General features: G+C 70.3%; 105 protein-coding genes, 9 tRNA genes and 1 riboswitch (2 of these 115 only partly in view). Of the genes, 38 read left to right on the top strand and 76 right to left on the bottom strand.

What is annotated here, in order from left to right:
- The 16 genes from GQR16_RS03345 to GQR16_RS03270 form a co-directional block, all read right to left on the bottom strand.
- Positions 1-858: the 5' portion of an aspartate carbamoyltransferase catalytic subunit gene (locus GQR16_RS03345; protein ID WP_157413750.1), read on the bottom strand. The gene continues 96 nt to the left of window position 1, outside the view; 858 of the gene's 954 nt are visible here — the first part of the coding sequence; it begins with the start codon at positions 856-858; its stop codon lies beyond the left edge, outside the window.
- Positions 855-1,403 carry a bifunctional pyr operon transcriptional regulator/uracil phosphoribosyltransferase PyrR gene (pyrR, locus tag GQR16_RS03340; RefSeq protein WP_157413991.1) on the bottom strand — a complete coding sequence of 183 codons (549 nt, stop codon included), beginning with the start codon at positions 1,401-1,403 and terminating at the stop codon, positions 855-857. Before pyrR ends, GQR16_RS03345 begins: the two co-directional genes overlap by 4 nt.
- A gap of 145 nt (positions 1,404-1,548) precedes the next feature.
- Positions 1,549-2,061, bottom strand: a complete 513-nt coding sequence (locus GQR16_RS03335; RefSeq protein WP_157413749.1) for a DoxX family protein — start codon at positions 2,059-2,061, stop codon at positions 1,549-1,551.
- 239 nt (positions 2,062-2,300) lie between these two features.
- Positions 2,301-2,714 carry a transcription antitermination factor NusB gene (gene nusB / locus GQR16_RS03330; protein WP_067876073.1) on the bottom strand — a complete coding sequence of 138 codons (414 nt, stop codon included), beginning with the start codon at positions 2,712-2,714 and terminating at the stop codon, positions 2,301-2,303.
- A complete protein-coding gene (gene efp / locus GQR16_RS03325) occupies positions 2,714-3,277 on the bottom strand; it encodes an elongation factor P (protein WP_067876070.1) in 564 nt (187 codons plus the stop codon). Before efp ends, nusB begins: the two co-directional genes overlap by 1 nt.
- A gap of 75 nt (positions 3,278-3,352) precedes the next feature.
- Positions 3,353-3,793 carry a type II 3-dehydroquinate dehydratase gene (locus tag GQR16_RS03320; protein ID WP_157413748.1) on the bottom strand — a complete coding sequence of 147 codons (441 nt, stop codon included), beginning with the start codon at positions 3,791-3,793 and terminating at the stop codon, positions 3,353-3,355.
- 69 nt (positions 3,794-3,862) lie between these two features.
- Positions 3,863-4,948 (bottom strand): 3-dehydroquinate synthase, encoded by a 1,086-nt coding sequence (gene aroB / locus GQR16_RS03315; protein ID WP_157413747.1) that lies wholly within the window; start codon positions 4,946-4,948, stop codon positions 3,863-3,865.
- Positions 4,945-5,469, bottom strand: a complete 525-nt coding sequence (locus tag GQR16_RS03310; RefSeq protein WP_246200458.1) for a shikimate kinase — start codon at positions 5,467-5,469, stop codon at positions 4,945-4,947. Before GQR16_RS03310 ends, aroB begins: the two co-directional genes overlap by 4 nt.
- Positions 5,462-6,682: a chorismate synthase gene (gene aroC, locus GQR16_RS03305; protein ID WP_157413746.1), complete on the bottom strand. Its 1,221-nt coding sequence runs from the start codon at positions 6,680-6,682 to the stop codon at positions 5,462-5,464. Before aroC ends, GQR16_RS03310 begins: the two co-directional genes overlap by 8 nt.
- Positions 6,683-6,706: 24 nt before the next feature.
- Positions 6,707-7,537, bottom strand: coding sequence for a shikimate dehydrogenase (locus tag GQR16_RS03300; protein WP_157413745.1), 831 nt, complete (start codon positions 7,535-7,537; stop codon positions 6,707-6,709).
- Positions 7,530-9,062 (bottom strand): endolytic transglycosylase MltG, encoded by a 1,533-nt coding sequence (mltG, locus tag GQR16_RS03295; protein ID WP_211373420.1) that lies wholly within the window; start codon positions 9,060-9,062, stop codon positions 7,530-7,532. Before mltG ends, GQR16_RS03300 begins: the two co-directional genes overlap by 8 nt.
- The gene (ruvX, locus tag GQR16_RS03290; RefSeq protein WP_157413744.1) at positions 9,059-9,535 is read right to left on the bottom strand and encodes a Holliday junction resolvase RuvX; all 477 of its coding nucleotides are present in this window, start codon (positions 9,533-9,535) and stop codon (positions 9,059-9,061) included. The genes mltG and ruvX overlap by 4 nt, the downstream gene beginning before the upstream one ends.
- 4 nt (positions 9,536-9,539) lie before the next feature.
- Complete coding sequence (alaS, locus tag GQR16_RS03285; RefSeq protein WP_157413743.1) at positions 9,540-12,197, bottom strand: alanine--tRNA ligase; 2,658 nt, start codon at positions 12,195-12,197, stop codon at positions 9,540-9,542.
- Positions 12,198-12,259: 62 nt separating this feature from the next.
- Positions 12,260-12,457 (bottom strand): hypothetical protein, encoded by a 198-nt coding sequence (locus GQR16_RS03280; RefSeq protein WP_157413742.1) that lies wholly within the window; start codon positions 12,455-12,457, stop codon positions 12,260-12,262.
- A 174-nt stretch (positions 12,458-12,631) separates the two neighbouring features.
- On the bottom strand, positions 12,632-13,255 hold the full coding sequence (gene rpsD, locus GQR16_RS03275; RefSeq protein ID WP_157413741.1) for a 30S ribosomal protein S4: 624 nt from the start codon (positions 13,253-13,255) through the stop codon (positions 12,632-12,634).
- Between the two features lie 215 nt (positions 13,256-13,470).
- Positions 13,471-14,946: a replication-associated recombination protein A gene (locus GQR16_RS03270; RefSeq protein ID WP_157413740.1), complete on the bottom strand. Its 1,476-nt coding sequence runs from the start codon at positions 14,944-14,946 to the stop codon at positions 13,471-13,473.
- Between the two features lie 134 nt (positions 14,947-15,080).
- Between GQR16_RS03270 and GQR16_RS03265 the strand changes: the two genes are divergently transcribed.
- From GQR16_RS03265 to GQR16_RS03255, 3 genes are all read left to right on the top strand, one after another.
- Positions 15,081-15,872, top strand: coding sequence for a peptidylprolyl isomerase (locus GQR16_RS03265; protein WP_157413739.1), 792 nt, complete (start codon positions 15,081-15,083; stop codon positions 15,870-15,872).
- A gap of 94 nt (positions 15,873-15,966) precedes the next feature.
- Positions 15,967-17,199: a DUF349 domain-containing protein gene (locus GQR16_RS03260; protein WP_157413738.1), complete on the top strand. Its 1,233-nt coding sequence runs from the start codon at positions 15,967-15,969 to the stop codon at positions 17,197-17,199.
- Positions 17,200-17,372: 173 nt separating this feature from the next.
- Positions 17,373-17,945, top strand: coding sequence for a hypothetical protein (locus GQR16_RS03255; protein ID WP_157413737.1), 573 nt, complete (start codon positions 17,373-17,375; stop codon positions 17,943-17,945).
- Here GQR16_RS03255 and GQR16_RS03250 read toward each other — a convergent pair.
- The 12 genes from GQR16_RS03250 to pdxS all read right to left on the bottom strand — a co-directional run bounded on the left by GQR16_RS03250 (position 17,932) and on the right by pdxS (position 29,704).
- On the bottom strand, positions 17,932-20,187 hold the full coding sequence (locus tag GQR16_RS03250) for a RelA/SpoT family protein (RefSeq protein WP_157413736.1): 2,256 nt from the start codon (positions 20,185-20,187) through the stop codon (positions 17,932-17,934). The genes GQR16_RS03255 and GQR16_RS03250 overlap by 14 nt on opposite strands.
- A 71-nt stretch (positions 20,188-20,258) precedes the next feature.
- Complete coding sequence (secF, locus tag GQR16_RS03245; RefSeq protein ID WP_157413735.1) at positions 20,259-21,278, bottom strand: protein translocase subunit SecF; 1,020 nt, start codon at positions 21,276-21,278, stop codon at positions 20,259-20,261.
- On the bottom strand, positions 21,278-23,011 hold the full coding sequence (gene secD / locus GQR16_RS03240; protein ID WP_246200457.1) for a protein translocase subunit SecD: 1,734 nt from the start codon (positions 23,009-23,011) through the stop codon (positions 21,278-21,280). Before secD ends, secF begins: the two co-directional genes overlap by 1 nt.
- Before the next feature lie 65 nt (positions 23,012-23,076).
- Positions 23,077-23,445: a preprotein translocase subunit YajC gene (gene yajC / locus GQR16_RS03235; protein ID WP_246200456.1), complete on the bottom strand. Its 369-nt coding sequence runs from the start codon at positions 23,443-23,445 to the stop codon at positions 23,077-23,079.
- Positions 23,446-23,544: 99 nt separating this feature from the next.
- Positions 23,545-24,585: a Holliday junction branch migration DNA helicase RuvB gene (ruvB, locus tag GQR16_RS03230; RefSeq protein WP_157413733.1), complete on the bottom strand. Its 1,041-nt coding sequence runs from the start codon at positions 24,583-24,585 to the stop codon at positions 23,545-23,547.
- Positions 24,582-25,205, bottom strand: a complete 624-nt coding sequence (gene ruvA / locus GQR16_RS03225; RefSeq protein ID WP_157413732.1) for a Holliday junction branch migration protein RuvA — start codon at positions 25,203-25,205, stop codon at positions 24,582-24,584. The genes ruvB and ruvA overlap by 4 nt, the downstream gene beginning before the upstream one ends.
- Entirely contained in the window at positions 25,202-25,813 is a 612-nt protein-coding gene (gene ruvC, locus GQR16_RS03220; RefSeq protein ID WP_211373419.1) for a crossover junction endodeoxyribonuclease RuvC, read from the bottom strand. Before ruvC ends, ruvA begins: the two co-directional genes overlap by 4 nt.
- 10 nt (positions 25,814-25,823) lie before the next feature.
- Positions 25,824-26,585, bottom strand: coding sequence for a YebC/PmpR family DNA-binding transcriptional regulator (locus GQR16_RS03215; protein ID WP_157413731.1), 762 nt, complete (start codon positions 26,583-26,585; stop codon positions 25,824-25,826).
- Positions 26,586-26,669: 84 nt separating this feature from the next.
- Positions 26,670-27,218, bottom strand: coding sequence for a DUF1697 domain-containing protein (locus tag GQR16_RS03210; RefSeq protein WP_157413730.1), 549 nt, complete (start codon positions 27,216-27,218; stop codon positions 26,670-26,672).
- Between the two features lie 94 nt (positions 27,219-27,312).
- The gene (locus tag GQR16_RS03205; RefSeq protein ID WP_170298400.1) at positions 27,313-28,068 is read right to left on the bottom strand and encodes a hemerythrin domain-containing protein; all 756 of its coding nucleotides are present in this window, start codon (positions 28,066-28,068) and stop codon (positions 27,313-27,315) included.
- A 101-nt stretch (positions 28,069-28,169) separates the two neighbouring features.
- The gene (gene pdxT / locus GQR16_RS03200) at positions 28,170-28,817 is read right to left on the bottom strand and encodes a pyridoxal 5'-phosphate synthase glutaminase subunit PdxT (protein ID WP_157413728.1); all 648 of its coding nucleotides are present in this window, start codon (positions 28,815-28,817) and stop codon (positions 28,170-28,172) included.
- Positions 28,814-29,704 carry a pyridoxal 5'-phosphate synthase lyase subunit PdxS gene (gene pdxS, locus GQR16_RS03195; protein ID WP_157413727.1) on the bottom strand — a complete coding sequence of 297 codons (891 nt, stop codon included), beginning with the start codon at positions 29,702-29,704 and terminating at the stop codon, positions 28,814-28,816. Before pdxS ends, pdxT begins: the two co-directional genes overlap by 4 nt.
- 123 nt (positions 29,705-29,827) lie before the next feature.
- On the opposite strand from pdxS, the gene GQR16_RS03190 reads away from it, so the two are divergent.
- Both GQR16_RS03190 and pdxY read left to right on the top strand, forming a co-directional pair.
- Positions 29,828-31,165, top strand: a complete 1,338-nt coding sequence (locus GQR16_RS03190) for an aminotransferase class I/II-fold pyridoxal phosphate-dependent enzyme (RefSeq protein ID WP_157413726.1) — start codon at positions 29,828-29,830, stop codon at positions 31,163-31,165.
- 78 nt (positions 31,166-31,243) lie between these two features.
- Entirely contained in the window at positions 31,244-32,095 is an 852-nt protein-coding gene (gene pdxY / locus GQR16_RS03185) for a pyridoxal kinase PdxY (RefSeq protein WP_157413725.1), read from the top strand.
- A gap of 112 nt (positions 32,096-32,207) precedes the next feature.
- On the opposite strand, the gene GQR16_RS03180 is transcribed toward pdxY, so the two are convergent.
- Together GQR16_RS03180 and thrS are read right to left on the bottom strand one after the other, a co-directional pair.
- The gene (locus GQR16_RS03180; protein ID WP_157413724.1) at positions 32,208-32,792 is read right to left on the bottom strand and encodes an HIT family protein; all 585 of its coding nucleotides are present in this window, start codon (positions 32,790-32,792) and stop codon (positions 32,208-32,210) included.
- Positions 32,789-34,732: a threonine--tRNA ligase gene (gene thrS, locus GQR16_RS03175; protein ID WP_246200498.1), complete on the bottom strand. Its 1,944-nt coding sequence runs from the start codon at positions 34,730-34,732 to the stop codon at positions 32,789-32,791. The genes GQR16_RS03180 and thrS overlap by 4 nt, the downstream gene beginning before the upstream one ends.
- Before the next feature lie 356 nt (positions 34,733-35,088).
- On the opposite strand from thrS, the gene GQR16_RS03170 reads away from it, so the two are divergent.
- Positions 35,089-37,167 (top strand): glycosyl hydrolase family 28-related protein, encoded by a 2,079-nt coding sequence (locus GQR16_RS03170; RefSeq protein WP_157413722.1) that lies wholly within the window; start codon positions 35,089-35,091, stop codon positions 37,165-37,167.
- A gap of 67 nt (positions 37,168-37,234) precedes the next feature.
- Here the strand turns inward: GQR16_RS03170 and GQR16_RS03165 are convergent.
- From GQR16_RS03165 to GQR16_RS03150, 4 genes are all read right to left on the bottom strand, one after another.
- Positions 37,235-37,306: transfer RNA gene (locus tag GQR16_RS03165), tRNA-Val, on the bottom strand.
- A 64-nt stretch (positions 37,307-37,370) separates the two neighbouring features.
- Positions 37,371-37,442 (bottom strand) — tRNA-Val (locus GQR16_RS03160).
- A gap of 24 nt (positions 37,443-37,466) precedes the next feature.
- Positions 37,467-37,540: transfer RNA gene (locus GQR16_RS03155), tRNA-Cys, on the bottom strand.
- A 56-nt stretch (positions 37,541-37,596) separates the two neighbouring features.
- Positions 37,597-37,668 (bottom strand) — tRNA-Gly (locus GQR16_RS03150).
- A 270-nt stretch (positions 37,669-37,938) separates the two neighbouring features.
- Here GQR16_RS03150 and GQR16_RS03145 point away from each other — a divergent pair.
- Positions 37,939-38,011: transfer RNA gene (locus tag GQR16_RS03145), tRNA-Val, on the top strand.
- A 49-nt stretch (positions 38,012-38,060) separates the two neighbouring features.
- On the opposite strand, the gene GQR16_RS03140 is transcribed toward GQR16_RS03145, so the two are convergent.
- The 3 genes from GQR16_RS03140 to zapE form a co-directional block, all read right to left on the bottom strand.
- The gene (locus tag GQR16_RS03140; RefSeq protein WP_246200455.1) at positions 38,061-38,621 is read right to left on the bottom strand and encodes a type II toxin-antitoxin system PemK/MazF family toxin; all 561 of its coding nucleotides are present in this window, start codon (positions 38,619-38,621) and stop codon (positions 38,061-38,063) included.
- A 42-nt stretch (positions 38,622-38,663) separates the two neighbouring features.
- Complete coding sequence (locus tag GQR16_RS03135) at positions 38,664-39,926, bottom strand: ammonium transporter (RefSeq protein WP_157413721.1); 1,263 nt, start codon at positions 39,924-39,926, stop codon at positions 38,664-38,666.
- 176 nt (positions 39,927-40,102) lie between these two features.
- The gene (zapE, locus tag GQR16_RS03130; RefSeq protein WP_157413720.1) at positions 40,103-41,158 is read right to left on the bottom strand and encodes a cell division protein ZapE; all 1,056 of its coding nucleotides are present in this window, start codon (positions 41,156-41,158) and stop codon (positions 40,103-40,105) included.
- Between the two features lie 153 nt (positions 41,159-41,311).
- On the opposite strand from zapE, the gene GQR16_RS03125 reads away from it, so the two are divergent.
- On the top strand, positions 41,312-42,211 hold the full coding sequence (locus GQR16_RS03125) for a sulfurtransferase (protein WP_157413719.1): 900 nt from the start codon (positions 41,312-41,314) through the stop codon (positions 42,209-42,211).
- A 62-nt stretch (positions 42,212-42,273) separates the two neighbouring features.
- Positions 42,274-42,717, top strand: a complete 444-nt coding sequence (locus GQR16_RS03120) for a SufE family protein (protein WP_157413718.1) — start codon at positions 42,274-42,276, stop codon at positions 42,715-42,717.
- On the opposite strand, the gene GQR16_RS03115 is transcribed toward GQR16_RS03120, so the two are convergent.
- Positions 42,677-43,921 (bottom strand): alpha/beta hydrolase family protein, encoded by a 1,245-nt coding sequence (locus GQR16_RS03115; RefSeq protein WP_157413717.1) that lies wholly within the window; start codon positions 43,919-43,921, stop codon positions 42,677-42,679. The two genes, GQR16_RS03120 and GQR16_RS03115, sit on opposite strands and share 41 nt — an antisense overlap.
- A 93-nt stretch (positions 43,922-44,014) precedes the next feature.
- Here GQR16_RS03115 and GQR16_RS03110 point away from each other — a divergent pair, with 93 nt between their 5' ends.
- From GQR16_RS03110 to GQR16_RS03095, 4 genes are all read left to right on the top strand, one after another.
- A complete protein-coding gene (locus GQR16_RS03110; protein WP_157413716.1) occupies positions 44,015-44,611 on the top strand; it encodes a DUF3000 domain-containing protein in 597 nt (198 codons plus the stop codon).
- A 7-nt stretch (positions 44,612-44,618) separates the two neighbouring features.
- Positions 44,619-45,800 carry a ribonuclease D gene (locus GQR16_RS03105; RefSeq protein ID WP_246200454.1) on the top strand — a complete coding sequence of 394 codons (1,182 nt, stop codon included), beginning with the start codon at positions 44,619-44,621 and terminating at the stop codon, positions 45,798-45,800.
- Positions 45,801-45,875: 75 nt separating this feature from the next.
- Positions 45,876-47,084, top strand: a complete 1,209-nt coding sequence (locus GQR16_RS03100; protein ID WP_157413714.1) for a thiolase family protein — start codon at positions 45,876-45,878, stop codon at positions 47,082-47,084.
- On the top strand, positions 47,081-49,222 hold the full coding sequence (locus GQR16_RS03095) for a 3-hydroxyacyl-CoA dehydrogenase NAD-binding domain-containing protein (RefSeq protein ID WP_157413713.1): 2,142 nt from the start codon (positions 47,081-47,083) through the stop codon (positions 49,220-49,222). The genes GQR16_RS03100 and GQR16_RS03095 overlap by 4 nt, the downstream gene beginning before the upstream one ends.
- 221 nt (positions 49,223-49,443) lie before the next feature.
- Here the strand turns inward: GQR16_RS03095 and dxs are convergent, their stop codons facing one another.
- The 5 genes from dxs to dut form a co-directional block, all read right to left on the bottom strand.
- Positions 49,444-51,387 carry a 1-deoxy-D-xylulose-5-phosphate synthase gene (gene dxs, locus GQR16_RS03090; protein WP_157413712.1) on the bottom strand — a complete coding sequence of 648 codons (1,944 nt, stop codon included), beginning with the start codon at positions 51,385-51,387 and terminating at the stop codon, positions 49,444-49,446.
- Positions 51,388-51,617: 230 nt separating this feature from the next.
- The gene (gene acnA, locus GQR16_RS03085) at positions 51,618-54,428 is read right to left on the bottom strand and encodes an aconitate hydratase AcnA (RefSeq protein ID WP_157413711.1); all 2,811 of its coding nucleotides are present in this window, start codon (positions 54,426-54,428) and stop codon (positions 51,618-51,620) included.
- Between the two features lie 157 nt (positions 54,429-54,585).
- Complete coding sequence (locus tag GQR16_RS03080; protein WP_157413710.1) at positions 54,586-55,365, bottom strand: DUF3159 domain-containing protein; 780 nt, start codon at positions 55,363-55,365, stop codon at positions 54,586-54,588.
- A 2-nt stretch (positions 55,366-55,367) separates the two neighbouring features.
- Entirely contained in the window at positions 55,368-55,988 is a 621-nt protein-coding gene (locus GQR16_RS03075) for a DUF3710 domain-containing protein (protein ID WP_157413709.1), read from the bottom strand.
- On the bottom strand, positions 55,985-56,443 hold the full coding sequence (gene dut, locus GQR16_RS03070) for a dUTP diphosphatase (RefSeq protein ID WP_157413708.1): 459 nt from the start codon (positions 56,441-56,443) through the stop codon (positions 55,985-55,987). The genes GQR16_RS03075 and dut overlap by 4 nt, the downstream gene beginning before the upstream one ends.
- 38 nt (positions 56,444-56,481) lie before the next feature.
- Here dut and GQR16_RS03065 point away from each other — a divergent pair, with 38 nt between their 5' ends.
- Positions 56,482-56,946: a DUF3093 domain-containing protein gene (locus GQR16_RS03065; protein WP_157413707.1), complete on the top strand. Its 465-nt coding sequence runs from the start codon at positions 56,482-56,484 to the stop codon at positions 56,944-56,946.
- Here the strand turns inward: GQR16_RS03065 and GQR16_RS03060 are convergent.
- Positions 56,943-57,236, bottom strand: a complete 294-nt coding sequence (locus GQR16_RS03060; RefSeq protein WP_055857482.1) for a DUF4193 domain-containing protein — start codon at positions 57,234-57,236, stop codon at positions 56,943-56,945. The genes GQR16_RS03065 and GQR16_RS03060 overlap by 4 nt on opposite strands.
- Positions 57,237-57,427: 191 nt before the next feature.
- Between GQR16_RS03060 and sepH the strand changes: the two genes are divergently transcribed.
- Positions 57,428-58,510, top strand: a complete 1,083-nt coding sequence (gene sepH, locus GQR16_RS03055) for a septation protein SepH (protein WP_157413706.1) — start codon at positions 57,428-57,430, stop codon at positions 58,508-58,510.
- Positions 58,511-58,552: 42 nt separating this feature from the next.
- Here the strand turns inward: sepH and GQR16_RS03050 are convergent, their stop codons facing one another.
- From GQR16_RS03050 to GQR16_RS03020, 7 genes are all read right to left on the bottom strand, one after another.
- Positions 58,553-59,713, bottom strand: a complete 1,161-nt coding sequence (locus GQR16_RS03050; RefSeq protein ID WP_281351370.1) for a benzoate/H(+) symporter BenE family transporter — start codon at positions 59,711-59,713, stop codon at positions 58,553-58,555.
- Between the two features lie 14 nt (positions 59,714-59,727).
- Positions 59,728-61,005, bottom strand: a complete 1,278-nt coding sequence (clpX, locus tag GQR16_RS03045; protein WP_157413704.1) for an ATP-dependent Clp protease ATP-binding subunit ClpX — start codon at positions 61,003-61,005, stop codon at positions 59,728-59,730.
- A gap of 215 nt (positions 61,006-61,220) precedes the next feature.
- The gene (locus GQR16_RS03040; RefSeq protein ID WP_157413703.1) at positions 61,221-61,904 is read right to left on the bottom strand and encodes an ATP-dependent Clp protease proteolytic subunit; all 684 of its coding nucleotides are present in this window, start codon (positions 61,902-61,904) and stop codon (positions 61,221-61,223) included.
- A 26-nt stretch (positions 61,905-61,930) separates the two neighbouring features.
- Positions 61,931-62,572 (bottom strand): ATP-dependent Clp protease proteolytic subunit, encoded by a 642-nt coding sequence (locus GQR16_RS03035; RefSeq protein ID WP_281351369.1) that lies wholly within the window; start codon positions 62,570-62,572, stop codon positions 61,931-61,933.
- A gap of 80 nt (positions 62,573-62,652) precedes the next feature.
- Positions 62,653-63,138 (bottom strand): tetratricopeptide repeat protein, encoded by a 486-nt coding sequence (locus GQR16_RS03030; RefSeq protein ID WP_157413702.1) that lies wholly within the window; start codon positions 63,136-63,138, stop codon positions 62,653-62,655.
- Between the two features lie 70 nt (positions 63,139-63,208).
- Positions 63,209-64,684: a trigger factor gene (gene tig / locus GQR16_RS03025; protein ID WP_157413701.1), complete on the bottom strand. Its 1,476-nt coding sequence runs from the start codon at positions 64,682-64,684 to the stop codon at positions 63,209-63,211.
- A 48-nt stretch (positions 64,685-64,732) separates the two neighbouring features.
- Positions 64,733-64,807: transfer RNA gene (locus GQR16_RS03020), tRNA-Pro, on the bottom strand.
- 189 nt (positions 64,808-64,996) lie between these two features.
- Here GQR16_RS03020 and GQR16_RS03015 point away from each other — a divergent pair.
- The 3 genes from GQR16_RS03015 to GQR16_RS03005 all read left to right on the top strand — a co-directional run bounded on the left by GQR16_RS03015 (position 64,997) and on the right by GQR16_RS03005 (position 66,597).
- A tRNA-Gly gene (locus GQR16_RS03015) sits at positions 64,997-65,070 on the top strand.
- A gap of 235 nt (positions 65,071-65,305) precedes the next feature.
- Positions 65,306-65,794, top strand: a complete 489-nt coding sequence (locus tag GQR16_RS03010; RefSeq protein ID WP_157413700.1) for a Dps family protein — start codon at positions 65,306-65,308, stop codon at positions 65,792-65,794.
- Positions 65,795-65,838: 44 nt separating this feature from the next.
- Positions 65,839-66,597, top strand: a complete 759-nt coding sequence (locus tag GQR16_RS03005) for a hypothetical protein (RefSeq protein WP_246200453.1) — start codon at positions 65,839-65,841, stop codon at positions 66,595-66,597.
- Positions 66,598-66,601: 4 nt separating this feature from the next.
- On the opposite strand, the gene GQR16_RS03000 is transcribed toward GQR16_RS03005, so the two are convergent.
- From GQR16_RS03000 to GQR16_RS02970, 7 genes are all read right to left on the bottom strand, one after another.
- A complete protein-coding gene (locus GQR16_RS03000) occupies positions 66,602-67,267 on the bottom strand; it encodes a response regulator transcription factor (protein ID WP_157413699.1) in 666 nt (221 codons plus the stop codon).
- Between the two features lie 71 nt (positions 67,268-67,338).
- Positions 67,339-68,751, bottom strand: a complete 1,413-nt coding sequence (locus tag GQR16_RS02995) for a sensor histidine kinase (protein ID WP_157413698.1) — start codon at positions 68,749-68,751, stop codon at positions 67,339-67,341.
- Positions 68,741-70,273: a multicopper oxidase family protein gene (locus GQR16_RS02990; protein ID WP_157413697.1), complete on the bottom strand. Its 1,533-nt coding sequence runs from the start codon at positions 70,271-70,273 to the stop codon at positions 68,741-68,743. The genes GQR16_RS02995 and GQR16_RS02990 overlap by 11 nt, the downstream gene beginning before the upstream one ends.
- Before the next feature lie 81 nt (positions 70,274-70,354).
- The gene (locus GQR16_RS02985; protein ID WP_157413696.1) at positions 70,355-71,893 is read right to left on the bottom strand and encodes an amidohydrolase; all 1,539 of its coding nucleotides are present in this window, start codon (positions 71,891-71,893) and stop codon (positions 70,355-70,357) included.
- Positions 71,890-72,894 (bottom strand): Fpg/Nei family DNA glycosylase, encoded by a 1,005-nt coding sequence (locus GQR16_RS02980; protein WP_157413695.1) that lies wholly within the window; start codon positions 72,892-72,894, stop codon positions 71,890-71,892. The genes GQR16_RS02985 and GQR16_RS02980 overlap by 4 nt, the downstream gene beginning before the upstream one ends.
- A gap of 7 nt (positions 72,895-72,901) precedes the next feature.
- Positions 72,902-73,408, bottom strand: a complete 507-nt coding sequence (locus tag GQR16_RS02975) for a ribose-5-phosphate isomerase (protein WP_157413694.1) — start codon at positions 73,406-73,408, stop codon at positions 72,902-72,904.
- Between the two features lie 9 nt (positions 73,409-73,417).
- A complete protein-coding gene (locus tag GQR16_RS02970) occupies positions 73,418-74,425 on the bottom strand; it encodes a DUF2332 domain-containing protein (protein ID WP_157413693.1) in 1,008 nt (335 codons plus the stop codon).
- Between the two features lie 135 nt (positions 74,426-74,560).
- Between GQR16_RS02970 and GQR16_RS02965 the strand changes: the two genes are divergently transcribed.
- From GQR16_RS02965 to GQR16_RS02925, 9 genes are all read left to right on the top strand, one after another.
- On the top strand, positions 74,561-76,045 hold the full coding sequence (locus tag GQR16_RS02965; protein WP_157413692.1) for an SDR family NAD(P)-dependent oxidoreductase: 1,485 nt from the start codon (positions 74,561-74,563) through the stop codon (positions 76,043-76,045).
- A gap of 104 nt (positions 76,046-76,149) precedes the next feature.
- Complete coding sequence (locus GQR16_RS02960) at positions 76,150-77,025, top strand: hypothetical protein (protein ID WP_157413691.1); 876 nt, start codon at positions 76,150-76,152, stop codon at positions 77,023-77,025.
- 184 nt (positions 77,026-77,209) lie between these two features.
- Positions 77,210-79,759: an aminopeptidase N gene (pepN, locus tag GQR16_RS02955; RefSeq protein ID WP_157413690.1), complete on the top strand. Its 2,550-nt coding sequence runs from the start codon at positions 77,210-77,212 to the stop codon at positions 79,757-79,759.
- Positions 79,760-79,877: 118 nt separating this feature from the next.
- Positions 79,878-80,789, top strand: a complete 912-nt coding sequence (locus tag GQR16_RS02950) for an ABC transporter ATP-binding protein (protein ID WP_157413689.1) — start codon at positions 79,878-79,880, stop codon at positions 80,787-80,789.
- On the top strand, positions 80,786-81,634 hold the full coding sequence (locus tag GQR16_RS02945) for an ABC transporter permease subunit (RefSeq protein WP_157413688.1): 849 nt from the start codon (positions 80,786-80,788) through the stop codon (positions 81,632-81,634). The genes GQR16_RS02950 and GQR16_RS02945 overlap by 4 nt, the downstream gene beginning before the upstream one ends.
- Before the next feature lie 145 nt (positions 81,635-81,779).
- Positions 81,780-84,377, top strand: a complete 2,598-nt coding sequence (pepN, locus tag GQR16_RS02940) for an aminopeptidase N (protein ID WP_157413687.1) — start codon at positions 81,780-81,782, stop codon at positions 84,375-84,377.
- A gap of 90 nt (positions 84,378-84,467) precedes the next feature.
- Positions 84,468-85,553, top strand: a complete 1,086-nt coding sequence (locus GQR16_RS02935) for a mechanosensitive ion channel family protein (RefSeq protein ID WP_157413686.1) — start codon at positions 84,468-84,470, stop codon at positions 85,551-85,553.
- A gap of 92 nt (positions 85,554-85,645) precedes the next feature.
- The gene (locus tag GQR16_RS02930) at positions 85,646-86,026 is read left to right on the top strand and encodes a globin (RefSeq protein WP_157413984.1); all 381 of its coding nucleotides are present in this window, start codon (positions 85,646-85,648) and stop codon (positions 86,024-86,026) included.
- A gap of 52 nt (positions 86,027-86,078) precedes the next feature.
- Complete coding sequence (locus GQR16_RS02925) at positions 86,079-87,764, top strand: FAD-binding dehydrogenase (protein WP_246200452.1); 1,686 nt, start codon at positions 86,079-86,081, stop codon at positions 87,762-87,764.
- A gap of 58 nt (positions 87,765-87,822) precedes the next feature.
- On the opposite strand, the gene GQR16_RS02920 is transcribed toward GQR16_RS02925, so the two are convergent.
- On the bottom strand, positions 87,823-88,503 hold the full coding sequence (locus GQR16_RS02920; protein WP_157413685.1) for a DUF8185 domain-containing protein: 681 nt from the start codon (positions 88,501-88,503) through the stop codon (positions 87,823-87,825).
- Positions 88,504-88,594: 91 nt separating this feature from the next.
- On the opposite strand from GQR16_RS02920, the gene GQR16_RS02915 reads away from it, so the two are divergent.
- From GQR16_RS02915 to GQR16_RS02905, 3 genes are all read left to right on the top strand, one after another.
- Positions 88,595-89,467 (top strand): acyl-CoA thioesterase, encoded by an 873-nt coding sequence (locus tag GQR16_RS02915; protein ID WP_157413684.1) that lies wholly within the window; start codon positions 88,595-88,597, stop codon positions 89,465-89,467.
- A 152-nt stretch (positions 89,468-89,619) separates the two neighbouring features.
- Positions 89,620-90,123 (top strand): Rieske (2Fe-2S) protein, encoded by a 504-nt coding sequence (locus GQR16_RS02910; RefSeq protein WP_157413683.1) that lies wholly within the window; start codon positions 89,620-89,622, stop codon positions 90,121-90,123.
- Positions 90,124-90,125: 2 nt separating this feature from the next.
- On the top strand, positions 90,126-90,683 hold the full coding sequence (locus tag GQR16_RS02905) for a hypothetical protein (protein ID WP_157413682.1): 558 nt from the start codon (positions 90,126-90,128) through the stop codon (positions 90,681-90,683).
- A 79-nt stretch (positions 90,684-90,762) separates the two neighbouring features.
- On the opposite strand, the gene GQR16_RS02900 is transcribed toward GQR16_RS02905, so the two are convergent.
- The 4 genes from GQR16_RS02900 to ssb all read right to left on the bottom strand — a co-directional run bounded on the left by GQR16_RS02900 (position 90,763) and on the right by ssb (position 94,066).
- A complete protein-coding gene (locus GQR16_RS02900; RefSeq protein ID WP_157413681.1) occupies positions 90,763-91,242 on the bottom strand; it encodes an acyl-CoA thioesterase in 480 nt (159 codons plus the stop codon).
- A gap of 10 nt (positions 91,243-91,252) precedes the next feature.
- Positions 91,253-92,935 carry an energy-dependent translational throttle protein EttA gene (gene ettA / locus GQR16_RS02895; protein ID WP_157413680.1) on the bottom strand — a complete coding sequence of 561 codons (1,683 nt, stop codon included), beginning with the start codon at positions 92,933-92,935 and terminating at the stop codon, positions 91,253-91,255.
- 5 nt (positions 92,936-92,940) lie between these two features.
- A complete protein-coding gene (locus GQR16_RS02890) occupies positions 92,941-93,423 on the bottom strand; it encodes a DUF6993 domain-containing protein (RefSeq protein ID WP_157413679.1) in 483 nt (160 codons plus the stop codon).
- A 70-nt stretch (positions 93,424-93,493) separates the two neighbouring features.
- Positions 93,494-94,066 (bottom strand): single-stranded DNA-binding protein, encoded by a 573-nt coding sequence (ssb, locus tag GQR16_RS02885; protein ID WP_157413678.1) that lies wholly within the window; start codon positions 94,064-94,066, stop codon positions 93,494-93,496.
- Between the two features lie 249 nt (positions 94,067-94,315).
- Between ssb and GQR16_RS02880 the strand changes: the two genes are divergently transcribed.
- Positions 94,316-95,323, top strand: a complete 1,008-nt coding sequence (locus tag GQR16_RS02880) for an aldo/keto reductase (RefSeq protein WP_157413677.1) — start codon at positions 94,316-94,318, stop codon at positions 95,321-95,323.
- Between the two features lie 105 nt (positions 95,324-95,428).
- On the top strand, positions 95,429-96,106 hold the full coding sequence (locus tag GQR16_RS02875) for a hypothetical protein (RefSeq protein WP_157413676.1): 678 nt from the start codon (positions 95,429-95,431) through the stop codon (positions 96,104-96,106).
- A 101-nt stretch (positions 96,107-96,207) separates the two neighbouring features.
- Here the strand turns inward: GQR16_RS02875 and nadE are convergent, their stop codons facing one another.
- A complete protein-coding gene (gene nadE / locus GQR16_RS02870) occupies positions 96,208-97,029 on the bottom strand; it encodes an ammonia-dependent NAD(+) synthetase (RefSeq protein ID WP_157413675.1) in 822 nt (273 codons plus the stop codon).
- Between the two features lie 140 nt (positions 97,030-97,169).
- On the opposite strand from nadE, the gene GQR16_RS02865 reads away from it, so the two are divergent.
- From GQR16_RS02865 to GQR16_RS02840, 6 genes are all read left to right on the top strand, one after another.
- A complete protein-coding gene (locus GQR16_RS02865; protein ID WP_157413674.1) occupies positions 97,170-98,387 on the top strand; it encodes a cation:proton antiporter in 1,218 nt (405 codons plus the stop codon).
- A 31-nt stretch (positions 98,388-98,418) separates the two neighbouring features.
- Positions 98,419-98,491 (top strand) — tRNA-Arg (locus GQR16_RS02860).
- 81 nt (positions 98,492-98,572) lie between these two features.
- Entirely contained in the window at positions 98,573-99,193 is a 621-nt protein-coding gene (orn, locus tag GQR16_RS02855) for an oligoribonuclease (protein WP_157413673.1), read from the top strand.
- A gap of 43 nt (positions 99,194-99,236) precedes the next feature.
- Positions 99,237-99,312 (top strand) — tRNA-His (locus GQR16_RS02850).
- A 127-nt stretch (positions 99,313-99,439) separates the two neighbouring features.
- Positions 99,440-99,721 carry a metallopeptidase family protein gene (locus GQR16_RS02845; RefSeq protein ID WP_425482610.1) on the top strand — a complete coding sequence of 94 codons (282 nt, stop codon included), beginning with the start codon at positions 99,440-99,442 and terminating at the stop codon, positions 99,719-99,721.
- Positions 99,722-99,745: 24 nt separating this feature from the next.
- Entirely contained in the window at positions 99,746-100,999 is a 1,254-nt protein-coding gene (locus GQR16_RS02840) for a D-alanyl-D-alanine carboxypeptidase family protein (protein WP_157413671.1), read from the top strand.
- Positions 101,000-101,022: 23 nt separating this feature from the next.
- Here GQR16_RS02840 and GQR16_RS02835 read toward each other — a convergent pair whose 3' ends face one another.
- The 12 genes from GQR16_RS02835 to ligA all read right to left on the bottom strand — a co-directional run.
- Complete coding sequence (locus GQR16_RS02835; protein ID WP_157413670.1) at positions 101,023-101,619, bottom strand: nucleoside/nucleotide kinase family protein; 597 nt, start codon at positions 101,617-101,619, stop codon at positions 101,023-101,025.
- On the bottom strand, positions 101,603-102,382 hold the full coding sequence (locus GQR16_RS02830) for an energy-coupling factor transporter transmembrane component T family protein (RefSeq protein ID WP_157413669.1): 780 nt from the start codon (positions 102,380-102,382) through the stop codon (positions 101,603-101,605). The genes GQR16_RS02835 and GQR16_RS02830 overlap by 17 nt, the downstream gene beginning before the upstream one ends.
- A complete protein-coding gene (locus GQR16_RS02825; protein WP_157413668.1) occupies positions 102,379-103,812 on the bottom strand; it encodes an ABC transporter ATP-binding protein in 1,434 nt (477 codons plus the stop codon). Before GQR16_RS02825 ends, GQR16_RS02830 begins: the two co-directional genes overlap by 4 nt.
- 89 nt (positions 103,813-103,901) lie before the next feature.
- Positions 103,902-104,549, bottom strand: coding sequence for an ECF transporter S component (locus GQR16_RS19855; RefSeq protein ID WP_157413667.1), 648 nt, complete (start codon positions 104,547-104,549; stop codon positions 103,902-103,904).
- Positions 104,550-104,588: 39 nt separating this feature from the next.
- Positions 104,589-104,689: riboswitch (TPP riboswitch) on the bottom strand.
- A gap of 105 nt (positions 104,690-104,794) precedes the next feature.
- Complete coding sequence (locus GQR16_RS02815) at positions 104,795-105,139, bottom strand: hypothetical protein (protein WP_157413666.1); 345 nt, start codon at positions 105,137-105,139, stop codon at positions 104,795-104,797.
- Between the two features lie 29 nt (positions 105,140-105,168).
- A complete protein-coding gene (locus GQR16_RS02810; RefSeq protein WP_157413665.1) occupies positions 105,169-106,524 on the bottom strand; it encodes a DNA polymerase IV in 1,356 nt (451 codons plus the stop codon).
- Between the two features lie 57 nt (positions 106,525-106,581).
- A complete protein-coding gene (locus GQR16_RS02805; protein WP_157413664.1) occupies positions 106,582-107,178 on the bottom strand; it encodes a hypothetical protein in 597 nt (198 codons plus the stop codon).
- A 268-nt stretch (positions 107,179-107,446) separates the two neighbouring features.
- A complete protein-coding gene (gatB, locus tag GQR16_RS02800) occupies positions 107,447-108,964 on the bottom strand; it encodes an Asp-tRNA(Asn)/Glu-tRNA(Gln) amidotransferase subunit GatB (RefSeq protein WP_157413663.1) in 1,518 nt (505 codons plus the stop codon).
- Positions 108,964-110,496, bottom strand: a complete 1,533-nt coding sequence (gene gatA, locus GQR16_RS02795; RefSeq protein WP_157413662.1) for an Asp-tRNA(Asn)/Glu-tRNA(Gln) amidotransferase subunit GatA — start codon at positions 110,494-110,496, stop codon at positions 108,964-108,966. Before gatA ends, gatB begins: the two co-directional genes overlap by 1 nt.
- Positions 110,493-110,795: an Asp-tRNA(Asn)/Glu-tRNA(Gln) amidotransferase subunit GatC gene (gene gatC / locus GQR16_RS02790; RefSeq protein WP_067875645.1), complete on the bottom strand. Its 303-nt coding sequence runs from the start codon at positions 110,793-110,795 to the stop codon at positions 110,493-110,495. Before gatC ends, gatA begins: the two co-directional genes overlap by 4 nt.
- A 68-nt stretch (positions 110,796-110,863) precedes the next feature.
- Positions 110,864-112,681: an alkaline phosphatase family protein gene (locus GQR16_RS02785; protein WP_157413661.1), complete on the bottom strand. Its 1,818-nt coding sequence runs from the start codon at positions 112,679-112,681 to the stop codon at positions 110,864-110,866.
- A gap of 64 nt (positions 112,682-112,745) precedes the next feature.
- Positions 112,746-114,376, bottom strand: partial view of an NAD-dependent DNA ligase LigA gene (gene ligA, locus GQR16_RS02780; protein WP_157413660.1) — the 3' portion only. It continues 721 nt past the right edge of the window; 1,631 of the gene's 2,352 nt are visible here — the last part of the coding sequence; its start codon lies beyond the right edge, outside the window; it ends in the stop codon at positions 112,746-112,748.

The raw sequence follows: 114,376 nt of genomic DNA, 5'->3' as shown, positions 1-114,376 counted from the left end.
CGCGGAGTCCGCCGCGAGGGCGGAGATCTCCAGCCCTCGGTTCATCGGCCCGGGATGCATGACCATCGTAGTCGTGGGCAACTGGGAGAACCTGGCATCGTCGAGACCCCAGGTCCGTGCGTATTCGCGGCTGTTCGGGAAGAACGAGCCGTGCATGCGCTCCGCCTGGATGCGGAGCATCATCACCACGTCGGGCTTCGTCGCGAGCGCCTCGTCGAGGTCGAAGGCGACGGATGCCGGCCAGCCGGCGGTGTCGACGGGCACGAGCGTCGGCGGGGCGACGAGGGTGACCTCGGCGCCGAGCGTCGAGAGCAGCCACACGTTCGAGCGGGCGACGCGGGAGTGCAGGATGTCGCCGACGATCACGACCCGGACGCCGTCGAGGCCCTTGCCGCGGCTCGCGGCCCCGTGCAGTCGGCTGCGCATCGTGAACGCGTCGAGCAGCGCCTGCGTGGGGTGCTCGTGCGTGCCGTCGCCCGCGTTCACGACGCCGGCGTCGATCCAGCCGCTCGTGGCGAGCGTGTACGGCGCGCCCGATGCCGGGTGGCGGATCACGACGCCGTCGGCGCCCATGGCCTGCAGGGTCTGCGCGGTGTCCTTCAGGCTCTCGCCCTTCGACACGCTCGAACCCTTGGCGCTGAAGTTGATGACGTCGGCCGACAGCCGCTTCGCCGCGGCCTCGAACGAGATGCGCGTGCGCGTGGAGTCCTCGAAGAAGAGGTTGACCACGGTCTTGCCGCGCAGGGTCGGGAGCTTCTTCACCTCGCGGTGCTGCACGGCCGCCATGTCCTCGGCGATGTCGAGCAGCGCGATCGCCTCGTCGCGGGCGAGCCCTCTGGTGCTGAGCAGGTGCCTCATTCGGCGCCTCCCTCGATCGTGACGTGGTCGTCGCCGCCGTCGACCTCGGTGAGCCGCACGTTGATGCGCTCGCTCGCGGCGCTCGGCAGGTTCTTTCCGACGAAGTCCGCCCGGATGGGGAACTCGCGGTGGCCGCGGTCGACGAGCACGGCGAGTCGCACGGCGCGCGCCCGGCCGAGATCGCTCAGGGCGTCGAAGGCGGAGCGGATGGTGCGACCGGAGTAGAGCACGTCGTCGACGAGCACGACCGTCCTGCCGTCGATGCCGCCGGGCGGCAGCTCGGTGGGCGAGGGCATTCGGATGCCGCTGCGCGAGAGGTCGTCACGGTACATGGTCACGTCGAGCGACCCGGCCAGCTGCACGGGGGCGGACGGCTCGATGCGCTGGATGAGTTCGGCGATGCGACGGGCCAGAACGGTGCCTCGCGTCGGGATGCCGAGGATGACGAGATCGGTCGCGCCGCGATTGGACTCGAGGATCTCATGAGCGATGCGGGTCAACGCCCGCGATATGTCAGCGTGATTGAGCACTGTGCGCGCCATCAGACCGACTCCCTTCTCCGCCTCACGGGACGGCCTTAAAGGTTGCCAACTCCGCAAGCCTATCAGCCGCCTGATCGGCCTTCCGACGCGGAGAAGGGCCGCGCCGGATCCGGCGTGGCCCTTCTGCGTGCGGAGTCGTGGGGAGCGATCACCGGCGGATCGGGCGCTTCAGCGCGGTCGCGGCAACCACCATGGCTGCGGCGACGAGCACGACGTCCTTCAGGATGTACTGCGCGGTGAGCGTCGGGCCCGCCGTCGTGAAGAGCTCCGAGCCGAAGAACACGAGCGGCGAGAAGATGCCCACGAAGGTTCCGGCGAGGGCGAGGAGCCCGATGCGCACGAACACGCCGGTCACGAGCGTCAGGCCCACGAGGACCTCGAGCGTCGCCGTGAGCGCGAGGGCGGCGTAGCCGTCGATCAGCCCGAACGAGAGTGCGTTCCACGTCCGGGAGACGAGGCCCTCGACGGGGCTCACGCCGGGAAGGAACTTCAGGGCGCCGAAGACGAGGAAGACGAGGCCGAGCGCGACACGCAGGGACGGCACCGAGGTGCGAGCGAGGAAGCGCTGGGCGACGGCCTGCGCGGCCTCGGCGCGATCGAGGATCGTGTCGAGGGAGGCGGCGGTCGAGGTGCGACCGCTCACGAGGGTGGTGCTGGACATGCGGGGAGTTTCCTTCCGAGGAGGTGGCGTGCCGCGGAAGAGCATCCACGGCGGCCGCACGAGGCGACATCGCCAATCTCATCGGGAACCCGTTCACCGCACGTCGGGGCCTCCGCTGAACCCGGGTCGGTGGCATCGCTGAACGCGTCTCGGGGTCAGCACCGGGCCGCGGTTCCGCGGAACACGACGAACGGCGGCCGACGATGCATCATCGTCGGCCGCCGTTCGAGGTGGTGCCGTCAGGCCTTGGAGTGCGAGATGGCCGCAAGCAGGCCGTTCACGAACCCGGCCGAGTCGTCGGTCGACAGCACGGTGGCCGCTTCGACCGCCTCGGAGATCGCGACGGGGTCGGGCACGCTGTCGTTGTAGAGGATCTCCCAGGCGCCGATGCGCAGCAGGGCGCGGTCGACGGCGGGCATGCGCTCGAGGGTCCAGCCGCGCGAGTGCGTCGTGATGAGCTCGTCGATCTCCTCGCGGTGATCGACGACGCCGTCGACGATCTCGCGCGCGTACAGCCACGACTTCTGACGCTCGGGCTCGCCCGCCGCACGCTCGGCCTCGGTCACGAGCAGCTGCTCGACCGGAACCTGCCGCATGTCGGCGGAGTAGAGCAGGTCGAGGGCGCGCTTGCGCGCCTTCGTGCGTGCACTCACTAGTCGTTCACGCGCCCGAGGTAGGAGCCGTCGCGGGTGTCGACCTTGACCTTGGTGCCGGTCTCGAGGAACAGCGGCACCTGGATCTCGTAGCCGGTCTGGACGGTGGCGGGCTTGGTGCCGCCGGTCGACCGGTCGCCCTGCAGGCCGGGCTCGGTGTACGTGATCTCGAGCACGACGGATGCCGGCAGTTCGACGTAGAGCGGGTTGCCGTTGTTCAGGGCGATCGTCACGGCCTGGTTCTCGAGCATGAAGTTGGCGGCGTCGCCGACGACCGTGCCCGGAACCGTGATCTGGTCGTAGTCGGACGTGTCCATGAACACGAAGCCGTCGCCGTCGGCGTACAGGTAGCTGAAGTCGCGACGGTCGACGTTCTCGATCTCGATCTTCGCGCCCGCGTTGTAGGTGCGGTCGACGACCTTGCCCGACACGACGTTCTTCAGCTTGGTGCGCACGAACGCGCCACCCTTGCCGGGCTTGACGTGCTGGAACTCGATGACGCTCCAGAGCTGCCCGTCGATGGAGAGGACGACGCCGTTCTTGATGTCAGCGGTGCTTGCCATGAAGGTGATTCCGTTCGATTCGGTGAAAGTTTCGGGCGCACGACGAACGTGTGCGACTGATCGAGTGTAGTCGACTCACCCGAGCGAACGCAGAACGGCCTCGACGGCGAGGCGGTACGAGTCGGGGCCGAAACCCGCGATCACGCCCGTCGCGACACCCGAGATGACGCTCGTGTGGCGGAACGTCTCACGGGCGTGCGGGTTCGAGAGATGCACCTCGACGAGCGGCACGCCCGTCTGCTTCAGCTGCGCCGCGGCATCCCGGAGCGCGTAGCTGTAGTGCGTGAACGCCGCGGGGTTCAGCACCACCGGCAGCTTGCGGTCGACGGCCTCGTGGATCCAGCCGATGAGCTCGGCCTCGTCGTCGGACTGGCGGAGGTCGATCTCGACCCCGTCGGGCACGGATGCCGCGAGCCCGGCTCCGATGTCGGCGAGCGTCTCACTGCCGTACACCTCTGGTTCGCGTGTGCCGAGCCGGCCGAGGTTCGGGCCGTTCAGCACGAGGATCGTCGTCATGACAGGAAGCCTATCGGCGCGGCATCCGCCCCTCGCGCGGTGCGACGCCCCGCGACCGCCTGTGCGGGCTCAGGAACCGATCTCCTGATACGCCGCGAAGAGCAGCGACTGGTCGGGCGCCTGCATGACCGTCGGCTTGGCGAGGTCGTCGAGCACGATGAACCGCAGCTGCCCGCCGCGCGACTTCTTGTCGCGTTGCATGGTCGCGAGGAGCGTCGGCCACCGGCCCGCCGGGTAGCTCGTCGGCAGGCCGAGGAGCTCGAGGATGCTGCGGTGGCGGTCGGCGACCTCGTCGGAGAGCCGCCCGGAGAGGCGTCCGAGCTCGGCCGCGAACGCCATGCCCACCGAGATCGCCGCGCCGTGCCGCCACTGGTACCGCTCGGCGTGCTCGACCGCGTGGCCGAGCGTGTGCCCGTAGTTCAGGATCTCGCGGAGGCCCTGCTCGGTGAGGTCTTCGGAGACGACGTCGGCCTTCATCTGGATCGCGAGCTCGACGACCCGGCGGAACTGCGGCGTCGTCGGGTCGGTCGCCGCGTCGGGGTCGGCCTCGATGGTGTCGAGGATCTCGGGGTACCGGATGAACCCGGCCTTCACGATCTCGGCGAAGCCCGCGAGGATCTCGTTGCGCGGGAGCGTGTCGAGCAGATCGAGGTCGCACAGCACCGCAGCCGGCGGGTGGAACGCACCGACGAGGTTCTTGCCCTCGTTCGTGTTGATGCCCGTCTTGCCGCCGACGGCCGCGTCGACCATGCCGAGCACCGTCGTCGGCACCTGCACGACGCGCACGCCCCGGAGCCAGGTCGCGGCGACGAAGCCCGCGAGGTCGGTCACGGCGCCGCCGCCGATGCCGACGACCGCGTCGCTGCGCGTGAAGTCGGCCTGGCCGAGCACCTGCCAGCAGAACGCGGCGACCTCGATGCGCTTGCCGGCCTCGGCGTCGGGGATCTCGGCGAGCAGCACCTCGAAGCGATCGGAGAGCGCCTCGCGCAGGGCCGCGGCGCGCGCGCCGAGCGTCGCCGGATGCACGACGAGCACCTTCCTGACGGCGGGGCCGAGGGCGTCGCCGAGGCCGGCGAGCACGCCGTTGCCGATGACGACGTCGTAGCCGCCCTCTCCCCCGACGCGGATGCTCGTGCTTGGCGCGGCTGCGGTCATCGTGTTCCTCCGAAGCGCTCGGTGATCTGTTCGACGATGCGTGCGACCGAGCGGCGCGACGTGTCGATCTCGAGGTCGGCGAGCGAGGCGTAGACCGGCTCCCGCTCGACCTGGATGGCCTTCCAGCGTTCGATGCCGCCGCCTGCGAGCAGCGGGCGGTTGCCGCCGACGAGGCGCACGGCGACCGCCTCGGCCGTCACCGTCAGCCAGACCACGGCGGCATCCGCCAGATCGGCTTGCGTGTCGGGGTGCAGCACTGCGCCGCCGCCCAGCGAGACCACGGCGTGCTCGTTGAGCGCCTCCGCCACCACCTCGCGTTCGAATGCCCGGAAGGCCGCTTCGCCGTCGCGTGCGAAGATCTCGTCGATCGGGCCGTGCCGCTCCTCGATGCGCGCGTCGGTGTCGATGAACGGCACGCCGACGGATGTCGCGAGCCGTCCGCCGACGCGGGACTTGCCCGCGCCCATCGGGCCGATGAGCACGAGCGGGAGCTGCAGGGCGGGCGCCCCGTCGTCAGCCACGGACCGGTGCGGCGCCGGCTGCGACGACCTCCGTACGGAGCGCGTCGGGGATCGCCGCGAGGTAGGACTCGAGGTTGCGACGCGTCTCGCCGACGGAGTCGCCGCCGAACTTCTCGAGCACGGCGTTCGCGAGGGTGAGCGCGACCATCGCCTCGGCGACGACGCCGGCCGCGGGGACCGCGCAGACATCCGATCGCTGGTGGTGCGCGGCTGCCGCCTCGCCCGTGGCGATGTCGACGGTCGGCAGGGCGTGCGGGATGGTCGCGATCGGCTTCATGCCGGCCCGCACGCGCAGCACGGTGCCGGTGGACATGCCGCCCTCGGTGCCGCCCGCGCGATCGCTCGATCGCACGATGCGGCCGTCGGACAGGTGGAGTTCGTCGTGCGCGGCGGAACCACGGCGACGCGTGGTCTCGAAGCCGTCGCCGACCTCGACCCCCTTGATGGCCTGGATGCCCATGAGCGCTGCGGCGAGCTGCGAGTCGAGCCTGCGGTCCCAGTGCACGTGCGAGCCGAGACCCGGGGGCACGCCGTAGGCGAGCACCTCGACGACGCCGCCGAGCGTGTCGCCGTCCTTGTGGGCCGCGTCGACCTCGGCGACCATGAGCACCGAGGTCTCGGCGTCGAAGCAGCGCAGCGGGTCGGCGTCGAGCGCGTCGACGTCGGCCGGGAGCGGAAGGGGCCGACCCTCGGGCACGCGGACCGGGCCGATCGCGATCGTGTGGGCGACGAGCTCGATGCCGAGCTCGGAGAGGAAGCTGCGGGCGATCGCGCCGAGGGCGACGCGCGCCGCCGTCTCACGGGCGCTGGCCCGCTCGAGCACGGGTCGCGCCTCGTCGAAGTCGTACTTCTGCATGCCGACGAGGTCGGCGTGACCGGGGCGAGGGCGCGTGAGTGCGGCGCCGCGACCACGACCGAGCCGGGCGGGATCGATGGGCTCCGGGCTCATGACCTCCTGCCACTTGGGCCACTCCGTGTTGCCGACGCGCACCGCGATCGGGCTGCCGAGGCTGAGCCCGTGGCGCACGCCACCGGAGATCGCGAGCTCGTCCTGCTCGAACTTCATGCGCGCGCCACGGCCGTAGCCGAGTTTGCGGCGCGCCAGATCGGCACGGATGTCATCGAGTGAAACGGGGATACCGGCGGGAAGACCCTCGAGGATCGCGACGAGCTCAGGGCCGTGCGACTCTCCGGCAGTAAGCCAACGAAGCATGTGCTCTATCCTCCCACAGCCGCGTCAGAGGGATTCGCGCATGACGGCGAGCACGTCGTGCTCGTCGGGCAACGGCACCGTGGGGTCGCCGCCGACGAAGACGCGCACCTGGAGGAGCGCCTGGTGCAGCAGCATCCCGCTGCCGTCGATGACGCGACCGCCCGTTGCGAGCCACTGCGAGGCGAGCGGCGTCGGCCACGGCGCGTACGCGACATCGAGCAGCAGCGCTCCCCCGACGAGGGCGTCGGATGCCGCGACGCCGGCGTCGGTGCCGCCGGGCAGCGTGCTGACGACCACGTCGACGGGCTCGGCGCCGGCGAGTTCGCCGATGTGCTCTGGCGTGACCCGCACGCCGACCGAGCGACCGAGCTCGACGAGGGCGGCGCCTGCCTCCGGGCGTCGGAGCAGCAGCCGCACGTGGGCGACGCCGAGCTCGGCGAGGGCCACCAGTGCGGATGCCGCGGTCGCGCCGCCGCCGATCACGATCGCCGTGCGCGCCTGGTCGACGCCCGCCTCGCCGAGCGAGCGGACGATGCCGCCGACGTCGGTGTTGAAGCCGAGCCGCCGTCCGCTGTCGAAGAGCACGGTGTTCGCCGCACCCGTGATCCGGGCGATGGCGTCGAGCTCGTCGAGCACCGGGACGACGTCGTACTTGAGCGGCATGGTCAGCGAGAGCCCGCGCCACGAGTCGTCGCGACCCGTCACGAACTCGCCGACGCCGGCGCCGTCGACCTCGATGCGGTCGTACTGCCAGTCGAGGCCCAGCCGACGGTACGCCGCCCGATGCAGACCCGGGCTCTTCGAATGCGCGATCGGCTTGCCGAGCACCGCGAGACGCGTTGGCCGATCACTCACAGTAGGCCGCGTTCTCGTCGCTCGCCGCGCACCACTCCTGCAGCTGCGCGACCGCCGCGTCGTGCTCGTCGACCGTGGTCGAGAACACCGTCTCGCCGGTGGCGAGGTTCACCGGCACGAAGAAGAGCCACGTCCCGTCGGCGGGGTGCAGGGCCGCGTTGATCGCGACGTCGCCCGGGTTGCCGATCGGTCCGACGGGCAGGCCAGGGTTGGCGTACGTGTTGTAGAGGTTGCTCGCGTCGGCGCGCTCCTCGTCGGTGGTCCAGACGGTGTGCATGTTGCCCGTGCCGTACGCGACCGTCGCGTCGGACTCGAGGTTGATGCCCTGGTCGAGACGGTTCTGGAAGACCCTGGCGATCTTCGGGAAGTCGTCGGTGTTCGAGCCGGCCTCGCGCTGCACGATCGAGGCGAGGATCACGGTCTTCCACCGGTCCGCGGGCGCGACCCCCGCCTCGTCGAGCGCCTGGAACTGGCGGTCGACGAGCGTCTGCAGCACCCCGCGCGCATCGATGCCCGGATCGAGCGTGTAGGTCGCCGGGAACAGGAATCCCTCGAGCGTCTTCGCCTCCGCCGGGAGCCCGTACGACTGCGGCGATTCGGCCGCAGCGGCCTGCAGTTCCTCCAACGGGATGCCCGTGCCCTCCGATGCCGAGACGAGCACATCGGGCAGGGCGGTGCCCTCGGGGATCACGAACGTGTTCTCGAGCTTGTTCGCCGGGTCGGTCAGCGCGTCGAGCGCGGCCTGCGAACTCATCTGGTTCGCCAACCGGTACGCACCGGGCTGGAACTCGGGCTCGGGGCTCTGCGCGAGGAGCAGGTCGTAGAAGGCGTCGTACGACGCTACGACATCCTGCGCGGCGAGGTTCTCCGCGATGCTCGACCCGGTGTCGCCGTCGTGGATCATGAAGACGACCTCGCCCGTGCCGGCGCCCTCGTAGTCGGCGGCCGGCGTGAAATGCGCGATCACGGCCGAGATCGGACCCTGCAGGAAGAACGCGGCGCCCGCGACGAGCGCACCCACGATGAGCAGCCCGATGAGGCAGCCCCACGGACCACGGCGCTTCTTCTTCGGCTCGTGGTAGTCGTCGTAGGCGTTCGCTCGCCGATCGACGCGCGAGGCGACGAAGGGGTCGACCGGGGTCTCGGCACGGGCGGGCTCGTCGTACGGGCCCGCGCCGGCGGGCTGCTGACGCCCCGTCGCCTGAGCCGCGGCGTACTCGGGAACCCGGGACGGCTGCACGTCCGACGTCGGGGATCCGGCGGGTCGCGCCTGCGCGCCGGACGGCGCCTGCGCGGCCTGCGCCTCCTGGGCGCGCTGCTCGCGCTCGCGCAGTTCACGACGGGTCAGCGGCTGCGCCGGCTCGGCCGCCGCGCCGGCTGCGTCGACGGCGGCCTGCTGCGCGGTCTGCGCGGCAGCCGCCCGGCGCGCGGCATCCGCCTGGGCCTCGCCATTGAGCAGCGCGTGCCAGTCGGTGGCTGGACGCTGGGTGTTCGGATCACGGCGCTCTGGGGGGAGCTGAGTCACAGGGTGGACGGCCCTTCGTCGGGGTCGAGCGCACGCCCGGGGGGATTTCCGGAGGAGCGCTCGCTGTCGAGTGCGTGTTGCAGAATGATAACGGCCGCGACCTGGTCGACGACTGGACGTTGCGTGCGAGTCGAGCGACCCGAGGCTCTGAGCGCCTGCTGGGCGCTCACCGTCGAGAGCCGCTCGTCGACGAGTCGCACGACGGCGCCGCGGTCGGCGAGCCGTCGGGCGAACGCGACCGCGTCGTCGGTCGAGGGGGTCGCCGCGCCCGACATCGACAGCGGGTGCCCGACCACGAGTTCGAAAGCCGAGTACTCCTCGGCGAGTTCGAGGACCCGGCGGATGTCGGCATCGCCGTCGCTCGCACGAGGCACCGTCTCGATCGGCACGGCCATCATGCCCGCGCCGTCGCTGCGGGCGACGCCGATGCGCGCTCGGCCGACATCGATGCCGAGTCGCGCACCGGAACGCATCGGATCAGCCCGCGAACGTGCGGCGGACCGCGTCGAGCGCAGCTGGGATCGCCGAGAGGTCGCTGCCGCCGCCCTGCGCGAGGTCGGGCTTTCCGCCGCCGCCGCCGCCGAGCACGCCCGCCATGGCCTTCGCGAGCGCCCCGGCGTTCGCGCCGGCCTCGCGCGCGGCGGGCGAGGTCGCCACGATGGCGACCGGTCGGCCGCCGACCTCTGCGGTCAACGCCACGACGGATGCCGCGTCGCCCAGCTTGCCCCGCACCGCGGTCGCGAGCGAGCGCAGCTCGTCGCCGGAGCCCAGCGAGCCGACGGTCTCGGCCACGAGGAGCACGTCGCCCGTGCGCACCGCGTTCGCGGCGAGAGCCGGAACCCGGTCGGTGAGCGCCTTGGCCTCGAACTGCGCGATGCGCTTCTCGGCGGACTTCAGGTTCGCGACCAGGTCTCCGATGCGCTCGACGAGCTGGTCGGGGCGCGTCTTGAGGTTCGCGCTGAGCTCTGAGACGAGCGCGCGCTCTGCGGCGAACCGGCGGAACGCGTCGAGGCCCACGAGCGACTCGACGCGGCGGTTCGAGGCGCCGACCGAGGACTCGCCGATGATGTTGATCATGCCGATCTCGGAGCTGGAGCGCACGTGGGTTCCGGCGCAGAGCTCGCGGGACCAGGGCCCGCCGATGTCGACGACGCGCACGACGTCGCCGTACTTCTCGCCGAAGAGCGCCATCGCGCCGAGCGCCTTGGCCTCGTCGAGCGGCAGTTCGCGCGTGACGACCTCGAGGTTGTCGCGGACCGCGTTGTTCGAGATCTCCTCGATCTCGGAGCGGGTCTCGGACGAGAGCGCCTGGTTCCAGCCGTAGTCGAGGCGCAGGTAGCCGGCCTTGTTGTACGAACCGGACTGGTGCGCGTTCGGGCCGAGCACCTCGCGGAGGGCTGCGTGCACGAGGTGCGTGCCCGAGTGCGCCTGGGTCGCGCCCCGGCGGTACTGCTCGTCGACGACGGACGTCGCCGGCACGCCGACGCCGACCTCGCCCGAGAGCACCTTGACCGTGTGGCTGATCAGGCCCTTGACGGGCTTCTGCACGTCGAGCACCTGGAGCTCGAACCCGTCGCCGACGATGCGGCCCTGATCGGGCGCCTGACCGCCGGACTCGGCGTAGAGCGAGGTCTCGGCCAGGATGACCTCGGCCGTCTGACCGGCCACCGCCGCGGCGACGGGGTGCCCGTCGACGAGGAGGCCGAGCACGCTCGACTCCGTCATGAGCTCGGTGTAGCCCGTGAAGACCGTCTCGCCCTTGGCGCGGTAGTCGGCGTACACCGACAGGTCGGCGAGCACCTTCTTCTTCGACTTCGCGTCGGCCTTGGCACGGGTGCGCTGGGCCGTCATGAGCTCGTCGAAGGCGACGCGGTCGACGGCGATGCCGGCCTCGTCGGCCATCTCGAGCGTGAGTTCGATCGGGAACCCGTACGTGTCGTGCAGCAGGAACGCGGTGTTGCCCGCGAGCTCCGCATTGCCGGCCGCCTTCGTCTCGCCGACGGCGCCGTCGAGGATCGAGGTTCCGGCTTCGAGCGTGCGGAGGAAGATCGCCTCCTCGCCGAGTGCGAGCTGCTCGATGTGGGCGTAGTCGCGCTCGACCTCGGGGTAGGCGGCCTTCATCGCGTCGCGCGAGGCCGCGAAGAGCTCGCGGAAGGTCGGACCCTCGACGCCGAGCAGTCGCATCGCGCGGATGCTCCGGCGCAGGAGACGGCGCAGGATGTAGCCGCGACCCTCGTTCGACGGCGCGACGCCGTCGCTCATGAGCATCAGGGCCGAGCGGACGTGGTCGGCGATGACGCGCATGCGCACGTCGTCGTCGTGGTTCGCGCCGTAGGCGCGGCCGGAGAGTTCGGCGGCGCGGTCGAGGACCGGTCGGACCTGGTCGATCTCGTACATGTTCTCGACGCCCTGCTTGATGAAGGCGACGCGCTCGAGGCCCATGCCGGTGTCGATGTTCTTCTTCGGCAGTTCGCGCACGATGCGGAAGTCGGTCTTCGACTTCACGTCGTCGATCAGGTACTGCATGAAGACGAGGTTCCAGATCTCGACGTAGCGGTCGTCGTCGGTCGCCGGACCGCCGTCGATGCCGTACGCGGGGCCGCGGTCGAAGAAGATCTCGGAGCAGGGGCCTGCAGGGCCGGGCTGGCCCGTGTGCCAGTAGTTCGTGTCCTTGCCGAGACGCTGGATGCGCTCGTCGGGAAGGCCCGCGACCTTCTTCCAGAGCTCGATCGCCTCGTCGTCGTCTTCGTAGACCGTGACCCAGAGGTCTTCGGGTGCGAAGCCGTAGCCGCCGTCGGCCTCGGAGGAGGTCAGGAGCTCCCACGCCATCGAGATGGCGCCCTCCTTGAAGTAGTCGCCGAACGAGAAGTTGCCGTTCATCTGGAAGAACGTGCCGTGGCGCGGCGTCTTGCCGACCTCTTCGATGTCGTTCGTGCGGATGCACTTCTGCACGCTCGTGGCCCGAGGGTACGGCGCGGGCACGATGCCCGTGAGGTACGGCACGAACGGCACCATGCCGGCGACCGTGAAGAGCAGCGTGGGGTCGTCGGAGACGAGCGAGGCGGACGGCACGACGGTGTGTCCGCGGCGTGCGAAGAAGTCCAGCCAGCGCTGGCGGATGTCTGCGGTCTGCATGATTCCGTTCTGGGTTCTGCTGCCGGAGTCGCCCCCGGGTGGAAGGAAGTGAAGACGCCGGGTCAGTCGACGAGGTCGTCGGCGACGGACCTCAGCTCGGCCTCGCGCTCGTGGTAGCCGTCGGCGACGGCGCGCCCGAAGGCCTTGGCCTTGGCATCGACGGACGAGAAGAACTCGCGACCCTGCGCGGTCTGGTTCACCTGGTGCGCGACCACGAAGCCGGCGATGATGCCGACCGTGAACCACAGAATGCTCTTCACGAAGTGCTCCCTCGGGGTTGTCGTGCCGACGGGTCTCGGGCGATCGAACAGCCCGGCGTGCCGCCGCGTCTTCTGGATCAGTCTAGTGGCGGCGCGGATGTCGCGGGCCGACGCCAGATACGGCACAGGGGCCGTGGAGAGAACTCTCCACGACCCCTGTCGACGAACGCTGGATCAGCGAGCGGCGTAGTACTCGACGACGAGCTGCACTTCACAGGTCACGGGGACCTCGGCGCGCTTCGGGCGACGGACGAGCTTGGCCTGGAGCTTGTCGAGCTCGACCTCGAGGTAGCCCGGGGTCTTGGGGAGCACGTCGACGTGACCGCCGGCTGCTGCGACCTGGAAGGGCTCGGTGCCCTCGGAGCGTGCCTTGACGTGGATGAGCTGACCCGGCTTCACGCGGAAGGAGGGGCGGTCCACGAGCTGGCCGTCGACGAGGATGTGACGGTGCACGACGAACTGGCGGGCCTGCGTGATGGTGCGGGCGAAGCCGGCGCGCAGCACGAGCGCGTCGAGACGCATCTCGAGCAGCTCGACCAGGTTCTCACCGGTCTGGCCGGCGGTGCGCTTGGCCTCGACGTAGGCGATCTTCAGCTGCTTCTCGCGGATGCCGTACTGGGCGCGCAGACGCTGCTTCTCGCGCAGACGGACGGCGTAGTCGCTGTCCTGCTTGCGCTTGGTGCGACCGTGCTCGCCGGGAGCATAGGGGCGCTTCTCCATGTAGCGCGCGGCCTTCGGGGTCAGGGCGACACCGAGGGCGCGGGAGAGGCGGGTCTTGCTACGTGACTGGTTCGACACGAATGTCCTTTCGGAAGAATCTCAAGTGAAATCGCGGCGCGATCGTGCGCCGGAAACTGTGTCAGAGGGATTCGCCAAGGGTGGATCGGCTACAGATCGCACCCGTTCGCCGGTGACGCTCTCGCAGCCGCGCTCGAGCATCAGGCTTCAGGCCAGCGACCATCGTACCACGACGGATGCCGCGTGCCCGGCCCCGTGCGCCGCCGGCGAGTGCACTAGCGGCCCTTCGCTCCCCCGCGCACGATGCGCCGCAGCTTCGCGAGCCGCGCCGACACCTCGCGTTCGTTGCCGTGCTCGGTCGGCTCGTAGTAGACGGCGCCGCGCAACGAGTCGGGCAGGTACTCCTGCCCGACGACGCCGATCGGGTCGTCGTGGGGGTAGAGATAGCCCTTGCCGTGCCCGAGGCGCTTCGCGCCGGGATAGTGCGCATCGCGCAGGTGCTTCGGCACCCGCCCGGCCTTGCCGGCGCGAACGTCGGCGATGGCCTTGTCGATGCCCACGTAGGCCGCGTTGGACTTGGGTGCGGTGGCCAGGTGCACGACGGCCTGCGCGAGCGGGATGCGACCCTCCGGCATGCCGATGAACTGCACGGCGTCGGCTGCGGCGACGGCCACACCGAGCGCCGAGGGATCCGCCAGGCCGATGTCCTCGGACGCGAGCACGATGATGCGGCGCGCGATGAACCGGGCGTCCTCGCCCGCCTCGATCATGCGCGCGAGGTAGTGCAGGGCGGCGTCGACGTCGCTGCCGCGCACCGACTTGATGAACGCGCTGATGACGTCATAGTGCTCGTCGCCGTTGCGGTCGTACCGCAGCAGCGCGCGGTCGACGGCACGCGCCACGAGCTCGGCGGTGATGAGGGCTCGACGCGGCGACGCGGCATCCGCCCCCTCCGCCTCGGTCTCGTCGGCGTCGGTCTCATCGGCGTCGACTTCGTCGTCGTCGCCCGGGTCGTCCGCGCTAGCCACGTCGGCCGCGGCGGACTCGGCCTCGCGCACCTCGTCGGCGAGCACGCCGACCGCGGCGACGGATGCGGCTTCGAGCGCCGTGAGGGCGCGACGGGCATCGCCGGAGGCGAGTCGCACGATCGCCGCCCGCGCCTCGGGCTCGAGGTCGACGGCGCCGGCGAGCCCGCGGGGATCGGCGACCGCGCGGTCGACGAGCACGCCGAGGTCGTCGTCGGAGAGCAGCTCGAGCGTGAGCAGCAGCGATCTGGAGAGCAGCGGCGAGATGACCGAGAACGACGGATTCTCGGTGGTCGCGGCGACGAGGATCACCCAGCCGTTCTCGACGCCGGGCAGCAGGGCGTCCTGCTGGGCCTTCGTGAAGCGGTGGATCTCGTCGAGGAACAGCACGGTCGAGACGCCGTAGAGGTCGCGGCTCGACCGCGCCTCCTCCATGACCTGGCGCACGTCGCGAACGCCCGCGGAGACCGCGGAGAGTTCGACGAACTTGCGGCCCGACGACCGTGCGATCGCCTGCGCGAGCGTCGTCTTGCCCGTGCCGGGCGGCCCCCAGAGGATCACCGACACCGAACCCGACTCGCCGGTGCGGTCTCCGGCGAGGGCGACCAAGGGCGAACCCGGCGACAGGAGGTGCCGCTGCCCGGCCACCTCGTCGAGGCTCGTCGGGCGCATGCGCACGGCCAACGGCGTCGCGCCGGAGCGCAGGCCCTGCGCGGTGTCCACCATGCGATCAAGCGTAGCCGCGGCATCCGACAGCCGACCGCGCCGTCGCGACGTCGCGACACGTGCGGGCCCGCGATTGGTGCCGGAACCTGTGCTTGCGTAGAGTCTGCTCGCAGGAATCCCCAGAAGGAGCATGCGTGGTATCCAACGATCGTCAGGCGCGCGAGGAACGAGCGCGACTTCGCACCTACCAGGCACGACAGCAGGTCCACGAGGGCAAAGTGCGTCGACGCACGCGCGACAACGTGATCGCGGTCGTCGCGCTCGTCGTCGTCCTCGTGATCGCGACCGGTGCCCAACTGCTCTTCTTCAACGGCGGGCCGGGCACGCCCGAGCCCGTCGCGAGCCCCGAGGCCACGACCGCTCCCCCGACCGACGCGGCCGGCCAGAACACCGGTGACGTCCCCTCGTCGGACATCGCCGAGGGCCGCACCTGGACCGGCACGATGACGCTGAACGACATCCCGCTCGGCATCGAGCTCGATGGCGCAGCCGCCCCGCAGGCGGTCTCGAGCGAGATCAGCCTCATCCAGTCCGGCTTCTACGACGGCGTCGGATGCCACCGCCTGACGACGAGCGGCCTCTTCGTGCTCCAGTGCGGCGACCCGAACGGCGACGGCACCGGCGGACCCGGCTACAGCTACGGCCCGGTCGAGAACGACCCCGACGACGGCGTGTACCCCGCCGGCACGATCGCGATGGCCCGTCAGAGCGCCAACGGCTACAGCCAGGGCAGCCAGTTCTTCATCGTCTACGGCGACACGACGCTTCCGTCGGAAGACGGCATCGGCGGGTACACGGTCGTCGGCCGCGTCACGAGCGGGCTCGACCAGCTGCAGGCGCAGGTCATCGACGCGGGCGTCGTCGACGGCGGCACCGACGGCGCGCCGGTGGTTCCGGTGACCATCACCTCCGTGGCCGTCGAGTGACCATCGCCAGCACCGCCGCCCGGTGGCGGTGCAATAGGGTTGGAAGCGTCAACGCCGCCCGACGGGCGGCTTCCGAGCACGACAGGGTGAGGCCGTGACCGATTCAGCACAGCAGCCGTGGGGCCGCGTCGACGAGACGGGCACCGTCTTCGTTCGCACGAACGACGGTGAGCGCGAAGTCGGGCAGTACCCCGACGCGACCCCCGAAGAGGCACTCGCCTACTTCGAGCGCAAGTACGCAGATCTCGCCGGCCAGGTGAGCCTGCTCGAGCAGCGTGCACGACGCGGTGCTCCCGCGGCGGATGTCGCGAAGGCCGTCGAGACGCTGAAGACGTCCGTCGCCGGTGCGCACGCCGTCGGCGACCTCGAGTCGCTCTCGACGCGGCTCGAGGCGCTCTCCGGCACCACGAAGGAGCTGACCGAGCAGCAGCAGGCCGAGACCAAGGCCGCGCTCGCCGACGCCCTCGCCGAGCGCACGCGCATCGTCGAGCAGGCCGAGACCCTCGCAGCGCAGGATCCCGCGAAGACCCAGTGGAAGCAGACCTCCGCCGAGCTCGACGGACTCTTCGCCGCATGGCAGCGCCACCAGCAGGATGGCCCCCGCCTGCCGAAGAACGACGCCAACGATCTCTGGAAGCGGTTCCGTGCCGCGCGCTCGACCATCGAGACGCACCGCAAGGCGTTCTTCGCGGATCTCGACGCCTCGCACCGCGACGTCCGCACGCGCAAGCAGCGACTGATCGAACGCGCCGAGGCGCTCGCCCCGCGCGGCGCCGACGGCATCGGCGACTACCGGCTGCTGCTCGACGAGTGGAAGCAGGCCGGCCGTGCCGGCAAGAAGCTCGACGACGCACTCTGGGCGAAGTTCAAGGCAGCCGGCGACGTGCTCTTCGGCGCCAAGGCCGAGATCGACGCGCGCGACGACGAGGAGTACCAGGCCAACCTCACGGCCAAGCTGGCGCTGCTCGACGAGGCCGACAAGATCCTCGGCGAGAAGGACCCCAAGCAGGCCCGTGCGGCGCTCAACAAGATCCAGCGCGAGTGGGATGAGGTCGGGCGCGTTCCGCGCGACCAGGTCCGCCCCGTCGAGGATCGCCTCCGCAAGGTCGAGAACCACGTCCGTTCCCTCGAAGACGAGCGCTGGGAGCGTGAAGACCCCGAGAAGAAGGCACGCTCCGAGGGCATGCTCGGCCAGCTGCACGACGCCATCGCGAAGCTCGAGGCCGACCTCGCCGCTGCCGAGGCGGCGGGCGACGCTCGCGCCACGGCCGAGGCCCGAGAGGCGCTCGAAGCACGACGCGCCTGGCTCAAGGCCGTCGGCGGCTGACCGACGCCGCATCGTTCTCCGGCCCTCGGTCGCGACACCCTCGGGTCTCGCGACCGGGGGCCGTTCTCGTCGACGCCGTCGAGGCGTCGCCGGCCGATCGTGCGCGGTCCGCGAGTTCTCCACAATCGCGGTGGTGCCCGCAGCGGGTCCTGCGCGCAGCGCCATCATGGGGCATGGTCAAACTGCCCCCGGTGCTCGGCACCGACCACTTCTCGATCGCCGAGCTCTGCGCCGCCAGGATCGACGGCGATCTCGTCGCCATCGCCGGCGCGTGGGCCCCGATCGACGAACCCGACATCCCGTCGTTCCGAGCCCTCGTCGTCGCCCACGGCGCGCCGCGCTCGCTCATCATCGAACGGATGTCGGCCGCCTGGGTCCATGGAGCCGGTCTGGCCCCGCCCCGACGCGCGCAGTTCTGCGTCCCGATCGACGCGCGCATCTCGGTGATCACCGATCCGGGCATCGCCGTTCGCGAGGTGAAGATCCAGGAGGCGGAGATCGTCTCGTTCGGCCTGGTGCGCTGCACGTCGCTCGTTCGAACGGCATTCGACCTGCTGCGCGACACGTCGGCCGCCGACGGGCCGACGACCGACGTCGTCGGCTCCCTGCTCGCCGACCACGCCGAGCTCGAAGGCGCGGTGCGTGATCGCCTCGTTCGCACTGCCAGGTTGCCGCACAAGGCGCGCGCCCTCGCGAGGCTCGATGCGGCCGCAGCCGCGGTGACGGCCGGATTCAGCCGTCGCTGACGCGGTACACGTCGTAGACGGCGTCGATGCGACGAACCGCGTTGAGCACCCGGTCGAGGTGGGTGGTGTCCCCCATCTCGAAGACGAACCGGCTGAGCGCCAGACGGTCGGTCGAGGTGGAGACGCTGGCCGACAGGATGTTCACGTGGTGCTCCGAGAGCACTCGGGTGACATCGGACAGCAGCCCCGCACGGTCGAGCGCCTCGATCTGGATCTGCACCAGGAACACGCTCTTCGAGCTCGGCGCCCACTCGACGTCGATCATGCGCTCGGGCTCGCGCATCAGGGACTGCACGTTGTGGCAGGTGGACTGGTGCACCGAGACGCCGGAGCCTCTCGTGATGAACCCGACGATCGCGTCTCCGGGCACCGGGGTGCAGCAGCGCGCCAGCTTGACCAGGATGTCGGGCGCACCGCGCACGAGCACGCCGGAGTCGGAGTGCCGCTGCGTCGTGCGCGAGCGCGTCGGGATCGGCAGCTCGGGTTCGTCGCCCTCGTCGGCGTCGCGCACCAGCGCGACCACCTTCTCGAGCACCGACTGCGTCGACACGTGCCCTTCGCCGACCGCGGCGTACAGCGCCGACACGTCGTCGTAGCGGAGCTGCGCGGCCACCTCGGCGAACGAGTCCTGGCTCATCAGCTTCTGCAACGGCAGGTTCTGCTTGCGCATGGCACGCGCGATAGCGTCGCGGCCCTGCTCGATCGCCTCGTCGCGGCGCTCCTTGGTGAACCACTGCCTGATCTTGTTGCGGGCCCGGGGGCTCTTGACGAACCCGAGCCAGTCCTGGCTCGGACCCGAGTCGGGGTTCTTCGAGGTGAACACCTCGACCACGTCGCCGCTGGCGAGGGTGCTCTCGAGCGGCACGAGGCGCCCGTTGACCTTCGCACCCATCGTGCGGTGGCCGACCTCGGTGTGCACGGCGTAGGCGAAGTCGACCGGGGTGGCTCCAGAGGGCAGTCCGATCACGCGCCCCTTCGGGGTGAAGACGTACACCTCCTTCGCACCGATCTCGTAGCGCAGCGAGTCGAGGAACTCGCCCGGATCGGCGGTCTCGGCCTGCCAGTCGGAGATGTGCGCGAGCCACGCCATATCGGTCTCGTTGGCGCTCGCAGTGGCGGGATCGGCACGACCGGTGGCCATGCGCTCCTTGTACTTCCAGTGCGCGGCGACGCCGTACTCGGCCCGCTGGTGCATGTCGTGCGTGCGGATCTGGATCTCGACCGGGCGCCCCTTGGGGCCGATCACGGTCGTGTGCAGCGACTGGTAGAGGTTGAACTTCGGCGTGGCGATGTAGTCCTTGAACCGGCCCGGCACCGGGGTCCACCGCGCATGGATCGAGCCGAGCACGGCGTAGCAGTCGCGCACGGAGTTCACGAGCACGCGGATGCCGACGAGGTCGTAGATCTCGTCGAAGTCACGACCGCGCACGATCATCTTCTGGTAGATCGAGTAGTACTGCTTCGGCCGGCCGGCGACCTTGCCGCGGATGCGAGCACTCTTGAGGTCGTCGTTCACCAAGTCGATGACCTGCTGCACGAACTCCTCGCGCTGCGGCGTGCGCTGCTTGACGAGGCTCTCGATCTCGGCGTAGAGCTTCGGGTACAGCACCGCGAACGAGAGGTCTTCGAGCTCCCACTTGATGGTCTGGATGCCGAGACGGTGCGCGAGCGGCGCATAGATCTCGAGCGTCTCGGTCGCCTTGCGTGTCGCCGACTCCGTCGGCACGAAGCCCCAGGTGCGCGCGTTGTGCAGACGGTCGGCGAGCTTGATGATGAGCACGCGGATGTCCTTGGACATCGCGACGATCATCTTGCGAACGGTCTCGGCCTGCGTCGAGTCGCCGTACTTGACCTTGTCGAGCTTGGTGACGCCGTCGACGAGCATCGCGATCTCGTCGCCGAAGTCGGCACGCACCTGGTCGAGCGTGTACGCGGTGTCTTCGACGGTGTCGTGCAGGAGCGCTGCGGCGACGGTCTTCGACCCGATGCCGAGATCGGCGAGGATCTGCGCCACCGCGATCGGGTGCGTGATGTACGGCTCGCCGCTCTTGCGCTTCTGCCCCTCGTGCGCCCGCTCGGCGACGGTGTAGGCACGTTCGACGAGGGCCAGATCCGCCTTGGGATGGTGCATGCGCACCGTGCGGAGCAGCGTGTCGACCGCTCCGGAAGGCGTGGCCTTCGAGAAGATGCGCGGCACGAGCCGGCGCAGCGAAGCGGTCGAGTTGACCCCAGTCTCAGTCATGCGCACACCTCCGGAACTCAATTATCGTCGCTCCGGAGGGGTGCACATGCCGATCTCGCCCAGGGCGGACATTACGCGTTCGCGGGCTCCGCCTCCGAACCGGCGGATTCGCCGGCCCGCTCGCGGTCCTTCAGGACCTTCTGGTCGTGACGACGGATCACCGGCTCGCCCTCGCGGAGCTGCGAGTAGAGCGGCGCGGCGAGGAACACCGTCGACCACGTGCCGACGAGGATGCCGATGAGCAGCGCGAGCGAGATGTCGCGGAGCGTGTCGGCGCCGAGGGCACCCGCACCGATGAACAGGATGGAGGCCACCGGCAGAGCCGCGACGACGCTCGTGTTGATCGAGCGCACCAGGGTCTGGTTCACCGCGAGGTTGACCGACTCGGCGAACGTGCGGCGCGATTCGCTGCCGTCTTGCTCGGTGTTCTCACGGATCTTGTCGAAGACCACGACCGTGTCGTACAGCGAGTAGCTGAGGATCGTGAGGATACCGATCGTCGCGGCCGGGCTGATCTCGAAGCCGACGGCGGCGTAGAGACCCACGGTCACGATGAGGTCGGCGATGAGGGCCAGGATCGCGGCGAGCGACATCTTCCAGGTGCGGAAGTAGATCGCCATGATGATGCCGGCGAGCAGCAGGAACGCGCCGAGGCCGACGAGCGCCTGCCTCGTGACGTCCGCTCCCCAGCTCGGGCCGATGAACGAGGAGGTGACCTCGGACTCGGGCACGTCGTACGCCTCGGCCAGCGCCGAGCTCACGGCGAGCGAGTCGGACTGCTCGAGCTGGTCGGTCTGCACGCGGATGCCGTCGCCGCCGACGACCTGGACGGTCGTGGTCGCCTCGGGCACCACCGAGGCCACGGCCTCTTCGGCGATCGCGGGATCGGGGTTCGCGACATCCGCGATCTGGAACTGCGAACCGCCGCGGAACTCGATGCTGAAGTGCACGCCGCGAACCGCGGGCACCAGGACCGAGAGCACGATCAGCACGGCGGCGATGATGTACCACTTCTTGCGGCCGCCGACGAAGTTGAACGAGCGCTTGCCCGTGTAGAGGTCGTTACCGAATGTGGTCAGACGGCTCGCCATCAGGACTCCTTGCCTTCACTCGAACCGGCGCCGACCGTCGCGTTCGCCTTGCGCTCCGCGATCGTCTGACGACGCTGTGCTTCCTTCGAACTCGATGCCGCCTTGCCCGGTGACACCGCGACCGGCTTGCGGAACTCCGCACGGCCTCGGTAGACGGCGCCGAGCGCGGTCGGGTCGAGACCGGACCACGGATTGCCGCTCGAGAAGAACTTCGTCTGCGCGAGCAGCTGCAGCATCGGGTGCGTGAACAGGATCACCACGACGACGTCGATGATGGTCGTGAGACCGAGCGTGTAGGCGAAGCCCTTGACGCTGCCGACCGCGAGGATGAAGAGCACGACGGCCGCGAGCAGGTTGACGCCCTTCGACGCGAGCACCGTGCGGAACGCGCGCTTCCAGCCGGCCTCGACCGCGCCGACCAGTGGACGACCGTCGCGCAGCTCGTCTCGAACACGTTCGAAGTAGACGATGAACGAGTCGGCCGTGAAACCGATGGCCACGATCAGACCCGCGATTCCGGCGAGCGAGAGGCGGTAACCCTCGCGCCACGACAGGATCGTGATCATCAGGTAGGTGATCACACCCGCGATCACGAGCGAGGCGATCGTGACCGACCCGAGCGCGCGGTATTGGAACAGCGTGTAGATCACGACGAGGATCAGACCGATGAGACCGGCGAGCAGACCCGCCTGGAGCTGCGACGTGCCGAGCGTGGGCGAGATCGTCTCGGAGGACTGCACGCTGAAGCTGAGCGGCAGAGCGCCGAACTTGAGCTGGTCGGCGAGGGCCTTCGAGGACTCCTGCGTGAAGTTGCCGGTGATCTGCGGGCGACCGTCGGTGATCGCGCCGTTCATCGAGGGAGCGGTGAGCACCGCGCCGTCGAGCACGAACGCGAACTGGTCGCGCGGGGTCTGACCCGACATGCCGTAGAGACGCGTGCTGACCGAGGCGAAGTCCTTGGTGCCCTGGTCGTCGAACTGGATGTTGACGGCCCAGGTTCCGGTGCTCGCACCGGTCTGGGTCTGCACCTGTCCGTTGGTCGCGTCGACGATGTTCTCGCCGCTGGCCTCGACCGGGCCGAGCAGGTACTTGACCGTGCGGCTCTGGTCGCAGGTCACGAGCGGCTCGTCGGCCGGTGCCACGTTCGCCTCGACGTCGTCGATCGTCGAGCAGTCGAACGTGTCGAACTCGTTCTGCAGCGCGGGCGTGACCCACGAGAGATCGCTGCCGTCGGTCGGCTCGGCCGTCGGCGTCGACGAGAGGTCTTCGGCCGCATCGGTCGCGGTCGGGTCGTCGCTCGGGCTGATCTGCTGGTTGGTCGCCGCGTCGGAGAGCAGCACCGCGCGGAGCTCGAGCTTCGCCGAGGACTCGATGCGCGCACGCGTCTGGTCGTCGAGCTCACCGGGGATGCGGACGACGACGTTCGACCCCTCGGTGTTGATCTCGGGCTCGGCGACGCCCGAGGCGTCGACGCGCTGGCGGATGATCGCCACCGCCTGGTCGAGCTGCTCCTGCGTCGCGGACTGACCGCTCTCGAGCTGCGGCTCGAGGATGATCTGCGTGCCGCCCTCGAGGTCGAGCGCGAGCTTGGGCGTCCAGGAACCACCGCCCCAGATGACGCCCGCGGCGTTGATGGCGAACAGGCCGACGATGATGACGCCGAGCCAGGTGAGCGATCGCCAGGCCTTGCGTACGGACGCCGGACGCGACGACCGCTTGGAGGGTGCAGCCACAGGTTCTGCTTTCTTTGCAGGAGCCCACGCCGAATCGACGCGGGCCGTTCCTCGGGTGGGAGTGTTTAGTCGTCCGACTTCTTGGTGTCGGGGGTCGTGTCGCCGGGGGTCTCGGTGGTGTGCGCCTCATCGCGCTCGCCGAACTCGGGCTCGCCCTCGATCGCCTCGTGCGCGCCGGCCTCGTCGTCGGAGACGGCGGGCTCGACCACGCGGGCGACGGTCTGGCGGTGCACCGTCAGCACGGTGCCGGGCGCGACCTCGAGCTGGACCTGGTTCTCTTCCTCGTCGATCGACACGATGGTGCCGTAGACGCCGAAGTTCGTCATGACGCGTGCGCCGGGCTGGACCTTCGACTGCAGCTGCTGCGCCTCGGCCTGACGCTTGCGCGAGTTGCGGAACATGAAGAAGATCAGCACCGCCAGGACGGCGAGCATGATGATAGTGAACGGATCGAGCGTCATGAGGGGGTAGGACCTTCCGGAGTGCGGCGTACCGCACGAAGTCGACGGCGGCGAGGACGAAGCCTCATTGGATTATAGGTCATCGATCGGAAGCGCCGCGCCGCCCTGCGAGAGCCCGAAATGCCGCCATGCCGCGGGGGTCGCGACGCGCCCGCGAGGGGTGCGCGTGATGAGGCCGATGCGCACGAGGAACGGTTCGACGACCGCCTCGATGGTCTCGGACTCCTCGCCGACCGACACCGCGAGCGTGTTCAGCCCGACCGGCCCTCCCCCGAACCTGGTGAGGATGATCTGCATGACGGCCCGGTCGAGCCGGTCGAGGCCGAGCGCGTCGACGTCGTAGAGGTCGAGTGCGGCGTTCACGGTGGCGAGATCGGCCCGGCCCGTGTGCACGAGTGCGTAGTCGCGCACGCGCCGCAGGAGCCGGTTCGCGATTCGGGGCGTGCCGCGGCATCGGCCCGAGATCTCGACGAGTGCCTCGCGATCGACGTCGAGGCCGAGCATCGTGGCCGCTCGTGCGAGCACCTGCTCGAGCTCGGCGTCGTCGTAGAACTCGAGATGCGCGGTGAATCCGAAGCGATCGCGCAGGGGGTTCGGCAGGAGGCCCGCCCGCGTCGTGGCGCCGACAAGCGTGAACGGCGAGAGATCGAGGGGCACTGATGTCGCGCCGGCGCCCTTTCCGACCATGATGTCGATGCGGAAGTCCTCCATGGCGAGGTAGAGCATCTCTTCGGCCGAGCGCGCCATGCGGTGGATCTCGTCGATGAAGAGCACTTCTCCGGGCACGAGCGAGCTGAGGATCGCGGCGAGGTCGCCCGCGTGCTGGATCGCAGGCCCGCTGGACATGCGCAGCGGCCGCCCGCTCTCGTGAGCGACGATCATGGCGAGCGTGGTCTTGCCGAGTCCGGGAGGACCGGCGAGCAGGATGTGGTCGGGCGTTCGCTGCTGCAGCGTCGCCGCGGTGAGCAGCAACTGCAACTGCCCGCGCACGCGCGTCTGGCCGACGAACTCCGCGAGGCTGCGCGGCCGGAGCGCACCTTCGAAGGCGAGCTCGGCCTCGGACGCCAGCACCGGATCGGTCAGGTCGACGTCGGCGCCGTCGGCGCCGCTCATCGTGCCCGCCCCGCGGCCTGCGCGGGACCGAGGCGCGCGAGCGAGAGCCGGAGGACGGCCGGGATCGAGGCGGCATCGGTCGCGGAGGCCTCGGCGAGCACCTCGTCGACGGCCTCGACGGCCGCGCGTTCGGTCCACCCGAGTCCGGTGAGCGCGGCGAGCACGCTGTCGGCCACGCCGCGAGCCGCACCCGTCGCGGCGGGAACGTCGACCACGCTCGGCGCGATCAGCTTGCCCGCGAGCGAGACGGTGATGAGCTTCGCGGTCTTCGGGCCGATGCCCGTCACCTTGCGGAAGGCCGCATCGTCGTCGGAGGCGATGGCCGTGGCGACCTGCGCGGGCGACATCGCCGAGAGCACGCCCAACGCAGACCGCGGACCGACCCCGGTCACGCCGATGAGCAGTTCGAAGACGTCGAGTTCGTCGCGCGTGGCGAACCCGAAGAGGGTCAGGGCGTCTTCGCGCACGATGAGCGTCGTGTGCACGAAGAGCTCGTGGCCCTCGCGCGACGCGAGCACGAGCGCGGGCGTCGTGTGCACCTGGAATCCGACGCCGCCGACGTCGATGACGAGCGAGGTACCGGCGGCGACGAGCACTGGCCCGCGAAGGGAGGAGATCACTCCTTCACCCTACGGGCCGCCCCCGACACGGAGGCGGAGCGCTCGGCGGCGAGCCACGCGCGCTGCGCGGGCGTGAGGGCGGTCTGCGCTGCGGCATCGGGATTCGACGCATCGAGCACGGCCGCTCCGGCGACGCCGCCCGTGCGCCAGGCGTGGCAGATCGCCAGCGCGAGCGAGTCGGCGGCATCCGCCGGCTTCGGGACCGCGTCGAGACCGAGGATGCGGGCGACCATGGCCCCGACCTGCGCCTTGTCGGCCCGCCCGTACCCGGTGATCGCAGCCTTCACCTCGCTCGGGGTGTGCAGCGCGACGGGCAGCTTGCGCCTCGCGGCGAGGAGCATCGCGACCCCGGAGATCTGGGCCGTGCCCATGATCGTCGACACGTCGCTCCTGGCGAACACGCGCTCGAGCGCGACGGCCTGGGGGCGGTGCTCGTCGAGGATCGCCTCGAGCCCCTCGGCGATGCGCACGAGGCGGTTCGGGGTGTCGAGGTCGGCTGGCGTGCGCAGCACGACGACGTCGACCAATCGCGCCGTGCGGTTGGGCTCGACATCGACCACGCCCACCCCGCATCTGGTGAGTCCCGGGTCGATGCCGAGCACCCGCACGGCGATCGGCTTACTCGTCCGACTCGAGCTCGGCCTGGACCTCGGCCGACAGGTCGAAGTTGCTGTAGATGTTCTGCACGTCGTCGCTGTCTTCGAGCGCGTCGATGAGGCGGAACACCTTGCGAGCGGTCTCGGCGTCGATCTCGACCTTGAGCGACGGCACGAACGCGGCGTCGGCCGAGTCGTAGTCGATGCCGGCCTCCTGCAGCGCGGTGCGCGCGGCCACCATGTCGGATGCCTCGGTGATGACCTCGAAGGTCTCGCCCTCGTCGGTGACCTCTTCTGCACCCGCGTCGAGCACGGCACCGAGCACGTCGTCTTCGGTGAGGCCGGCGGTCTTCGCGACGACGATGACGCCCTTGCGTGCGAAGTTGTAGGCGACCGAACCGGGGTCTGCCATGGTGCCGCCGTTGCGGCTCATGAGCGTGCGCACCTCGGCCGCGGCACGGTTCTTGTTGTCGGTGAGGCACTCCACGAGCAGCGCGACGCCGTTGGGCCCGTAGCCCTCGTACATGATCGTCGCGTAGTCGATGGACTCGCCGGTGAGTCCTGCGCCGCGCTTGATCGCACGATCGATGTTGTCGTTGGGGACCGAGGTCTTCTTCGCCTTCTGCACGGCGTCGACGAGCGTCGGGTTGCCCGACAGGTCGGCTCCGCCCATCTTCGCGGCGACCTCGATGTTCTTGATGAGCTTCGCGAACGACTTGGCACGGCGCGAGTCGATGATCGCCTTCTTGTGCTTGGTCGTCGCCCACTTGGAATGCCCGGACATGCGTCTCCTGAATCGAATCCTCCGCGACCGATGCGTTCCGGTTCGCGCCACACCATTCTAGGTCAGGGCACGTTCAGCACGGGTTCACGCGAGCAGCTTGACGAGCGTGCGCAGGTTGCGGTTCGTGGTCGTCGGCTTGAACCGCGCCTTCGCCGTGATCTTGGAGAAAGCGCTGTCGATGCCGCGCTCGCGACGGTTGTGCCAGTAGAGCACCCCGTCTCCGGCACGCACCACGTCGTCGCCCGCGTCGAGGTCGACCGCAGCGGCCGCGAGCTCGGCCAGGTGCGCGGCGTCTGACCCGAAGAGCACGTACGGGTGCCAGCCGTCGCGCTCGGCGTCGAAGGGGAACGCCTCGACCACGCGCGCGAGCTCGGCGCGGGTGAGCAGCACGATCCAGGCCTCGTAGCCGAAGCGCTCGCCGAGCGCGCGTTCGATGCGGGCCTTCAGGGCTGCGGATGTCTCGGGGTCGCCGCCCCTGCCGGCCTCGACCCGCTCGAAGGCGACGTTGCCGCTCGCGAGCACGGTGCGGACCGAACCGAATCCCAACGACTCGAACAGTTCCTTGAGCTCGGCCGACTTCACGGTGATGCCGCCGACGTTGACTCCGCGGAGGAGCGCGATGTACTGGGTCACGTGGCCGAGGCTAGCCCTCGCCTCCGACATGCGGGGGCCGGATGCCGCGACGCGCGCCCGAGCCCGCGGGCCCGCCGCGGCATCCGCCCACCCGTCAGGCCATGGCCGGCTCGAGTCCCGCAGCACCGGCGCCGCCCAGGGCACCGCGATCGTTCGAACGGATCCGGCCGATCGCACGCTCGTACTGGCGGCGGCCGACGGTGCGGTAGGCGAAGCGGATCGGCGCCGGGAGCTCGTTCGCGATCCAGGCGGCGCGGTCCGCCTCCGGCACGCTGTCGATCATGAGGCCGAGCAGCACGAAGATCGGCATCGGCGGCTTGTGGCGTTGGGCATGCTTGTGGATGTGATCCCACTCGGCGTCCGACAGGATCGCGTCGAGCACCGGGAAGGCCTCGCGCTCCTCGTCGACCAGGTGCTCGACGAGCATCCGGTCGATCTCCTCGAGGGCCGTCGCGATGCGGACGGCGGTCCGGGCGTCGGCTCGGTACGCCCACCGGTCGACGAGCGCATCCGCCACGTCCAGGCGATCGGAGACGGCACCGTGCTGACGCCGCATGAGCTCCACATGGAGGCCGCAGGCGGGAGCGCGGTCGGTCATGACGTCCCAGAAGAACTCGTCCTCGGTGCGGTGGTGCACGTGCAGCAGCGCGATGACGGCGTGCAGGTGCTTCGCGACCCGCCTCGCGTGGGCGGTGTCGTCGGGGGCGACACCGCGCACGAGGGAGGGCGCCTCGGCGAACAGGCGGCGGAAGAGGCGGTGGATGACGACGACCTCGTCGCTGCGACAGGTCGTGCTGGGGGCGGCGGCGACGCGCTCGGGCGCGCCGGTGCTGGGAAGGCGAGTGGTCATGGCGGAAACGAAACCGGACCGCGGACCGGACCGCACCCGGGACAACCCGTTCATCCGATCAGGGAACGCCCTCGCGTGCGGCCCTGGCCAGCCCTGACCTGCTAGGCCGCGACCCGAGCGCGCACCTTCGCCAGGAAGTACTCGTGGAAGCGGTGCTCCCCCGTGATCTCGGGGTGGAAGCTCGTGCCGAGGAGGTTGCCCTGCTCGACCGCGACCACGCGGCCGTCGGCGAGCGAGGCGAGCGTCGTGGCGCCGGAACCGACCGACTCGACGACCGGCCCGCGGATGAAGACGGCGTGCACCGGATCGGCGCCGAGCGCCGGCACCTCGAGGTCGGTCTCGAACGACTGGTTCTGCGACCCGAAGGCGTTGCGTCGAACCTCGACGTCGAGTCCGCCGAGCGACTCCTGGCCGGCGATCGCGTCGAGCACCGTGTCGGCGAGCATGATGAGCCCTGCGCAGGTGCCGTAGACGGGCAGGCCGCCGGCGATCGCCGCGCGCAGCGGCTGCTGGAGGCCGAAGATGCGCGAGAGCTTGTCCATGACGCTCGACTCGCCGCCGGGGATCACGAGGCCGTCGATCGCCTCGAGCTCGTCGGGCCGGCGCACGAGCGACACGCGCGCCCCCAGACCCGCGAGCACCCTCGCGTGCTCGCGGAAGTCGCCCTGCAGGGCGAGCACCCCGACGCGGGGGCCGGCCGAGGCCGCACCACCCGCGTCGAGGGACTCGCTGCGGAGGTTCGTCGTCACCAGCCGCGCTCGGAGAGGCGGTGGGGTGCGGCGAGGTCGGCGACGTTGATGCCGACCATGGCCTCGCCGAGGCCGCGCGAGACCTCGGCGATGACCGAGGGGTCGTCGTAGAACGCGGTCGCCTTGACGACGGCCGCGGCGCGCGCCTCGGGGTTGCCCGACTTGAAGATGCCGGAACCGACGAAGACGCCGTCGGCGCCGAGCTGCATCATCATCGCGGCGTCGGCCGGGGTGGCGACGCCGCCCGCGGTGAAGAGCACGACGGGCAGCTTGCCGGTCTCGGCGACCTCGACGACGAGGTCGTACGGGGCCTGCAGCTCCTTGGCGGCGACGTAGAGCTCGTCCTTGGTCATCGAGCGCAGCACGTTGATCTCGGACCGGATCTTGCGGATGTGCTTGGTCGCCTCGGAGACGTCGCCGGTGCCGGCCTCGCCCTTCGAGCGGATCATGGCCGCGCCCTCGTTGATGCGACGGAGCGCCTCGCCGAGGTTGGTCGCACCGCAGACGAACGGCGTGTTGAACGCCCACTTGTCGATGTGGTTGACGAAGTCGGCGGGCGAGAGCACCTCGGACTCGTCGATGTAGTCGACGTCGAGCGCCTGGAGCACCTGCGCCTCGACGAAGTGGCCGATGCGGGCCTTCGCCATGACGGGGATCGAGACCTCGGCGATGATCGCCTCGATGAGGTCGGGGTCGCTCATGCGGGCGACGCCGCCCTGGGCGCGGATGTCGGCGGGCACGCGCTCGAGGGCCATGACGGCGACGGCGCCGGCGTCTTCGGCGATGCGGGCCTGCTCGGGGGTGACGACGTCCATGATGACGCCGCCCTTCAGCATCTCGGCGAGGCCGCGCTTCACGCGGCTCGAGCCCGTCTCGGATACGGTCACTGGGGAGTCCTTTCGGAGGTGCGCGGGGACGGTGCGCAATACTTCAGACAAAGAGAATGTTTGTCCTAGGCCAAAAGGTAGCATGGGCGATGAGGGGCCGCAGGCCCGAAGAAGGACGGTGACGTGATCGTCGAGATCGAGGGAAGCTCCGCGGCGGAGATCGCCGAGAGCCTCCGCACGCTCATCGAGCGCGGCGCGCTCCGACCGGGCGACGCGCTCCCGCCCGTGCGCGCGCTCGCCGAACAACTCGGCGTCAATCGCAACACCGCCGTCTCGGCCTACCGCCAGCTCACGAACGCGGGCGTCGTCGTCACGCTCGGCCGCGGCGGCACACGGGTCGCGGGCGCCTCCCCCGTGGCGCAGGAGGGCTTCGCGGCCGACACCGCGCTCCGCGACCTCGGCACGGGCAACCCCGACGCCTCGTACATCCCCGATCCGTCCGACGCCCTCGCGAGCATCGCCCGACGCCCGGTGCTCTACGGCGAGCCGGTCATCGACCCCGGTCTCGAGCAGGCCGCCCACGCGTGGATGAGCGCCGACCTGCCCTCGGGCACGCCCATGCGCATCACGGTCACGAGCGGCGCGGCCGACGCCGTCGAGCGGCTGCTCGCCCAGGCGCTCACGCGCGACGATGCGGTCGCCCTCGAGGACCCGTGCTTCCTGACGAGCATCCACACCGTGCGCGTGGCGGGCTACCGACCGGTGCCGGTGCCGGTCGACGACGAGGGCATGACCGTCGACGGGCTCCGTGCCGCCCTCGAGCAGGGCGTGCGCGCGGTCATCTGCACGCCGCGCGCGCAGAACCCGACCGGGGCGAGCCTCTCGGCCGAGCGCGCGTCCGACCTGCGCGCCGTGCTCGCCGACCACCCGTACGTGCTCGTGATCGAAGACGACCACTACTCGCTGCTCTCGCAGCAGCCGCACCATTCGCTCATCGGGCGGGAGCACCGGCGCTGGGCGCTCGTGCGCTCGGTCTCGAAGTTCCTCGGCCCCGACATGTGCCTCGCGGTCACCGCATCCGACCCCGAGACGGCTGACCGGCTCGCGATGCGGCTGACGCCCGGCACGACCTGGGTGAGCCACCTGCTGCAACGTCTCGTGCACGCGCTCGCGACCGACCCCGCCGTGCTGGCGGGCATCCGCGGGGCCGGCGAGCACTACGCCGCGCGCAACCGCGCGTTCGCCGACCTCCTGCGCGCCGAGGGCATCACGACCTCGCCCGGCGACGGACTGAACGTGTGGGTGCCGCTCGGGGCGCCCGCCCGCGCGGTCTCCGAGCAGCTCATGCGACGCGGATGGCTCGTTCGACCCGGCGACGAGTTCGCGCTCGGCGACAGGGCACCGTCCGATCGGCTGCGACTCACGGTGCACGACCTCGACGACGCCGACCTCGCGAAGCTCGCGTCCGACATCGGCGCCGCGGTCCGCACGGTGCGAGCGCAGCAGCGCCTCGCCGGCTGAGACGCCACGCGACCGCGGGCTGCGTCCGCCCGTCGGGCCGCGAGCCGAGCCGGCCGCCGGAGATGCGATGATCGAGCGGTGAAGATTCTCTCGATCCAGTCGGCGGTCGCGTACGGCCACGTCGGCAACTCCGCCGCCGTCTTCCCCCTCCAGCGCATCGGCGTCGAGGTGCTGCCGGTCTACACCGTCAACTTCTCCAACCACACGGGCTACGGCGCGTGGCGCGGCCCCATGATCAGCCCAGACGACGTGCGCGAGGTCATCACCGGCATCGAGGAGCGCGGCGCGTTCCCCCAGGTCGACGCGGTGCTCTCGGGCTATCAGGGCGGCGAGGGCATCGCCGACGTCATCCTCGACGCCGTCGCACGCGTGAAGGCGGCCAATCCCGACGCGATCTACGCCTGCGACCCGGTCATGGGCAATGCGAAATCCGGATGCTTCGTGGCGCCGGCCATCCCGATCCTCCTCCGCGATCGCGTGGTCCCCGCAGCCGACCTCATCACTCCGAACCAGTTCGAGCTCGGCTACCTCACCGACACCTCGCCCGACACGCTCGAGTCGACGCTCGCGTCGGTCGACCTCGCACGTGCGTCCGGCCCGTCGGTGGTGCTCGTCACGAGCGTCGAGCGGCCCGACCGCGAAGAGGGCACCATCGAGATGCTCGCCGTCGACAACCACGGCGCGTGGATCGTGCAGACTCCCCTGCTGCCCATGAAGGCCAACGGCTCGGGCGACGTCAGCGCCGCGCTGTTCACGGCGCACTACCTGCGCACGCGCGACGCGGCCGACGCCCTCGCCCGCACCACGTCGAGCGTGTTCGACCTGCTCGAGCGCACGCACGAGTCGGGCGAGCGCGAACTGCAGCTCGTCGAGTCGCAGGAGGCCTACGCGCACCCGCGCATGCAGTTCACCGTCCGTCAGGTGCGCTGAGCCCGTCGGCGCACGCCGTCCTCGTCGTGCGCCGAGCCGCGGCATCCGCGCGTTCGAATGCGGTCGAGCGGATGCCGCGAGCGGCGCATGCCGGTCGGCACGCCGGTCGCGGCTACTCGCCCGTCGCCGGCCAGGCCTCGGCGACCGCCACGCGCACCTCGCCGAGCAGCTGGGGCAGCGCCTTCGTGCGCGCGATGATCGGGAAGAAGTTCGCGTCGGACGCCCACCGCGGCACGATGTGCTGGTGCAGGTGCTCGTCGACGCCGGCACCGGCCACGGCCCCCTGGTTCATGCCGATGTTGAAGCCGTCGCAGCGCGAGACCTCGCGCAGCACGCGCATGCCGGTCTGCGTGAGCTCGCCGATCTCGGCGACCTCTTCAGCCGTCGCCTGGTCGTAGGTGGCGATGTGCCGGTACGGGCAGACGAGCAGGTGACCCGAGTTGTACGGGAACAGGTTCAGCAGCACGTACGCCGTGCGGCCGCGGTGCACGATCAGCCCGTCGGCATCCGACTTCTCCGGAGCCGCGCAGAACGGGCACGAGGCGCGCATCGCGTCGGCGCCCGCGTTGATGTACGCCATGCGGTGCGGCGTCCAGAGTCGCTGGAACGCGTCGGGCACGCCGGCAAGGGTCGCCGCATCGACGAGCCCCTCTGCTGCGGCATCCGCAGGTTCGGGGCTCGTCGTGCGGTCGGTCACGCGAGGTCCTCGGCCGTGTTCACGAGCTTGCGCTCGGAGATCGCGTCGAGGATGAGCGCCACGGCGTCGTCGACGGGCACGCCGTTGGTCTGGGTGCCGTCGCGGAATCGGAACGACACCGTGCCGCCCGCACGGTCCTGCTCGCCGGCGATGAGCTGCAGCGGCACCTTCTGCGTGGTGTGGGTGCGGATCTTCTTCTGCATGCGGTCGTCGGAGTGGTCGACCTCGGCGCGGACGCCCTTGGCGCGGAGCTTCGCGATGATCTCGTCGAGGTACTCGGAGAACTGCTCGGCGACCGGGATGCCGACGACCTGCACGGGCGCGAGCCAGACGGGGAACGCACCGGCGTAGTGCTCGAGCAGGATCGCGAAGAACCGCTCGATCGAGCCGAACAGGGCCCGGTGGATCATGATCGGCCGGTGGCGCTCGCCGTCGGACCCGGTGTACTCGAGGCCGAAGCGCTCCGGCAGGTTCGGGTCGACCTGCACGGTCGAGAGCTGCCAGGTGCGGCCGATGGCGTCGCGGGTCTTCAGGTCGATCTTCGGACCGTAGAACGCCGCCTCGCCGGGAACCTCGGTGAGCCTCAGCCCGCTCGCGAGCGCCACGTTGCGCAGCGCGTTCGTGGAGTACTCCCAGAACTCGTCGGAGCCGATCCACTTCGACTTCTCGTCGTCGCGCATCGAGAGTTCGAGCTCGAAGTCCTCGAGGCCGAAGTCGCGCAGCATCGAGACCACGAACTCGAGCACCCTCGTGGTCTCGGCCTCGAGCTGCTCGGGGGTGACGAAGAGGTGGGAGTCGTCCTGCGTGAAGCCGCGCACGCGGGTGAGGCCGTGCAGCGCGCCCGAGAGCTCGTTGCGGTAGACGGTGCCGTTCTCGGCGAGCCGCATCGGCAGGTCGCGGTAGCTGCGTCCGCGCTCCTTGTAGATGAGGATGTGCATCGGGCAGTTCATGGGCTTCAGGTAGTAGTCCTGGCCCTGCTTGGTGATGTTGCCCTCGGCGTCGCGCTCCTCGTCCATCACGATGGGCGGGAACATACCCTCCTTGTACGTGACGAGGTGGTTCGAGGTGAGGAAGAGGTCCTCCTTCGAGATGTGCGGCGTGTACACGTAGGTGTAGCCGCCCTCGATGTGGCGACGACGCGCGTGCTGCTCCATCTCGCCGCGGATGACGCCGCCCTTGGGGTGCCAGACCGAGAGACCGGAACCGATCTCGTCGGGGAACGAGAAGAGGTCGAGGTCCTTGCCGAGCTTGCGGTGGTCGCGCTTGGCGGCCTCCTCGAGGCGGTGCTGGTAGGCGCGCAGCTCGTCTTTGGTCGGCCATGCGGTGCCGTAGATGCGCTGGAGCTGGGGGTTCTTCTCGCTGCCGCGCCAGTAGGCGCCCGCAACGCGCTGCAGCGCCCAGCCGTTGCCGATCATGCGGGTGTTCGGCAGGTGCGGTCCGCGGCAGAGGTCCTTCCAGGCGACCTCTCCGGTCTTCGGGTCGACGTTGTCGTAGATCGTCAGCTCGCCGGCGCCGACCTCGACGGACTCGTGGTCGTCGCCGGTGCCCTTGCCGTGGCCGCCCGTGCCCTTGAGCCCGATGAGCTCGAGCTTGTAGGGCTCGCCCGCGAGCTCGGCGCGTGCCTCGTCGTCGGTCACGACCCGACGCACGAAGCGCTGGCCGGAGCGGATGATGCGACCCATCTCCTTCTCGAGCGCCTTGAGGTCCTCGGTGCTGAACGCCTCGGCCACGTCGAAGTCGTAGTAGAAGCCGTCGGTGACGGGCGGGCCGATGCCGAGCTTCGCCTCGGGGTTGACCGACTGCACGGCCTGCGCGAGCACGTGCGCGGCGGAGTGGCGCAGGATCGAGAGCCCGTCGGGCGAGTCGATCGTCACGGGCTCGACCTCGTCGGCGTCTGTCACCGTCGTGGCCAGATCCTTGAGCTCGCCGTTGACGCGCATCGCGACAACGGAACGATCGGTGAAGAGCTCGAAACCGTCGGCCACTGTGAACCACTCCCTGTGAGTTGAGATGAACCCTTCAACTGTAGTCGGGCGCGAGCACGCGGTTCGCCTGCTGACGGCAGCGACCGGCATCGACCGAGCCCCGGCCACGCTTGCGCCGCGTCTTGCAACGATCGCCCTGTCCCGTCCGCCGGATTGCAGGCGTTTACGCACAGATCTGCAAGAACTCGACATTCTCTCGACAATCCTCGATTGCGCCTTGTGAGCCGCGACGGCGCGGTCATACATTCGGCTCACTCGACGGGATCGCACCCGTGTCCGACGACGTACACATCACGAGAGGAATCGAGTCGATGACGACCCGCGCCAGTTCCGAATCCGCGCCACCGCCCCGCCGACCGCACTCGCCGCCCCTGAGACGAACGGCGTCGTTCGTCGCGATCGCCGCGCTCGCGGTCGGCGCCGCCGTGTCGGGCCCGCTCGCCGCATCCGCTGCCCCGAAGGCGCCGGCGCCGATCGTGACCCGGGCCGCACTCGATCCCGCACTCGTGCAGGGACGCGGCGCCGATGTGGCATTCCTCGAGCAGGAGGCCGAGAACGCGAAGACCACCGGCAGCGTCGTCGGGCCCGGTCGCGACGCCTACACGCTGCCCGCCGAGGCTTCCGGCCGACGAGCGGTGCAACTCGACCCGGGCGAGTACGTCGAGTTCACGCTGCCCGCGGCCGCGAACGCGATCACGGTGCGCTACAGCATCCCGGACTCCCCCGACGGCGGCGGCATCGACGCCCCGCTCGCCGTCTCGGTGAACGGCGGGCGCGCGCAGACCATGACGCTCACCTCGAAGTACTCCTGGCTGTACAACCAGTACCCGTTCACCAACGATCCGAAGGCCGGCCTGCTTCACCCCGACTGGTGGATCACCGAATGCGGGTGCGTTCCGGGAGCGGGCTTCGAGGTCGCCAAGCCGTTCCGCCCGATGCACTTCTACGACGAGCAGCGGATGCTGCTGGGCAAGACGTATCGCGCCGGCGACGTCGTGCGACTCACCGCGCCGAAGAACTCGAGCGCCGCCGTCACGACGATCGACCTGCTCGACTCCGAGCGCGTCGCCGCGCCGCACGTGCGTCTCAAGGCGGCGAACGTGCTCCTGTTCGGCGCGGATCCGTTCGGCAAGCGCGACGCGGCCGGGGCGTTCGATCGGGCCATCGCGTTCGCGAAGGCGCATCGCCTGCCCGTCTACGTGCCGCCGGGCGTCTACTCGGTCAGCCGGCACATCATCGTCGACGACGTCACGATCGAGGGCGCGGGCAACTGGTACACGATCATCCGCGGCCGCGAGGTCGCCCTCGCCACGCCGGCCCCCGACGGCTCGGTGCACACGGGCGTCGGGTTCTACGGGAAGGATGCCGCGGACGGCGGCAGTTCGAACGTGCACCTCTCGGGCTTCGCGATCGAGGGCGACGTGCGGGAACGCATCGACACCGATCAGGTCAACGGCATCGGCGGCTCGCTGAGCTCGTCGAGCATCCGCGGACTCCACATCCGGCACACGAAGGTCGGCATGTGGTTCGACGGCCCGATGCACGACCTCGTCATCGACGACAACATCATCGTCGACCAGATGGCGGACGCCCTGAACTTCCACACCGGCGTCACCGACTCGACGGTCTCGAACACCTTCGTACGGAACACGGGCGACGACGGACTCGCCATGTGGTCGGAGCACGTCGCGAACGCGGGCAACGTGTTCGACCGCAACACCGTGCAGTCCCCGTCGCTCGCGAACGGCATCGCGATCTACGGCGGCACCGACACGACCGTGTCGAACAACCTCGTCGCCGACCCCGTGCGCGAGGGCAGCGGCATCCACGTGGGTTCCAGGTTCGGCGCAGAGCCGTTCACGGGCGGCCTCGCGATCACCGACAACACGACCGCCCGGTCGGGCACGTACGAGCTCAACTGGAACATCGGACTCGGCGCGATCTGGTTCTACGCGCTCGACCGCTCGATCGACCAGGCCGACATCGTCGTGAGCGGCGACCACTTCCTCGACAGCACGTACAGCGCGATGATGCTGGTGACGGAGTGGGGCGTGAAGGACGTCTATCGCATCGATGGCGTGAGATTCCGCGACATCCGCGTCGACGGCACCGGAACGAACGTGATCAGCGCCCGGACGGCGGGCTCGGCGACCTTCGAGAACGTGGATGTCCGGGGCGTCGGCCACTGGGGCGTGAACAACTGCGGTGCCTTCACCTGGGACTGGGCGAACGGCTCCGAGTTCGCGCTCACCGACCTCGGCGACAACGACGGCGTCGACGCGAACGAGTACCACCCCGGAACCCCGTGGCTCGCGCCCTACCTGCCGAACCTCATCACGTGCAACGACCGGCCGCCGGTCACGGCTCCCCCGGCGCCCTCGCCCTGGTGAGCTGAGCGATACACCCTGGGGAACAGCGAACGCCCCGGCTCGCATGAGCCGGGGCGTTCGTACTGCGTGCGCGATACTGGGATCGAACCAGTGACCTCTTCCGTGTCAGGGAAGCGCGCTACCGCTGCGCCAATCGCGCGCGTCGAGATGGGATCTCGATGCGACAAACCGAAAACCCCCGGCGAACCGGGGGTTTTCGACAGTGGGCGATACTGGGATCGAACCAGTGACCTCTTCCGTGTCAGGGAAGCGCGCTACCGCTGCGCCAATCGCCCAGAATCGAGTTGGTGTTCTCGATCTGGAGGTGGATACGGGATTCGAACCCGTGTATACGGCTTTGCAGGCCGCTGCCTCGCCTCTCGGCCAATCCACCGTTTCTGGGTTCTTCACCAAAGAACAGGATCGAGGCGGGGCCTTGATCCTGATCCGAGCGGATGACGAGATTCGAACTCGCGACCCTCACCTTGGCAAGGTGATGCGCTACCACTGCGCCACATCCGCGTTGCTGTGCATTTCTGCGTGCAGAGAGACTCTAACCGATACTCGGATCGATTCACAAACTGAGCGGCGTTCACCCGCTGTTCAGCCCGGTCCGACGCGGAATCCGGCCGCGCATCCCGGGCGTGTCGAGGGTTTCGGGTCGCTCCGGGCGCCGTCACGCGGGCATCGAACGCGTCCCGACACGCCACGAATCACTCGATGTGCAATTGCGCGAAATGCTCGCTAGTATCGAATCCGCGCGGTCACCCCGGTGAGCCGCGAATCCCACATGGGCGATTGGCGCAGCTGGTAGCGCGCTTCCTTCACACGGAAGAGGTCGTCGGTTCGAGCCCGGCATCGCCCACGAACGCCCCCACTCCACTGGGGGCGTTCTTCGTTTAACGCCGCGTTCGTCAGCGCCAGCCGTAGCGGGCGCTCAGCGCCTCGGCGACCTTCAGATAGCGCTTCGCATCGAGGGATGCCGCTTCGCGCCGCATGCCGGCGGTGTGCACCACGAACACGCGATCGATGTTCGCCCAGCTCGGCCGGCCCGCGGCATCCCACGCGCCCGTGCCGAGCGGCACGAAGTCGCGTGAGCCGTCGTGCGCCTTGCTCGTCAGCTGCACGGCCAGGAACGCATCGGCACCGGATGCCGCGACGACCACGACCGGGCGGTCCTTGCCGCGCCCGTCGCGCTCCTCGTACGGCACCCAGGTCCAGACGATCTCACCGGGATCGGGCTGCCCGTCGCGCGACGGCGCGTACGCCAGGTCGACGCGCTTGAGGCTCCGAGGGTCGACCTCGACCGTCGCGGAGGTTCCCGCCTGTCCGGGCGACAGGAGGCCCGTCGAGACCGACGCGCGCCCCGCGGCATCCGACGCCCTCGACCCGCTGCGCGAGGCGCTGCCGGACCCGCCGAACATGCTGCGGAACGCACGACGAAGGGCGGTGAGGAAGCGGCCGGTGTCAGTCACACCCGCACACTACCCCACCGCCCTCGCGGTGGATCAGTGGAGTCAGACGGTCTCGAGCTTGTACGCGTCTTCGCCGTGGACGGCGGTGTCGACGCCCGCGAGCTCGTCCTCGTTCGTGATGCGGAAGCCGATCGTCTTCTCGATGACCCAGCCGATGCCGAAGGCCAGGACGAACGAGTAGATCAGCACGGTGAAGGCTGCGATCGCCTGCACGAGCAGCTGCGTGGCGTCACCGCTGTAGATGAGGCCGGTGCCGTTGGCGAAGAAGCCGAGGTACAGCGTTCCGATGAGACCGCCGACGAGGTGGATGCCCACGACGTCGAGCGAGTCGTCGAAGCCGAACTTGAACTTCAGGTCGATCGCCAGGGCGCAGACGGCGCCGGCGACGAGACCGAGCACGATCGCCCAGCCGGGGGTCAGCGAGGCACAGGCCGGGGTGATCGCGACGAGACCCGCGACCGCACCGGATGCTGCGCCGACCGAGGTCGGCTTGCCGTCCTTGATCTTCTCGACGAGGAGCCAGGCGAGCAGTGCGGCGGCCGGAGCGGCCAGCGTGTTGACCCAGGCGAGTGCGGCGGTGCCGTCGGCGGCGAGCTCGGAACCCGAGTTGAAGCCGAACCAGCCGAACCACAGCAGACCGGCGCCGAGGAGCACGAAGGGCGGGTTGTGAGGAACGTGCGCACCCTTCGAGAAGCCGACGCGCTTGCCGAGCACGAGCGCCAGGGCGAGCGCCGCAGCACCGGCGTTGATGTGCACCGCGGTGCCACCGGCGAAGTCGATGACGCCGACGCCGAAGGCCTCCTGCAGGCCGAAGGTGGTCCAGCCGCCGTAGGCGAACGAGCCGTCGTCGGCGAGGCCGAAGTTGAACACCCAGCTCGCGACCGGGAAGTAGACGATGGTCGCCCAGACGCCGGCGAAGATCATCCAGGCCCCGAACTTGGCGCGGTCGGCGATGGCACCGGAGACGAGCGCGACCGTGATGATCGCGAACGTCGCCTGGAAGCCGACGAAGGCCAGCGGCGGGAAGGCCGCGCCCTCCGGCGTCTCGAGGAGGCTGGTGAGGCCGATGGCCGACCAGTCGATGGACCAGGGGGCGACGAGGCCCTCCGAACCGGGGAACGCGATCGCGTAGCCGTAGAGAACCCACAGCACGCCGATGAGGCCGATCGCGCCGAAGCTCATCATCATCATGCTGATGACGCTCTTCGCCTTCACCAGACCGCCGTAGAAGAACGCGAGTCCGGGGGTCATGAGCAGCACCAATGCCGCCATGATCAACAGGAACGCGGTGTTGCCTTGATCCATCTCGAACCTCTCTCGGGGAAAACAGGCCGGGGAACCTGTGTCGCCAAGTTTCACGAGAGGACGTTTCGTGCGGGACCGTGTTCTGTTTCGCGAGTGTTACGTGCTGGGCGCCAACGTAAACAGCGCGTTTCGCGGCGCCATCCGATCGATGGGAAACGGCACGGAAACGGCCGTGATCAGTCGTGCGGCGGCAGCTCGCCGGTGGTGAGGGCGATCATTCGGCTCATCGCGCGCAGGTACTTCTTGCGGTAGCCGCCGGCCATCATGTCGTCGTCGAACACCTCGTCGAGCGCGAGGCCGCTCGCGATGATCGGCACCTCGGCGTCGTACACGCGGTCGATGAACGCCACGAGGCGCAGCGCGGCGTTCTGGTCGGAGAGCTCGTGCACCCCGCTCAGCGCGATGAACTCGACGCCGTCGAGGAGCTTCACGTACTTCGACGGGTGCACGGTCGCGAGGTGCGCGATGAGGTCGTCGAACGCGTCGAGCGAGACGCCGTGGCCGCGTGCTGCGAGCGCCTCCGCCTTGGCGGCGACATCCGCTTCGGAATCGAGCGTGGTGGAACGGCCCTCGGTGTCGCGACGTCGGTAGTCGAGCCCGTCGATGCGGAGGGTCTCGAAGTTCGAGGAGAGCGCCTGGATCTCGCGCAGGAAGTCGGCCGCGGCGAAGCGACCCTCGCCGAGCGCGTTCGGGGGCGTGTTGCTCGTGGCGGCGACGCGGGTGCCGCTCGCCATGAGCTCTCCCAGGAACCGGGTCATGAGCATCGTGTCGCCCGGGTCGTCGAGCTCGAACTCGTCGATGCAGATGAGCTTGGCACCGCGCAACAGTTCGACCGCCTGCGCGTAGCCGAGCGCTCCGACGAGCGCGGTGTACTCGATGAAGGTGCCGAAGTACTTCGGGCCGTGCGCGACGTGCCAGAGCGACGCGAGCAGGTGCGTCTTGCCGACGCCGAACCCGCCGTCGAGATAGACGCCGGGCAGCTCGATGCGCGCCGGGCGCTTGCGCGAGAAGAATCCGCCGGGTCGCTGGGCCGCGCGCCACGCGCCCGCGAACTGGTTGAGCCGGTCGAGGGCCGCCTGCTGCGAGTCGAAGTCGGCGTCGGGCCGGTACGAGTCGAAGGACGCGTGCGAGAACTGCGGCGGCGGCACGAGCTCCGACGCGATCTCGGCACCCGAGATCGACGGATTGCGCTCGACGAGTCGGATGAGGGCGTGGCTCGATGCCGTGGTCATTGCGTGGATGGCTCCCGTGTTGCACCGGATGACCGGAGAGGTGTCGTCGGCAGTCGCGCCGCGTAGATTCGACGTGGATCAGGTCAACAGCCTAGACCGCCAGCCCCGCGCCGCCGTCCGACCGGACGAACCGGACGATCTCAGGAGGTACAGATGCCCGCCGAACTCGATGCGACCGCCAAATTCGCCGAGTACGCCCACCCCGAACGGCTCGTGTCCACGCAGTGGCTCGCCGATCACCTGGGCGAACCGGGCCTCGTGGTCGTCGAGTCCGACGAAGACGTCCTGCTCTACGAGACCGGGCACATCCCCGGATCGGTGAAGGTCGACTGGCACACCGAGCTCAACGACCCCGTCGTGCGCGACTACCTCGACGGCGAGCAGTTCGCCGCGCTCCTCGGCTCGAAGGGCATCGCCCGCGACTCGACCGTCGTGATCTACGGCGACAAGAACAACTGGTGGGCCGCCTACGCGCTCTGGGTCTTCACGCTGTTCGACCATGAAGACGTGCGCCTCCTCGACGGCGGCCGCGACCTCTGGATCGCCGAAGGCCGTGACCTCACGACCGAGCCCACGTCGGTGACGCCCGTCGAGTACCCCGTCGTCGAACGCTCCGACGACGAGGTGCGCGCCTTCAAGGAAGACGTGCTCGCCCACTTCGGCAACCCGCTCATCGACGTGCGCTCCCCCGAGGAGTACTCCGGCGAACGCACGAGCGCACCGGCCTACCCCGAGGAGGGCGCCCTCCGCGCCGGACACATCCCGACCGCGGCATCCGTGCCGTGGGCTCGTGCCGCCGCCGGCGACGGAACCTTCAAGGACCGCGCCGAACTCGACGCGATCTACCGCGACGAGGTCGGCCTGAAGGACGGCGACGACGTCATCGCCTACTGCCGCATCGGCGAGCGATCGAGCCACACCTGGTTCGTGCTGACGCACCTGCTCGGCTTCGAGAACGTGCGCAACTACGACGGCTCCTGGACCGAGTGGGGCAGCGCCGTGCGCGTGCCGATCGCGACGGGCACCGACCGCGGCGAGGCGCCGACGCGCTGAGGCATCGCGCAGCGACGGGGGCTCGGGCAGCGCCGCCGGCTCGAGGTGGGAGAATGAGCGGGATGGATGCCACGGCCCTGCCCCCGCGTCTCGCGGAGACGCGCGACGACTTTCTCGCCCTCGAGGTCCGCGACCGGCTGCAACTGCTGCTCGAGTTCTCGAACGAGCTGCCCGACCTGCCCGAGCGGTACGCCGACCACCCGGACCTGCTCGAGCGCGTGCTCGAATGCCAGTCGCCGGTGTACATCTTCGTCGAGGTCGTCGACGGGCGAGCACACCTCTTCGCGACCGCACCGGCCGAGTCGCCGACCACCCGCGGGTTCGCGTCGATCCTCGTGCAGGGCATCGACGGGCTGACGATCGACGAGGTGCTGGCGATCCCCGACGACTACCCGCAGACCCTCGGCCTCGGCCAGGCCGTCTCGCCGCTGCGCGTGCGGGGCATGACCGGCATGCTGGCGCGCATCAAGCGTCAGGTGCGGGCGAAGTCGGCGTCGGCCGAGTAGCCTCCGCGACCTCGACGAGCCAGTCGCGCACGAGGCCCGACCAGCGCTCGGGGTCGTGATTCCAGAGCTTCGTGTGCCGCGCACCCGTGAACTCCTCGAACCGGATGAGGTCGGGGCGTGCCGCCGCGAGTCGGCGCGAGCCGTCGACCGGCACGAACCCGTCGTCGGCGCTGTGCATGAGCAGCATGGGCACCGCGAACTCGTCGGCGCGTGCGACCGGATCGAGGTCCTCGACGGAGACCGGGGCGGCCAGTCCGGTGAGTCCGCCGCTCCACGGCTCGCCGAGCACATGCGCCACGGCGTCGCCCAGCCCGGTCGGCAGGCCGAGCGCGCGCCCCTGGAACCTGAGGATGTCGACCCAGTCGATCGCGGGCGAGTCGAGGATCACGCCGACGAGCCGCTCGCGCACCTCCGAGGAGCGCAGCACCGCCTGCAGGGCGATCGAACCGCCCATCGACCAGCCCATGAGCACGATGCGCCGGGCGCCGTGCTCGGTCGCGAACCGGACGGCCGCCTCGACATCCGCCCACTCGGTTCCGCCGAGCCCGTAGCGGCGGTCGACGCTCTCGGGCGCCTCGCCGTCGTTGCGGTAGCTGATGAGGAGCGTCGTCCATCCGGCATCCGTGATCGGCTCGATGGCTCGGATGCCCTCGTGCCGTTTCGCGCCTCGTCCGTGCACCTGGATCACCCAGTCGGCACCCGCGCCGCCGTCGGACGCGATGTCTGCAGAGCCGACACCGGGCACGAGCCACGCCGGGGCCGACCCGAGCGCCGTCGGCACGATCACGTCCTGGTAGGGCCGATCGAGCTCCCACGGGCCGAGGCGGACCCACCCGCTCATGCGGCCGTGCGTCGCCCGGTCGAGACGACCGAAGTCGACGGCGTCGATGCGACGACGTACCACTCGGCCGTCGTCGTCGAGGACGTCGCCGAGACGGGCGTGTCCGGCATCCGTGTCGAACCAGAAGCCGTACGTGCCGCGCATGCGGGTCTCGTCGGTCGAGGCGAGGCTGATGGTGGCCCGCGCGAGGTCGACGCCGAGGATGCGCTCGACACCGCGCTTCGCCTTCGGTTCGGGCGTGACCACGCGCCTCGCGAAGACGACCGTGAGCACCGCCGTGACCGCGGCGAACACCGCGGCCGACGCGATGGCGACCCCGATCAGCCCGCCGATCGCCGTGACCGCCTTCGAACCTCGCCCCATGACCGCCCTCTCGCAGAAGCCGTTGCCGTTCGCGTGTCGCCGGGGGCGGCGTGCCGCCGCGGCGCACCCCATCGGAGACTCTAGTCTGCACTCGTGCCCGACTCCTCGACGCATTTCCCCCCAGAATTCGAGGCCGCACTCGCCTCCCTGCGTGCGGCCTCGCCCCGTGCCGAACTGCGCATGCAGGAGATCCCGGCGCCCGGCTCGCTCGCCCCCTTCGCCATCGCCCTGTCGGCGGATGTCTCGGCCGGCCGAAGCGGCCATGACGACGACTCCGACCTCGGCACCGGCCGCCTGGTGCTGCTCTACGACCCGACCGAGCCGGAGGCCTGGGGCGGCCGGTTCCGCATCGTCTGCTTCGCCCAGGCCCCGCTCGAGACCGACATCGGCCTCGATCCGTTCCTGGCGGATGTCGCGTGGTCCTGGCTCGTCGATGCCCTCGATGCCCGGGGTGCCGCCTACATCGCGGCGTCCGGAACCGCGACGAAGATCCTCTCCACCGGTTTCGGCGAACTCGCACGTCAGGGCGACGGCGCCCAGATCGAGCTCCGGGCCTCCTGGACGCCGCTCGACGCCGAGATCGGCCCGCATGTGGAAGGCTGGAGCGAACTGTTGTGCATGTTGGCAGGTCTTCCACCCCGCTCCGAAGGGGTGACCCCCCTGCCGAGACGGAGGACGAAGCGTGGATGAATTGCGGGTGATCGAGACACCCGCCGAGTACGACGAGGCGGTCCGTCGACTCCTCGAAGGCGAAGGACCCATCGCGGTCGACGCCGAACGCGCGAGCGGATTCAAGTACTCCCAGCGCGCCTATCTCATCCAGATGTACCGCCGCGGGTCGGGCACCTTCCTCTTCGATCCGCCGCAGATCCCCGATTTCTCGTCGCTGCAGAACGCCATCGTCGACGCCGAATGGGTGCTCCACGCGGCGAGCCAGGACCTCGCCTGCCTCCGCGAGGTCGGACTCGACCCGTCGCTGATCTTCGACACCGAGCTCGCGGCACGACTGCTCGGCATGCCCCGCGTCGGCCTCGCCGCCGTCGTCGAGGAACTCCTCGGCGTCCACCTCGCGAAAGAGCACTCGGCGGCCGACTGGTCGACGCGACCGCTCCCCCAGTCGTGGCTCACGTACGCCGCCCTCGACGTCGAGCTTCTCGTCGACGTGCGCGACGGACTCGTGCAGCGACTCGCCGAGGCCGACAAGACGTCGCTCGCCGCAGAGGAGTTCGAAGCGGTCCGCCTCCGCGAACCGAAGCCGGCCAGTGCAGAGCCCTGGCGTCGGCTGTCGGGAATCCATGCCATCAGATCGCCGCGCAACCTCGCCGTCGCCCGCGAACTCTGGCTCGCACGCGACGCCTACGCCTCCGAGACGGATGTCGCGCCGGGGCGTCTGATCCCCGATGCGTCGATCCTCGCCGTGGTCAAAGACCCGCCCCGCACCCGCAAGGGCCTCGCCGACCTCCGCGCGTTCAACGGGCGAGCGAGCCGCACCGAGCTGGATCGTTGGTGGGCCGCCGTCGAACGCGGCCTCGCCTCCGAGGAGCTCCCGGCGACCCGCGTGCCGAACGACGCGCCGCCGCCGCCGCGCGCCTGGGCCATGCGCAACCCCGAGGCCGATGCCCGGCTCCGCCTCGCGAAGGCCGCGGTCACCGAGATCGCCGAAGAGCTGACGATGCCCGTCGAGAACCTCCTGACCCCCGACCACCTGCGCCGACTCGCCTGGACGCCGCCCGCCTCGAACGACGCCGAGACCATCGGCGCCGCGCTCGCGACGATCGGTGCCCGGCCCTGGCAGGTTGCCGCAACGGCACAGAGAATCGGCCTCGCCTTTGTCGAGGCGTCACAAGGCGTCGACGACGCCGAGAAGCCCGCTTCGTAGGAACCGTCAAGCGATTCAGGCCGCGCAGGGCCGCTTCGTAGGATCGAACCATCCAGATCGAAAGTGAGCTGCAGCGTGGCACATCAAGCTGATGTCGTCTTCGTCGACGGAGTCCGGACTCCGTTCGGCAAAGCCGGTGAAAAGGGCATGTATTGGAACACTCGGGCCGATGACCTCGTCGTGAAGGCGATCGTCGGACTCCTCGAGCGCAACCCCAACGTCCCGAAGGATCGCATCGACGACGTGGCCATCGCCGCGACGACGCAGACCGGAGACCAGGGCCTCACGCTCGGTCGCACGGCGGCGATTCTCGCGGGCCTCCCGAAGACCGTCCCAGGGTTCTCGATCGACCGCATGTGCGCCGGGGCGATGACCGCCGCGGCCATGGTGTCGGGCTCGATCGGCTACGGCATGTACGACTTCGCCATCGCCGGCGGAGTCGAGCACATGGGCCACCACCCGATGGGATCGGGCGTCGACCCGAACCCCCGCTTCCTCAGCGAGCGCCTCGTCGGCGAGGACGCCCTCGTCATGGGAGCCACGGCCGAGCGCATCCACGATCGCTTCCCGCAGCTGACCAAGGAGCGCAGCGACCGCTTCGCCCTCGCCAGCCAGCAGAAGACCGCCGCGGCCTACGCGGCGGGCAAGATCCAGCAGGATCTCGTCTCGGTCGCGATCCGCACCGAGCAGGGCTGGGGCCTCGCCACGCACGACGAGGTCATGCGCCCCGAGACCACCCTCGAGGGCCTCGCCGCCCTGAAGACCCCGTTCCGTCCGCACGGCCGCGTCACGGCCGGCAACGCCTCGGGCCTCAACGACGGCGCGACCGCAGCGCTGCTCGCGTCGGGCGATGCCGCGAAGGAGTTCGGCCTCGCACCCAAGATGAAGCTCGTCAGCTTCGCGTTCGCGGGCGTCGACCCCGAGATCATGGGCATCGGCCCGATCCCGGCCACCGAGAAGGCGCTGCGCAAGGCGGGCCTGAGCATCGACGACATCGACCTCTTCGAGATGAACGAGGCGTTCGCCGTGCAGGTGCTCTCCTTCATGGACCACTACGGCATCGACGACGAGGACCCGCGCATCAACCCGTGGGGCGGTGCCATCGCCGTCGGGCACCCGCTCGCGTCATCCGGAGTCCGTCTCATGAACCAGCTCGCGAGCCAGTTCGCCGAGCGCCCCGAGCTCCGCTACGGCATCACGAGCATGTGCGTCGGCCTCGGCCAGGGCGGCACCATGATCTGGGAGAACCCGAACTTCGACAAGAAGGCGAAGAAGCGCGCATGACCGACTACTCGACCATCGACTTCGGCCCGCTCGTCGCTCTCGCCGGCGACGACGAGGTCGTCACGCACTCGTTCGTCCGCGACATCCGTCTCGCCTCGGGCAAGACCCTCGCGCTCGTGACCCTCGACAACGGCCGCGACCACACGCGACCGAACACGCTCGGCGCGGCATCGCTGCTCGAGTACGCCGAGGTGCTCGATGCACTCAAGGTTCGTGCTGCGGCCGGCGAGATCGACGCCGTGGCCGTCACGGGCAAGCCGTTCATCCTCGCCGCGGGCGCCGACCTGTCGAAGGTCGCCGAGATCCCCGACCAGGAGACCGCGAAGAAGTTCGTGCAGCTCGGCCACTACGCGCTCGCGAAGCTGTCCGACGTCGGCGTGCCCTCCTTCGCGTTCACGAACGGCCTCGCCCTCGGCGGCGGCCTCGAGATCGGGCTGCACGCCGACTACCGCACGGTCGACGCGTCCGCTCCGGCCCTCGCGCTGCCCGAGGTGTTCCTCGGACTCATCCCCGGTTGGGGCGGCGCGACCATCCTGCCGAACCTCATCGGCATCGAGAACGCCCTCAAGGTCGTCATCGAGAACCCGCTCAAGCAGAACCGCACGCTCAAGGCGCAGGACGCCTTCGAGCTCGGCCTCGCCGACGCGATCTTCCCGGCCGTGAACTACCTCGAGGACTCGCTGAAGTGGGCCGACGCCGTGATCAACGGCACGATCAAGGTCAAGCGCCCCAACGAGCCCGGCAAGCTCGAGCGCCTCGCCAAGTGGGACATCGCCATCAAGATCGCCCGCGACACGCTCGCCAAGCGCATCGGCACGGTGCCCCAGGCGCCGTACGCCGCGCTCGACCTCATGAAGGCGGCCAAGAGCGGAACGCGCGCCGAGGGCTTCCAGCGTGAAGACGAGGTGCTCGCCGAGCTCATCGCTGGCGACCAGCTGCAGGCGTCGATCTACTCGTTCAACCTCGTGCAGAAGCGCACCAAGCGCCCCGCCAGCGCCCCCGACAAGGCCATCGCCAAGAAGGTCACCAAGGTCGGCGTGCTCGGGGCGGGCTACATGGCGAGCCAGCTCGCGTTGCTCTTCGTGCGCCGCCTGCGCGTGCCCGTCGTCATCACCGACATCGACCAGGCGCGCGTCGACAAGGGCGTCGCCTACATCGCCGGCGAGATCGACGCGCTGCTCGGCAAGGGCCGCATCTCCCCCGACGAGGCGAACCGCCTCAAGGCGCTCGTCACCGGCACGACCGACAAGGCCGACTTCGCCGACTGCGACTGGGTCATCGAGGCCGTCTTCGAGGAACTCGAGATCAAGCAGGCCGTGTTCGCCGAGGTGGAGCAGTTCATCTCGCCCGAGGCCGTGCTCGCCACGAACACGTCCTCGCTCTCGGTCGAGCAGATCGGCGCGAAGCTCGCCCACCCCGAGCGTCTCGTCGGCTTCCACTTCTTCACGCCCGTTGCCCTCATGCCGCTGATCGAGGTCGTCAAGACCTCGCACACCGACGAGGCCACGCTCTCGACCGCCATGGTCACGGCGCGGAACCTGAAGAAGAACGCGGTCATCACGGCCGACACCCCAGGGTTCGTGGTGAACCGCCTGCTCGCCGTGCTGCTGGGCGAAGCGATGAAGGCCGTCGACGAGGGCACGTCGTTCGAGACCGTCGACAAGGCCATCGCGCCGCTCGGCCTGCCCATGGCGCCGTCGGCGCTGCTCGACCTCGTCGGGCTGAAGGTCGGCGCGCACGTGCTCGACACGCACCACGCTGCCTTCCCCGACCGCTTCTACCGCAGCGAGAACCTGCACAAGCTGGCCGAATACGGCACGCTGCTCGAGAAGGACGACAAGGGCAAGGTCAAGGGCTTCGACAAGGGCGCCCTCAAGATCGTCGCGGGCGGCAAGAACCCGCGCACGGCCGAAGAGATCCTCGTCGCGCTCGAAGACGGACTCGCCCGCGAGGTCAAGCTCATGCTCGACGACTCGGTCGTGGCCGCGCCCGAGGACATCGACCTCTGCATGATCCTCGGTGCCGGATTCCCGTTCCAGATGGGCGGCGTCACGCCGTACCTCGACCGCGTCGGCGCATCCGAGCGCGTGTTCGGGGGCACGTTCCACACGCCGCCGGTTCGCGGCGTGGGCGCCTAGCCGACAGCGCACCGCGAAGGGGCCGGATCCGCACTGCGGATCCGGCCCCTTCGTCATTCGCTGGTGCGATCCCGACGCCGGGGCGGCATGCGCGACCCGCATCGGCGGGCGGGAGTCTTCGCCCGTTCGGGGCGCGACGCACGACTCACGCCGGACGTGCGCCCCGACCGAGCTCAGCACGGGTCAGCCCAGCGGAGTCCAGTTCGGGTGCGCAACACCGCTCAGCGGTCGCCGGCGACGATCGCGGTCGAACCGGTGTCGCTGGAGACGCCCCGCGCGTGCGGCAGCTTGCTGCCGAGCACCATGCCCATGACATCCTGCGCGATGTGCTGCGGTGTCAGTCTGGTGCGCTCGAGGATCTGCGCCCGCGACGCGTGGTCGAGGAACTCGTCGGGCAGGCCGATCTCGGTCACGGCCGTGTCGACCCCCGCCTCGCGAAGGTCTTGACGGATGCGCGTGCCGATGCCGCCGACGCGGATGCCGTCTTCGATGCAGACCACGAGACGGTGCTCGGCCGACATGCTCACGACGCTGTGCGGCACCGGAACGACCCAGCGCGGGTCGACGACCGTCGCGCCGATGCCCTGGGCGGCGAGCCGCTCGGCCACCTCGAGACCGGTGCCCGCCATCGGGCCGACGGTGACGATGAGCACGTCTTTGCCGACGCTCTCGCGCAGCACGTCGACGCCGTCTTCGGTGCGGCGCACGGCGTCGTAGAACGCGCCGACGCTGCCCTTCGGGAAGCGCAGCGCCGTCGGCCCGTCGTCGACGGCGACGGCCTCGGCCAGCTCCTCCTCGAGTCTGGTCGAGTCGCGGGGCGCTGCGAGCCGGATGCCGGGCACCACCTGCAGGATCGCGAGGTCCCAGACACCGTGGTGGCTCGGGCCGTCTGGGCCGGTGACGCCGGCGCGGTCGAGCACGAACGTGACGCCCGCCTTGTGCAACGCGACATCCATGAGCACCTGGTCGAACGCGCGGTTCACGAACGTCGCGTAGATCGCCACCACCGGATGCATGCCGCCGAAGGCGAGGCCCGCGGCGGACGCCGCCGCGTGCTGCTCGGCGATGCCCACGTCGATGACGCGCTCGGGGAAGCGCTCGGCCATCTTGTGGAGCCCGGTGGGCCGCAGCATGGCCGCGGTGATGCCGACGATGCGGTCGTTCGCCGCTGCGAGCTCGACGAGCTTGTCGCCGAAGACGCTGGTCCAGCTGGCCGCGCCGCTCGTCTCGAGCGATTCGCCCGTCTCTGGGTCGATCTGGCCGACCGCGTGGAACTGGTCGGCGGCGTCTTTCAGGGCGGGCTCGTAGCCGCGCCCCTTCTCGGTGATCGCGTGCACGATCACGGGCGCGCCGTAGTTCTTGGCCTGCTCGAACGCCTCGATCATGGCCGAGACGTCGTGGCCGTGCACCGGTCCGATGTACTTGATGTCGAGGTTCGAGTACAGCGCCTCGTTGTTGGAGAAACGGGCGAGGAAGCCGTGGGTGCCGCCGCGGACGCCGCGGTAGAGCGCCCGACCCGGGCTGCCGAGACGGTTGAATGCTCGCTGGCTCGTCAGGTAGAGGTTTCGGTAGCTGCGCCTCGTGCGCACCCCGTTGAGGAATCGAGCCATGCCGCCGATGGTCGGGGCATAGGAGCGCCCGTTGTCGTTCACGACGATCACCAGACGACGGTTGTTGTCGTCGCTGATGTTGTTCAGCGCCTCCCACGTCATGCCGCCCGTGAGCGCTCCGTCGCCCACGACGGCCACGACGAAACGATCGTTCTGCCCGGTCATCGAGAACGCGCGCGAGATGCCGTCGGCCCACGACAGCGAGCTCGACGCGTGCGAGCTCTCGACGATGTCGTGCTCGGATTCGGAACGCTGGGGATACCCGGCGAGACCGCCCTCCTGACGGAGCGTGGAGAAGTCCTGGCGCCCGGTCAGCAGTTTGTGCACGTACGACTGGTGCCCGGTGTCGAAGACGATCGCGTCGCGAGGCGAGTCGAACACGCGATGCATGGCGATCGTCAACTCGACGACGCCGAGGTTCGGACCGAGGTGCCCGCCGGTCTTCGCGACGTTTCGCACGAGGTACTCGCGGATCTCGGCGGCCAGCTGCTCGAGCTGATCCTTCGAGAGAGCGTCGAGGTCGCGAGGACCTCCGATCGACTCAAGAAGGGACATCGAGACCACCTTTCACTTCTGCGGCGGATGGACCGGCGCATCACGACATTCTACGCGGTCGCCCCTCCGCCATTCCGACGCCGCGACGTCGAACGGACAGCGTCGCAGGCGCCGTACGGGCATTCCCCGGGCTGCCGGATGTCGGCCCCGGGACTCGGCTCCATGCGGAACGCCCGCTCCCCCGGCCGGATGATCCGGACCGGGGAAGCGGGCGTCTGGTCGGCGAACGCTCAGACGAGCGAACGCAGCACGTACTGCAGGATGCCGCCGTTGCGGTAGTAGTCGGCCTCACCGGGGGTGTCGATGCGCACGACCGCGTCGAACTCGATCGTCTGCTTGCCCTCGGGCGAGTGCTCGGTCGGGGCGGCGACGACGTGCACGGTCTTGGGCGTGACGCCCTCGTTCAGCTGCTCGAGACCCGAGATCGAGACGACCTCGGTGCCGTCGAGGCCGAGCGACGCCCAGCTCTCGCCGGCAGGGAACTGCAGCGGGACCACGCCCATGCCGATGAGGTTCGAGCGGTGGATGCGCTCGAAGCTCTCGGTGATGACGGCCTTGACGCCCAGGAGGCTGGTGCCCTTGGCCGCCCAGTCGCGCGACGAACCCGAGCCGTACTCCTTGCCGCCGAAGATCACGAGCGGAGTGCCCTGAGCCTGGTAGTTCTGGCTCGCGTCGTAGATGAACGACTGCGGTGCGTCGGCCTGCGTGAAGTCGCGCGTGAAGCCGCCCTCGACGCCGTCGAGCAGTTGGTTCTTCAGGCGGATGTTCGCGAAGGTGCCGCGGATCATGACCTCGTGGTTGCCGCGGCGCGAGCCGTAGGAGTTGAAGTCCTTGCGGTCGACGCCGTGCTCGGCCAGGTAGCGGCCGGCCGGGCTGTCGGCCTTGATGTTGCCAGCGGGCGAGATGTGGTCGGTCGTGACCGAGTCGCCGAGCTTCGCGAGCACGCGTGCGCCGACGATGTCGGCGACGGGGGTCGTCTCCATGGTCATGCCGTCGAAGTACGGAGGCTTGCGCACGTACGTCGACGCCTCGTCCCACTCGAAGGTGGAGCCGGTGGGCGTCTCGAGTCCACGCCAGCGCTCGTCGCCCTCGAACACGCTCGCGTACTGCGTGACGAACATGTCGGTGTTGATGGAGGTGTCGATCGTGCGCTGCACCTCGGCGGCGTCGGGCCAGATGTCCTTCAGGAACACGTCGTTGCCGTCGTGGTCGGTGCCGAGTGCGTCGGCCTCGAAGTCGAAGTTCATCGAACCGGCGAGGGCGTACGCGATCACGAGCGGCGGGCTCGCGAGGTAGTTCATCTTCACGTCGGGGTTGATACGACCCTCGAAGTTGCGGTTGCCCGAGAGCACCGCGGTGACGGCGAGGTCGGAGTCGTTGACCGCGGCCGAGATCTCGTCGAGCAGCGGACCCGAGTTGCCGATGCAGGTCGTGCAGCCGTAGCCGACCGTGTAGAAGCCGAGCGCTTCGAGGTCGTCGGTGAGGCCGGCCTTCTCGTAGTAGTCGGTGACGACCTTCGAACCCGGTGCCAGCGTGGTCTTGACCCACGGCTTGGCCTTCAGGCCCTTCTTCGCCGCGTTGCGGGCGAGGAGGCCCGCCGCGAGCATGACCGACGGGTTCGACGTGTTCGTGCACGAGGTGATCGCCGCGATCGCGACGGCGCCGTGGTCGAGCACGAAGTTCTCGCCCGAGGCGAGCGTGACGTCGGTCGGCTTCGAGACCGTCGCCGGAGCGTGGCTCCGGTGCGTGTGCAGGTGGTGCGAGTACTCGTCTTCGGGCGAGTTGCCCGGCGCGTCGGACGCCGGGAACGACTCCGAACCCTCGAGGTCGACGAGGTCGTGCTCGACCGTGGCGTAGTCGAGCAGGGCGCTCTCGAACGCCGACTTCGAGTCGGAGAGTTCGATGCGGTCCTGCGGACGCTTCGGGCCGGCGATCGACGGGACGACCGTCGAGAGGTCGAGCTCCATGTACTCGCTGAAGACCGGCTCGTTGTCGGCGTCGTGCCAGAGCTTCTGGACCTTCGCGTACGCCTCGACGAGGGCGAGCTGCTGATCGCTGCGGCCGGTGAGGCGCAGGTAGTCGATGGTGACGTCGTCGATCGGGAACATGGCGGCGGTCGAGCCGAACTCGGGGCTCATGTTGCCGATGGTCGCACGGTTCGCGAGCGGCACGGACGCGACGCCCTCGCCGTAGAACTCGACGAACTTGCCGACGACACCGTGCTTGCGCAGCATGTCGGTGATCGTGAGCACGACGTCGGTGGCGGTCACGCCGGTCGGGATCGCGCCCGAGAGCTTGAAGCCGACGACCTTGGGGATGAGCATCGACACGGGCTGGCCGAGCATCGCGGCCTCGGCCTCGATGCCGCCGACGCCCCAGCCGAGCACGCCGAGGCCGTTGACCATCGTGGTGTGCGAGTCGGTGCCGACGCAGGTGTCGGGGTATGCGCGCAGCACGCCGTCGACCGTGCGGTCGTAGATGACCTTCGCGAGGTGCTCGATGTTCACCTGGTGCACGATGCCGGTGCCCGGCGGGACGACCTTGAAGTCGTCGAACGCGGTCTGGCCCCAACGGAGGAACTGGTAGCGCTCGCCGTTGCGCTCGTACTCGATCTCGACGTTGCGCTCGAGCGCGTTCTCGGTGCCGAAGAGGTCGGCGATGACCGAGTGGTCGATGACCATCTCGGCCGGCGAGAGCGGGTTGATGCGGTTGGGGTCGCCGCCGAGGGCGACGACGGCCTCGCGCATGGTCGCGAGGTCGACGATGCAGGGCACGCCCGTGAAGTCCTGCATGACCACGCGCGCGGGCGTGAACTGGATCTCGGTGTCGGGATCAGCGGTGGGGACCCATGAGCCGAGCGCCTCGATCTGCTGCTTCGTGACGTTCGCACCGTCTTCGGTGCGGAGCAGGTTCTCGAGAAGAACCTTGAGGCTGAACGGAAGCTTCTCGTGGCCGGGCACCGTGTCGAGACGGAAGATCTCGTAGGATTCCTCGCCGACGCGGAGCGTGTCCTTCGCCCCGAAACTGTTCACTGCAGACACGATGTCCTCTCCTTCACGGATGCCGCGCGGATGACGCGCAACACTCCATCATCTCCGTCGAACATGGGGCGGTTCCAGCAAGGGTAACCTAAGCGCCACCGTGCCCGACAGGCTCCGCATCACCGCGGAAATTTATCTCGATGTCGAGATAACTGTATCACTCGGGAGTGCGCGCGGACGACGGGTAGACGGCCCGGACGACGAGCCAGGTGAAGACGAGGACGAGTGCATACAGAGGAACGCCCATGAGGAGACGGGTGAGCCCGAGCGCTGCGACGTTGTCGACGAAGTAGAGCGGCACCTGCACGATGAGGCGGGCCGCGAAGAAGCAGATCCAGACGATGGTCAGGAACTGCGCTGCACGCATCTTGCGCCGATCGGCGCGCCACGCGGTGCCGTCGCCCATCAGGAATCCGACGATGACGCCGATCGCCGGCCACCGCACGAGCAGCGAGACGAGCAGCGCGATCGCGTAGGCCGCGTTGGTGAAGAAGCCGAGCACGTAGTTGTCGCGTGCATCGCCCGACCACAGCGAGAGCGCCGCCGAGGCGAGGACGCCGATGAGTCCGGCGATCGCCTGCGTCGGCTGCCCCTTCGTCGCCAGGCGCGCGATCGTGAACACCACGGCGAGCCCGACGGACGCCCCCAGCGCGGGCACGAGCGCGTCTTGCGTCGCCCAGCCGAGCAGGCTCGTGAGGACCGCGTAGGTGACGAGGAACACGAGCCCGGGAAGCAGCGCCTCGAGCACGCCGCGGACTCCGCCGATCGCCTTGAGGAGGTCGCCGCCGCTCAGCTTCTCGTCGCGCGCGAGCGCGCCGAGGCCGCTTCGCTCGGCGGCCACGGCCATCTGCCGGGCGAACTCGCCCGAGGTCGCGTCGTCGGCCGCGGCATCCGCTCGCTCGTCGTTGCCGGACGGAGTCGCGTCGGGATCTGCCATCGCTACGCGGTCGGCGCGCCGGCGGAGGTGCTCGGCATGCGCAGCGGGATGAGGTCGCGGGGCGGCATCGGCGTCGAGCCGCGAACGACCACGATCGACCGGAAGAGGTCTTCGATCTTGGCGGCGGCAGCGGGGTCGACCGCCGCCTCGCCCGCGATCACGCCGCGAAGGAACCACCTGGGGCCGTCGACGCCGATGAACCGCGCAAGGCGCTGGTGGCCGGCCTGGCCCTCTGCCGCTGCGACGGGGATCTGGGCCAGGACCTCGGGGCCGAACGCGCCCTCGCGCACGGTCGTCGTGCCGCCCTGACGGGCGATCTGCTCGGCGATCTGCGATCGGATCTCGTGCCACAGTCCGCTGTTGCGCGGAGCCGCGAACGGCTGCACCTGCAGGGTCGAGTTCGCGTAGTCGAGGCCGATCGCCACGACCCGCTTGGTGCCCTCCTCGACCTCGAGGCGCACGTGGAGGCCCTCGCGCGGCAGGACCTTCAGTCCGCCGAGGTCGACGTAGGGGCGAACCGGATTCGCCTCGGACTCGTCGAACGGACCCTCGGACGCTCGGTCGTCGGGTGCGGACTTGGGGTGGTCGACCGGGACTTCGTCGACGTTCTCGATATCGCTCACGCGTTCTCTCCTGACTTGTGCTCACCGAATCCGGTGGAGCCGAATCCCCCCTCGCCTCGCTGGCTCCCGGGGAGCCGCTCGACTGCGACGAACCTCGCACGGCTCACCGGCATCACGATGAGCTGGGCGATGCGGTCGCCCACCTCGATCGCGTGCGGCTCACTCGCGTCGGTGTTCAACAATGCGACCTTGATCTCGCCGCGGTAGCCCGCGTCGACCGTGCCGGGCGCGTTCACGATCGTGATGCCGTGCTTGAATGCGAGGCCCGAACGTGGAACGACGAATCCGACGTAGCCGTCGGGCAGGGCGATCGCGACGCCGGTGCCGACGGTCGCCCGCTCACCGGGCTGGAGGACGAGCGCCTCCGAGGCGTGGAGGTCGGCGCCCGCATCGCCCGCATGGGCGTAGGCGGGAACGCGGTCTGCGGTGATGAGCACCTCGACGGAATCGGTCACCGTTCGAGGGTAGTGCAGAAGTCTGATCGAATAGAGCCATGCCCGTCTATCGCGAACGCCTCTGGCCGACCCCGTGGATCTACATCGCCACCCTGCTGCTCGTGCCCGCGAGCATCCTGGTGCTCGCCCCGGTGTCGATGCCGGCTGGAATCGTGACCGGCATCGTCCTCTACGGCGCGTGCGTCGGCACGCTCTCGCTGACCTCCCCCGTCGTGGAGGTGTCCGACGACGTGCTCCGCGCCGGCCGCGCCGAGATCGCGCTGAGCCAGACGGGCGAGGCCGTGGCGGCAGACGAGGCGCAGACGCGCGTCGAGATGGGCACCGGTCTCGACGCCAGGGCGTACCTCGTGACGCGCGGATGGGTGAAGACCCTGGTACGGGTCCCGATCGAGGACGTCGCCGACCCGGTGCCCTACTGGCTCGTGTCGAGCCGCCGGGCAAATGAATTGGCCGCCGCGATCAATGGATCGCGACGGCCGGAGCACGGGGAGCGCGTCGACTAGGCGGCGCACTCCTGGCAGATCGGTCCGAGCTTGGACTCGTGATCGATCTGCGAACGGTGCTTCACGAGGAAGCAGTTCACGCACGTGAACTCGTCAGCCTGCGGCGGCAGCACGACGACGTCGAGCTCGACGTCCGAGAGGTCGGCACCGGGCAGGTCGAAACCACCGGGGTTGTCGGCGTCTTCGACGTCGACCACACCGGACATCTTGTCAGGCACGCGCTCCTTGAGGGCCTCGATCGACTCAGAGTCGTCTTCGGTCTTCCGTGGTGCGTCGTAATCCGTTGCCATTCCCATCCATTTCGTCAGCGCCGAAGATTCGGCGGCCATAGTCTGCATCAAATCGAAGCCATTGGCAAACCTTTCGAGCTGGTCTACCATTTGCCTTCCTCAACTTGCGGCGCGCCCGGGGTATTCCCAGAGTCGCCGCGCTCGACATGGCATCCTTGGGCGGAGACAGAAGCACGGAAGGGCTTGTCGAGATGCAGGAACTCAAAGTAATCGGGGTCGAGAACGGCGCACTGCTGGCCGCATCCGACGATGGCGCACGATTCCGGATCGAGATCGACGAAGTACTGCAGTCCCGGATCCGTCAGGCGCAGCCCGAGGTGCACTCCGGGCCGAAGCCGTCGCCGCGCGAGATCCAGTCGCTGATCCGCTCCGGCCTCTCGGCCGAGGAGGTCGCCCAGGTGACCGGAGCGTCCGTCGACTACGTCCGCCGCTTCGAGGGCCCCGTCGTCGCCGAGCGCGAGCACATGGTCACGAGCGCGCTCGCGGTGCCCGTGCACGCCGTCATCGATCAGGACTCCGACGAACCCGTCACCTTCGGCCTCGCGATCCGCGACCGCCTGGCGAAACTGGGTGCGCTCGGCGAACGCTGGGCGAGCTGGAAGGACGAGGAGCGCGGCTGGATCGTCAAGCTCGAGTTCACCGCCGACAGCATCGACCACGACGCGCGCTGGGGTTTCGAGCCCCGCAAGCAGTCGCTGCAGCCGCTGAACTCCGAGGCGACCACGCTCTCGCAGCAGGGCGAGCTCAAGGGCGGGCTGATGCCGCGCCTGCGTGCGGTCGGCCCCGACAGCGAGGACTCGAGGTTCGACAGCGGCGCCTTCACGTTCGAGGAGCCCACCGACCCCGTGCTCGACACCGCGCCGCATCTCGAGCCGCTCCCCTACGCCCGCTCGACCCCTTCCGTGTCGAGCCCTGCCGCCTCTCGCGCCGCGATCAAGCGCGCCGACGAACCTGCTCAGGCACTCGGCGAGACCGCGGACCTGCTCGAGGCGCTGCGGCGACGTCGCGGCGAACGCGAGGCCGCGAGCACCGAGTCCGACCTGCAGCCCGAGCTCCCGCTGCCCGTCGACCCGCCGGTTGCCCCGTCCGCCTCCGCCGAAGAGGACCTGCCCGAGGAACGGCCGGCGAGTCCGGCTCGCTCGATCTGGGGCACGAAGGCGACCACGGGGGCGACGAACACCGCCGCGCCTCGCAACCAGAAGAAGGGCCGCGCGTCGATGCCGAGCTGGGACGAGATCGTCTTCGGCGCACGCACCGACGACGACCTCGCCTGACCGCAGTCCCCCGGGCCTCGACCGGTCGACACCGCAGCGACGTCAGGCGGTCTCGCGCACGCGGCGCGGGCGAAGCCACACGAGCAGCACCCCGCCGACGAGCAGACCCCAGAACGCCGAGCCGATGCCGACGACGGCGATGCCCGACGCGGTCACCAGGAACGTTCCGATCGCCGCGATCCGCGCGTCCGCCCGTTCGAGCGCGCTCGTGACCGCCGCGACGAGGGCGCCGAGCAGCGCCAGCCCGGCGACCGCGGTGATGATGATCGGCGGCGACGCCTGGACGATCGCGGCCTCGAGCCCGGCGGCGACGCCGAGCACGAGATAGGACACGCCCGCGGAGACCGTCGCGACCCAGCGCTTCGCGGGGTCGGGATTGGATTCGGGGCCGGCCATGATCGCGGCCGTGATCGCCGCGAGGTTGATCGCGTGCCCGCCGAACAGCGCGCTCCCCATACCTGCGACGCCCGAGCTCACCAGCACGGGTCTGGGCGGTGCCTCGTAGCCGAACGTGGACATCACGGCGAACCCCGGCACGTTCTGTCCGGCCATCGTGACGATGAACAGCGGCAGTCCGAGGCTCACGATCACCGCCGGGTCGAAGACCGGAGGCACGAACTCCAACGCCGGGGTGACGGTCGGCGCCTCGAGCACCGATGGGCCGGCGAGGATCGCGATGCCGACGACCGCGACGCCCATGGCCGCCGGGACGGCCCAACGCGGTGCGAGACGCGCGAGCAGCAGCCAGACGAGCACCATGGGCAGCGCGATCGCCGGCTGCTGGACCGAAGCGGTGACGGGGGCCAAGCAGATCGGGAACAGGATGCCGGCGAGCATCGCGCTCGCGAGCGGTTTCGGGATCGACGTGATCAGCCGTCCGAACGCGGGCCAGAGCCCGGCCACCACGATGAGCGCGCCACAGACGAGGAAGGCACCGGTCGCCGCGCCGAACTGCTGGGTGGTCGCGGCGGCCGAGACGAGCAGGGCGGCCCCCGGCGTCGACCACGCGAACGAGACCGGCATCCGGAGCATGATCGGCAGGACGATGCAGGTCACGCCGGTGGCGATGCAGAGCGCGAACAGGCCGGATGCCGCCTGCGAATCCGTCGCACCGACGGCGGTGAAGCCGGCGATGACCAGGGCGAACGAGCTGGCGAAGCCCGTGATGGCCGCGATGACGCCCGCGACGACCGTATGGAAGATGGCCGTGCCCTGGGTCAGGCGGACTTCTCGGCGCGGCGCGGCTTGTGCGGCACGATCGTCGGTGCCGCGTTGTCGAGCACCGCGGCCTTGGTCACGACCACGCGTGCGACTCCGGTGGACGAGGGCACCTCGAACATGATGGGCCCGAGCACCTCCTCCATGATCGCGCGGAGGCCACGGGCTCCGGTCTGGCGGAGCACGGCGAGGTCGGCGATCGCCTGGAGTGCGGCCTCTTCGAAGTCGAGCTGCACGCCGTCGATCTCGAACATGCGCTGGTACTGCTTGACGAGGGCGTTCTTCGGCTCGGTGAGGATCTCCATGAGCGCCTCGCGATCGAGCGGCGTCACCGTCGCGACCACGGGGAGTCGGCCGATGAACTCGGGGATCAGGCCGAACTTGTGCAGGTCTTCGGGCAGCACCTCGCTGAAGAGCTGCGCGTCGCTCTCTTTGTTGTGCAGCGGGGCGCCGAAGCCGATGCCGCGCTTGCCCGCTCGCGACGAGATGATGCTCTCGAGCCCCGAGAAGGCGCCGGCCACGATGAACAGCACGTTCGTCGTGTCGATCTGGATGAACTCCTGGTGCGGGTGCTTGCGCCCGCCCTGGGGCGGCACGGATGCGACCGTGCCTTCGAGGATCTTGAGCAGCGCCTGCTGCACACCCTCGCCCGAGACGTCTCGCGTGATCGACGGGTTCTCGGCCTTACGCGCGATCTTGTCGACCTCGTCGATGTAGATGATGCCGGTCTCTGCGCGCTTGACGTCGTAGTCGGCCGCCTGGATCAGCTTCAGGAGGATGTTCTCGACGTCTTCGCCGACGTACCCGGCCTCGGTGAGCGCCGTGGCGTCGGCCACCGCGAACGGCACGTTCAGCTGCTTCGCGAGCGTCTGCGCGAGGTAGGTCTTGCCGCACCCGGTGGGACCGATGAGCAGGATGTTCGACTTGGCGATCTCGACGTCGTCGTGTGCGCGGTCGGCAGTCGTGAGCGTGGACTTCGCGCGAACGCGCTTGTAGTGGTTGTAGACGGCGACGGCGAGGGCCTTCTTGGCAGCCTCCTGGCCGATGACGTACTCCTCGAGGAACCCGAAGATCTCCTTCGGCTTGGGGAGCTCGAACTCCCCCGCCTCGGTCTCGCCGGACTCGGCGAGCCGCTCCTCGATGATCTCGTTGCAGAGCTCGACGCATTCGTCGCAGATGTAGACGCCGGGTCCAGCGATCAACTGCTGGACCTGCTTCTGGCTCTTTCCGCAGAACGAGCACTTGAGCAGATCGGCGCTCTCTCCGATGCGTGCCATCGAACCCTCCCTGTCGACGAGTCTGTTCCGAGCCTAGCCCGAGATCAACGTCGTGCGGCCAGACGCGCCCGGAATGATCCGGGTGTCGTTTCGCGCGGGGCGAACGGGCTGCACGGTTTCATCTGCTCGAGCTCGCTGCAGACAGCAGGATGCCCCGGCGAACCCGCCGGGGCATCCTGCTCGTACTTCTTTCGACGCAGCGTGCGCCGATGACGTCAGCGCGTGATCGCCGGGAGCGCCTTGCGCGAGGTGAGCACCTGGTCGATGAGACCGTACTCGAACGCCTCCTGCGCGGAGAGGATCTTGTCGCGGTCGATGTCGGTGTTGACCTGCTGGGGCGTGCGGTTCGAGTGACGCGAGAGCGTCTCTTCGAGCCACGTGCGCATGCGCAGGATCTCGGCCGCCTGGATCTCGATGTCGGACGCCTGACCGTGACCGGCCTCGCCCATGGCCGGCTGGTGGATCAGCACACGGGCGTTCGGCAGCGCGAGGCGCTTGCCGGGCGTGCCCGCTGCGGCGAGCACCGCTGCGGCCGACGCGGCCTGGCCGAGCACGACCGTCATGACCTCGGGCCGGATGTACTGCATCGTGTCGTAGATCGCCGTCATGGCCGTGAACGAGCCACCGGGCGAGTTGATGTACATGATGATGTCGCGGTCGGGATCCATCGACTCGAGCACCAGCAGCTGCGCCATGATGTCGTCGGCCGACGCGTCGTCGACCTGCACGCCGAGGAAGATGATGCGGTCCTCGAACAGCTTGGCGTAGGGGTCCTGGCGCTTGTAGCCGTAGGCGGTGCGCTCCTCGAAGCTCGGCAGGATGTAGCGCGAACCGGGAGCCTGCACGCCGTTGAAGGCGGTGCCACCGAACGCGGGGCCACCGAAATTGGGTACTGACATTCGCTCGTTCTCTCTTCTCTCGATGCCTACGCCTGGGTTCCGCCGCCGCCGGCGACGTCGAGCGCCGACTCGCGGATGTGGTCGACGAAGCCGTACTCGAGGGCCTCCTGCGCCGTGAACCAGCGGTCGCGGTCGCCGTCGGCGTTGATCTGCTCGACGGACTTGCCGGTCTGCGCCGCGGTGATCTCGGCGAGGCGGTTCTTCATCGAGACGATGAGCTGCGCCTGCGTCTGGATGTCGCTCGCGGTGCCGCCGAACCCGCCGTGCGGCTGGTGCAGGAGCACGCGGGCGTTCGGGGTGATGTACCGCTTGCCCTTGGTGCCCGCGGTGAGCAGCAGCTGCCCCATCGAGGCCGCCATGCCGATGCCCACGGTCACGATGTCGTTCGGCACGAACTGCATGGTGTCGTAGATCGCCATGCCGGCCGTGATCGACCCGCCGGGCGAGTTGACGTAGAGGTAGATGTCCTTCTTCGGGTCTTCGGCGGCCAGCAGCAGCAGCTTGGCTGCGATCTCGTTGGCGTTCTCGTCACGCACTTCGGACCCGAGCCAGATGATGCGGTCCTTCAGCAGTCGATCGAAAACTCCGGTGCCGGGTGTCGCTTCGGCCATGTGTCGCTCCTTCTGCGGTTGTCGCGTTGTGTCGAATCTATCCGGTGCAACACGCAGGAACGCGGGTGTTCGCCCTCGGCGGATGCCGCGTCGCGCCGGGTTCGCCCACAGCGGAGCGACGGGCGCCAGGGCCTGCGTCAGTCGAGCAGTTCGCGAGCGTAGTTCGTCACCGATCGCGTGTATCTCCGCAGGTGGGGTGCGAGGGCGAGCAGGGCGACGGATGCCGCGCGCTCGGCGTCGCCGGAGCTCACGAGCGCCAGCGCGAGGAACGCGGCGACCTCGTCGCGGTACGGGGCTTCGGGGTGCTCGCGGAGCTCGGTCTCGAGCAGTTCGAGGGCCCGTGCGTTGTCGCCGAGGTTCCGGATGCTGCTCGCCATCTGGATCACGGCCTGCGGTCGGTTCTCGTCGTCGAGCCCGAGGCTCAGCGCGCGTTCGTACAGCGGCACGGCATCATCGGGTCGCCCGGCGGAGTCGCGTGCGCCCGCGCGTTCGAGCACGGCCTGCGCGTCGTCGTCGCCCCGCTCCGCGGCGATCGCATCGATGCGCGAGATCAGCTCGTCGTCGACGAGCGTGCCCGACGCGTCGTTCCAGATCGCGTCGATGCGCTGCTGCCAGTCGTCCATGCGCTCCTCCCGGAGACGACGCAGGGCCGGACGCGGTGGCGTCCGGCCCTGCGGTGATCGATCGACCGAGTTACTCGGCGTCGGCCTTCTTCGGCGCGCGCTTGCGAGCCGGCTTCTTCTCTTCGGCGGCCTCGGCCGGAGCCTCGGTCTCGGCCTCGGCGGGTGCCTCGGCAGCAGCCTTCTTGGTCGCGCGCTTCTTGGGGGCCGGAGCCTCTTCGGCTGCGGGGGCCTCGTCGGCTGCGGGAGCCTCGTCGGAGGCCTCGTCGTCGGCGACCGCGGTGAACTCGGAGAGGTCGACGGGCTTGCCCGCGGCATCCGACACCTTGGCCTTGCCGAGCGCGATCGCGAGCGCCTTGTTGCGCGCGACCTCGCCGACCATGGCGGGGATCTGGCCCTGCTGGCTCAGGATCTGCACGAACTCGTTGGGGTCCATGCCGTACTGCGCGGCACCCTGCACGAGGTACTGCGTGAGCTCCTCCTGGCTGACCTTGACCTGCTCGGCCTCGGCGATCGCGTCGAGCACGATCTGCGTCTTGAAGGACTTGGTGCTGGCCTCGGTGACCTCGGCGCGGTGCTCGTCGTCTTCGAGGCGGTTCTCGCCCTCGAGGTGGCGGTGCACCTCGTCTTCGATGACGGCGTCGGCGACGGGGACCTCGACGAGCTCGAGGAGCTTCTCGACGAGGAGGTCGCGGGCCTGCGTGCCCTGACCGAACGACTTGTTGCGGGCGACCTGCTCGGTGAGGCTCGCGGTGAGCTCGTCGAGCGTGTCGAACTCGCTGGCGATCTGCGCGAAGTCGTCGTCGGCCGCGGGGAGCTCGCGCTCCTTGACGGCGCCGACGGTGACCGAGATCTCGGCGGTCTGGCCCTCGTGCTCGCCGCCGAGCAGCTTGGATGCGAAGGTCGTGGACTCGCCGGCGGTCAGGGAGTCGAGCGCCTCGTCGATGCCCTCGAGCAGCTCGCCGGAGCCGAGCTCGTAGGAGATGCCGTTGGCCGTGTCGACCTCGACGCCCTCGATCGTGGCGACCAGGTCGAGCGTCACGAAGTCGCCCTTCGCGGCCGGACGGTCGACGGTGACGAGCGTGCCGAAGCGCGAGCGCAGGCGCTCGAGCTCTTCGGTGACCTCGTCGTCGCCCACCTCGACGGAGTCGACGGTGATCTCGAGGCCGTCGTAGGCGGGCAGCTCGATCTCGGGGCGGACGTCGACCTCGATCGCGAGGAGGAGGTCACCGGAGAAGTCCTTGTCGCTGGGCCACTCGACGATGTCGGCCTCTGGGCGGCCGAGGGGGCGCAGCTCGTGCTCGGCGACGGCCGCACGGAAGAATCCGTCGAGGCCCTCGTTGACGGCGTGCTCGAGCACGGCGCCCTTGCCCACGCGCTGGTCGATGATGGGCGGCGGCACCTTGCCCTTGCGGAAGCCGGGCACGTTGACCTGCTCGGCGATGTGCTCGTACGCGTGGGCGATGCTGGGCTTCAGCTCCTCGGGCGTCACCGAGATGGTGAGCTTGGCGCGAGTGGGGCTCAGCTTCTCAACCGAAGTGGTCGGCATGTGAAGATCTCCTGTTTGGTGGAAGTTCGTGTCGAGTCTCACGACCCGTCGGGGCGACAGGATTCGAACCTGCGACCTCCCGCTCCCAAAGCGGGCGCTCTAGCCAAGCTGAGCTACGCCCCGAGTCGTTGACTCAACTCGTCTGTCCACACGCCGAGGCACGCCGAAACGCGCATCAACACGCGTGGACCCCGGAAAGTCTACTGTACGAGCGGCACGCGAACCTGCGCCGTGACGCACGGCCGACGAGCCGGTGCACGAGCCGGTGCTCGCGATGCATTACGATGATCCAAGTGCCCGCAAGCGGGTCACGGGGATGTAGCTCAATGGTAGAGCCTCAGTCTTCCAAACTGATCACGCGGGTTCGATTCCCGTCATCCCCTCCACACGACGCCCCGCCCGGCCTGCATCCGGCGGGGCGTTCGCCGTTTCCGGCGCTCCGCTGCGGGCCCTCGCGGTGGTCGAGCAATGCGCCTCGATGCGACGGACGGATGCCGCGGCATCCGCTCATGGCGAACAGGAAGGCCGGATCAGCCGAGCCTTCCCTTCCTTGAAATACTGGCGATGCCGCGTAGCGTTGTACCTGACAGTCGAACAGAAGCTTCAGGGAAGGTGGACCAGATGACCGACATCCAGACCGCACCGCAGACGGGATCCACGGCCGATGTCGCCGCCGGGGCCGCACAGTTCCTCACGCCCGTCGTGCACGAGCTCATCGCGCTCGCCGTGAACGGCAAGCAGGCGCACTGGCACGTTCGCGGGGCGAACTTCATCGCCGTGCACGAGCTGCTCGACACGGTCGTCGACCACGCCCAGGACTGGTCCGACACGGCTGCAGAGCGTGTCGTGGCACTGGGCCTGCCGATCGACGGGCGTCTCGAGACCGTCGCCGCGAAGACCGCCGGCGCGAACCCCAAGCTCGGCTTCCAGCCGTACGAGCAGGCCATCGCCGACGTCGTCGCGCAGATCGACGTCGTCACGCAGCGCGTGAACGCGGCGATCGAGGGGCTCGCCGAGCTCGACCCGGCCAGCCAGGACGTCGTCATCGAGATCCGCCGCGGTCTCGACAAGGACCGCTGGTTCCTCTCCTCGCACGTCGCGGTCGCGTAACCGCGACGCTGGCGGGCTGACGGGCCCGGGTGCAGAATGCCGCTATGACGGCCGATGCACCCGGGCCCGTTCCGTCGTCTGCGGATGCCGCGGACGAGCGCCCGGCCGCGGCATCCGGCGCTCCCCCTCCCCCGGCCGAGCGCGACGCGGCCGCGTTGACCGACGCGCAGAAGTCGTTGCGCGCGCAGATGCTCGCCACCGAGCACTGGAGCCTGCTCGCCTCGCGCAGCACGACGCAGAGCGAGGTGCTGACGCGCATCGCGATCTTCCTCACGCTCGTCTCGGCGGGGCTCGTGACGCTCGGCGTGCTCGGCAACGCGACCGGGTTCCGCGGCTGGTTCGGGCTCGCGGCGATCGGCGTGCTCGTGCTGCTGGTGCTGCTCGGACTCGTGACGCAGATCCGCGTGTTCAACACGGCGACCGAAGACCTGGCGTACGTGCTCGCGATGAACCGCCTGCGGGGCGCCTACCTCGATCTCGACCCGGGCATCGCGCCGTACCTGCTCATGGGCACGACCGACGACGGCCCGGGCATCGACCGCACCTACTACCCGTTCGCACGGCGCGACCGTTCGCAGGTGATCGGCAGCTCGATGATGGTCATGCTCGTGGTGAACACCGCACTGGGCGGCCTGCTCGCGGGTGCCGTCGTGTTCGCCGTGACGGCGTCGCCCGGCTGGGCCCTCGGCGTCGGTGCGGGGGTCGCCGTCATCGCCTTCGTGCTGTGGATGATGTGGGGCTATCGCGGCTACGTGCACGTCATGCGCGTGCACGTGCCGCTCCGTCGAGCGCCCGACGCGTAGCGGGTCAGCGCTGCAGCCACGCGAGCACGGCGAGCACGCGGCGATGGTCGGTGCCCGAGTCCTCCAGTGCGAGCTTCTGGAAGATCGACGTGACGTTCTTCTCCACCGCGCCCACGCCGATGAAGAGCTGCTTCGCGATGCCCGCGTTCGTCCGGCCCTCGGCCATGAGCCCCATGACCTCGCGCTCGCGCGGCGTGAGCGAGGCGAGCGGGTCGCCGCGGCGGGCGAGCAGCTCGCGCACGACCTGCGGGTCGAGCACCGTGCCGCCCTGGCTCACGCGCTCGACGGCGTCCCGCAGTTCGTCGAGCGAGGCCACCCTGTCTTTCAGCAGGTAGCCCATGCCGCCCTCGCCCGATGATAGGAGCTCGTTGGCGTACGTGCCCTCGACGTACTGGCTGAGCAGCAGCACGCCCACCCGCGGCATCCGTCGCCGGATCTCGATCGCCGCACGCACGCCCTCGTCGCGGAAGGTCGGCGGCATGCGCACGTCGAGCACCGCGACATCGGGGGCCGTGGCCTCGAGATCGGCGAGCAGGGCCTCCGCGTCGCCGTAGGCCGCGGCCGTCTCGAACCCGGCCTCGCCGAAGAGCCGCACGAGGCCCTCGCGCAGCAGCACGGAGTCTTCGGCGAGCACGATGCGGAGCGGGGGGCGCGTGGCCGGGTCGGTCATGCGCCCACACTATCGAGCGCCGGTCCCGGGTCTCGAGACGAGCCTGCCCCGCCCCGCGCATCGGCGTGCGATCAGGCGCGCTCGGATGCCGCGAGCGCGACGTACGGGATGTGCGCGCCGATCGAGGTCGGCCCGCCGACCGGGCTGTCGACGACGAGCACCCCGTCGAGCCCGCGCACGCGCTCGTCGAGCCCGGCGAGTCCGTGGCCGGGCACCGCGGATGCCCCGCCCCGCCCGTTGTCGGTGACCCAGAGGTCGATCCAGCGCCCCGTGGCCCCGGTGTCGCGCAGGCTCACGCGCAGGCGGATGCCACTCGCCTCGGCGTGCTTGACCGCGTTCGTCAGCAGCTCGGCGGCCACGAAGTACACGTTGCGTTCGATCGAGGCCGGCAGCGCGGCATCCGCCGGCAGGTCGATCTCGACCGTGACCGGGACGACGCTGCGCGCCGCGACCGACTCCAGCGCGACGGCGAGCCCGCGGTCCTGGAGGATCGGCGGCGCGAAGCCGCGCGACAGCGCGCGCAGTTCGTCGAGCGTCTCGCGGGCCTGTTCACGGGCCTCGCCGAGCATGCCGCGGGCGACCTCGGGGTCGCGGTCGAGTGCACGCTCGATGCTCGCGAGGTCCATCTGCAGGCGCACGAGGCGTTGCTGCGGCCCGTCGTGGATGTCGCGCTCGAGCCGACGCAGCGACGCGTCTTCGGCCTGCACGGCGGCGCCGCGCGACGCGGAGAGCCGGGTGACCTCCGCCTCGAGCATCTCGCTGCGCCACGCCCCGAGCGTGCCGCGGGCGATGAGGTCGTGCAGCACGGTCAGCCCGCGGAACACGAACGGCAGCGTGCCGAGGAAGATCAGCCCGACGACGAACTCGAACACCGTCTCGCCGAGCCACGGCTCGATCGCGAAGGCGTTGTTCGGGAACAGGTAGTCGAGCACGACCTCGTGCAGCCAGAGGTCGCGATCGTACTCGGGGATGAATCCGCGCCAGATCCAGCTCGTCGTGCCGCCGAGCGCCGCAGCGATCCAGGTGATCGTGAGGCTCCAGGTCACGATGCTCACGATCGGATTGATGATGACCGTGTGCAGCAGGTACAGCCAGTAGTGCCCGTCGACGAACGGGGTGAACAGCGACCGCCAGAACCCGGTCTCGCCCCCGTTGCGGTTCCAGACCGGCTGCGCGATCGGCGGACGGCCGGCCCCCCGGAGCCGCAGGAGCTCGAGCACGCCGAACCCTCGCGCCGTGCCGAGCGCGGCGACGACGAGGAAGATGCCGAAGACGAGCGCGATGGTGCCGATGCCCGTGAAGAACAGCGTCGAGACGACCACGAGACCGAGGATCGCGATCGGCATGGTGAGGATGAGGAACCCGAGCTCGCGGGGCACGCCCGCCCAGAGGCGCCAGTAGCCGCGGCGGCGCGGTGCGGCATCCGTCGCCGTCGGTGCGACCTCGCTCGCGGCGCGGTCGGCGGGAATCGTCTCAGTGCTCATGGTGGGGTCCTTCGCTCATCGTCGCACGCTGACCGGGCTCGACGACGGCGAACTGCCCCATCATGCCCTGATCCTCGTGCCACAGCAGGTGGCAGTGGTACATGTACGGCGTGCTCGGGTCGGCGTAGTCGTCGAAGCGCATGAGCAGCTCGTAGCTCGTCTCGGGTTCGGCGAAGATCGTGTCCTTCCACCCCGCGAGTTCGGGCGGCGGCGCGGCGCCGTCGATCGTCGCGATGCGGAACTGCACGTCGTGCACGTGGAAGCTGTGCGGCACGGCGTTCGAGTTCTCGACGACCCAGCGCTCGAGCGTGTCGACGGTGACGGTCTCGTCGATGCGGTCCATGTCCATGGCCTCGCCGTTGATCTCGAAGCTGTCGCCGAGCTCGAACGTGCGGGTGGTCACGACCTCGGCCGGGTCGAAGTCCTCGATGGTCGCGAGCCGGGCCGGCACGGATGCCGCGGGCGCGAGCTCGTCGCCGGCGCGCACCTCGAGCACGTCGAAGGCGTCGACTCCCCCGTTCATCGAGGCGACGACGGGCTCGAGGCCGGCGATCTCGGCGGTCATGCGCGACTGCAGCACGACGCGCTCCCCCGGAGCGACGCGCAGCAGCACCTCGGCGCGCTCGCCGGGCGACAGACGCACCTGGTCGAGGGCGACGGATGCCTCGAGCAGCCCACCGTCGGTCCCGATGAGCTCGACCGGGCGGCCGTCGCTCCATGCGAAGGCGTAGGTGCGCGCCGGCGACGCGTTCAGCAGCCGCAGGCGCACGAGCTCGGTCGAGATGTCGAGGTACGGACCGCGCGTGCCGTTGACCAGGAGCTCGTCGCCGAGCCCGCCGGCGTATCCGCGCTGCGTGTCCTCGCGAACGCCCTCGGCCGAGAAGCCGGCGTCCTGCACGATCACGGGGATGTCGTCGACGCCGTACTCCTCGGGCAGGCCGAGCGACCGCTCGGCGTCGTCGTGCAGCAGGAACATGCCCGCGAGGCCCTTCGCGACGTGCGACTCGGTCTCGCCGTGCGGGTGCGGGTGGTACCAGAGCGTCGCGGCGGGCTGGTCGACGATCCACTCCGGGGCGAAGGATCCGCCCGGCGCGATCATCTGGTGCGGGCCGCCGTCCATCGCGGCGGGCAGGTGCATGCCGTGCCAGTGCACGGTCGTCGCCTCGTCGAGCGAGTTCGTGAGGTCGACGCGCACGCGCTCGCCGCGGTCGGCGACGAGGGTCGGGCCGAGGTAGCCTCCGTCGAACCCCCAGGTCTCGCTCGCGACACCCGGGGCGAACTCGGTCGTGCCGGCCTGCGCCTCGAGGGCGAAGACTCTGGTGCCCTCGGCATCGACGTGCGACTCGGCGAGGGGCGGGATCGCGAGGGGCGTCTCGAAGTCGACCTCGCCCACGGTGTCGACCGGACCCGGGGCGACGAGGCCGCAGCCGGCGAACGAGAGGGCGACGAGGCCGCCGGCGGCGAGGGCGGCCATGGCACTGCCGAGCGTGGCGGCGGGTCTGCGCAGGCGGGTCTGGAGCATGGATCCAGCCTCGCGAACCGCGCGGCGCCGCCCCAGCAGGCGGGCGCCCGGATCGAGGCGGGGGTTTTCCCCCGCCCCGACCTACCCGAGGGTCGAGTGCGTGACGCGACCGCCGAGCAGCGTCGCGGCGACCGGCATCGTGCGCAGCGCGTCGGCGTCGGCCGCGAACGGGTCGAGTTCGATCACCGCGAGGTCGGCCGCGGCCCCCTCGCGCACGGCGGCGCCCGCGCCGTTCGTCGACGACGCGAGTGCGATCCGCGCCTCGATCGCCTGCTCGGGATGCCACGGCTCGCGTCCGTCGCGCGCACGGCCGACCGCCGCGGCGATCGCGACCCAGGGGTCGAGCGGCGCCACGGGGGCGTCGGACCCGAGCGCGAGCTCGACGCCCGCGGCGGCGAGTTCCGCGAGCATGAACGCGCGATCGGTGCGCCCCGCCCAGTAGCGCTCGGCGACGTCGCGGTCGTCCATGGCGTGCTCGGGCTGCACGCTCGCGACGACGCCGAGCGCGGCGAAGCGCGCGACATCCTCGCGGCGGAGCAGCTGGGCATGCTCGATCGACCCGCAACGGGCCCACCCGGCGCTGCCGAGGGCCTCGAACGCATCGAGCACGCGCGCGTTCGCGTGGTCGCCGATCGCATGCACCGCGGGCGTGAGGCCCGCCTCGGACGCGCGGCGCATGAGCGGCACGAGGTCGTCGAACGGCACGGTCGAGAGTCCGTACGGGTGCTCGTGCCCCTCGAGACCCGGGTAGGGGTCGAAGCACCACGCAGTGCGCGTGTTCAGCGACCCGTCGGTGATGACCTTGTAGCCGCCGACGCGCACGAGCCCGCCGGTGCCGTCGATCGCCTCGCCCGTGCGCAGGCCGTCGGCGATCGCGCGGTCGAGATGCTGCGTGTAGACGCCGAACGACACCCTGAGCGAGCGGATGCCGCGGGCGGCCCGCCGGGCCCAGTCGTCGCGGTTCCACCGCATCTCGTAGTCGGTGATGCCGACGACGCCGCGCGCGGCGGCGCGTTCGGCCGCCTCGCCCACCCACCCGTCGAGCACGTCGTCGGCGATGTCGTCGAGTTCGCGCACCAGCGCGAAGCAGTCGTCCTCGCGCAGCACGCCCGATGTGCCGGCTGCGTCGAGGACGCCGTGGCGTCGGGCTGCGGCCGAGTTCAGCCAGCACGCGTGCAGATCGGCCGAGACGAGCACGACGGGCACCTCGCCCGAGGCCGCGTCGAGCTGTGCGAGCGTCGGGAGGTCGGGCCAGAGTCCGTCGCGATAGCCGAAGCCGATCACCTCGGTCGTGCCCTCGTCGACGGATGCCGCGACCAGCGCCGCGACCGCCGCCGCGGATTCGGCCGAGGCGAGGTCGAGTCGACGCGACACCATGGCCCACTGCGAGGCGTGCACGTGGCGGTCGTGCAGGCCGGGCACGACGAACAACCCGTCGAGCTCGAGGCGACGAACGGCGGCGCGATCGTCGGCACGCGGCTCGACCGGGTGGCCGGACGGCCGGATCGACGCGATGCGGCCGTCGACGACGTGCAGGTCGACGGGCTCGGGCGAGCCGGGAAGGCGCGCACCGGCGAGGAGCAGCGGCGCCGCGGCATCCGTCGCCGATCGGTTCGTCATGCCTGGCACCTCGGGCACCAGTAGAGCTTGCGGGCGCCCATCTCCTCGAGCACGATGTTCGTTCCGCAGACGCGGCACGGCTGGCCCTCGCGCTTGTAGACCCAGTGCCGGTCGTCGCGGCTCGCCATGGCGGCCCGGTAGGCCTCGGGATCGAGGTCGTCCATGGTCATCATCTGCCCGGTCTCGACGCCGATCGCGAGCAGCTTCGCCCAGTCGCGCCACAGGTCGCGCACGACCTCCTCGGGCACGAGGCGACCGGGGGTGTGCGGATTCAGGCGAGCCCGGAACAGCAGCTCGGCGCGATACACGTTGCCGATGCCGGCGACCACGTTCTGGTCCATGAGCAGCAGGCCGATCGGCGTCGGCTTGCGACGCACGACGCTCGTGAACCGCTCCTCGGAGTCGGGCCCAGGGTCGAGCAACGGGTCGGGGCCGAGCTTCGCGACGACCGCCTCGACCTGCGCCGGATCGAGCACCTCGCAGGCCGTCGGCCCGCGGAGGTCGGCGCACACCGTGTCGGTGAGCAGGCGCACGCGCACCTGGCCGATCGGCTCGGGCGGGAACGTCTCGAGGCGCGCGCCCTCCTTCTCGGACTCGGACATGCGCAGGCGCGTGCGCCGCGGCGCCCCGATCGAGGTGATGGAGTTCTCGCCCGCGGTGTCGAAGACGACCGCGTCGGGATTCTGCTTGTCGAGGAACGTGCCGCGCTGGTTGGTGTGCCCCATGCGGCCGTTCGCCGACGCGATCGTGGCGTCCATGAGGATGTCGCCCGCGAAGTCCCACGCACCGTACATGCCGAGGTGCACGCGCAGCCACCGGTCGCCCTCGAAGCCGAGGAACATCTGCTTGCCGACGGCGCGCGCGTCGGTCACGCGGCGGCCGTCGAGATCGGCCGCCCCCTGCGCGAAGCGGCCCTGCGGGCTCGAGGCGCGCACGACGTGCCCGACGAAGTTGCGCTCGAACTGCCGGGTGATGCGGTGGACGGAATGCCCCTCGGGCACGCTGCGCCTACGCCTCGGTCGGCGCGGGGCGGTTCACGCCCTTGCCCGCGATGTCGCCCGTGGTCTCGTACTCCGCGAGCTGTGCGATGCGGCGCACGTGCCGCTCGTCGCCCGAGAACGGCTCGGCGATGAACGCGTCGATGTACCGGATCGCCTCTTCGACCGTGTGCTGGCGCGCGCCGATCGAGATGACGTTCGCGTCGTTGTGCTGGCGCGCGAGGATCGCCGTGTCCATGCTCCACACGAGGGCCGCGCGGATGCCGACGACCTTGTTCGCCGCGATCTGCTCGCCGTTGCCCGAACCGCCGAAGACGATGCCGAGCGCCTGCACGCCGGCCGACTGGTCGGCGGCCACGGCGAGCGCCGCGTTGATGCAGAACGCCGGGTAGTCGTCGAGGGCGTCGTACTCGGTGGGGCCGTGGTCGAGCACCTCGTGACCGGCGTTGGTCAGGTGGTCGACGAGGGTCCGGCTGAACTCGAGGCCGGCGTGGTCGGTCGCGATGTGGATGCGCATGCGCCAAGTCTAGGGATTCGGCGCCCACGTGAGCGCCCGCCCGTGCGGCTGCGCCCACGCGAGCTGCACCCCGTCGAGGGCGAGCACGAGGTCGCTGGACTCGTCGGGCAGATCGTCCCGCAGCCGGATGCCTCGGACGACCCGCCGGCCCTCGACGGAGAGCCAGTGGCCGGGCAACGCGTCGACCTGTCCCACGAAGCGCTCACGGCCCTCGTCGTCGAGGTACATGAGCACGGCGGTGTGGAAGACGACGAGCGTCGCATCCGACGGGGCGGCTGCGGCGAGCGCGGCGAGCTGTTCGTTGAGGTCTCCGCCCACGAGGCGCGGCGGGTCTGCGGCGGCGATCGCGGCGGCGGCCCGGAGCCGAGCCCGCCGGTCGTCGTGCTCGGGCCAGACCAGCGCGTCGAGCCAGTCGACGTCCGCCTGCGAGCGCACGTCGAGCGGGTTGAGGTCGATGCCGGCGCGCCAGACGATCTCGGGCATGCGTGCGGGAATCGGCACGGGCGTCGTGCCCCTCACCGCGCAGTCGAGCACGACGGCGCTCGGACCGTCGACGGGGTCGAGCCGCGCGGGGCCCGCGCCGGTGTCGCCGGTGTACCGGTAGCCGTACCGGTCGGGGTACAGGCAGAGGCCGGCAGAAGCGCCCACCTCGAGCAGGGCGATCGGCCCATCGATGCCGGCGAGCACGGGCAGGTGCAGCGCGCAGCGGGCCGCTTCGTTGGTCTGCGTCGCATGGGTGAGCGCGACCTCGCGCACCGCGCTCCAATGCTCGGCGAGCCAGTCGGCGAACTCGGGGTAGGCGCCGGGTTCGGCGCCCAGCAGGCGCGCCGCCGAGAAGACCAAGTTGGGCTGTCGCTTCGGAGACGGCAGCTCGTCGATGAGGGCCTGCACCGCGGCATCCGTCGCCACCCCTCGGGCCCACGCCTCGTAGGTGGCGGACATGCCTCGCGCCTCGACCTCGGCGAAGACGCGGTACCGCTCGGCCGTCGAGGCCGTGGCATCCGTGCTGGTGCTCATACGGTCACGCTACTCCGGGGGCGGATGCCGCGGCGGGCCGTGGATGCGGCCGGGTCGCGCCCGCGGGGCGACGAGCGCTGCGCCGAGCGCGCCGCACACAGGCAATGGTCGGACGACACGCCGTAGAATCAGCGGATGCCCTCCGCCGACCACGCCGACTCCAGCGCGCCCAAGATCGACGCCGCCGACCTCGAGGCGACGCTGCGCGTGCTGGCCTCGCTCAGCGAGCTCGACGAGAGCGACCCCGACTTCGAGACCGTGCGTCACGCGACGGCCAAGATGTTCAAGTCGGTCAAGGCCGCGCGGCGGCTGGTCAAGCGCAAGGTCATCCAGGACGCCGATCGCGCGGTCATCGCCGCGACGGCGACCGGCGCGCCGACGCGCATCGACGACGAGACCCGTGGCGCCGACCTCGTGAGCGGCACCGACGCGCGCACGGCGGGCGAACTGCTCGTCGCCCGCCCCTGCTACATCTGCAAGCAGCGGTACACGCTCGTCGACGCGTTCTACCACCAGCTCTGCCCGACCTGCGCGGCCATGAGCCACGCCAAGCGCGATGCGCGCACCGACCTCACTGGCAAGCGCGCCCTGCTCACGGGCGGCCGGGCGAAGATCGGCATGTACATCGCGCTGCGCCTCCTGCGCGACGGCGCCCACACCACGATCACCACGCGGTTCCCGCGCGACGCGGCCCGGCGGTTCGCGGCGATGCCCGACGCCGACCAGTGGCTGCACCGTCTCCGCATCGTCGGCATCGACCTGCGCGACCCGGCGCAGGTCATCGCCCTCGCCGACGACGTCGCGGCGCAGGGCCCGCTCGACATCCTGATCAACAACGCGGCGCAGACCGTGCGCCGCTCCCCCGGCTCGTACTCGCCGCTCGTCGAGGCCGAGTCCTCGCCGCTGCCCGACGGGCCGATGCCCGAGCTCGTGAGCTTCGGCCACACGAACGACGCGCACCCGCTCGCGCTCGCCGACTCGGTGTCGAGCCACCCCGTGCTCTCGTCAGGCCTGTTCGCGGGCACGATGACCGCCGACGACCTCACCGCGCTCGCGCTCGCACCCGGGTCGAGCTCGCTCGCCCGGCTCGCCGACCGCACGGCGATCGACGCCGGCGGGCTCGTGCCCGACCTCCACCACGAGAACAGCTGGAGCGCGGTCGTGCAAGACGTCGACCCCCTCGAGATGCTCGAGGTGCAGCTCTGCAACACGACGGCGCCGTTCATCCTCGTCAGCCGGCTGCGCGCCTCCTTGGCCGCGTCGCCCGCCCGTCGAACCTACGTCGTCAACGTCTCGGCCATGGAGGGCGTGTTCAGTCGCGGCTACAAGGGACCGGGTCACCCGCACACGAACATGGCGAAGGCGGCCATGAACATGCTCACGCGCACGAGCGCGAAGGAGATGCTGGCCGACGGCATCCTCATGACGAGCGTCGACACCGGCTGGATCACCGACGAGCGTCCGCACCCGACCAAGGTGCGGCTCGCCGAGGAGGGGTTCCACGCCCCGCTCGACCTCGTCGACGGCGCCGCCCGGGTGTACGACCCCATCGTGCGCGGCGAGGCCGGCGAAGACGTCACGGGCGTGTTCCTGAAGGACTACGCACGCTCCGACTGGTGACGTGCCTGAGCCGATGACGCGCCCCCACCGCTGGGGGCCGCGGGCGGTCGCGCCCCGGGCGTAAACTCGCCTGCGCGACTGTGCTCGCGCGGGATCGAGGCCGCATGCTCCTCATGATCGTGTGCGGGGTGCTCGTCGCCGCCGGCATCGCGATCGCGGTGCGGTGGTCGCGCGAGCGCCTCATTCCGCCGCTGCGACCCGCCGCCATCGCGCGAGCGTCCGATGCGACATCCGATCGCGCCGGATGGATGCCGCGTCATGCCGCCGGGCTGAGGGTCTACGTCTGGTGGGCGACGGTGTTCACCGCGGTGGGCACCCTCTCCGGCCTCGTCGTCACCGGTGCGGGCGGACGACTCGTCATGCGCCTGCTCGCCGCGACCTCGCCGGACGCGAAGGGCCGCATCACCGAGGCGCAGGCGATCGTGGGCGAGATCTCGCCGCAGGGCACGCTGGCGTACCTCGTCTTCGGCGCGTTGCCGTTCGCCTTCGCCTCGGCCGCGCTCTACCTGCTCGTCGAGCCGTGGCTGCCGCGCGGACGGCTCGGCGGACCGGTCTTCGGCCTGCTGCTGCTCGTCGGCGTCTCGCCGTTCGTCGACCCGCTGCGGCCGGAGAACGTCGACTTCGACGTGGTCGGACCCGGATGGCTGTCGGTCGCGGCGTTCGCGGCGCTCGCGGTGCTGCAGGGGGCGTTCCTCGCGGCGGTCGCCGGCCGGCTCTCACGGAGCCTGCCGCTCGTCTCGCGCGAACGCTGGGCCGGCCCGCTCGCCCCGCTGATCGCCGCGGTCGTGCTCTTCCCGGTCGGCGTCGTGCTCGCGGTCGGCGCGCTCATCGCGTTCGCGCTGCCGCGCCTGCTCCCCTGGTTCCTCGAGCTCCGGGCGTCGCGGCGCGGAGTCCTCGTCGGGCGCGTGCTGCTCGGCCTCGCCGTGCTCGCCGCGCTCCCGGCGTTCGTGAGCGCGGTGTTCTCGATCGTGCAGCGCTGACGGCGGCGTCGCTGGACGGCGCCGTGCGCTCGACGTCGGGCCGCGGCATCCGCACGCCCCGATCACCGTGTCGGGAACGCCCTCGCTGCGGGCGAACGCGCCGTGCCCGCGCCGGTTGCGAGGGCTAGGCTGGAACGCGTTGCCCGCGGCCACGAGCCGCGCAGATATCCGCGAAGGAGCCCACGTGCCTGGAGAGAACCTCACCCGATCCGAAGCCGAGGAGCGCGCGGCGCTCGTCACCGTGCACGACTACGACGTCGTGCTCGATGTGACCACCGGCCCCGAGGTCTTCAAGACCACGACGACGGTCCGGTTCGACGCCACCGCCGGCGCCTCGACCTTCATCGACGCCATCACCGCCGCCGTGCACCGCGTCACCCTGAACGGGGTCGAGCTCGACCCCGCCGAGGTCAGCGACGGCGTGCGCATCCAGCTGCCGAACCTCGCCGCGCAGAACGAGCTCGTGGTCGAGGCCGACGGCACCTACATGAACACGGGCGAGGGCCTGCACCGCTTCGTCGACCCCGTCGACGGCGAGGTGTACCTCTACACCCAGTTCGAGGTGCCCGACTCGCGCCGCATGTTCGCCGTGTTCGAGCAGCCCGACCTGAAGGCGGCGTTCCGCTTCACCGTCACCGCGCCCGCCCACTGGGAGGTGGTGTCGAACTCGCCGACCCCCGAGCCCGTCGACGCCCACGATGGCGCGAAGACCTGGGCGTTCGAGCCCACGCAGCGCATCTCGAGCTACATCACGGCGCTCATCGCCGGCCCCTACGCGGTCGTCCGCGACGAGCTCACGAGCGCCGACGGCCGCGTGATCCCGCTCGGCGTGTTCAGCCGCAAGAGCCTCTCGCAGTACCTCGACGCCGACTACGTGTTCGAGAAGACCAAGCAGGGCTTCGAGTACTTCGAGGCCAAGTTCGGCGTGCCCTACCCGTTCCCGAAGTACGACCAGCTCTTCGTGCCCGAGTACAACGCGGGCGCCATGGAGAATGCGGGCGCCGTCACCTTCACCGAGGCGTACGTGTTCCGCTCGAAGGTGACCGACGCGATCCGCGAACGCCGCGTCGTCACGATCCTGCACGAGCTCGCGCACATGTGGTTCGGCGACCTCGTGACCATGAAGTGGTGGAACGACCTGTGGCTGAACGAGTCGTTCGCCGAGTGGGCGTCGACCATCGCCACGGCCGAGGCCACCGAGTGGACCGAGGCATGGACCACGTTCAACTCCATGGAGAAGAGCTGGGCCTACCGCCAGGACCAGCTGCCCTCGACGCATCCGATCGTCGCGACGATCAACGACCTCGAAGACGTGCTCGTCAACTTCGACGGCATCACGTACGCCAAGGGCGGCTCGGTGCTGAAGCAGCTCGTGGCGTGGGTCGGCATCGACGCGTTCTTCGCAGGCGTCTCGGCGTACTTCCAGAAGCACCAGTGGGGCAACACGACCCTCGCCGACCTGCTCGTCGAGCTCGAGGCCGCCAGCGGTCGCGACCTCTCGGAGTGGTCGAAGCTCTGGCTCGAGACCTCGGGGGTCAACACGCTGCGCCCCGAGATCGCGACCGACGCCGAGGGCACGATCACCGCGTTCACGGTGCTGCAGTCGGCTCCGGCCGACTACCCCACGATCCGCCCGCACCGCCTCGCCATCGGCTTCTACAACCTGGTCGGCGGCAAGCTCGTGCGCGAGCACCGCGTCGAGCTCGACGTCGACGGCGAGCGCACGGAGGTCGCCGAGCTCGTCGGGCTCGCACGCCCCGACCTCGTGCTGCTGAACGACGACGACCTCGCCTACGCGAAGATCCGCCTCGACGAGGCCTCGCACGGCGTCGCGCTCGCGAACCTGAGCGAGATCGAGGACCCGCTGGCCCGCGCCCTCGTGTGGAGCTCCGTGTGGGACGCCACGCGCGACGGCGAGACCCGGGCGAGCGACTACCTCGCACTCGTGCTCGGAAACATCGCGAGCGAGACCGAGTCGACCACGCTCCGCATCGTGCTCGCGAACGCGGCGCTCGCCGCGGGCGCGTACACCGAGCCGTCCCGTCAGGCCGACGCCCTCCGCGCGGTCGCCGACGGGTTCTGGCGCCTCGCGCAGGAGGCCGTCGCCGGCAGCGACGCGCAGTTCCAGTTCGCGACGAGCTTCGCCGGCCTCGCCGAGCACGGCTCGCACGTCGACGACCTCGCAGGGCTCTTCGCGGGCACCGTGCAGCTCGACGGCCTCGAGATCGACACCGACCTCGGATGGCGCCTGCTCATCGCGCTCGTCGCGGCCGGGCGCGCGGGCGACGCCGAGATCGACGCACGCCTCGCCGACGACAACACGGCGACGGGTCAGCAGTCGGCCGCGCACGCGCGTGCCGCGATCCAGACCGTCGAGGGCAAGGAACGCGCCTGGGCCTCGCTCATCGACGTCGACACGGCCACGAACACCGTCGTACGCGAATCGGCGGCCGGCTTCGTCCGTGCGACCGACCCGGCGCTGCTCGAGGCGTTCGTCGAGCGGTACTTCGCGATGCTCGAGCCCGTCTGGGAGTCGCGCAGCTACGCGATCGCCGAGAAGCTCGTCGACGGCCTCTACCCGTCGCCGCTCGCGAACCGGGCACTCGCCGACGCGAGCCGCACCTGGCTCGAGACGCACCCCGACGTTCCGGCACTCCGACGCCTCGTCGTCGAGCGCCTCGCCGGCGTCGACCGCGCCCTCATCGCCCAGGAGCGCGACGCGCAGCAGGCGTAGCGCACGAGGCACCGCCGAGTCGGGGCGGGCGGGCGTGGTCCTCGAGGACCAGGCCCGCCCGCCCCGAATCATTCTCCAGACGGATGTCCCGCCGCCGCGCCGCCCATAGCGTTGAAGGATGATCACGGCAGAAGGGCTCGTCAAGCGCTACGGCGCGAAGACGGCCGTCAACGACCTCAGTTTCACCGTCCGACCCGGACAGGTCACCGGATTCCTCGGGCCGAACGGCGCGGGCAAGTCCACGACCATGCGCATGATCGTCGGCCTCGACCGACCGACCGCCGGAAGCGTCACCGTGAACGGCAAGCCGTATGCGGCGCACCGGGCGCCCCTCCACGAGGTCGGCGCGCTCCTCGACGCGAAGGCCGTGCACACGGGTCGCTCCGCGTACAACCACCTGCTCGCGATGGCCGCCACGCACGGCATCGGCGCGAGCCGCGTGCGCGAGGTCATCGAGCTGACCGGCCTCGAGTCCGTCGCCCGCAAGCGCGTCGGCGGCTTCTCCCTCGGCATGGGCCAGCGCCTCGGCATCGCGGCCGCCATGCTCGGCGACCCCGCGACCCTCATCCTCGACGAGCCCGTCAACGGCCTCGACCCCGAGGGCGTGCTGTGGGTCCGGCAGTTCGTGCGCCACCTCGCCTCCGAGGGCCGAACCGTCTTCCTGTCCTCCCACCTGATGAGCGAGATGGCGCTCACCGCCGACCACCTCATCGTGCTCGGCCGCGGCGAGATCATCGCCGACGCACCCGTCGCCGACATCATCGCCGGTGGAACGCGATCGCGCGTGCTCGTGCGCTCGCCGCACGCGTCGCAGCTCGCAGACCTGCTCACCGCCCCCGAGGTCGCCGTCATCCGCTCCGAGGCGGGCGTGCTCGAGGTGACCGGCATGCCGGCATCCGGCATCGGCGACCTCGCCGCGCAGCACGGCCTCGCGATCCACGAACTCACCCCCCTCAGCGCCTCCCTCGAAGAGGCGTACATGGCCCTGACGGCCGACGCCGTCGAATACCGCACGGAGGCCGTCCGATGACCGCGCTCACCACCCCGCCCGCAGCGACGGCCACGCCGGCCCGCGCGACCAGACTGAGCTTCGCGGGCGTGCTCCGCTCCGAGTCGATCAAGCTCCGAAGCCTGCGGTCGACCACCTGGTCGTACCTCATCGTCATCGCGATCTCGCTCGGCATGGCGCTCATCATGTCGCTCAGCATGGTCTCGATGATCGAGGGCGACGCCGGCATCGCGCCCGCCGACCAGCAGGGCGGCATCCTGCTCCAGTCCTCGGTGTTCGGCGTCTACTTCGGGCAGCTCGTCGCGGGCGTGCTCGGCGTGCTCGTGATCAGCGGCGAGTACACGACCGGCATGATCCGGTCCACGCTCACCGCGGTGCCGAAGCGACTCCCTGCGCTGGCCGGCAAGGCCGTCGTGCTCTTCGTCGCCACGTTCGTCGTGGGCCTCGTGGCGAACCTCGCGGCGTTCGCACTCTCGTCGGCCATCTTCGCCGGCATCGGCGTCTCGGCGAGCCTCCTCGAGCCCGCCGTCATCCTTCCGCTGCTCGGCGGTGCGCTCTACCTCGCGCTCGTCGCGGTGTTCGCGCTCGGCGTCGGCACCATGCTCCGCAGCAGTGCGGGTGGCATCGCCGCGGTGCTCGGCCTGCTGCTGCTCCTGCCGACCGTGCTGCAGCTGATCCCCGCCGACTGGGCGCACGACCTCATCCCGTACCTGCTCTCGAACGCGGGCATGAACATGTTCACCTCGACGACCGCCGAGGCCACGGCCGACGGGCTCGGCGTCTGGCTGAACCTGCTCATCGTGCTCGGGTGGGTCGCCGCCTCCGCGGTCGGCGCCGCCGTGCTGCTGAAGCGACGCGACGCCTGACCTCCCCGGCCGAAGGCACGACACGCCCCCGATCCGCCGTCCTGGTGATCGGGGGCGCGTCGCGTCGTCGAGCACGCGACAGCCACGATCCGCGCACGCCGACTCAGTAGGCTGGCGTGTCTACGACCACACGGAGGCCCTGCACATGCCCGCTGCCGATCTGACCCGCATCGAAGCCGAGGAGCGCGCGGCGATCGTCGCCGACGTGTCCTACGAGGTCGAGCTCGACCTCACGGGCGACGGCGAACGCTTCGCGTCCACGACGGTCGTGCGCTTCACGGCGGTCGCGGGCTCCGCGACGTTCATCGAGGCGACGACGCGCGAGGTGCACGAGATCACGCTGAACGGGCGCAGCATCGACCCGGCCGCGGCATCCGACGGTCGGCGCATCGCGCTCGACGGGCTCGAGGCCTCGAACGAGCTGCGCATCGTGAGCACGTGCTCGTACACGAACACGGGTGAGGGCCTGCACCGCTTCGTCGACCCCGTCGACGACGCCGTCTACCTCTACACCGAGTTCGCCGTCGCCGAGGCCAACCGCGTCTACGCGGTGTTCGACCAGCCCGATCTCAAGGCCGCGGTGCGGTTCACGATCACGGCCCCCGCGTCGTGGGTCGTGCTGAGCAACGCGCCGACGCCCGCGCCGGTCCCTGCCGCATCGAGCACTCCCTCGACCACGGATTGCGCGGTCTGGGCCTTCGAGACCGGCCCCGTGATCTCCAGCTACATCGTCGCGATCGTCGCGGGCGCCTACGCCGAGTGGCGCGGCACCGCGACGAGCACCGACGGCCGCGACATCCCGCTCGGACTCTTCACGCGCGCCTCGCTCGCGCAGTACGCCGAGCCCGAGGTCATGTTCGAGACCGTGCAGGCGGGGCTCGCGTTCTACGAGCAGGCGTTCGGCGTGCCCTACCCGTTCGGCAAGTACGACCAGATCTTCGTGCCCGAGTACAACTGGGGCGCCATGGAGAACGTCGGCGCGGTGACGTTCAACGAGAACTACCTGTTCCGCTCCCGGGTCTCCGATGCGCGGCGCGAGCAGCGAGCGATCGTCGTGCTGCACGAGCTCAGCCACATGTGGTTCGGCGACTCGGTCACGATGCGCTGGTGGAACGACCTGTGGCTGAACGAGTCGTTCGCGACCTGGGCGTCGACGCTCGCAACCTCGCAGGTGACCGAGTTCACCGGCGTCTGGGCGACGTTCGCGAGCGACGAGAAGACCTATGCCGCCGAGCAGGACCAGCTGCCGTCGACGCACCCCATCGTGGCGCCCATCGAGTCGCTCGCCGACGTCGAGGTGAACTTCGACGCGATCACGTACGACAAGGGCGCGTCGGTGCTGAAGCAACTCGTCGCCTGGGTCGGACTCGAGGCGTTCCAGCAGGGCGTCGGCGCCTACCTGCTGGCGCACGCGGGCGGCAACGCCACGCTCCGCGACCTGCTCGACGAACTCGAGCGCGCCAGCGGGCGCGACCTCACCCGCTGGTCCGAGCTGTGGCTCGAGACCGCTGGTGTCAACACGCTCCGGGCGGTGCTCGAGACCGACGACGCGGGCACGATCACGGCCGCCGTCGTCGAGCAGACGGCCGCCGACTCGCATCCGACGCTCCGGCCGCATCGTCTCGCGATCGGCTGCTACTCGGGCGACGCCGCCGACGACGGGTCCGGCCGGCTCGTTCGCACGCACCGGTTCGAGATCGACGTCGACGGCCCCTCGACGCCGGTGCCCGAACTCGTCGGCCTCACCCGCCCCGACCTGCTGCTCGTGAACGACGACGACCTCACCTACGCCAAGGTGCGCCTCGACGACGTCTCGTTCGCCACGGCGATCGAGCGGCTCAGCGACCTCGGCGACCCCGTCGCCCGTGCGGTGATCCTCGGCTCGGCCTGGGACGCCGTGCGCGACGCCGAGTTCGCCGCGACCGACTTCGTTCGGCTCGTGATCGGCAGCGTCGGCCACGAGAACCAGTCCTCGGCGCGCGGGCTCGCCCTCACCCGCCTCGAGACGGCGCTCTCGCGGTACCTCGCCGACGAGCACCGCGAGCGCATCGCCGCCGAGGCCGGCGACGCGGTCTGGGCGCTCGCCGAGCTCGCCGATCCCGCCTCCGACGCGCAGCTCCAGTTCGTGAAGGCGTTCACGCAGCTCGCGAGCTCCGCCGCGCACGCCGACGTGCTCGGCAGCCTGCTCGACGGCTCGATCAAGCTCGACGGGCTCGACGTCGACCTCGACCTGCGCTGGGAGATCGTGATCGCGCGCGCCGCGCTCGTCGCGGCATCCGATGAGGTGATCGACGACGAGATCGCCGCGGCGCTCGCACTCGACGACACGGCGAAGGGCCGCCGACTGGCCGAGACGGCGCGAGCCGCGCGACCCGATCAGGCGGTGAAGGATGCCGCGTGGCAGCGTGTCGCGACCGAGGCCGACCTCTCGAACGACCTCGCCAGGGCGCTCGCCGACGGCTGGCGTCGCACGTCGACGCCGGCGCTGCTCGCCTCGAGCGTCGACGCGTACTTCGCGATGCTGCAGGGGGTCTGGGCCGAGCGGAGCTTCACGATGGCCTCGCTCGTCGTGAAGCGGCTGTTCCCGGCCCCGCTCGTCACCGACGAGGTCGCCGATGCCGCCCGCGCCTGGCTCGCCGCGAATCCGGCTCCGGCGCCCCTGCACCGGCTCGTGTCCGAACAGCTCGACGAACTGGAACGCGCGCTGCGCGCCAGGGCGCGCGACGCGGAGTCGCTCGGCTGACTCCCGGACGACGCTGCGTAGACTCGCTTCGATGTTCGACAACACCCTTCCCCGAACCCCGATCGCCCACCGAACCGAGGTGAGCGCCCGATGAACGTCTGGACCGATTTCACCTCGTACTGGGCCGAGAACTGGGGCACCGTGGTCGGCACGACGATCCGGATCGTCGTGATCATCGCGGTCGCGCTCCTCGTCCGCTGGATCCTGCACTTCGTCATCGAGCGCGTCGTCGGCCAGATCGTCTCGGGCGTCAAGCGCAAGCAGGACGTCACCGACACGCAGGCCCTGCAGGCCTCGCCGCTCGCGGCCGTCCGCGTCGTGCAGCGCACCCGCACGCTCGGGTCGGTCTTCACCAACGTCGTCAACGTCACCCTGTTCATCATCGTGACCCTCATGATCGTGAGCACCATCGACCCGGGCATCCTCGGCTCGTTCGCACTGCTCTCGGCCGCGATCGGCGCCGGCCTCGGTTTCGGCGCCCAGAACATCGTGAAAGACGTCCTGAACGGACTGTTCATGGTCGTCGAGGACCAGGTCGGCGTGGGCGACGTCGTCGATCTCGGACCAGCGACCGGCATCGTCGAAGAGGTGCAGATCCGCATCACGAAGGTGCGCGACGTCAACGGCACGCTCTGGTTCGTGCGCAACGGCGAGATCCTCCGCGTCGGCAACATGTCGCAGGGTTGGGCGCGCGTCATCGTCGACCTCGCCGTGCCGTACGACGCCGACGTCGACGAGGTCGAGTCGGAGCTCCTGAAGACCGCGAACGAGTTCGCGCAGTCGAGCAAGTGGCGCGCCCGCATCCTCGAACGCCCCGAGATCTGGGGCCTCGAGTCGATCTCCGACGACGCCATGGTGCTCCGCGTGGTCGTGAAGGTGCGCACCTCGTCGAAGGACGACGTCGCCCGAGAACTTCGCGTGCGACTCAAGCACGCCGTCGACGGCATGGGCCTGAAGCTGCCGAGCCTCGGTTCGGTCGTGCTCACCGGGTTCGACGGGGCCACCCGAGTCAAGGGTGCGAAGCCGCCGAAGACCTCGCCGAACGCCGTGCTCACGAACGAGGCGGTCAAGGCGTCGACCGCCAAGGCCAAGAAGGCCCAGCGCGCGAAGGTCGCCCCGAAGCCCCCGACCCTTCCCCCCACCGACCCGCCGAAGACCCCCGGAGCCCCATCGTGACCGACGACGAGCGCGTGCCACCGACATCCGTCCCCGTCTCCGCCGTGCCTCCCGCCTCGGTGCCGCTCCGGGGCAGCGAGCACGGCTCGGCGTTGGGGGCCTCGTTCTACGAGACCGTCGGCGGCAGGCCCACGTTCGAGAAGCTCGTCCACGTGTTCTACGAGGGCGTCGCCGACGACCCCGTGCTCCGCCCCATGTACCCCGAAGAGGACCTCGGCCCGGCCGAGGAGCGACTGCTGCTCTTCCTCGAGCAGTACTGGGGCGGACCGGGCACCTACAGCGAGCAGCGCGGACACCCGCGCCTGCGCATGCGGCACGCCGGGTTCAAGGTCAACCCCGACGCGCGCGACCGCTGGCTGGCGCACATGCGCACGGCCGTCGACGCGCTCGACCTGCCGCCGCTCGCCGAGGAGACTCTGTGGGATTATCTTCAGCGTGCGGCGTTCGCGATGGTGAACACGTTCGAGGAGTGACCCGACCCTCGAGCGCCCGAGCCGCACACGAGTGAGACGAAGGAGTCCCCCAGTGCCCGCAACCCCCGCCGTGCGCCCAGAACCCGCTGGCCGCCCCGAACCCGCCGCGATCGTCGTCGGAGCGGGGCTGTCCGGTCTCGTGGCCGCCGCCGAGCTCGTCGATGCGGGCAAGCGCGTGCTCATCGTCGACCAGGAACCCGAGGCCAGCCTCGGCGGGCAGGCGCACTGGTCCTTCGGCGGCCTGTTCCTCATCGACTCCCCCGAGCAGCGCCGCATGGGCGTCAAGGACTCGATCGACCTCGCACGGCAGGACTGGGACGGCACCGCGGGCTTCGACCGCGACGAAGACGAGTGGGGCCGCAAGTGGGCCGACGCGTACCTCGACTTCGCGGCGGGTGAGAAGCGCGCATGGCTGCACCAGAAGGGCGTGCGCTTCTTCCCGATCGTGGGCTGGGCCGAACGCGGCGGATACAACGCCATCGGCCACGGCAACTCCGTGCCCCGCTTCCACATCACGTGGGGCACCGGGCCGGGCGTGCTGGCCCCGTTCATCGCACGCGTGAAGGCTGGCGAGGCGGCCGGCCTCGTCGAGTTCAAGCACCGGCATCGCGTCGACGAGCTCGTCGTCGAGTCCGGCGCGGTCGTCGGGATTCGCGGTGCGGTGCTCGCTCCCGATGCTGCGGGGCGCGGCGAATCGAGCAACCGCGACGTCGTCGGCGACTTCGAGCTGCGAGCCCCGGCCGTGATCGTCGCCTCGGGCGGCATCGGCGGCAACCACGACCTCGTGCGCGAGGCCTGGCCCGAGCGTCTCGGCACGCCGCCGTCGCACATGCTGTCGGGCGTTCCCGCCCACGTCGACGGGCGCATGCTCGGCATCAGCGAGCAGGCGGGCGCGCGGCTCGTCAACGGCGACCGCATGTGGCACTACACCGAGGGCATCACGAACTGGGATCCGATCTGGCCGATGCACGGCATCCGCATCCTGCCAGGCCCCTCGTCGCTCTGGTTCGACGCGTCGGGCAAGCGGATGCCGGTGCCGCTGTTCCCCGGATTCGACACGCTCGGCACGCTCGAGCACATCCAGACCACCGGATACGAGCACACCTGGTTCGTGCTGACGCAGAAGATCATCGAGAAGGAGTTCGCGCTCTCGGGCAGTGAGCAGAACCCCGACCTCACCGGCAAGGACCTCAAGCTGCTGGCGCAGCGCCTGGGCTCGGGCGCGACCGACCCGGTCGAGGCGTTCAAGGAGCACGGCGTCGACTTCGTCGTCGCCGACACGCTCGACGAACTGCTGGCGGGCATGCGCGGGCTCTCGCCCGAGGTCGAGCTCGACACCGCCAACATCGAGCGCGAGATCGTCGCGCGCGACCGCGAGGTCGACAACGAGTTCACCAAAGACCTGCAGCTGACCGCGGTGCGCGGCGCCCGCAAGTACCGCGGCGACAAGCTCATCCGCGTGGCGACGCCGCACCGCATCCTCGACCCGAAGGCCGGGCCGCTGATCGCGGTCAAGCTGCACATCCTCACGCGCAAGAGCCTCGGCGGAATCCAGACGAACCTCGATGCGCAGGCACTCGACGCCTCCGGCGCCCCCGTCCCGGGCCTCTACGCCGTCGGCGAGGCCGCCGGATTCGGCGGGGGCGGCGTGCACGGCTACCGCGCCCTCGAGGGCACGTTCCTCGGCGGGTGCCTCTTCACCGGGCGCACCGCCGGCCGCGCGGTCGCCAGAGGCTGACCCGTACGCCGTCGGTCGGTTCGCTCTCGGGCGAGTCGATCGACGGCCGCCGCTCGCGCTACGCCTTGAGGGTCCAGGGCTTGCGACGCACGAGCACGTGCCCGCGCCGCGAGCTGAGGCGGGTCCAGGGGCCCGTCTCGAAGAGGCGCACCTCGTCGTCGCCCAGGAAGCCGAGGCTGAACGCCGCGAAGGCGGCGCCGGTCGGGATGTACTCGATGCCGTCGACGCCGCGCCCCCAGACCTCCGAGCGCACGCGCTGCACGAGCTGCTCGCCCGTGCCGGCCGGGATCGCCGCGGCGACCTCGTCGATGCCGGCGCGGGCCGCGGATTCGAGCGTCGCGGCATCCGTCTCGCCGAGCGGACGCCACCCGCCACGGGGCGGGGAGATGCCCGCCCACGTGACCGTGTTGACCTCGGGCGGGCGCGACATCGTGACGGGGCGCGACTCGTCGTCTTCGCCGAGCTCGCCGCGAGCCCGCACGATGCGATCGACGAGCGACCGCATCGGCACGACCGAGTCGAAGTCGTCGGTGTCGACGAGTGAGAACGTACGGAGCCCGAGCACCGTCGGGCTCTCGTCGAGGATGCCGCGGGGGTACAGGATCGCCGTGTACACCGCGAGGATGCCGGAGCCGGCGATGAGTCGTACCGACCCGTCTTCGACCCGGCCCGCGCGTTGCAGGTAGGTGTGCAGATCGCCGAGCGAGAGGCTGTCGGCAAGCGTGAATTGAGAGACCATCTGCTGTCTAAACTACCAATTGCGCGCCGCGTGCGGTTCCCACGCGCCCGACGGATGCCGCAGCCAGCGTTCGAGCGATATCGGAGACCCCATGAACGGACCCATCGACGGCCTGCTGAGCACGCTCCGCCTGACGAACACCGGCGCTCGTACGACGGAGGACATCTTCACCGGGCCGTCGCAGTGGATGCCGCTCGGGCGCGTCTTCGGCGGGCAGGTGCTCGCGCAGTCGCTCATCGCCGCGATGCACACCGTCGACGAGGCTCGGGTGCTGCACTCGATGCACGGGTACTTCCTGCGCCCCGGCGACGTCGACCACCCGATCACCTTCTCGGTCGACCGCCTGCACGACGGGCGGTCGTTCTCGACCCGGCGCACCCACGCCTACCAGAAGGGCGAGCCGATCCTCTCGCTCATCGCGTCGTTCCAGACCGAAGACGAGGGCGTCGAGCACCAGGTCGACATGCCGACCGACCTGCCCGACCCCGAGTCGCTGCCCTCGACCGCCGATCTCATCGGCCACCTCGACAACGCCATGGCCCAGTTCTGGTCGTCGGAGCGGGCGTTCGACGTGCGCCACATCCCCTCGCCCATCTACCTCAGCGTCGAGGGCGAGCAGGTGCCTCGGCAGGCCGTCTGGATGAAGGCGGTGGGCCGTCTGCCCGACGACCCGAAGCAGCACCGCGCAGCGCTCGCCTACGCGAGCGACTACTCGATCCTCGAGCCCGTGCTGCGCGCGCACGGCATACCGTGGGCGACGCCCGGGCTCCGCGTCGCGAGCCTCGACCACGCCATGTGGTGGCACCGCGACGCGCGCGTCGACGAATGGCTGCTGTACGTGCAGGAGTCGCCGTCGGCGCAGGGCGGCCGTGGTCTCTCGATCGGTCGCATCTACACCCGCGACGGCGTGCTCGTCGCGAGCGTCGCGCAGGAGGGCATGGTGCGCGCACCCGGCGGGCACTGACGTCCGCAGCATCGCGCCCGCACCCTCGCATCCGCTCCCCGAGGCTCGGGATTCACTCGACGGCCGCGCGCCGACACTCGCTTCCGGCGGGGTTCCGTTCCACAATGGCTGGAGCGCGAAGTCGCGCGACGTGGAGCGAACGAGGAGTCCTCATGGCGGATGTCACCGAACCGACCCGACGCACGATCCTCACCCTCGGAGCGACGGGGGCCTTCGGCGGCGCCCTCGTGCTCGCCGGCTGCGCGCCCTCGTCACCGCCGGCCTCCTCTCCGTCCGTGGCGCCGTCCGCGTCCACGCCGACGACACCCGAGGTCACGAACGAACCGCCGGCGGAATCGACCGGGCCCGACGAGCCCGCGACGGGTGCCGACATCGCGGCCCTCGCCGACGTCCCGGTCGGCGGGAGCCTGGCCGCCACGCTCGACGGCGAACGCGTGCTGCTCGCCCAGCCCACCGCGGGTGCCGTGGTGTGCTTCAGCGCGATCTGCACCCACCAGGGATGCCCGGTGAATGCGGCCGGAGCGGAGTTCGACTGCCCCTGCCACGGCTCCCGCTTCGATGCGGCCACGGGCGAAGTGATCCACGGGCCCGCGATCGATCCGCTCACACCGATCGCGGTCGCCGTCTCGGGTGATCGCATCGTCGCCGCGTCCTGAGCATGGACGGCGTCGACTACGTCTTCCAGGGACTGCCGCTGCACGTGCTCCTCGTGCATGCGGTGGTGATCGCCGTTCCGGTGATCGCGCTGCTGCTCGTGGTGCTCGCCGTGTGGCCGGGTGCACGCCGCGTGCTGTGGATCCCGTCGCTCGTCGCCGCCGTGCTGCTCGTGCCGCTCGGCCTCGTGACCGTCGAGGCGGGCAAGTGGCTGCAGGCGCGGGTGCCCGAAGCGCCGCTCATCGAGGCGCACACCGCGCAGGGCGAGGACATCGTGCCGTGGTTGTACGCGGTGCTCGGCGTCGCCGTGCTCGTCTCCGCGTGGCAGGTCTTCACGATGCTCGCGCGACGCCGTGCCGCCGCCTCCGGCTCCGAGTCGGCCCCAGGAGCGCGCGGCGCTGCCGGCGTGAGCCGCACCGCGACCGTCATCGTGGGGGTCGTGCTGACGCTGGCTGCGGTGATCGTCGCCGTCGGCGCGATCTGGACGGTCGTGCGCATCGGCGAATCGGGCAGCCGAGCCGTCTGGGAGGGCTCGTACAGCGACACCCCGCTCGAGAAGTGACGGAGCTCGACGGCGGTGGACGGCGGTCGAACGACGTCGCGCCCGGCTCGAGGTGATCGCGTCCCCGAGCTGCCGCGGCTCAGCGCCGGCGGAACGAGACGGGCGCCTCGAGGTACGGCGTCCACGCGTCGCGCTCGACCGCGGTGATGCGTCGAGGACGTTCGGATGCCGCGTCGACGAGCACGATCGTCGTCGCGGCCCGGGTGTGCAGCACGCGCGGCTCGACGCCCACCGGCGAGAACACCTCGTAGCAGACCTCGAGGCTCGCGCCGCCGAGGTTGCCGATCCACAGCTCGATGTCGAGCGGCAGTCGCTGGTACGGGATCGGCGTGAGGTACTCGACCTCCTGCCGGGCGATCAGCGACAGCGTGCTCGATCCGGGCGTCGCGTCGATCACGGCCGTCGATGCGCCGACGGCGTGCTCGGCGGTGCCGTCGTCGTTGACCCAGAACGCCTGGATGCGAGCCTCCTCGAGGAGGCTCAGCATCCGGGCGTTGTTGACGTGCCCGTATGCGTCGAGATCGCTCCAACGCAGCGGGGTGGGCACATGCAGGCGCATGATCGGCCGATCAGTCGCGCGTGAGCTTGCGGTACGCCGAGCGGTGCGGCTTCGCCGCGTCGGGGCCGAGTCGATCGACCTTGTTGGCCTCGTACGACTCGAAGTTGCCCTCGAACCAGTGCCAGTACGACGGGTTCTCCTCGGTGCCCTCGTAGGCCAGGATGTGCGTCGCGATGCGGTCGAGGAACCACCGGTCGTGGGTGATGACCACGGCGCAACCGGGGAACTCGAGCAGCGCGTTCTCGAGGCTCGACAGGGTCTCGACGTCGAGGTCGTTGGTGGGCTCGTCGAGGAGCAGCAGGTTGCCGCCCTGCTTGAGCGTGAGCGCGAGGTTCAAGCGGTTGCGCTCACCGCCCGAGAGGATGCCGGCGCGCTTCTGCTGGTCGGGGCCCTTGAAGCCGAAGGTCGAGACGTAGGCCCGGCTCGGGACCTCGGTCTTGCCGACCTGGATGTAGTCGAGCCCGTCGGAGACGACCTCCCAGAGGGTCTTGTTCGGGTCGATGCCGCCGCGCGACTGGTCGACGTACGAGATCTTGACCGTCTCGCCGAGCTTGACGTTGCCGGCGTCGCTCGGCTCGAGTCCGACGATGGTCTTGAAGAGCGTCGTCTTGCCGACGCCGTTCGGGCCGATGATGCCGACGATGCCGTTGCGCGGCAGCGAGAAGCTCAGGCCGTCGATGAGCGTGCGGTCGCCGAAGCCCTTCTTCAGGTTCTTCACCTCGAGCACGATGTCGCCCAGACGCGGACCCGCGGGGATCTGGATCTCCTCGAAGTCGAGCTTCCTCGTGCGCTCCGCCTCGGTCGCCATCTCTTCGTAGCGGGCCAGACGCGCCTTGGACTTCGCCTGACGGCCCTTCGCGTTCGAGCGGACCCAGTCGAGCTCCTCGGCGAGGCGCTTGGCGAGCTTGGCGTCCTTCTTGCCCTGGACGGAGAGACGCTCCTGCTTCTTCTCGAGGTAGGTCGAGTAGTTGCCCTCGTAGGGGTAGAGGCGACCGCGGTCGACCTCGCAGATCCACTCGGCGACGTGGTCGAGGAAGTACCGGTCGTGGGTGACGGCGAGCACGGCGCCGGGGTACTTGGCGAGGTGCTGCTCGAGCCAGAGCACGCTCTCGGCGTCGAGGTGGTTGGTGGGCTCGTCGAGCAGCAGCAGGTCGGGCTTCTGCAGCAGCAGCTTGCAGAGCGCGACGCGGCGCTTCTCACCACCCGAGAGCACAGAGATCTGCTCGTCGCCCGGGGGGCAGCGCAGGGCGTCCATCGCCTGCTCGAGCTGGGAGTCGAGGTCCCATGCGTCGGCGGCGTCGATCGCCTCCTGGAGGGTGCCCATCTCGGCGAGCAGCGCATCGAAGTCGGCATCGGGTTCGGCCATCGCGAGCGAGATCGCGTTGAAGCGGTCGACCTTCGCCTTGATCTCGCCGACGCCCTCCTGCACGTTCTCGAGCACCGTCTTGGTCTCGTCGAGCACGGGCTCCTGCATCAGGATGCCGACCGAGTAGCCGGGGGTGAGCTTCGCTTCGCCGTTGGAGGGCTGGTCGAGTCCGGCCATGATCTTGAGGATCGTGGACTTACCGGCACCGTTCGGGCCGACGACGCCGATCTTGGCCCCTGGGAGGAACGCCATCGTCACGTCGTCGAGAATGACCTTGTCGCCGACCGCCTTGCGGGCGCGCACCATCGAGTAAATGTAATCCGCCATGTCGCCTACCAGTCTATGGGTCGTGTCTGCCCGATGAGACAGCCGCCCGTGCCGAGGGCGGGCTTCACGAGTCCGTGGTAGCCGCCCGACTTCGGGCCGTACTGTCCGACGAGGCATTCGTCGTTGAAGAGCACCGAGAACTGCACCGAATCGGCGGGCGTGCCGAGGGTGGTCTGATCCGACGTGACCTGCATCGCCGCACGATCGAACCCGGCCGCGACGAGCGCGTCGATGAAATCGCGGCCCCCTGCTGCGGCGTTCGCGGCGACGACCTGCTGGTTCACCTGGTCGAAGAACGGCAGGTTGTCGGCGGCCGGCAAGTCGGGGTGCAGGCCGACGGGCGCCGTGGTCGCCTCACCGGTCGGTTGCGGACGCGACGCCGACGGGCTCGGCGTCGGCGTCGGCGACGCGGTGCAGCCGGTCAGCACGGCGACGAACAACGCGGCCCCGGCGATCGCCAGGGCCGCGGAAGCGCTGTGCCGTGCCATCGTTCCCCCATCGGGATGCCTCGGAAGCATCCGAAGGCGAGTCTAGGCGCTGCGGGCGGTTCGATGCCGGTCAGAACGGGAGGGCGACAGCACGCTCGTCGACCGGCGCTTCGAGGTCGCGATCGCCGTCGGCGTCGTCGTGTTCCGCCTCGCGGTCCGAGGCGAACGCGGCCGCCGCCCGCTCGTCGGCATCGCCCGCGACGTCGGCGGGATCGGTCGGCCACCCCTCGGCGATGCCGGTCGACGAGGCGGCCGCCGCGGCATCCGCACCGCCGGACGCACCCGATGCGCGCGTCTTCGAGAGGGTCGTGGTGCCCCAGGTGAGGTCGTGGCCGACCGCCTCGGCGTCGATCTCGATCGCGGTGCCGGACTTCTCGCCGCTCTCCCATGCGCGGAGGCGCAGCCGGCCGTGCACGACGACGCGGTCGCCCCGCCGGATCGAGGACGACGCGTTCTTCGCGAGCTGGCGGAAGGTCGAGACCGTGTACCAGTTGGTGTCGCCGTCCTCCCAGGTGCCCTTCAGGCGGTCGAAGATTCGGCGCGTCGAGGCGAGGCGGAACGAGGTGATCGTGAGCCCCTGTGCGGTCGTGTGCACGCGCGGGTCGCTGCCCACGGCTCCGATCACGGTGATGTTGTCGGTCATGTCTGCTCCAGTTCGATGATGCGGATGTCGGTGGCACGGGCGGCGATGGTGCGAGAGGTCGAGCGGCCCGGGCGAGGCCGGGCCGCGGCATCCGGATGCCTCGTGCCGTTTCAGGTCCGGATGCCGCGTGGCCCAACCCTCGCCGGATCGGGTCGCCGGTCGATGGGCTGAGCGTCGATCTGTGCCGATCTGCGCGCACGGCACCGTCGGGGAGGACGAGTCGTCGGCGGCCGCGAATAGAGTCGAGGCATGACCTATCTGGCAGCACCGACGCGCTACGACACCATGCAGTACAACCGAATCGGCCGCAGCGGGCTGAAGCTGCCCGCGCTCTCGCTCGGCCTCTGGCACAACTTCGGCCACGACCGGCCGCTCGACACGCAGCGCGCGATCGTGCGCCGCGCGTTCGACCTCGGCATCACGCACTTCGACCTCGCGAACAACTACGGCCCGCCCTACGGCAGTGCCGAGGAGAACTTCGGTCGCATCCTCGCGACCGACCTCGCGCCGTATCGCGACGAGATCATCGTCTCGTCGAAGGCCGGGTACGACATGTGGCCGGGCCCGTACGGCGACCACGGCTCGCGCAAGTACCTGCTCGCGTCGCTCGACCAGAGCCTCGGCCGCCTCGGGCTCGACTACGTCGACATCTTCTACTCGCACCGCCCCGACCCCGAGACGCCGATCGAAGAGACCATGGGGGCGCTCGTCAGCGCCGTTCGTCAGGGCAAGGCGCTCTACGTCGGCATCTCGAACTACTCCCCCGAGCAGACGGCCGCCGCAGCAGCAGCGCTCGCGGCCGCGAACGTCCCGCTCCTCATCCACCAGCCGCGCTACTCGATGTTCGACCGCCACATCGAAGAGGGGCTCTTCCCCGTCCTCGAAGAGGTGGGTGCGGCGAGCATCGTGTTCTCGCCGCTCGCGCAGGGCCTGCTGACCGACCGCTACCTCTCGGGCGACGTGCCGGCCGACTCGCGCGCCGCGACGAGCCGCTTCCTCTCCCCCGACCGCATCAGCGCCGAGTACCTCGAGCGGGTTCGCGGCCTGGCCGAGATCGCCGACGAGCGCGGGCAGAGCATCGCGCAGCTCGCGCTCTCGTGGGTGCTGCGTCAGCCGCTCGTCGCGAGCGCGCTCATCGGCGCCTCCAGCGTCGCCCAGCTCGAGCAGAACGTCGCGACCCTCGAGGCGCCCGCCCTCACCGAAGACGAGATCGCCCGCATCGAGCCGTTCGCCGCGCACGGCACCAGCCTGGGCTGAGCGCTCCGTCCGTCGATGGTGCGCCCGCGGAGAACCCGCGGCGCACCATCGGGCGCGCCGACGACGATGACGGGCGGATGCCGCGGCAGCCGTTAGCCTCTGCACATGCAGTGGTGGAACGATCTCATCTCATGGCTCACCTCGAGCGAGGCGGAGTCGACCGTCTTCACGGCCGCCGTGCTGGTCTTCGCGGTCGTGGTCACGGCGTTGCTCAGCGCGTGGATCGCGACGAGCGCCGTGAAGCGGCTCGTCGCGCAGCGCGACCGCGAAATCAAGACCGCGGCCATCGCGGCGCTCGTCGACGCGGCGACCGAGGCCTCCGTCTGGAACTCGCTCACGCCGCAGGAGCAGGTGCTCGCCGACCGCACGGTCGGACAGGCCGACATCCACGTGCGTCTCCTGCCGATCCGCGGTTCGGATGTCGCGGCGAACTGGGCTGCGCACCAGCTCCACGAGCTGAAGCGCGCCTCGGCGACGTTCGGCTACCAGCTCGACCCCGCGGTCGCCGAGTTCCGCGACCGTCTGCTCGACTGGCAGCGGCACCCGTCGCGTGCGCGCAAGCAGTTCCAGAACGACCTCGTGCGCTGGCGTGCGCAGCGGCAGGAGCCCGAGCAGACCGCGCTCGAGGAACAGGACACCTGGGTCGCCGAGCAGCACCACGAACGGTACCGTTCGGCCACCGAGATCTCGACGCCTGCCGAACCGGCTCGCGACACGGCACCGACTCCGACCCAGTCGGGTGCGCAGCCCGCGACGCAGCCGCTCGACGACGCGCGCGCCTGAGCGCCCACGACCACCACGGCTGAGGCCCCACCCGGATCGGGTGGGGCCTCGGTCATGTCACCGGCGCAGTCACCGGCGGTCGGGCGGGGCGCAACCGTGCCTCAGCGCCACCACTCGTCGAACATCGAGACGGGCACGGTGCGCTTGTGCCGGGTCTGCAGGAACCGGGCCTCGATGCGCTCTGCGACGGCGGCGTCGATCTCCTCGCCCTCGAGGAACGCGTCGATGTCGGCGTACTCGAGGCCGAGGTTCGCCTCGTCGGCCTGCCCGGGGTCGCCGTCGAGCAGGTCGGCCGTCGGCGTCTTCAGGTAGAGACGGTCGGGCGCTCCGAGGTACTGCAGGAGGGCGCGGCCCTGACGCTTCGTGAGCCCGGTCAGCGGCAGCACGTCGGCTCCGCCGTCGCCGAACTTCGTGAAGAACCCGGTCACCGCCTCGGCCGCGTGGTCGGTGCCGACCACGAGCAGTCCGCCCTCCCCCGCGAGCGCGTACTGCGCGACCATGCGCAGACGCGCCTTGACGTTGCCCTTGCCGAAGTCGCTGATCGGCGTGCCGGCGGCATCCGCGAAGTCCGCTGCGAGGCCGTCGACGCCCTGGCGGATGTTGAAGGTCACCGTCTCCTGCGGCTCGATGAACTCGAGGGCGAGCGCGGCATCCGCCTCGTCGTGCTGGACGCCGTAGGGAAGACGGACCGCGACGAACCGCGACGGGAGCCCCTCGGCCACGAGTTCGTCGACCGCGATGCGGCAGAGCCGACCGGCGAGCGAGGAGTCCTGGCCGCCCGAGATGCCGAGCACGAGCCCGGAGGCGCCGGTCGTGCGCAGGTAGTCCTTGAGGAACTCGACGCGGGCGCGCACCTCCTCGGCGGGCTCGACGGACGGCTTGACGTTGAGTTCGGCGATGATGCCCGCCTGAAGGTCTCGCATGCGACGACGATACCGCCGGCGTGTTTCGACGGCGCTACGCACAGCGCCCCAGAGTCCGTCGCGCCGAAGGCCGGTGCGTCCGCACCCGTTGGATAGCATCGGGCGGGGGTGCTCACGGCCCCCGCGACGAGGGGGTTCACGTGGAGATCTCGATCGGCACCATGGTGCTCATCCCACTGGTCGCGGTCGCCGCACCCCTGCTCGTGCGGGCGGTCGGCATCTGGGTCGCCGTGCCGCTCGTCGTGTTCGAGATCGTGCTCGGCATCCTGCTCGGGCCCGCAGTGCTCGACTGGATCGAGCCCGACGACTTCGTCAAGCTCCTCTCCGACCTCGGGCTCGCCATGCTCTTCTTCCTCGCGGGCAACGAGATCGACTTCCGGACGATCCGCGGCCGACCGCTCACGAGGGCGGCGATCGGCTGGATCGTCTCGCTCGCCGCTGGGTTCGGCATCGCCGTGCTGCTCGCGCCCGACCTGCCCGCCGCCGCGTTCATCGGCATCGCGCTCACCTCGACGGCATTGGGCACGGTCATGCCGATCCTCCGAGACGCCGGCGACCTGCGCACCCCCTTCGGCCTCTCCGTGATCGCACTCGGCGCCATCGGCGAGTTCGGTCCGCTGCTCGCGATCTCGCTCTTCCTCTCGGGAAGGGACCCCGGCATCTCGGCGATCGTGCTGGTCGTGTTCGTGCTCATCGCCGGCATCGCGATCTACGTCGCGGCCAAGGGCCACGGCAATCGCCTGCACGTGGTGATCACCGCGACCATGCACACGAGCGCCCAGTTCGGCATTCGCCTCGTGATGCTCGTGCTCGTCGCCCTGCTCGCGCTCAGCATCGTGCTCGACCTGGACATGCTGCTCGGCGCCTTCACCGCCGGCGTGCTCTACCGCGTGCTCATCTCGGGTGCTCCCAAATCCGACCGCACACTCCTCGAGACGAAGGTCGAGGCGATCGGCTACGGATTCCTCGTGCCCGTGTTCTTCATCATGACGGGGGTGACGTTCGACCTCGAGGCACTCGCCGACCCCGCGACGCTCGCCCTGGTTCCGGTGTTCCTTCTGCTGCTCCTCGTCGTGCGCGGCCTCCCGTCGATCCTCGCCGCACCGGTCGGCGCCGACCGCTGGACCATCGCGGCGACCGCGCTGTTCGGCGCCACGGGCCTGCCGATCATCGTGGCCGTCACCGCCATCGGCGTCGACACCGGCGATCTCGATTCCGGCACCGCCGCCGCACTGGTCGGCGCCGGGATGCTCTCGGTGCTCATGTTCCCGCTCGTCGGACTCGCGCTCAGGAAGCGGGCTCCGGATGCCGCGGCACGCCGGCTCGACGACGACACCGAGGTGCCCGTCGAGGGGTAGCACCACGAATCCCGGTAAGCTTGGCGAACCGGCCCCCGTAGCTCAGCGGATAGAGCAGCAGCCTTCTAATCTGTCGGTCGCAGGTTCGATTCCTGCCGGGGGCACCGAAGCACGACCCGACGTGCGCCGCGAACGCGCGTACGCGGCATCCGCCCGTGTCGGAGCGCACCGGTAGACTCGCGGGCATGGCAACAGCGAGCGACCGACTGGTCTGGATCGACTGCGAGATGACCGGCCTCGACCTCGAGGTCGACGAGCTCGTCGAGATCGCCGTCGTGATCACCGATTACGATCTCAACCCCGTCGACGAGGGTCTCGACATCGTGATCCGACCCGACGCGAGCGCACTCGAGAACATGGGCGACTTCGTGCGCAACATGCACACCGAGTCGGGTCTGATCGAAGAGATCCCGAACGGCGTCACCGTCGCCGACGCCGAGTACCAGGTGCTCGAGTACGTGCTGAAGCACATCCCCGAAGAGCAGAAGGCGCCGCTCGCCGGCAACTCGATCGGCACCGATCGCGCATTCCTCGCCAAGCAGATGCCGCGCCTCGACGGGCACCTGCACTACCGCAACGTCGACGTCTCCTCGATCAAGGAGCTCGCACGCCGCTGGTACCCGCGCGCGTACTTCCAGTCGCCCGCGAAGAACGGCGGACACCGCGCCCTCGCCGACATCCTCGAGTCGATCCGCGAGCTGCGCTACTACCGCCGCGCGGTCTTCGTGGCCGACCCCGGACCGACGAGCGCAGAGCTCCATGACATCGCCGAGGCCGTCGTGAACGAATTCGACGTCAAGGTGTAGTAAGCTCGTCGAGTTGCCTGATCGCGAGTCGAACAGGCGCATGGTGGGTATAGCTCAGTTGGTAGAGCGCCTGGTTGTGGTCCAGGAGGTCGCGGGTTCAAGCCCCGTTACTCACCCCAATGAATGCGGATTCACTGCGATTCGCAGTCGAAGGTCCGCCGCCGTCGATCGGAGCCGTCCGTGCAGCTCGATGCCGAAGCCTTCGAAGCCCTCGTCGTCGATGAACTCGACGAACTGCCCGACGACATGATCGACGGGCTCGAGAACGTCGTGTTCGTGGTCGAAGACCGCCCCGAAGACGGTTCGCTCGATCTGCTCGGCCTCTACGACGGCTACGCGCTCACCGAACGCGACCGCTACGGCATGGGCGAGATGCCCGACCGCATCATCCTGTACCGCGAGCCGTTGCTCGCGATCTGCGACGATGAAGACGAACTCCGCGACGAGATCCACATCACGCTCGTCCACGAGATCGCGCATTTCTACGGCATCGACGACGACCGGCTGCACGAGTTGGGCTGGGCGTGACGTGGGCGCCAGTACGCTGAATCCATGAGTTCCCCCGCTCGCGTGATCGGCATCGTCATCGGCGCCTTCGCGATCCTCGGCATCGGCGTGTACGCGCCCGCGATGCTGCTCGGCCCCCTTCCCGCGGTCACCGTCGAGACCGTCGCCGGTGCCGCAGAGCTTCCGGCGTCCGCGCCGCTCACCCTGCCCGAGTCGGGCGCCAGCGCGCTCGCGGTGCTCGATGACGGCGGCGAGGCGAGCGTGCTCGCGACCGCTGGCGACGAGGCCGTCGTGCCCATGGGCGGCGCGGCCAAGCTCGTCACGGTGCTGGCGACGCTGGAGTCGCTGCCGCTGCCCGCGCCCGGTGACGGCGAGGGCCCGCTGATCAAGATCGGGCCGGCCGACTACACCGACTACCTGCGCTACGAGGCCGACGGGTCGCGCGCCCTGCAGGTCTCCCCCGGCGATTCGTGGAGCGAGCGCGACGTCGTGCGGGCGATCCTGCTGACGTCGAGCAACAATCACGCCGACACGCTCGCCCGCTGGGCGTTCGGCACCGTCGACGCCTACGTCGAGGGTGCGAACGCGTGGCTCGCAGACGCGGGCTTCGAGTCGACGACGGTCGCCGACACCACGGGGCTCTCGGGCGACAACGTGACGACGACCGAGGAGCTCGCCAGGCTCACGGCACTCGTGCTCGACGACCCGAGCCTCGCGGCGATGCTCGACGACCCGGGCAAGGCCGTGCTCGGATCGCACAGCGCGCCCGACCTCGTCGACCGCGACAGCAGCGACGGCGTGCGCGAGATAACCCGGAGCTACACCGACCAGGCCGGCCTCTCGTCGGTGTTCACGACCGAGATCCGCGTCAACGGAGCCGATGCGCCGACTCGCGCCATCGGCGTCATGCTCCTCATGCCCGACTACGAGACGCTCGATCCGGCCATCGAGGCGGCGGTGGCCTCGCTTTCGGCCTCGGCCGCGCCCGTGACCGTCATCGCTCAGGGAACTGCCTACGCGACGGCGACGTCGGCGTGGGGCACCTCGTCCGACCTCGTCGCGACGGTCGACCGCGCCGAGGCGCCGTGGGGTTCGTCGATCGGCGAGGCGAGCATCAGCGTCGAACCGTTCACCACGTCGTCCAGCGCTCGCGACGTCGGCCGAGTGACGGTCGCCACGGGCGCCGACGAAGTGTCCTCGCCACTGCGGCTGTCGACCGAGATCCGCGATCCCGGTCCGATCTGGCGCCTCACGCACCCGTTCCCGGTCATCAACGCCTTCATCGAGGCGCAGGGCTGAGCGAGGGCTCCTGAGAGACCCGCTCAGCGCATCCGCACCCTGATCACCGGGGCGGAGGTCGGCGCCATGCGGTGCAGGTATCTGCGCCACTGCGCTTCCCAGAGATCCCAGTAGGGGTCGTAGGCGCCCGCGTCCCGCGCGAGCGCGCGTCGGCGCCGCTCCGAGTACGGTGCGTCGACCCAGACGCGCACCGGCGTGCGCGCGCCGGTCTCGACGGCGAGGCCGGCCACGGTGCCGAGGGCACCGCACCCCTCGATGACGAGCGCACGGCCCGGGCGCAGCGAGGTCACCGCTCCCGGGCTGTTCGCCGCCCAGTCCCAGCCGCGACGGCGCCCGGGCGCCCCCCGAAGCCACGGCGCGACGAGGTCGCGCCGAAGCGCGCTCACCGCCGGATCGAGGCCGTGCCACCCGGGGTAGACGTCGTCGAGACGCACGAGATCGGGCGTGGGCCCCGACCAGTCGGCCACGAGCAGGTCGGCGAAGGTCGACTTGCCCGCGCCGCTCGGCCCGTCGACGAGCACGATCGGCCGGTGGATGCCGCGGACGGCCGCGCGAACGGCCTGCACGGCCGCGCCCGGCGGTCGGCGCTCCGCGCCGACCGGGTCACGACCAGACGACATTCCAGCTCCCCGTCGTGACGGCGACCGTCGCCGACACCGCGGCGACGACGCATCCGACCACGATGACGATCCATTCGACCCGGCCGAAGTGCGCCGCCCTCGCCCAGGTGCGCTCGGTGTCGGCGCCGAAGCCGCGAGCCTCCATGGCCGTCGCGAGGGTGCCACCCCGGCGGATCGAGAGCACCAGCATCGCGAACGCCTGCCCGAGCGAGCGCCGGAGAACCCCGCGATCGGCGATGCCGCGCGCACGCCTGGCGAGGTGGAGCGTTCGCCAGTCGTCGATCGACGATCCGACGAGGCGGAGGGCGGCGAGGGCCCCGAGGACGAACCGGGCGGGCAGGCGGAGGGTCTGGGCGAGGCCGTCGGCGAGATCGGTGGGGTCGATCGTGAGGAACAGCACGACCGCGGGCAACGCGATGGCGATCACGCGGGCCGTCGTGGCGAGTCCGATCTGCACGGAGCCCTCGGTCACGTGGATGAGCCCGAACTCCCAGAGGACGGCGCCCGACGGCGCGCCGTAGAGCACCATGCTGACACCGGTGAGCGGTGCGGCGATCCAGACGGGCAGGGTTCGCGGCGACCAGAGCAGACCGCCGAGCCCGACGAGCGTGAACACGAGGATCTCGCACACGATCGCGACGCTCGCCGAGACGACGTCGAGGGTGAGGATCAGCACGATGCTGAGCGGCACGGTTGCGGCCACCTTGGCCACGGGGTTGACCCGGGCGAGCGGCAGACCCGGCCGGATGCTCGCGATGCTCATCGGCGCGCACCCCTTCTCGCACCGGCGGAGGGGGCGGAGGTCGACGCGTCGGCGGCCTGCACGCGCAACTCGAACCGCTCATCGGAGATCGCGTCGACGAAGACCTCGTCGTGCGTCACCGCGACGAGCGCCACACCGTCGTCGCGCAGCCCGACGAGGAGCTTCGCGAGCTCGCGCCAGGTCGAGGCGTCCTGCCCGAACGTGGGCTCGTCGAGCACGAGCAGTCGTGGTCGCGTCGCGATCGCGGTGGCCACCGAGAGTCGTCGCTTCTCGCCGCCGCTCAGCGTGAACGGGTTCGCTCCCGCGAGGTGCTCGAGGCGCAGCGCCTCGAGCAGTTCGTCGACGCGCGCGCGTCGCTCTGCCTCGCCGAGCTTCAGCGCCCGCGGACCCACCTCGAGCTCGGCCCGCACCGATCCGGCCACGAACTGGTGCTCCGGGCTCTGGAAGACCGTGCCGATGCGGGTGAGCAGCTCGCGCGAGCGCCAGCGCCACGGCTCGCTGCGCAGACCCCGTGCCACCAGGTCGGATGCCGCGAGCCGCCCGTCCTGCGGCGGCAGCAGGCCCGCGAGGGTTAGCGCCAAGGTCGACTTGCCCACGCCGTTCGGACCGACGATCGCGAGCACGCGGCCGGCGTCGACCCGCAGGTCGACCCCGCGCTGCACCGCGACCCCCGCGACCCGACCGATGTCGAGGTGCGAGGCCTCGAGCAGCGGATGCCGCGTGCCGGCCGTCGACTCGGGGGCGCGCCACGGCACGTCATGGGGCAGCCAGACGCCCGCCGCACGAAGATCGTCGGCCCGCTCGGACAGCACCTGCTCCGGTGGACCGTCGGCGAGCACGCCGCCCGCGGCTCCGAGTACGACGACGCGGTCGACGACCGGCAACCACGTCGAGACGCGATGCTCGACGACGATGAGCGTGGCCCCCGTGGCGACGGCGACCGCTCCGACCGCGTCGCGCACCTCGCGGACCCCATCGGGGTCGAGGTTCGCCGTCGGCTCGTCGAGCAGGATCAGGCCCGGACGCATCGCGAGCACGCCGGCGAGGGCGAGCCGCTGACGCTGCCCCCCGGACAGCTCGGCCGTGGCATGGTCGAGCGGCAGGTTCAGACCGACGGCGTCGAGTGCGGCGCGCACGCGCGGCCAGATCTCGTCGCGCGCGACCCCGAGATTCTCGAGACCGAACGCGACGTCGTCGCCGACCCGGGCCATGACGACCTGCGCATCGGGATCCTGGAGCACGAGACCTGCGCGGCCGCGAGCCGCGGCAGGGTGCCGACCGTCGAGCAGCAGCTCCCCGAGCGTCTCGCCCTCGTCGTCGCCCCCGAGGACGCCCGCCAGACCGTGCAGCAGGGTCGACTTGCCCGCCCCGGACGCGCCGAGGAGCAGGACGCGCTCCCCCGGCCCGATCGCGAGGTCGAGATCGCGCACGGCGGGGTGGCGCCGACCGCCGTGACGCCACCCCCATCCGCGTGCGCGAACCGACACGGCGGGCGCGGACGCTTCGCCGCGCACGGACACTAGACCGTCCGCAGCTCGCGCCCGGCGGCGAACCGGTCGAGGGCGCCCGCACGTGCGAGACCGCGGACCGCGAGCCACGCCAGGCCGCCGGCGATGAGCGCACCGCCGATGACCGCCGAGACCGTGTAGACCGTTGCGAACAACGGCGCGGCACCCGCGTACCAGAGCACGAGGTCGTTGATCGCCATCGCGAGGCCTGCGCCGGCGCCGGCGAGCAGCGCCACGGGGAACCGCCAGTTGCGGTAGAGGAAGATCGCGAAGACCAGCTCGGCGCCGAGGCCCTGGACCAGTCCCGCCTCGATGGTGAGCAGGCCGCCCCACTGGCTGCCGATGAGCGCCGAGACCACCGCGGCGACGAGCTCGGTATAGAGCGCGGCGCCCGGCTTGCGGATCACGAGCCCGCCGAGCACGCCTGCGATGACCCACACCGCGGCCGGCGCGGCCTGAAGGCCGGGCAGGAGCGCCTCGATCGGGGCCGAGATCGGGCCCCAGACGACGCCCCAGGCCCAGAAGACGACGCCTACGGCGACGCCGATGACGCTCGCCACGACGATGTCGACGACCCGCCAGCGCAGACGCGGCGAGGTCGTGACGAAGGTTCCGGATGCCGCGGCGACCGCGGCGGAATCGGTGGAGGTGTTGTGCACTGGCGTGCCCTTTCATTGGAAGGAAAGCGGCACGGGATTGTTGAGATGTGGATGCCTCCCTGCGCTGGCATGATCCAGATCAGGTTCGACGGTCGAAGGTTGAGAACCTTCCTCTCAGCCCGGCTCACCGGACTCCCGTGTTCGTGCACCAGCGTACACGCACGGGCCGTCGGCGTTCACGCTCGACGGACACCGCCGTCGTCGACGACGAGCGCTCAGCCTTCTCGGGTCGGAGGCGAAGCCGTTCAGCGCTTGAGCGCGCGGATCACCGACTTGAGCGCGTGGCCGACGACGAACACGAACGGCGTCGCGACCAGCACCAGTCCGATGAGGTTCGCCTCGAACTTCACCCGCCCGCCGTCGCCGACGTAGGCGCCGAGGGGCACGGACAGACCGCCCCCGCCGCCGCCGCTCCCGCTGCCCGTGAAGTTCGACGTGGCATCGCCCGTGCCGTTGCCCCCGCCGAACGCGTAGTAGCCGAGCGCCACGGGCACCACCTCGACGCCTTCGATCTCGATCTTCTCGCCGTATGCGGTCTTCACCCCGACGCCTGCGACGCGATCAGCCAGGTCCAGTACGAGTTCAGCCATGCGGCAACGCTACCCGTGCCGCGCCGCGGCTACCAGCCCCATCCGGCCGCCGTCGGGTCGAACGGCTCGTCGCCGTCGCCGCCCCGGCGACCGGGGTTCGGCTGCGCAGCGCCCTCGGATGCCCCCCTCGCCGCGGCGGACGCGGCCCGTGCGTCGCGTCGTTGCTGCCGATCGCGCTCGCGTTGCACGAGTGACGCCGGACGCAGCGCTCCCCGGCCGAACTTCGCAGAGACCTGGTCGATCGTGCGCTCGGCGTCGCGCCACTCTTCGTCGGGATCCCAGAGCATGGCACCCGATCCGGACTCGCGGAGGTTCTCGGCGCGCACGCCGATGAGCCGCACGCGCTGGCCGTCGCCGATCAGCCCGACGAGCGCCTCGGATGCCTCGTCGTAGACGCGGCGCGCGACATCCGTCGGCTCGCCCAGAGTGCGCGAGCGCGTGAGCGTGCGGAAGTCGCCGTAGCGGAGCTTCAGCGAGACCGTGCGCGCGACGAGCCCGGCCTTGCGCAGGCGCACGGCGACGTTGCCCGACAACTGCAGCAGCTCGCGCCGGATCTCGACGGGATCGACCAGGTCGTGGCCGAACGTCTGCTCGTGCCCGATGCTCTTCTCGACGCGGGTCGTGTGCACGGCGCGGGGGTCTTCACCGCGCGCGAGGTGCGTGAGCCTGGCCGCGAGTGCTGGACCGACCGCCCGCTCGAGCACGTCGGGCGGCATCGCCGCGACCTCGCCGACCGTGCGGAGACCGAGCCGCAGCAGCGACTCCTCGGTCACACGGCCGACGCCCCACAGTGCCGACACGGGCAGCGGATGCAGGAACTCCACCGTCTCGTGCGCGGGTACGACCAGCATGCCGTCGGGCTTGGCACGGCTCGACGCCACCTTCGCCACGTACTTCGTGGCGGCGACCCCGACGGAGCACGTCAGCCCGGTCTCGGCCTGGACGCGTTCGCGGATGGTCCACGCGATCTCGGCGGGCGTGCCGTGGAGTCGGCGCGCGCCCGAGACGTCGAGGAACGCCTCGTCGATCGACAGCGGCTCGACGAGCGGCGTGATCTCGCCGAAGATCTGCATGACGCGCTTGGAGTACGTCGAGTACGACGGGTAGTCGCCCTGCAGCACGATCGCGTTCGGGCACCGCTGCAGGGCGACCGACATGGGCATGGCCGAGTTCACGCCGTAGCGGCGGGCCTCGTAGCTTGCCGCGGCGACGACGCCTCGACCGGCGGTGCCGCCGACGAGCACGGGCTTGCCACGCAGCTCGGGCCGCGAGAGCAGCTCGACCGAGACGAAGAACGCATCCATGTCGACGTGGAGGATCGGGGTCGCCGAATCATCGACGGGCCCCGTGGTGACCTGCCTCGACGAGCCGTCCTGCTTGCTCACGTTGCGACCATACCCGCAGCCACCGTCATGCGGCCGACGGGAGGTTCGGGACCGCGCTCAGAAGCCGAAGTCCCCGCCGAAATCGCCGCCTCCGAGATCGCCGCCGAAGCCGCCGTCGGCAGATGCGTCGGCGCCGCCGTCTGCCGAACCGGCACCGCCTTCGCCCGCGACGTCGCCGCCGAAGTCTGGCCCGGGCAGGAACGCCTGCGCGATCATCGAGCCGACCACCACGCCGGCCACGGTGCCGAGCATCGAGCTGCCGACCATCGAGCCGAACGAGGGCCCGCCGTAGGCCAGGCGGCCGTTCGCGGCATCCGTCGCCTGGAACGTGCGCTCCATCGTGCCGGGCGCGCGCAGCTCGGCGCGCGTCGCGGCCCGCGCGAGCGCCGACGGCTCATCGGAGAGGACCCGCTCGCCCGGGGGCGCCTGCTCGGCCAGCGCGCGGTAGACCTGCGCGCGCTGCTCGGGCGTGAGCTTCGCGAACGCCTCGGCGTGCACCGCCTCGATCGACTCGGGCGGTGCGGTGCGGAGGAGGTATCGGTAGCGCTCGACGGCGCGCTCGTCTTCGGACTGGGGCCGGGCCCGCGGAATCGGCCGCGGGGGCTGCGAGGTGCGGTCGTCGGGTGCGCCGAACAGTCGATCGAAGAATCCCATGTGTGCCCGCCAATCGTTCAGGGGACGACCAGCCTAGGGTTCGCAGCCTCGAACGCGCTGGGAGTGCGCGCGATGCTCCACCGTCGGCGGGAATGACGACAGAGCGACGAGCAGCGACGAGCCACGGATGCCGCGGCGAGCGGCGGATACCGCAGCGAGCGGCGGATGCCGCGGCGAGCGGCGGATGCCGCGGCGAGCCGCCTCGACGACGACGGGCGGTGCCCGACCGGAGTCGAGGCACCGCCCGCACGTTCGAGCGGCGGCGAGCCTACTGCGCGGTCGCCCGCTCGAGCACGAGCTCGCGCACGCGCGCGGCGTCGGCCTTGCCCTGCATGGCCTTCATGACGGCGCCGATGACCGCGCCGGCGGCCTGGACCTTGCCGTCGCGGATCTTCTCGAGCACATCGGGCTGCGAGGCCAGCGCCTGGTCGATCGCGGCGATGAGCGCGCTGTCGTCGGAGACGACGGCGAGGCCGCGGGCGTCGACGATCTGCTGCGGCGAGCCCTCGCCGGCGATGACGCCCTCGAGCACCTGGCGGGCCAGGCGATCGGTGAGCGTGCCGGCTTCGACGAGACCAGCGAGCTCGGCGACGTGCGCGGGCGAGGCGAGCGAGGCGGCATCGACGTTCTGCGCGTTCGCGATGCGGGCGAGCTCACCCGTCCACCACTTGCGCGCGGCCGCGGGCGTGGCACCCGCGGCGACCGTCTCGGTGACCTCGACGAGCAGGTTGCTGTTCACGACGCCCTGGAAGTCGATGTCGGTGAAGCCCCACTCGGCCTTCAACCGGCGACGTCGGGCCGCCGGCGGCTCGGGCAGCTCGGCCCGGAGCTGCTCGATGAGCTCAGGCGAGGGCACCACGGGCAGCAGGTCGGGCTCGGGGAAGTACCGGTAGTCGTCGGCGTCGGACTTGGGACGGCCCGCGCTCGTGGTGCCGGTGTCCTCGTGCCAGTGACGCGTCTCCTGCGTGATCGAGCCGCCGTCGGCGAGGATGGCAGCCTGGCGCTGGATCTCGTAGCGCACCGCGCGCTCGATCGAGCGGAACGAGTTCACGTTCTTCGTCTCGGTGCGCGTGCCGAGCTTCTCCGCACCGCGAGGGCGCAGGGAGACGTTCGCGTCGCAGCGCAGGTTGCCGCGCTCCATGCGAGCCTCGGAGATGCCGAGCGAGAGCGCGATGTCGCGGATGATCGACACGTACGCGCTCGCGAGCGCGGGGGCGTCGGCCTCGGCACCGAAGATCGGGCGCGTGACGATCTCGACGAGCGGCACGCCGGCGCGGTTGTAGTCGACGAGGGAGTACTCGGCGCCCTGGATGCGCCCCGTGGCACCGCCGATGTGCGTCAGCTTGCCCGCGTCTTCTTCCATGTGGGCACGCTCGATCGGCACCTGGAAGATACGGCCGTTCTCGAGCTCGACCTCGACCTCGCCGTCGAACGCGATCGGCTCGTCGTACTGCGAGATCTGGTAGTTCTTCGCGAGGTCGGGGTAGAAGTAGTTCTTGCGGGCGAACCGGCTCGACTCGGCGATCGAGCAGCCGAGCGCGAGGCCCAGCGAGATCGACGAGCGGATGGCCTGCTCGTTCACGACCGGCAGCGACCCGGGCAGGCCGAGGCACACGGGCGTGATGAGGGTGTTCGGTGCTGCGTCGTGGAATGCCGAGTTCGCCGGGTTCGGCGCCGACGAGAACATCTTGGTCGTCGTGTTCAGCTCGACGTGGACCTCGAGACCGATGACCGGTTCGAAGAGCTCCAGCGCCTTGTCGAAGTCCATGAGTGCTGCGCGGGCCATCAGAGCGCACCTTCCTCGGCCGCAGCCATCTCGTGCGAAGACAGATCGGGTGCGCGGCTCAGCAGCGGCGCCCCCCACTCGGCCTCGAGCAGGCGCTCGAGCGCACCGCCGACGTTGTAGAGGCGCGCGTCCTGGCGCGCCGGGGCGAGGAACTGGATGCCGACCGGCAGGCCGTCTTCGGGCGCGAGGCCGGCGGGCAGCGAGATGCCGGGAACGCCCGCGAGGTTCGCGGGAATCGTCGCGACATCGTTGAGGTACATCGACAGCGGGTCGTCGAGCTTCTCGCCGAGCTTGAACGCGGTCGTCGGCGCGGTCGGCGTGGCGAGCACGTCGACCTTCGCGAAGGCGGCGTCGAAGTCGCGCTGCACGAGCGTGCGCACCTTCTGGGCGCTGCCGTAGTAGGCGTCGTAGTAGCCGGCCGACAGCGCGTAGGTGCCGAGGATGATGCGGCGCTTGACCTCGGGCCCGAAGCCCGCCTCGCGCGTGGCCGCCATGACCTGCTCGACCGTGCCGCCGCCCTCGGGCGTGACCCGGAGGCCGAAGCGCACCGAGTCGAACTTCGCCAAGTTCGAGGAGGCCTCGGCCGGAAGGATCAGGTAGTAGGCGGCGATGGCGTACTCGAAGCTCGGGGCGTCGATCTCGACGATCTCGGCGCCGTTGCGCTCGAGGAGCGCGAGCGCCTCGTGGAAGCGCGAACGCACGCCCGCCTGCACGCCGTCGGAGTCGAGCTGCTTCACGACGCCGATGCGCACGCCCGCGACATCCGCCCGCCGGACCGCGTCGGCCATGGACGGCCAGGGCTCGGCGATCGAGGTGGAGTCGTGCGGGTCGTGGCCCGCGATGACGTCTTGCAGCAGGGCCGCGTCGAGCACGGTGCGCGTGACCGGGCCGATCTGGTCGAGGCTCGAGGCGAGCGCGATCGAGCCGTAGCGGCTCACCGCACCGTACGTGGGCTTGACGCCGACGGTGCCCGTCACGTGCGCGGGCTGGCGGATCGAGCCACCCGTGTCGCTGCCGAGCGCGAGTGGCGCCTCGAAGGCCGCGACGGATGCCGCCGAGCCACCGCCCGAACCGCCGGGGATGCGATCGAGGTCCCACGGGTTGTGGGTCGGGCCGTAGGCCGAGTGCTCGGTGGAGGAGCCCATGGCGAACTCGTCCATGTTGGTCTTGCCGAGCGGGATCATGCCCGCCTCCCGCACGAGGCGCACGGGGGTCGCGTCGTAGGGCGGGATCCAGCCCTCGAGGATGCGCGAGCCGGCGGTCGAGGGCATGCCCTCGGTCACGAGCACGTCCTTCACGGCGATGGGAACGCCGGCCAGCGGGCCGAACGCCTCACCTGCGGCGCGGCGACGGTCGACGTCGGCGGCGGCGGCGAGCGCACCCTCGGCGTCGACGTGGAGGAACGCGTGCACCGCGCCGTCGACGGCGGCGATGCGATCGAGGTGGGCGCGCGTGGCCTCGACGGAGGAGACGTCGCCCGCGGCGATCTTCGCGCCGAGCTCGGCGGCGGTCAGGCGGATGATCTCGCTCACTGCTCCTCCCCCAGGATCGCCGAGACGACGAAGCGCGAGCCGTCGGCCTCGGGCGCTCCGGCGACGGCCTGCTCTGCGGTCAGCACGTCGGCGCCGACGACGTCGGCGCGGAACACGTTCTGCAGCGGGATCGGGTGGCTGGTCGGCGGCACGTCGGGCGTGGCGACCTCGCTGACCTTCTCGACGGCCTGCATGATCTGGCCGAGCTCCGTCGTGAGGTGCGCGATCTCTTCTTCGGTGAGCGCGATGCGGGCGAGGTTCGCGAGATGCGCGACCTGCTCCGCAGTGATTTCGGACATGCTGCTCCGTCGTCTCGTGGTGGGGATGCTTCGATTCTATCGGCGGCGGGGCGCTGGGCGCGTCGGGCCTAGCCCTGCACGCCGAAGAGCCCGTCGCCGTACTTGTGGAGCAGCCGGTAGGCGTCGGCGTACGTCTCGGGCTCGGGCTCGTCGGCCTGCCCGAACCGGGCCAGCAGCATGCCGAGCAGTCCGCGCGCCGGCGGGCTCAACGGCTTGTCCTTGTGCACGTGCGCCGGATGCGGCGGCGTGGCCTGCGGGTTCGGCGGCAGGTACTGCGGCGTGGTCGAGGGCCAGGATCCCGGATGCCGCGGCGCATCGAGGTTGACCGCGTTGAAGAGGTTGTTCGCCCCGGCGTCTCGCCTCGTGAGCGGCTTCAGTCCATGCAGCCTGGACAGCGTCGCGATGACGGCGGCGTGGTGCATCTCGTCGTGGACGACGGTTCCCGCCCGGGTGTAGGCGGAGACGGCGATGGCCGGCACGCGGCATCCGAGTCGGTCGAAGGTGAAGCCCATCTCGCCGGGGTCGGCGTCTTCGTGGGGCGGCGTGCCCGCAGGCGGCGGAACGTGGTCGTAGGTGCCGCCGTGCTCGTCGAACGTGATGAGCAGCAGTGTGTTGAGCGCGTTCGAACCGCCTTCGGTCGCGCTCGCCTTCACCGCCTCGTAGATGCGGTGCACGAGCAGCTCGCCCGCCCGCACGTCGGAGACGGCGCTGTCGACGATCTCGGTGCCGTCGAAGTCGGACTCGCGGAGCTTGCCGAACGGCGGGTGGAAGTCGTTGTGGTTGTAGACCATGCGCGGCTCGACGAACGCGTAGGCGGGCAGCTTGCCCGTGCTCACGTCGGTGTAGAACTGCTCCATGGTCGCGAACCGCTCGGTGCGCCAGTACTGCTCGAGCACGGGTGCGTGCAGCACGCCCGTGAACGACACGAGCTGCAACTCGTCGAAGTAGATGCGCCAGCTGATGCCGGCCTCTTCGAGCCGGTTGAAGATCGTGGGCGTCGCATCGGCGTCGAGCCACTTGCGGTATCCGCCGCCGTGCTTGTTCGTCACGAACCCGTGCGACGTGGACGCGTGGAAGAACGAGCGGTTGCAGAAGGTCTGCGACGGCACCCCGCAGTGCCATGCGTCGTACACGGCGAAGTTCTTCGCGAGCGTCGAGAGCACCGGCAGCATCTCGGGCGAGAACGATCCCATGATCTGGTTCGCCTCGTCGGCCGTCGGTTCCTTTCCCTTCTTCAGCCGCTCGTAGTTGATGACGTAGTCGTCGAGGAAGCCCTTCATGGTCGGCTTCTGGCCGGGCTTCGGCGCGTTGTACGGCGCGTCCATGTCGCCGACCTCGACGTCGGAGTTCGACGACGGGTCGACGATGCCGAAGAGCTGGGTGTTGACGTGCGGAAACTCTTCGCCCGGGTCGGGGTTGGGCTTGCCCATGATCTCGTCGGTGGTGCCCTCGTACACGTGCACGGCCACCTCGGCGCCGTCGAGCCCCGTGTTCGAGTAGTCGCCGAAGGCGAGTCCGTCGAAGCTCTGCCCCACCGGAAGGTCGTCGGGTGAGTAGAGCCAGCCCAGCAGGTTGTCGAACGAGCGGTTCTCGCCCATGAAGACCACGAGGTGGTCGAAGCCGGCCTTCTCGCGCGGCGTGAGGGTCGCGAACTCGTCGGAGCCCTCGGCGAAGCCGCGGGCGTGACCGACGGCGAGACCGGCGGCGGCACCCGCCCCGCCCCCGACGACCGCACCGGCGGCCGCCGCTCCGCCGAGCTTCAGGAAGTCACGGCGCGAAGCCCCGGCAGCGGCCGAGGTGCCGTCGACGGATGGAGCGCCGACGACGGGCGAGGCGCCCTCGGCGCGGTCGGGCGTGGACTCCCCCGATCGTGCGTCGTCTGCCATGCGCTCCCCCATCTGCCGTTCGGTGTCGATCGGGGGCCCTCCCGCCCGATCGTCGACCCGCCCATCACTCGTCGAGTGCGGCGGGCCCCTGAGTCACGAGTATGGCGAACTGCGCGGCGTCGAGCACGCGGATGCCGAGTTCTTCGGCCTTCGCGAGCTTCGAGCCGGCGCCCGGACCGGCTGCGACGAAGTCGGTCTTCTTCGAGACGCTCGATGCGGCCTTGCCGCCGGCGTCGATGATCGCCTCTTGGGCGCCGTCGCGCGTGAATCCCTCGAGCGAGCCGGTCGCGACCACCGTGAGTCCTGCGAGCACCCCGCCGGCCGCGGCCGCAGCGCCGGGACCCGGATGCCCCGGCGTCGTCCACTGCACGCCCGCGGCCGTCCACCGGTCGATGATCTCGACGTGCCAGTCGACGGCGAACCAGTCGATGAGCGAGTCGGCGATGATGCCGCCGACGCCGTCGACCTCGGCCAGTTCGTCGCGCGTGGCCGCGCGGATGGCCTCGAGCGAGCCGAACCAGTCGGCGAGCGCCCGTGCGGCGACCGGGCCGACGTGGCGGATGTTGAGCGAGACGAGCAGGCGCGACAACGGCTTGGTCTTGGCCTTCTCGAGCTCGGCGAGCAGCTTGGTCGCCGCCTCGGACGGGCCGACCTCGCGGAAGTCCTTCCTGATGCCGGCGGCGCGCCGTTCGGCGGCCGTCAGCTGCTCGGCCCCCGGCGGGTAGGTGATGCGCGACTTCTGGAAGGGCGCCCGCTTGACCGGCTCTCCGGTCGCCTCGTCGAGCTTCGGTTCACCGGTCTCGGCGTCGCGCACGACGACCTCGATGGGCACGAGCTCGTCGATCGTGAGCTCGAACAGGCGGGCTTCGGTCGCGAGCGGCGGCTCAGCAGGGAACGAGGGCTGCGTGAGTGCCGCGGCAGTGACCTCGCCGAGGGCCTCGATGTCGAGGCCGCCGCGCGAGCCGATGTGCTCGACCCGACCGCGCACCTGCGCCGGACAGGACTTCGCGTTCGGGCAGCGAAGGTCGATATCGCCCTCTTTCATGGCCCGGAGCGGAGTGCCGCATTCGGGGCAGAGTTCGGGCATGTGCCACTCGACCTCGGTGCCGTCGCGCAGCTGTTCGACCGCGCCGAGGATCTCGGGGATCACGTCGCCAGCCTTGCGCAGCACGACCGTGTCGCCGATGAGCACGCCCTTCGCGCGGACGACCTGCTGGTTGTGCAGGGTCGCCTGGCGCACGGTGGACCCCGCGACCTTGACGGGCTCCATGACGGCGTACGGCGTGGCCCGACCGGTGCGGCCGACGCCGACGACGATGTCGAGGAGCTTCGTGTGCACTTCTTCGGGCGGGTACTTGTAGGCGATCGCCCACCTCGGGGCCCGACTCGTCGCGCCGAGCTCGTCGTGCAGCGCGAGCTCGTCGATCTTCACGACGATGCCGTCGATCTCGTGCTCGACGTCGTGCCGGTGCTCACCGCGCTCGGCGATGTAGCCCGCGACCTCGTCGACCGAGGCGAACACGCGGGAGTGCGGAGAGACGGGCAGCCCCCATGAGGCGAGCACCTCGTAGATGCCCGACTGGGTCGTCAGCTCGGGGTGGGCCCACGCCCCGATGCCGTGCAGGTAGAGCGAGAGCCGCCCGAGGCGCTCGCGCATGAGCACGAGCTCGGCCTCGGACTTGTTGTCGCGCCGCT

The organism is Agromyces allii, from assembly GCF_009749385.1.
Classification (GTDB): domain Bacteria; phylum Actinomycetota; class Actinomycetes; order Actinomycetales; family Microbacteriaceae; genus Agromyces; species Agromyces allii.
Note: the sequence above shows the minus strand (reverse complement) of the source record. Positions and strands in the feature narration are given on the sequence as shown.

Excerpts from the sequence above, each read along its gene's own strand:
- GQR16_RS03335 (WP_157413749.1), bottom strand. The coding sequence starts at position 2,061 with ATGTCCAGCACCACCCTCGTGAGCGGTCGCACCTCGACCGCCGCCTCC.
- efp (WP_067876070.1), bottom strand. The coding sequence starts at position 3,277 with ATGGCAAGCACCGCTGACATCAAGAACGGCGTCGTCCTCTCCATCGAC.
- GQR16_RS03320 (WP_157413748.1), bottom strand. The coding sequence starts at position 3,793 with ATGACGACGATCCTCGTGCTGAACGGCCCGAACCTCGGCCGGCTCGGC.
- aroB (WP_157413747.1), bottom strand. The coding sequence starts at position 4,948 with ATGACCGCAGCCGCGCCAAGCACGAGCATCCGCGTCGGGGGAGAGGGC.
- aroC (WP_157413746.1), bottom strand. The coding sequence starts at position 6,682 with ATGCTTCGTTGGCTTACTGCCGGAGAGTCGCACGGCCCTGAGCTCGTC.
- ruvX (WP_157413744.1), bottom strand. The coding sequence starts at position 9,535 with ATGCGTTCCGGTGCGCGACTCGGCATCGATGTCGGCCGAGCGCGCATC.
- alaS (WP_157413743.1), bottom strand. The coding sequence starts at position 12,197 with ATGCAGACCGCAGACATCCGCCAGCGCTGGCTGGACTTCTTCGCACGC.
- GQR16_RS03270 (WP_157413740.1), bottom strand. The coding sequence starts at position 14,946 with ATGGTGGACACCGCGCAGGGCCTGCGCTCCGGCGCGACGCCGTTGGCC.
- GQR16_RS03255 (WP_157413737.1), top strand. The coding sequence starts at position 17,373 with ATGGTCAAACTGCCCCCGGTGCTCGGCACCGACCACTTCTCGATCGCC.
- GQR16_RS03250 (WP_157413736.1), bottom strand. The coding sequence starts at position 20,187 with ATGACTGAGACTGGGGTCAACTCGACCGCTTCGCTGCGCCGGCTCGTG.
- secF (WP_157413735.1), bottom strand. The coding sequence starts at position 21,278 with ATGGCGAGCCGTCTGACCACATTCGGTAACGACCTCTACACGGGCAAG.
- yajC (WP_246200456.1), bottom strand. The coding sequence starts at position 23,445 with ATGCTCGCCGTCCTGGCGGTGCTGATCTTCTTCATGTTCCGCAACTCG.
- ruvB (WP_157413733.1), bottom strand. The coding sequence starts at position 24,585 with ATGAGCGGCGCCGACGGCGCCGACGTCGACCTGACCGATCCGGTGCTG.
- GQR16_RS03215 (WP_157413731.1), bottom strand. The coding sequence starts at position 26,585 with ATGTCCGGGCATTCCAAGTGGGCGACGACCAAGCACAAGAAGGCGATC.
- GQR16_RS03205 (WP_170298400.1), bottom strand. The coding sequence starts at position 28,068 with ATGACCACTCGCCTTCCCAGCACCGGCGCGCCCGAGCGCGTCGCCGCC.
- thrS (WP_246200498.1), bottom strand. The coding sequence starts at position 34,732 with ATGCGCGTCAACGGCGAGCTCAAGGATCTGGCCACGACGGTGACAGAC.
- GQR16_RS03170 (WP_157413722.1), top strand. The coding sequence starts at position 35,089 with ATGACGACCCGCGCCAGTTCCGAATCCGCGCCACCGCCCCGCCGACCG.
- GQR16_RS03135 (WP_157413721.1), bottom strand. The coding sequence starts at position 39,926 with ATGGATCAAGGCAACACCGCGTTCCTGTTGATCATGGCGGCATTGGTG.
- zapE (WP_157413720.1), bottom strand. The coding sequence starts at position 41,158 with ATGACCACGGCATCGAGCCACGCCCTCATCCGACTCGTCGAGCGCAAT.
- GQR16_RS03125 (WP_157413719.1), top strand. The coding sequence starts at position 41,312 with ATGCCCGCCGAACTCGATGCGACCGCCAAATTCGCCGAGTACGCCCAC.
- GQR16_RS03120 (WP_157413718.1), top strand. The coding sequence starts at position 42,274 with ATGGATGCCACGGCCCTGCCCCCGCGTCTCGCGGAGACGCGCGACGAC.
- GQR16_RS03115 (WP_157413717.1), bottom strand. The coding sequence starts at position 43,921 with ATGGGGCGAGGTTCGAAGGCGGTCACGGCGATCGGCGGGCTGATCGGG.
- GQR16_RS03095 (WP_157413713.1), top strand. The coding sequence starts at position 47,081 with ATGACCGACTACTCGACCATCGACTTCGGCCCGCTCGTCGCTCTCGCC.
- dxs (WP_157413712.1), bottom strand. The coding sequence starts at position 51,387 with ATGTCCCTTCTTGAGTCGATCGGAGGTCCTCGCGACCTCGACGCTCTC.
- GQR16_RS03080 (WP_157413710.1), bottom strand. The coding sequence starts at position 55,365 with ATGGCAGATCCCGACGCGACTCCGTCCGGCAACGACGAGCGAGCGGAT.
- GQR16_RS03065 (WP_157413707.1), top strand. The coding sequence starts at position 56,482 with ATGCCCGTCTATCGCGAACGCCTCTGGCCGACCCCGTGGATCTACATC.
- GQR16_RS03060 (WP_055857482.1), bottom strand. The coding sequence starts at position 57,236 with ATGGCAACGGATTACGACGCACCACGGAAGACCGAAGACGACTCTGAG.
- sepH (WP_157413706.1), top strand. The coding sequence starts at position 57,428 with ATGCAGGAACTCAAAGTAATCGGGGTCGAGAACGGCGCACTGCTGGCC.
- clpX (WP_157413704.1), bottom strand. The coding sequence starts at position 61,005 with ATGGCACGCATCGGAGAGAGCGCCGATCTGCTCAAGTGCTCGTTCTGC.
- GQR16_RS03040 (WP_157413703.1), bottom strand. The coding sequence starts at position 61,904 with ATGTCAGTACCCAATTTCGGTGGCCCCGCGTTCGGTGGCACCGCCTTC.
- GQR16_RS03030 (WP_157413702.1), bottom strand. The coding sequence starts at position 63,138 with ATGGACGACTGGCAGCAGCGCATCGACGCGATCTGGAACGACGCGTCG.
- tig (WP_157413701.1), bottom strand. The coding sequence starts at position 64,684 with ATGCCGACCACTTCGGTTGAGAAGCTGAGCCCCACTCGCGCCAAGCTC.
- GQR16_RS03010 (WP_157413700.1), top strand. The coding sequence starts at position 65,306 with ATGACCGACATCCAGACCGCACCGCAGACGGGATCCACGGCCGATGTC.
- GQR16_RS03005 (WP_246200453.1), top strand. The coding sequence starts at position 65,839 with ATGACGGCCGATGCACCCGGGCCCGTTCCGTCGTCTGCGGATGCCGCG.
- GQR16_RS03000 (WP_157413699.1), bottom strand. The coding sequence starts at position 67,267 with ATGACCGACCCGGCCACGCGCCCCCCGCTCCGCATCGTGCTCGCCGAA.
- GQR16_RS02995 (WP_157413698.1), bottom strand. The coding sequence starts at position 68,751 with ATGAGCACTGAGACGATTCCCGCCGACCGCGCCGCGAGCGAGGTCGCA.
- GQR16_RS02990 (WP_157413697.1), bottom strand. The coding sequence starts at position 70,273 with ATGCTCCAGACCCGCCTGCGCAGACCCGCCGCCACGCTCGGCAGTGCC.
- GQR16_RS02985 (WP_157413696.1), bottom strand. The coding sequence starts at position 71,893 with ATGACGAACCGATCGGCGACGGATGCCGCGGCGCCGCTGCTCCTCGCC.
- GQR16_RS02975 (WP_157413694.1), bottom strand. The coding sequence starts at position 73,408 with ATGCGCATCCACATCGCGACCGACCACGCCGGCCTCGAGTTCAGCCGG.
- GQR16_RS02970 (WP_157413693.1), bottom strand. The coding sequence starts at position 74,425 with ATGAGCACCAGCACGGATGCCACGGCCTCGACGGCCGAGCGGTACCGC.
- GQR16_RS02965 (WP_157413692.1), top strand. The coding sequence starts at position 74,561 with ATGCCCTCCGCCGACCACGCCGACTCCAGCGCGCCCAAGATCGACGCC.
- GQR16_RS02960 (WP_157413691.1), top strand. The coding sequence starts at position 76,150 with ATGCTCCTCATGATCGTGTGCGGGGTGCTCGTCGCCGCCGGCATCGCG.
- GQR16_RS02950 (WP_157413689.1), top strand. The coding sequence starts at position 79,878 with ATGATCACGGCAGAAGGGCTCGTCAAGCGCTACGGCGCGAAGACGGCC.
- GQR16_RS02945 (WP_157413688.1), top strand. The coding sequence starts at position 80,786 with ATGACCGCGCTCACCACCCCGCCCGCAGCGACGGCCACGCCGGCCCGC.
- pepN (WP_157413687.1), top strand. The coding sequence starts at position 81,780 with ATGCCCGCTGCCGATCTGACCCGCATCGAAGCCGAGGAGCGCGCGGCG.
- GQR16_RS02935 (WP_157413686.1), top strand. The coding sequence starts at position 84,468 with ATGAACGTCTGGACCGATTTCACCTCGTACTGGGCCGAGAACTGGGGC.
- GQR16_RS02920 (WP_157413685.1), bottom strand. The coding sequence starts at position 88,503 with ATGGTCTCTCAATTCACGCTTGCCGACAGCCTCTCGCTCGGCGATCTG.
- GQR16_RS02915 (WP_157413684.1), top strand. The coding sequence starts at position 88,595 with ATGAACGGACCCATCGACGGCCTGCTGAGCACGCTCCGCCTGACGAAC.
- GQR16_RS02910 (WP_157413683.1), top strand. The coding sequence starts at position 89,620 with ATGGCGGATGTCACCGAACCGACCCGACGCACGATCCTCACCCTCGGA.
- GQR16_RS02905 (WP_157413682.1), top strand. The coding sequence starts at position 90,126 with ATGGACGGCGTCGACTACGTCTTCCAGGGACTGCCGCTGCACGTGCTC.
- GQR16_RS02900 (WP_157413681.1), bottom strand. The coding sequence starts at position 91,242 with ATGCGCCTGCATGTGCCCACCCCGCTGCGTTGGAGCGATCTCGACGCA.
- ettA (WP_157413680.1), bottom strand. The coding sequence starts at position 92,935 with ATGGCGGATTACATTTACTCGATGGTGCGCGCCCGCAAGGCGGTCGGC.
- GQR16_RS02890 (WP_157413679.1), bottom strand. The coding sequence starts at position 93,423 with ATGGCACGGCACAGCGCTTCCGCGGCCCTGGCGATCGCCGGGGCCGCG.
- ssb (WP_157413678.1), bottom strand. The coding sequence starts at position 94,066 with ATGACCGACAACATCACCGTGATCGGAGCCGTGGGCAGCGACCCGCGC.
- GQR16_RS02880 (WP_157413677.1), top strand. The coding sequence starts at position 94,316 with ATGACCTATCTGGCAGCACCGACGCGCTACGACACCATGCAGTACAAC.
- GQR16_RS02875 (WP_157413676.1), top strand. The coding sequence starts at position 95,429 with ATGCAGTGGTGGAACGATCTCATCTCATGGCTCACCTCGAGCGAGGCG.
- nadE (WP_157413675.1), bottom strand. The coding sequence starts at position 97,029 with ATGCGAGACCTTCAGGCGGGCATCATCGCCGAACTCAACGTCAAGCCG.
- orn (WP_157413673.1), top strand. The coding sequence starts at position 98,573 with ATGGCAACAGCGAGCGACCGACTGGTCTGGATCGACTGCGAGATGACC.
- GQR16_RS02845 (WP_425482610.1), top strand. The coding sequence starts at position 99,440 with ATGATCGACGGGCTCGAGAACGTCGTGTTCGTGGTCGAAGACCGCCCC.
- GQR16_RS02840 (WP_157413671.1), top strand. The coding sequence starts at position 99,746 with ATGAGTTCCCCCGCTCGCGTGATCGGCATCGTCATCGGCGCCTTCGCG.
- GQR16_RS02835 (WP_157413670.1), bottom strand. The coding sequence starts at position 101,619 with ATGTCGTCTGGTCGTGACCCGGTCGGCGCGGAGCGCCGACCGCCGGGC.
- GQR16_RS02830 (WP_157413669.1), bottom strand. The coding sequence starts at position 102,382 with ATGAGCATCGCGAGCATCCGGCCGGGTCTGCCGCTCGCCCGGGTCAAC.
- GQR16_RS02815 (WP_157413666.1), bottom strand. The coding sequence starts at position 105,139 with ATGGCTGAACTCGTACTGGACCTGGCTGATCGCGTCGCAGGCGTCGGG.
- GQR16_RS02805 (WP_157413664.1), bottom strand. The coding sequence starts at position 107,178 with ATGGGATTCTTCGATCGACTGTTCGGCGCACCCGACGACCGCACCTCG.
- gatB (WP_157413663.1), bottom strand. The coding sequence starts at position 108,964 with ATGGCCCGCGCAGCACTCATGGACTTCGACAAGGCGCTGGAGCTCTTC.
- gatC (WP_067875645.1), bottom strand. The coding sequence starts at position 110,795 with ATGTCCGAAATCACTGCGGAGCAGGTCGCGCATCTCGCGAACCTCGCC.
- GQR16_RS02785 (WP_157413661.1), bottom strand. The coding sequence starts at position 112,681 with ATGGCAGACGACGCACGATCGGGGGAGTCCACGCCCGACCGCGCCGAG.